The following is a 115,343-nucleotide window of genomic DNA, read 5'->3' as shown; positions in this document are numbered from 1 at the left end:
CTAAATAAAGAAAAGGCCGCAGATAGCGGCCTTTTTTTATTTCATGTCTGGCATGTTGCGGCCATAAAATATTTCATACATCTCTTTATAGAGCTGCTCTGTTATCTGCTGTACTTCGGCATCCGAGAGTTCCTCTTTGGTCGTGCCAAAAAGGTAGGTGTTAAGGTCAACATCCTGAAGCATCAGCTTTGTATGGAAGATATTTTCCTGGTAAACGTTTACATCCAGCATCTGATATTGATCGTGAATATCTTGTGTGAAGAAATTCTGAATCGAGTTGATATCATGATCGATGTAGTGTTTTACCCCATGAATATCGCGGGTGAAGCCTCGCACACGGTAATCGACAGTCACAATATCTGATTCCAGGCTGTGAATCAGATAGTTCAGTGCCTTAAGGGGTGAGATTATGCCGCAGGTAGAGACCTCAATATCTGCGCGGAATGTGCAGATCCCATTATCTGGATGTGCTTCAGGGTAGGTATGTACACAGATATGGCTTTTATCCAGATGCGCCACGACTGAGTCAGGCAGTGGGCCAGGCTTTTCCGTTGTATCGACGTTCTCTGCATCTTTGATCGGCTCTTCGGCAACCAAAATGGTGACACTGGCTCCTTGAGGGTCATAGTCCTGGCGAGCAATATTCAGGATGTTAGCACCGATAATATCGCAGCACTCGCTAAGGATCTCTGTCAGGCGCTCTGCGCTGTATTGTTCGTCAATATACTCAATGTACTCTGCCTTCTGCTCAGGCGTTTTTGCATAGCAGACATCATAAATACAGAAGCTCAGGCTTTTAGTCAGGTTGTTAAAACCCTGTAGCTTGATTTTTCCATTGGTTGGCAAGATTGTAAGCTCCGGATCGTGGTCGTTGCAGATCGGATCTTTCGGTGATGAAAGGATCGGATAGCAATGCCCAGTAGCACTATAAAATTCTGACGCGCGATTTTAGTAGACAATTACGTCGGGAGGAAGAAAAAGTTAACCAGTATTGAGTTGAAAGAAATTAATACTGCGGTGCGGGCCGCAGACAGGTATCAATCCCTGTCTGCCAACCATTCAACAATAGCTGGTGCTACCTGGTGCTGCGCTTTTCCAGAAACGAATACACCGATATGGCCCGCTTTGACTTCCATCTCCTGATAGTCTGAGGAGCTGATCTGTTCTGCCAGTGCTTTTGATGCGTTGGGGGGAACCAGATGGTCGAAACTGCCAAAGATATTCAGCAGGGGTTGCTTGATTTGAGTCAGGTTAACCTGTTTATCACCGATCAGTGCTTCGCCTTTGATCAGTTTGTTCTGTTGAAAAAACTGGGTGATAAACTGACGGAACGCTTCTCCTGCCTGGTCGGGACTGTCATAGATCCACTTTTCCATGCGTAGAAAGCTTAAGGCGCTCTCTCTATTTTCCAGTTGATTGGGCATGCCTAGATTCTTTTGGACTCCTAAGCGCATCGGCATCAGTGAGTTATATGAATCATTGAGCATGCTGCCGGGGATGTTGCCGTATGTATCCACTGCAAGGTCAGCATCAACATATTTCGCCAGATGATAGAGCAAGTTATCGTCCGTCTGGAAGTCGACAGGGGTAACCATGGTAATCAGGTTTTTTATTTTCTCAGGGTTGAGCGCTGTGTAGCAGAGGCTGAATGTACCTCCCTGACAGATACCCAGAAGGTTTGTTTGTTCTGTTTGAGCATGCTTGCGAACTTCATCAACACAGTTGTTAAGGTATTCATTGATGTAGTCATCAAGATCAAGGTACCGATCTGCAGCATCAGGGTAACCCCAGTCAATCAGATAGATTTCTAATCCAAGTTCGAGCAGGCGCTGTAGCATAGATCGCTGAGCTTCCAGATCGATCATGTAGGGACGGTTAACCAGCGCGTAACAGATCAGGAGAGGAGTGGCGCAGCATTTATCTGCACTGGATCGGTAGTAGCGTAACCGCAATTTATCTTCGGTATAGATCACCTCATAGGGGGTGGCATCTACATCCACCTCTTTGAGCTGAGACAGCGTGTTATAACTTTTGAGCAGCTTGCGGTTAAACTCAAATAGCTCGTTCGCAACGATCGCCGGGTCCAGATTAAATCCACTCATCTCTTATGCCTCTTTAATCTGTTTTTTAAGTGAGGCCACTTCTTTCTTTAGAGTGGCAAGCTCTTTTTTCAGTTCTGCAACGGTTTCGGTCATCAGTTCATTTTGCATTTCAGAGAGGCTCTGCTTCATCCCCTGAACTTCACGCCGACTGACTCTCATCTCTTTGCGCAACTGATGCTGCCTTTGTAGTGCAGTGTCCAGCCCTTTACGTGTTGCAAGGCCAACAGACTGGAAGTGAATGTCTCTGACATCCTGAACATATTTTCGCAGCTGCATCAGGGCATTACTGATACGTCCGTGTGAACGCTGGTAGGCATCCGTAAAAACAGTGTCGGAATAAGCAGATTCATAAGCATCAACCCAGATATCATGTAGCTTCTGTAACCCATCAACTTTTTCCTCTGAATGGGTCAGGGTCTGTAGCATTTTGGAGGCAGCGCTCTGATTGATTGTATTGTAGTGGGTGATATATTCCTGCAGCGCTTCTTGGTATTCGATGGTCAGCTTTGTCGCTTCTCTGATCTGTTCCTGAGCTTCGCGATTACCACCGATGACCGGTGTTTCAAGCAGGCTTTTCATACCACTGATAAACGGATTTTCAAATAAAAGGTCATCACGGAAACTATGGGTTTTAAACAGTGAGGCAAACTGTTCAGGTAGTTGCCACTGTTGCATCAGGGCATCACCTGTTTGCTGCTGCATATATTTCTGGAAATTACTTACTGCCTCATTGAGGTGAATTTCGCTGCCTTCACGGTACTGCTTGAGCAGCTCCTCTCCGTATTGTGTGAAGTTCGATGATTGTGCGCCGAGTATATCCAGAAGCTGAGAGAACTGTTGGGGTGCATTTTCGCGAAATTGCTTCTGGGTGTTGGATAGTTGTTCTGCCCACTTTTCAGGGGATTCTATATCGGTGCCAGATGTAAACTTATCCCAGTACTCTTTTTGGGCTTCCAGTAGGGCCTCAAGTGATAAAGTACTTTTTTCCATCAGAAATATTCTCCGAAATATGCGCAAGTCCTCCCATCTTATTACAACTGATAAAAGCTTACATTAGCCTATCGTTCAGACAGGAGTATTTTTAAGAGGTAGTTAGCGGCATTAGATTGAGTTCTGTTGCGATGGAAGATAATCCCCAAGTTTCGATGAACAGGCTCTGAATCGATGACATCCAGTACCCGTAAGTCGTCGCCAACCAGACTTTTTGGTAGCAGGCTCCAGCCCAGACCGATGCTGACCATCATTCGAATCGTATCCAGATAATTGGTGGACATGGATACATTAAGTTCCAGATTGTGTTGTTTGAACAGTTGCTCTACCAGGGTGCGAGTGAAGGTATTGCTTCCGGGTAGAATTGCGTTGACCTTTGTGAGCTGTTCCAGGTTTATCTGTTTTGAGTGGGCCAGAGGGTGGTCAGCGGAGACAACGTATTGTAACAGGTCATCCCAAATCACTTCAGAGCGGATAGAGGGGTCAGGCTCAGGAGATAGTGTAATCAGTGCCAGCTCCAGATCTCCTTTCAGCACCCCCTCATAAGCGACTTCTGATTCTGCAAATTGAAGGTCAAGTTCTACCTTGGGACAGGCTTCATTGAAATGTTTAAGCAGAGGAGGAAGGCGATGCAGGCTGATATGGTGACTAGCGGCCAGAGAAAGCTTACCGGTAATATCTCCGGCGGCTAAATTACTGATGGCACGTTTGGCATCATCCAGTTGGAGTAGAATGTCCCGTGCACGGGGTAGTAGTTCAGCGCCAGCTTCTGTCATGGACACTGTTCTTCCAATACGATCAAAGAGTTTGCTGTCCAGCTGTTCTTCCAGCAGTGCGATGCGTTTGCTGATCGCTGATTGAGTCAGGTAAAGGTGATCGGCGGCTTTTGAGAAGGATTGTTGCTCGGCTACCGCAAGAAAGGCCTGTAGGGTGTTGGTGTCCATCTTCCTTTGCTCGCATCGATGTCTATCGATGCATTTTTATACTATTCCTATTTGGAATGCAAAGTATTATAAATATGAATTTGTGTTGTAGTTGGCGCTGCACTACGATAGCCGTATATAAAGCTTGTACACCTGTATTATCCACGTGTGCTTGTATCAGAATAACTGTGAGGTGAGTTCCCATGGCGGGTAAAACATTATATGACAAGTTGTTCGAATCGCATCTGGTTCGAACCAATGATGATGGAAGTTCTTTGATCTATATCGATCGTCAGGTGCTGCATGAAGTAACGTCACCTCAGGCATTTGAGGGTTTGAGAATAGCAGGCCGTCAGCCATGGCGTATCGATGCCAATATCGCAACACCGGATCATAACGTACCTACGACTGAGCGTTCTGGTGGTGTGGATCAGATTGTTGATCCGGTATCTAAAATCCAGGTTAAAACACTGGATGCGAACTGTGATGAGTTCGGTATCCTCGAATTTAAAATGAACGATCAGAATCAGGGCATCGTTCACGTCATGGCTCCGGAGCAGGGTGCAGTACTGCCGGGTTGTACTGCTGTATGTGGTGATTCCCATACTGCAACTCTGGGCGCGCTGGGTGCGTTGGCACATGGTATCGGTACTTCTGAGGTTGAGCATGTATTGGCAACTCAATGTCTGATCACCAAAAAGATGAAGAACATGCTGGTGAAGGTCGATGGTAAGTTGGGCCTGGGTGTTACCCCTAAGGATGTAATCCTGCATATTATTGGTGTTATCGGTACCGCTGGTGGTACTGGCTATGCGATTGAATTCGGCGGTCAGGTGTTCCGTGATATGTCGATGGAAGGTCGTATGACTGTAAGTAATATGGCGATCGAGGCTGGCGCCCGTGTTGGCCTGGTGGCGGTCGATCAGAATACTATCGATTACTTCGAAGGGCGTCCTTTTGCGCCGAAAGGTGAACAGTGGGATGCGGCCGTAGATGCATGGAAGGATCTGGTCTCTGATGCAGATGCTGTATTTGATGAAGTGGTAGAGATCGATGGTGCAGCTATTGAGCCGCAGGTTACTTGGGGTACCTCGCCAGAGATGGTTGTGGGTGTCTCTGCCCAGGTACCTAATCCTGACAATGAAACGGACCAGGTTAAGATTGATGGAATCAATCGCGCTCTGGAGTACATGGGGCTGAGTGCGGATCAGAATATTACGGATATTCAGCTGGATCGTGTATTTATTGGTTCCTGCACCAACTCTCGTATTGAAGATCTGCGAGATGCAGCGAAGGTCGTTGAGGGCCGTAAGGTGGCTGGCAATATTATTCAGGCGCTGGTTGTTCCGGGGTCCGGTCTGGTAAAAGAGCAGGCTGAAAAAGAAGGTCTGGATAAGATCTTTATCGAAGCGGGTTTGGAGTGGCGTCAGCCGGGTTGCTCCATGTGTCTTGCGATGAACCCGGATAAGCTGGGTAATGGTGAACACTGTGCTTCAACGTCTAACCGTAACTTTGAAGGCCGTCAGGGCTTTGGTGGACGTACGCATCTTGTGAGCCCTGCGATGGCCGCGGCAGCGGCTGTAACAGGACATTTTATTGATGTTCGTGAATTGATTGAGCAGTAAGGAGAGCGATAATGAATAAGTTTACACTGCATACTGGTATCGCCGCTCCGATGGATCGCGCCAATATCGATACCGATATGATCATCCCCAAGCAGTTCCTGAAATCGATTAAACGTTCCGGTTTCGGTAAAAATTTGTTTGATGAACTGCGTTACCTGGATGAAGGTCTGCCGGATCAGGAGTGCACGGGTCGTCCGCTGAACGAAGAGTTTGTGCTGAATCAGCCTCGCTATCAGGGCTCCAGTGTACTGCTGGCCCGTGAGAACTTTGGTTGTGGTTCCAGTCGTGAGCACGCGCCGTGGGCGCTGGATGACTACGGTTTCCGCTCAGTAATTGCGCCAAGCTATGCTGAGATCTTCTACAACAACTGCTTTAAGAACGGTCTGCTCCCGATTGTTCTTACGGAAGAGCAGGTTGATCAGCTGTTCACTGAAGTTGCCGCGACTGAGGGGTACCAATTGACGATCGATCTGGAGCGTCAGGTGGTGGTAACCCCGTCCGGTGAAGAGATGGCATTTGAGATCGATGGTTTTCGTAAGCATTGCTTGATGAATGGCTTAGACGATATCGGGTTAACTCTTCAGCATGCGGATGATATTAAGGCGTATGAAGCTAATCGCCGGAAACAAGCACCGTGGTTGTTTGATGCGATTAAGTAAGGTCGCAACCGGTCTGAACTAATTATTGAACGGTAGTGGGCTTGTCTCACTGCCCGACTGAAGGAATTAAAGAATGTCTAAGAATGTACTGATTCTGCCGGGTGACGGCATTGGTCCTGAAATCGTTGCACAGGCGAGCCGTGTGCTGAAGCTGGTTAACGAGCAGGATAACCTGGGTCTCGAGCTGAGCGAAGCCCTGGTGGGTGGTGCTGCGATCGATGCTGATGGCGTACCTCTGCCGGAAGCAACCCTGGAAGCGGCTAAGGCTGCTGATGCGATCCTGCTGGGTGCTGTGGGTGGTCCTAAGTGGGATACTAACCCTGATTTTCAGATCCGCCCGGAAAAAGGCCTGCTGGGTATCCGCTCTGAGCTGGGTCTGTTCGGTAACCTGCGTCCGGCTATCCTGTACCCGCAGTTGGCTCACGCCTCTACGTTGAAGGAAGAGGTCGTTTCCGGTCTGGATATTCTGATCGTACGTGAGTTGACCGGTGGTATCTATTTTGGTCAGCCTCGAGGTGTTCGTGAGAAAGAGGGGGGGATCCGTGAAGGTTACAATACTTATGTTTACGATGAGAATGAGATCCGTCGTATCGGCCGTGTAGCCTTTGAAGCGGCGATGGCTCGTGATAAACGTCTGTGCTCTGTAGACAAAGCTAACGTACTGGAAGTAACTGTATTGTGGCGTGAAATCATGGAAGACCTGTCCAAGGAATACCCAGAAGTTGAACTGAGCCACATGTATGTAGATAACGCTGCGATGCAGCTGGTACGTGCACCGAAGCAGTTTGATGTGATGGTAACCGGCAATATGTTCGGTGATATCCTATCCGATGCCGCTGCGATGCTGACCGGTTCTATCGGCATGTTGCCATCTGCCTCTTTGGATGTGAACGGTAAGGGGATGTATGAGCCTTGTCACGGTTCCGCGCCGGATATCGCAGGCCAGAACCTGGCGAACCCACTTGCAACCATTATCTCTGCAGCAATGATGCTGCGATACTCTTTTGGTGCGGGTGAAACTGCAGATCGTATTGAAGCGGCTGTCAGTGCTGTGTTGGATCAGAACCTTCGAACTGGTGATATCTGGTCTGAAGGTATGCAGAAGGTTAGCTGTACTGAGATGGGTGATGCAGTAATCGCTGCACTGCAGGCGTAATAGCCACCCGTTGTCGTGATTTGGCACAGTTATTAGGCCAAATGCGATAGTGAATGTAGCCTAAATGTTGCATAATTAGGTAACCCGTTTTAGTGGGTTTGCGAAAGCTGGTATCGATGGCGGTACCGGCTTTGTTGTTTATATCTATATATTTGGTGAATTTAATGAAGCGTGTAGGTTTTGTCGGTTGGCGCGGAATGGTTGGTTCCGTGCTGATGCAGCGCATGATGGAAGAGCGGGATTTCGATCACATCGAAGAGCCGGTTTTTTTCACAACGTCCCAGGTAGGTCAGGCAGGTCCGGATATTGGTAAAACGATTCCGGCACTGAAAGATGCAACATCCATTGATGAGTTAAAACAGATGGATGCCATTATCTCCTGTCAGGGCGGCGACTACACGAAGCAGGTTTACGGTGCGCTGCGTGAAGCAGGCTGGAACGGATACTGGATCGATGCGGCATCATCTTTGCGTATGGATGATCAGGCAATTATTGTTCTGGATCCGGTGAATATGAATGTCATCAAAGATGGTCTGGCAAACGGTGTTAAAACCTATGTTGGTGGTAACTGTACAGTTTCTCTGATGTTGATGGGGCTAGGCGGCCTGTTTAACGCAGGTCACATTGAATGGATGACCTCCATGACCTATCAGGCAGCTTCGGGTGGCGGTGCACGCCATATGCGCGAGTTGATCTCTCAGATGGGCATTATTAAAGATTCAGTCGCAACTGATCTGGCAAACCCGGCTTCTGCAATTTTGGATATTGATCGCCAGGTAGCAGAGACCATTCGCAGTGATGCAATGCCTGTTGATAACTTTGGCGTGCCGCTGGCCGGATCCCTGATTCCTTGGATCGATACTAAGCTCGATAACGGTCAAAGCCGTGAAGAGTGGAAAGCGTTCGCAGAAACTAACAAAATCTTGGGCTTGGATAAAAGTCCGATCCCGATTGATGGTACTTGTGTTCGTATTGGTGCGATGCGATGCCACAGCCAGGCGTTCACGATTAAGCTGAAGCAAAATCTACCGATGGATGAGATTGAGTCCATGATAGCTGAAGCGAATGATTGGGTTAAAGTGATTCCAAATGAGCGTGACATCACGGCTCAAGAGCTTACTCCTGCCAAAGTGACAGGGACCCTTAGCATTCCAGTAGGACGTCTGCGTAAGATGAATCTGGGGGATGAGTTCCTTAATGCGTTCAGCGTAGGTGATCAGTTGTTGTGGGGGGCTGCGGAGCCTCTGCGCCGTATGCTGAGAATTTTGCTGGAAGACTGATCGTTAGGCATGACACACTTTACCAGCCCGACTATGTTCGGGCTGGTTTGTTTTTAGGGTAAGCATATGAGTCAAAGTATTAATGTTGCTGTCGTTGGTGCGACCGGAATGGTGGGCGAAGCAATTCTTGAAATTCTCGAGCAAAGAGAGTTTCCAATAGATAGTTTATTTTTGCTGGCGAGTGAAAATAGTGCGGGTAAGCATATCCAGTTCAATGATAAATCACACAAAGTTGAGCGGATTGAAGAGTTCGACTTTTCACAGGCTCAGGTTGCTTTTTTTACCGCAGGTTCAGCAGTTTCTGAGGAGTATGCTCAGCTAGCTGCAGATCAGGGCTGCGTGGTAATCGATAATACATCACATTTTCGGTACGACTATGATGTGCCCTTAGTGGTTCCGGAGGTTAATCCTGAGCGTATTGCGGAGTACCCTAATCGCGGGATTATTGCGAATCCAAACTGTTCAACGATTCAAATGTTATTAGCCGTTGCGCCAATTCATCGCCATGCTTCTGTAAAGCGGATCAATGTTGCAACCTATCAGGCAGTTTCCGGATCGGGGAAAAGCGGGGTGGAAGAGTTAGCAGGACAGACGGCTAAGCTTCTCAATGCCCAGACTCCGGAGAGTAAGGTGTATCCAAAACAGATCGCTTTTAATGTCTTACCGCAGATTGATGAAGTGCAGGATAACGGATATACCCGTGAAGAGATGAAGATGGTCTGGGAAACACAGAAAATTCTGGGGGATGAGTCGGTGAGTGTGAACCCCACTTGCGTACGTGTCCCGGTGTTCTTTGGTCATAGTGAGGCTGTTCACATTGAGTGTTGGGATCCTATTAGTGCGGAAGAGGTGAGAGAGCTATTGAATCACTCGCCCGGCGTGACGGTGATCGATAACTCAGAAGAGCTGTATGCGACCGCTGTAACAGATGCAGCAAAAAATGATGATGTGTTTGTAAGCCGTATTCGTGAAGATATTTCTTGCGAAAATGCTGTAAATTTATGGGTGGTTGCCGATAATGTTCGCAAGGGTGCCGCGCTAAATAGCGTACAAATAGCGGAAATATTGATCCAGCAGTATATTTAGGTCACTTATCTGCATGGAAATACAAACACCTGTTTGTATTTCCTTGACCCGTAAGCGGTTTATAAACAATACTGTGTGGAGATTTCGGAATCGCAACCCTCTGATTCCATAGAGTTTAGAGGGTAGGGGAACAAGGAAACTGATGATGTTGCGAAAACTCGCCGTCAGCCTTGCCGTGGCAGGGATTATAAGTGCCTCCAATGCCAATGCGCTTGGATTAGGTGAAATAAAAATTAACTCGGCATTAAATGAGCCATTGAATGCCGAGATCAAGCTTCTTCAGGTAAGAAAGCTCGGGCCACTCCAGATCCAGCCGCGAATGGCTGATATTGATGAGTTTGCTCTGGCCGGTTTGGAGAAGTCACGGTTACTCTCAGATGTTAGCTTCCACGTTAAGGTTAACCCGGATGGGTCGGGTGTAATCACGTTGAAGTCAGACAGGCCTGTCAAAGAGCCATTTCTTAACTTTTTAGTTGAGGTAAATTGGCCTAATGGGCGTTTGGTCAGGGAGTACACCTTACTGCTTGATCCTCCTGTTTTTGATCCGACGCCTGTAAGGAAAACGGTGCAGCCGTCTGCAGCAACCTCCCCGGGTAAGCCGGTTGCACAAGTCAGTTCCGCTCCTATTTCATCCAGTTCAAATCGCTCGTCAGCTGATTCTCAGAGTCAGGTTCGCGTCAAAAACAGAGATACACTTTGGGGTATCGCTATTAAGCATCGTCCCTCCAAAGATATTCCCGTTCAAAAAATGATGATAGCGCTTCAGAAAAAGAATCCTGACGCTTTTATCAATGGGAATATCAATGCGTTGCGTGCTGGTGTTATTTTGGACCTCCCTAGTTCGCGAGAACTTAATGAGCTAAGCAATCGAACTGCGAATCAAGAATATGTCCGTCAGACAACTGACTGGAAAAAGCAGCCGGAGAAAGCTCCGATTGAGGCTTCTAAAAAGAAGCCGGTAACAGGGCCGGCTCCAGAGCCCGCTCCAGTTGAGGATAAAGCGGCAGAACTGAAAATTGTCACCCCAAAAGAGACGTTAGAGCCTGAAGAAGGGGTGAAAACTGATCAGTCCGATGTGGATGAACAATCTGTTCCTGAACAAACAGAAGCTCCAGCTGTCGCAGTCGCAGATGATCCGGAAAAGAATGAGCTGCTTGAAAGAAATCAGGAGCTTGAGGATCGTTTAAATCAGTCGCTTGAAAATGTCGATAAGATTACCCGCGAAAATGCGGATCTGAATGACCGTCTAGATGGCATTCAGTATGAATTAGAAAAGCTTCGCGAGATGCTTGAGCTTAAAGATAAAGAGTTAGCTTCTTTACAGAATCAAGTTGAACAAGCGAAAGCAGCGCCTCCTCCACCTCCGCCTGAGAAAAGCATGATTGATAAGATCATGGATTCACCTGCAATTCTGGGTGGTGTAGGTGCAGGAGTTATCGCTTTATTAGGTGGTTTGCTGTTCTTTATGAGGCGGCGTAAAGACGATGATGAGAGCGGCGCTACTGAAGAAAATGCGCTGGTTCAAATGCCAGCGGATCTGGAAGATACATCGGTAAGCGAAGAACCGGAGGCGGCTGTAGAAGAAGAGGTTGCGTCGGTTGAAGAGGAGGCTGTGGAAGACGCGCAGGCTGCGGATTCCGATCTTGATGACCTTTCTGACTTGGACTTTGATGCAGATGCCGATGATCTTGAACTGGGTGATGAAGAGAGCCTGTTAGAGGAGGGTGATCTTAATCTGGATGATGATCTTGATCTCGATATGGACCTCGATCTTGAGGAGGATGCGTCGGGTGATGTACTTCAGACAGTTGATTCCAATGTAAGTGATGATCTCGATGACCTGCTTAACGATGATGAGTTTGATTTAGGCCTCGAGGATGATCTTGATGAGCCAGAGAGTGAAGTTGCAGAAGATCTAGACGATGCATTGGACTCTATTCTGGATGATGAAGCATCAGTAGAGTCTGAAGCCGAGGTAGAAGAGGAGCCTGATGCGCTCGATGACATTCTTGGCGAAATTGATGACGTGGAACCTGAATCCGCGTTGTCGGCAGCGCCCACAGAAGAGGCTCCAGCTGAAGAGGTGGATTTAGGCCTGGAAGATGATCTGGAATTTGATCTATCTGACAGTCCTTCAGATGAAGCTGCCTCTGCTGAACCAGAGGTTGCTGAAGACAGCGCTGACGATGATCTGGATTTCGTCGTGGATGAAATGCCTGATCTGGGTGCAGATGAAGAGACTGAAACCGTAACTGAAGAGCTGGATGAAAGCGGTCTGGATGATCTTTTGAACTCGGTAGATGAGATTGAAGATCTGTCTGATCTGTCTTCAGAAGAAGACGAGGCTGCTGAACAGGAAATTGCGGTAGAAGCTGATGCTGTCATAGAAGAGTTTGATGAGACTGATGCTTCTATCGAAGCGATGCTATCTTCTGATCCGGAACCAGAGGAGCAGGTCGTTACCGATATGCTCGACGAGCAGCTAGATGATCCTGCCGAAGTTGAATCAGATGAAGGGCTTGATGCGCTTTTGGCTGAAGTAGACGAAGAGCTCGATATGTCTATGGCGGATGACCTTGAGGCTGAGTTGAAGGAGCGTGAAGATCAATCCTCTGAGGAGAGTGCTTCTGTCAGTGAGCTTGATTCTATGCTGGATGAGATCGGCGTTGGTTTGGATGATGTTGATTTGAGTAGTTCATCTGATGAAGCTGATGTTGGTGAAGTCATGCTTGAGGATGATCTTGCTGTTACTGGCGAGGCAGACCTAGAAGCGGATTTAGAGTCTGATTTGGATTCAGAGCTTGATGCCCTCTTGGGTGGATCTGATGAAGGGATTGACCTTGAGGAAACTTCAACCGATGAAGAGGCGCTGTCAATGGGCGATGACTTCGATGAGCTGGCTGGATTGAATTTGCTGGAAGGCGCTGATGAGGTTGAAACCAAGCTAGATCTGGCGCGTGCATATATGGATATGGAAGATCTCGAAGGTGCGCAGGATATCCTTCAAGAGATCGTAGCCGAGGGTAATGAGCAGCAGCAGAAGGAGGCTCAAGCTCTGCTTCAGTCCATGAAAGATAAGTAATATGTCAGTAAACAGTCATACTGAACCGTCAGGTTCACAACAAGGGGCGATTTCTATCGCCCCTTATCGTTACGCTTTGTGTGTTGAATATTCAGGTGCTAACTACCGCGGGTGGCAGATCCAAAGAGAAGGAGATGTGCCTAGTATCCAGGCGGAGGTCGAGCGTGCACTCTCCAAAATTGCCAATGCACCTGTTTCTGTTGTTTGTGCTGGCAGGACGGATGCGCGTGTTAACGCCACTTACCAGATTATTCACTTTGATAGTCCTGTTCAGAGAGATGAACGTGCATGGGTGCTGGGGACGAATACGAACCTGCCGGATGATATTGCGATCCAGTGGGCGCAGCCCGTTTCACAAGAGTTTCATGCCAGATTTTCCGCATTGGAGCGTCGTTATCGCTATCTGATATATAGCAATCCGGTGAAGCCTGCCATTATGCCGAGAGGTATTACGTGGACTTATAAAACGCTTGATCTCGATAAGATGCAGCAGGCAGCAAACTTCCTAATAGGTGAGCATGATTTTACCTCCTATCGGGCCGTTGGTTGTCAGGCTCATAGTCCGGTACGAACAGTTAAACAGTTGGATGTTTACCGTTCCGGCAGGTTAATCGTATTGGATGTCAGAGCGAATGCTTTTTTGCATCATATGATCCGCAACTTCGCGGGCGTTTTAATGACGATTGGTTGTGGAGAGGCTGAACCGGTTTGGGCGAAGCAGGTACTTGATGCAAAAGATCGTCGTCAGGGTGGCGTCACTGCGCCGCCGTATGGGCTTTATTTTGTCGATGCTCTGTATCCCGATGAGTTTACGTTGCCTAAATCGCAAATTGGTCCTTATTTCCTCTCATAGTTAACTGACTTAATGACCATCAATCTGCTACTATTTGCAGCTTGATGTTTTTCCATGTGAAATTGAATCTGTGAGCAGAGCACGCGTAAAAATTTGTGGTATTACTCGCCTTGAGGATGCCCTTGTGGCCGTTGATGCAGGGGTGGATGCGCTGGGCTTCGTTTTCTATGCTCCAAGCCCTCGTGCGGTCGATATTAAGCAGGCTTGTGACATTATTAGCCAGCTACCCTGTTTTGTGACAACGACAGCTCTTTTTGTTAATGCAGAAAGAGAGTTGATTGATCGGGTTATAGCAGATACTCGTATTGATCTATTGCAGTTTCATGGTGATGAACCAGAGCAGTTCTGCCAAAGTTTCAGCAGACCCTATATCAAAGCGATTCGGATGAAGCCCGGAATTGAGCTGATTGATGAGGTTGAAAAATATTCATCAGCGCAGGCTATCCTTTTGGACGCATACAGGGCCGGAGTGCCAGGGGGGACGGGTGAGATATTTGATTGGGATCGTATACCCAGTCAGCACCCTGTACCTTTAGTCTTGGCTGGTGGGTTGAACTGCAACAATATTGCTGAAGCTGTACGGACAGTTTCCCCGTATGCCGTGGATGTTAGCGGGGGAGTTGAGTTAACTAAAGGCATAAAAGATCCAGATAAAATTAAAATGTTTATAGATGAGGTAACCCGTGCCAACTAATATCGATCTTAAAGCACTTTCTCAGTTGCCCGATAGTAAAGGTCATTTTGGCCCTTACGGTGGTCGTTTCGTATCAGAAACTCTGATGGCTGCGCTTCAGCAGTTGGAAGAAACTTACGAGAAATTGTGGCGAGATCCAGCGTTTCAGGAAGAGTTTGATACTGATCTGGCACACTACGTAGGGCGTCCATCGCCCTTGTATCATGCGAAGCATCTGTCTGAAAAGGTAGGTGGGGCACAGATCTATCTGAAGCGTGAAGATCTGAATCATACGGGTGCACACAAGGTTAATAATACGATTGGTCAGGCGTTACTGGCTAAATATACCGGTAAGCCAAGAGTGATTGCAGAAACCGGGGCAGGGCAGCATGGTGTTGCAACTGCAACTGTCGCAGCACGGTTAGGGCTTGAGTGTCAGGTATATATGGGCGCCGAAGATGTTCAGAGACAGGCGCTGAATGTTTATCGAATGAAGCTGTTAGGTGCTGAGGTAATCTCAGTCGAATCCGGCACGCGCACGCTGAAAGATGCGATGAATGAAGCGATGCGTGACTGGGTCACTAATGTCGATGATACCTTCTACATTATCGGTACCGCAGCGGGTCCACACCCATATCCTAAACTGGTACGTGATTTTCAGTGTGTAATCGGCCGAGAAGCTCGTAATCAGTGTTTATCTCAAACAGGACGTTTGCCTGATGCATTGGTCGCATGCGTAGGCGGTGGTTCCAATGCGATAGGACTATTCCATCCATTTATCGAGGATGCCGAAGTTAAGATGTATGGTGTTGAGGCGGGTGGTTACGGAGTTGAAACGGGCCAGCATGCCGCACCACTCTCTGCAGGACATCCAGGTGTTCTACATGGTAACCGTACCTACTTAATGTCTGATGATGCGGGCCAGATCATAGGTACGCACTCTGTTTCGGCTGGCTTGGATTACCCTGGTGTCGGTCCTGAGCATGCATATCTGAAAGATACAGGTCGTGCTACATATGTTGACGCAACAGATGATGAGGCGATGGATGCTTTCCGTGCGCTTACACGCATTGAGGGCATCATGCCTGCAATTGAGTCAAGCCATGCAGTAGCATATGCAATGAAATTGGCTAAAGAGATGGATCAGGATCAGATTATAGTAGTGAACCTGTCTGGTCGAGGTGATAAAGATATTCATACGGTCGCACAGATCGATGGCATCAATATCTGATTTGTGCGAGGAAAGGAAAAATGAGTCGTATTTCTACAAGCTTTGATAAGCTTAAAGCGGAAGGGCGCAAAGCGCTTATTCCATATGTAACTGCTGGAGATCCAGCACCTGAAGTCACTGTTAAACTGTTGCATGCTATGGTCGCTGCGGGTGCTGATGTTATCGAGTTGGGAGTGCCTTTCTCAGATCCGATGGCTGATGGACCGGTTATCCAGTTGGCATGTGAGCGCGCTTTAACTCACAATACTTGTTTGTTGGATGTATTGGCGATGGTTGCGGAATTCCGGCAGGATGACGCGGATACGCCAATTGTCCTCATGGGCTACCTCAATCCAATAGAAGTTCTGGGTTACCAGCGCTTTGCAGAAGAGGCTGAAAAAGCGGGTGTTGATGGTGTGCTGATTGTAGATCTGCCACCTGAAGAGTCGACTGAGTTTAATCAACAGATGCGAAAGCATGCTATTGATACAATCTATCTCATTGCACCTACGACTGAAGAGTCTCGAGTGAAGTATGTTTGTGATCATGGCAGTGGCTATCTCTACTATGTATCAGTAAAAGGGGTAACCGGTTCTGCGTCACTTGACGTAGCATCTGTGTCTGAAAAACTTTCGATCGTACGCAAGTATACTAATCTGCCTCTGGGTGTAGGTTTTGGTATCAAAGATGCTGAATCTGCAGCGGCGGTCTCGCAGGTTGCAGATGGGGTTATTGTTGGTAGTGTATTAGTTAATAAAATTGCTGAACTTGTGAAAGATCAGGGTCGAATCCCTGAAGATGTATCGGCAATTATCAAAGACATGCGTAACGCAATGGACAGCTGATAAGGTTTTATAAAATGAGTAACTGGCTGGAAAAAATTGTTCCCTCTCTAGTGCGTTCAGAGAAAAAACGCTCAAATATCCCTGAAGGGCTTTGGAAGAAATGCCCTAAATGTGAGTCTGTTCTCTATCGGCCTGAGCTGGAAAAGAACCTTAATGTCTGCCCTAAGTGTGATCATCATATGCGCCTGCATGCGCGTAAACGCTTAGAACTCTTCCTGGATGAGAATAATCGTCAGGAGCTGGCAGTCGATGTTGAGCCGATTGATCGTCTCAAGTTCAAGGATTCTAAAAAGTATAAAGATCGCTTGAGTGCGGCTCAGAAGAGCACTGGCGAAAAAGATGCTTTAATTGCTATGCGCGGTGAACTGGAAGGCATGCCAGTGGTAGCGGTAGCTTTTGAATTTAGTTTTATGGGCGGCTCTATGGGTGCTGTGGTAGGTGAGCGTTTTGTACGCGCTGCGAATATCGCCCTGGAGGAAAATATTCCGTTCATCTGTTTCTCCGCTTCTGGTGGGGCACGTATGCAGGAAGCTTTGTTTTCGCTTTTCCAGATGGCGAAAACCAGTGCAATTCTAGAAAAGCTTCGCTTGCAGGGGACACCTTATATCTCTGTATTAACTGATCCGGTTTATGGTGGTGTTTCCGCTTCTTTAGCAATGCTGGGTGATCTTAATGTTGCTGAGCCAAAAGCATTGATGGGCTTTGCCGGGCCTCGAGTCATTGAGCAGACCGTACGTGAAAAACTGCCTGAAGGTTTTCAGCGTAGTGAATTCCTGCTTGAGCATGGCCAGGTCGATATGATCATTAATCGTGGTGAGATGAGATCTCGTTTGTCACGGATTCTGCGCAAACTGACCCATGCAAGCCCTATCCCTGTCGTTGAGACCGTGGTAGATGAGGTGAATCCGGATGCGGAAACACCTCCAGCACCAGAATCTGAATAATTCTTCAGATCAATCTGATGGCCGACGTGAAAACGCCGGCCTTTTTCATTTCTGGTTAGGTTGTTAACACTAAGTTATGAGTTCAATGGTGAAAAAGTTTAATCTCTCTGAGTGGTTATCATGGATGGAGCAGTGCCACCCTTCGGAAATAGAGTTAGGCTTAGCCCGAGTCAGCGAAGTTGCTGAGAAACTGGCTATTGATCTTTCACAATCGACTGTTGTTACCGTTGGTGGCACCAATGGGAAAGGTTCTACAGTCAGCTACTTGAATCGTATCTATCAACATGCCGGGTATTCGGTGGGTTGTTATACCTCTCCCCACTTTCTGTACTACAACGAAAGGGTGCGTTTAGACAGCAGGAATGTGACTGATGCGCTTTTGTGCGATGCCTTTGAGAGGATTGATCAGGCCAGAGGAGAGATCCCTCTGACCTATTTCGAATTCGGAACCTTAGCCGCACTGCTGATCTTTTCTGATCAAAAGCCTGACTTGGTTCTTCTCGAGGTTGGTTTAGGTGGGCGCCTTGATGCCGTCAACATCATTGATGCTGATATTTCAGTCGTAACAACTGTAGCGATCGATCATATTGATTGGCTAGGAGATGATCGTGATCAGATAGGTTTTGAGAAAGCGGGGATCTACCGCCCGGATCGGCCTGCTGTTTGTGGGGATCTATCGCCTCCACCATCGATCGCTCGGTATGCTGCTGAAATTGGGGCAAAACTTTATCAGGCCGGAACAGAGTTTAGTTACTCTGCAGAAGGTGAATTATGGTGCTGGAAAGGCGAGACGGTTAATGGCAATGATAGGCAGCTTAATCAATTGTCTAAGCCAAGTCTCCCTTTACAAAATGCAGCAACCGCTTTACAGGTATCAGAACTGATCCCGCTTGAGGTAACAGAGAGCGATCTACGCTATGGCATTCAGTTTGCTGAGTTAACCGGCAGGATGCAGCATATAGAAAAAACAGGTGTTCATTATTGGCTTGATGTTGCTCACAATCCTGAAGCAGCTGAATTGCTGAAAGAACAGATTTTAGGAATGCCTGGGAATGTTACTCTGATTTTGGGCATGTTGGCGGATAAAGATTGTCAGCAAGTGATAGAGATCCTTGAGCCGGTTGTCACGTCTGTTTGTCTGGTTAGCCTTGATGTACCGAGAGGCCAGAAGGCTGAAGAACTTAGCAAGCTGTTTTCAGACAAAACTGAGGCACGGCTTTTTAGTTCTGTAACGGAGGCGATAGGTCAGATTCAGCTAGATACTGATAGTCACGAGAATGTTATTATCGCAGGATCGTTTTTCACCGTTAGTCATGCGCTCACAGAATTGGGAAGGGATCAGTAGATGCAGGATAAGGTTAAACACCGTCTGATAGGCTTGGCTGTCATACTGGTATCTGCAGCCATTATCTTCCCCGCGCTCTTTGATGGTGCTGGATATAAAGAGCGTCATCTTCAATCTGAAATACCTGAGGGGCCTGATCGCCCTGAAATAGTACGCATTGCCCCAAAAAATAAGCCATTACCTGACACGTCGGAGCCCGCTGAGCCTATGTCGCCCGTCGAATTGCCCAAGAGACCGGAAGTGGTTGAGCGCATCGTCTCCAAACAAGTGAAGGATCATCAGGTTGAGATAGAGATCCACAAAGATCAGCCGGTACTTGATCAGCAGGGAGTCCCTGTTGCCTGGACTCTACAACTGGCAAGCTTTAAAGATGAGACCAACGCAAAAAGCCTGCGTAAGCAGTTGATATCCGAAGGTCATAAAGTATTTACGCGAAAACAGGGCGATCTGGTTAAGGTGTATGTAGGCCCGGAATTCCAGAAAAGCAGGTTGGAATCGCTTAAATCTAAGTTGAAAAAAGAGTTTGGGCTGAACGGAATTATTGTTCGATTCACAACACAGTAAATCTGTCGTTTAGTGGTGCTGTAATCTCTGTTAAAATGCGCGCAATTTTTCATGAGCAGTAGAAATGAACTGGGCTGACTGGACAATCTTAACTATTATCGCTGTATCCAGCCTCTTCAGCCTGAAGAGGGGATTTGTCAGAGAGGCTTTGTCGCTGGTTACTTGGGTTTCCGCCTTTATCGTAGCCCGTTTGTTCTCTCAGTCATTGGCCGTGCTGTTGGAGTCCTATATTGAGACCCCCTCAGTACGTTTGGTTGCTGCTTTTGCTATTCTCTTTATAGCAACGTTAATTGTTGGCGTATTGGTCAACAAACTGGTAGGGGCTTTAGTTGATGCAACCGGCCTCTCTGCGACAGACCGGATACTGGGTATCGGGTTTGGCGCTGCACGCGGTGGTTTGATTATCGTTGCCATAGTTGCACTTATTGGAATGAGCCCAGCGGTGAATGATCGCTGGTTTCAGGAGTCACAGTTGATTCCACATTTTGTACTGATGGAAGCATGGACTAAGGATGTTGCGGGAGAAGTTGGCCGTCTCATCTGGAATGCGGGACGCTAAAGTCTTTTATATTAGTTTGCACTTTGAGGTGAGTTTTAATGTGCGGCATTGTTGGCATCGTAGCCAAATCTTATGTAAACCAGACAATTTTTGACGCGTTAACTGTTCTGCAGCATCGTGGTCAGGACGCAGCTGGTATGGTGACCTGTGAAGGGAATAAATTCTTCCTGCGTAAAGATAATGGTCTGGTAAACGAAGTTTTCCGTACCCGTCACATGAAACGCCTGGTAGGTAATGTGGGGATCGGTCATGTGCGTTACCCGACAGCAGGAAGCTCCAGCTCTGCTGAAGCGCAGCCGTTTTATGTAAACTCCCCTTACGGTATTGCACTGGCTCATAATGGAAACTTGACCAACGCTGAAGAGTTGGCTGAGAAGATGTTCCGTGCTGATTTACGCCATATCAACACCACTTCTGATTCGGAAGTGCTGCTGAATGTCGTTGCCCATGAGCTTCAGCGTCAGGGTAAGTTGCAGCCACAAGCGGAAGACATGTTCGAGGCAGTTCGACGTGTTCATGAGCGTTGCAAAGGCGGTTACGCGGCGGTTGCAATGATTACTGGATATGGCATGTTGGCATTCCGTGACCCTAACGGTATTCGCCCACTTACCTATGGCAAGCGTGAAACTAAAAACGGCACCGAGTATATGGTCGCGTCGGAAAGTGTCGCCTTGGATATCTCTGGATTTGAGCGTGTACGAGATATTGAGCCGGGTGAAGCGATCTATATCGATATGGATGGTAATGTATCTACTCAGCAGTGTGCGGAAAACACTCAGTTAGCGCCTTGCTTGTTCGAGTATGTTTATCTGGCTCGGCCTGATTCCATCATCGATGATGTACATGTACACAATTCACGTATGCGTATGGGTAAAAAGCTTGCAGAGAAAGTACTGCGTGAGCGCCCAGATCATGATATCGACGTGATTATCCCAATTCCGGATACCAGCCGTACTTCTGCAATGGAGATGGCTAAAGACTTAGGTGTGATGTTCCGCGAAGGTTTCATCAAAAACCGCTATATCGGTCGTACCTTTATCATGCCGGGACAGACCCAGCGTAAAAAGTCTGTTCGTCGTAAACTTAATCCGATCGGAATGGAGTTCAAAGACAAGGTGGTTATGCTGGTCGATGATTCCATCGTACGTGGTACCACTTCCAGTCAGATAGTTGAGATGGCCCGCGATGTGGGTGCCAAGAAAGTCTACTTCGCATCTGCAGCACCTGCGGTTAAATACCCTAATGTTTACGGTATTGATATGCCGGCGGCAGAGGAGCTGATTGCTCACGGCCGCACAGATGATGAAGTCGGTGAAGAGATCGGCTGTGACTGGATGGTTTATCAGGATCTTGATGATCTCAAAGCATCTGTAACCGAAGGCAATGAAAATATTACTGCATTTGATACCTGTGTATTTGATGGCCAATATGTCGCTGGAGATGTGGATGCATCCTACCTTGAGCGCCTGAAGCAAGCTCGAAACGATGCTGCGAAAGGAAAAAAAGGTAATGAAGTGGTCAGTAATGAATCGTCCAATCTGTGTAGTGAGATAGATTAAGGAGCCTCTGGCTGATGTCCATATCCGATTATGAACGTGCTGAGCGGATTCAGTTTGACCCCGAGGGGTATGATCTGGCAACTCTGGCGGTGCGTTCTGGTCAACATCGCTCCCTGGAAGGTGAGCACAGTGACCCTATCTATCCGACTTCCAGTTTTGTTTTTTCAAGCGCACGAGAAGCGGCTGCCCGTTTTGGTGGTGAAGAGCAGGGGAATATCTACTCTCGTTTCACCAATCCTACGGTGCAGTTTTTTGAAGAACGCATTGCAGCACTTGAAGGTGGTGAGCGTGCGGTCGCTACTGCTTCAGGTATGGCTGCCATTCTAAGCACCTGTCTGTCACTGATGCAGAACGGTGATCATGTCGTCTGCTCACGTAGTGTGTTTGGCTCTACGGTATCACTATTTGATAAGTATCTTACGCGTACCGGGATTAAAGTAACCTATGTTGATCCGACTGACCTGCAGAGTTGGGAGCAGGCGATAGAGCCGGAAACTAAAATGCTGTTTCTGGAAACGCCCTCAAACCCACTATCAGAGCTGACGGATGTTGCTGCAGTCGCAGATATTGCTCACAAGCATGATGCACTGCTGGTGGTTGATAACTGTTTCTGTACACCGATGTTGCAGCAGCCTCTGAAGCAGGGGGCTGATATCATCATCCATTCCGCTACGAAATACTTAGATGGCCAGGGGCGATGCGTTGGTGGGGTTGTTGTAGGAAACGACTTGCATATGGAAGAGGTATTCGGATTTATCCGCACAGGTGGAGCTTGTCTGAGTCCTTTCAATGCCTGGGTCTTCCTGAAAGGCCTGGAAACGTTAAAGCTGCGAATGGATGCTCACTGCAATAATGCGATGGCGATGGCTGAATGGCTAGAGCAGCAGGATGGCATTGAGCGAGTTTTTTATTCAGGTCTGATCAGCCATCCACAGCATGAACTGGCGAAAAAACAGCAAGATGGTTTTGGTGGTGTGCTCTCATTCGAAGTCAAAGGTGGGCAGGACGCTGCATGGCGCTTTATCGATGCAACGCAAATGGTCTCCATTACTGGTAACTTAGGTGATGTTAAGACAACCATCACGCATCCTGCGACAACAACCCATGGTCGTATGACCCCGGAAGACAGGGCTGCTGCGGGCATCAAAGATAACTTAATCCGTCTATCTGTCGGAATTGAGTCTATTGAAGATATAAAAGCCGATATGCTGCTAGGTTTAGCGGCGATCTGATCGCTTTTAAACCCTTTCAAAGCCCGCATCTGCGGGCTTTTTCGTTTAATCTGGAAAGAATTCCATCTCAGTATGATATTCTGCCCCCAAGGGGCTCAGGCGACTACTTTTTAGTTGGAAATTTTCTGCGGTAAATCTGTTTGAGAATCCGAGTCCTCTCTCCTCGATCGCTTTCATCAAAATAGGATTGATGTTTTTGCAACGGCCGATGGTTATATGAGGGGTGAATTTTCTGCGCTCGGTGATAATCCCTTGCTGGTGAAGGTGGTATTTAATACTGGATTGCAGCTGCATGAGGGCTTGGCTTCTCGCTACTCCCAGCCAGATAATCCCTGAGCGGAAGTGCCCGATCCCCGAGAGCTGTAACTCAAAAGGTCTAAATGTAACTTCCTCCATCGCAGATGTAATCTTATCCATCGCATCCGCCTGAACTTCACCGATAAACTGCAAAGTAAGGTGTAGCTGCTCGGTGGGAGTCCATCGTACCTCAGTATGCTCGCTGAGATAGAGATCGCTGATCCTCTCCTGTGTTGAGGGTGGAAGATCGATCGCCAGAAATAATCGCATATATTTGCTTACCCTATGATTCTTAGCATGAAGCTTGTTTATAATACGATTCCTTCATAACCATAGCTGAAAGAACTCCCCGATTGTGAAAATAATTCTGGCTCCAATGGAAGGTGTAGTCGACTACACCATGCGCGATCTGCTGACGCAAGTGGGTGGTATTGATCACTGTGTGACTGAGTTTCTGCGTGTCAGTGATCGAGTTATGCCGGCTAAGGTATTTCGTCGGCTTTGTCCTGAGCTACTTAACGGTGGGAAAACGGCTGCAGGTGTCCCTGTCATACTACAGTTGCTTGGAAATGATCCGGCTGTGTTAGCCGGTAATGCTCGCAAAGGAGCTAAACTCGGTGCACCGGGTATCGACCTTAATTTTGGTTGTCCCGCTAAAACTGTCAATAAAAGCAAAGGTGGTGCGGTTCTTCTGGATACGCCTGAGCTGATTCATGAAATCGTCAAGGCGGTCAGACAGGCCGTGCCCTCTGAGGTTCCTGTGTCGGCAAAGATGCGACTGGGAAATAAAGATAAAGCATTAGCCCTTGAAAATGCCGATGCTATTGCAACTGCTGGTGCGGATAGTCTCGCGGTACACGCAAGAACTAAGCTTGAAGGCTACCGTCCACCAGCGCACTGGGAGTGGATCGCACGCATCCGTGAGAGTGTATCGATTCCGGTCGTTGCCAATGGAGAGGTATGGAGTTGGGATGATTATCTGCGTTGCCGAAACGTGAGTGGATGTCGAGATGTGATGATCGGTCGGGGATTAATTGCAAAACCGGATCTGGCACTGCAGATAAAACAACGTCAAACTGATGGGGCAGTCTCCCCATATGTATGGGAGCATGTTAATCAACTGGTACAAAACTACCTCTATCGTATTGAACAGGATATTGCGCCCAAATACGTTCATGGTCGTCTTAAGCAGTGGTTACACCACCTGAAACGAGAATATCAGGAAGCTGAACAGCTATTTGAGCAAGTTAAAACGCTGCGAAAACCTGATGAACTCAAAGCGATACTGGGCTATCAGTAATTTCTACGATTCATATCGCCTCAGCGGTTAATTGCTCTCTCTATGTCTATTATTCAGTTAGGACATTTAAAGAGTACTTATCATGCTTGTCAGACCTGCGGCTGTCTCCGGCCTTTTCTATCCATCAGACCCTGTTGAGCTAACTGCTCAGTTGGATCAGTTGATGGGGGGAGGGGGAGCCAAGTTAAACTACGCACCTACCGCGCTTATCGTTCCTCATGCGGGTTATATCTATTCAGGTGAGATTGCGGGTCAGGCTTATGAGTTGTTGAAGCAGAGAGATCTGTACCAACAGATATTGCTGATAGGTCCTCCACACCGGATTGCAGTACAGGGTATGGTTGTGCCGTCAGTTACATATTTTGCAACCCCATTGGGTCATTACCCGCTGGAGTCAGCGTTGCTAAGTGAGCTGGTGAGTGAGGGGTGGGTAAGCTTCGATGACTCAGCTCATGAGCTGGAACACTCACTGGAGGTTCAAATACCCTTTCTGCAACGGCTGGGGTTTAGTGCCCCGTTAATTCCTGTCATTGTTGGCGCTAGAGATCCTCGCAGGGTCGCGTCACTGATTGATCATGTTGTTAGCATAAGGCCAACCCTCATACTGATTAGTAGTGATCTGAGCCATTTCCATGATGCTAAAACCGCTGAGCAGCTCGATGCTCAAACAACTCAAAAGATAGTTACCAGAGATTACTCTATAAAACCTGAAGAAGCGTGTGGCTCCCCAGGTATCAATGGCTTGCTGTATTGGTTGCAGAGCAGGGGTAAGTCGATAGAGCTGATCGCTCAGTGTAATTCAGGGGATATTCCAGCCGGTGATAGAGGGCGGGTAGTAGGGTATGGTGCATATGTCGTTTACTAGATCTCAATCGGAACTTTTGATTAAGCTGGCTCGAGAAGCAATTGCAGCAAAATTTGAGAATGTATCCTCTCCCCCAGAGCCTCTTGATTCTAACTGGCTGACAGAACGAAAAGCCTGTTTTGTCACGCTGATGTTGAATCAGCAACTCCGAGGCTGTATTGGGAGCCTGAATGCCATCCGCTCTTTGTGGCAGGAGGTCTGGAATAATGCTCAGGCTGCTGCATTTAGCGATCCGCGATTTCCACCGTTGGAGAAACCTGAGTTGGATCATCTCCTGATTGAGATATCAGTGTTAACGCAGCCTAAGCAGATCAGTGTTGAATCAGAGACCGAATTGTTACAGCGCCTTCGCCCCGGCAGAGATGGTTTGGTGATTGAAGAGGGGGACCGTCGAGCGACCTTTTTACCTTCCGTGTGGGTTCAGCTGCCCGAGCCGGAGAGGTTTCTTGCGCAGCTGAAGCGAAAGGCGGGATTGTCTGAAGATTACTGGAGTGACCAGATAAGTTGTTCACTCTATCAGGTTGATAAAATCAGCGAGCAGAACAGAGCGAGTTAGTGCATCTTTTCATTGGAGAATAAGATGAGATACAGAACAATCAATGCCAGAGCGGGACTGCACGATCATCATTATGGCTGGTTTTTTATGCTGATAGTATGGCGGTGTCATCTGTTATTCATAAAAGTCTTATATAACGTTCGGCGTAATCAATGCGCTCATGTTGATGTTAAGGCAGCAGATTGGTGCACCGGAGTAACTTATCTCCTTCACTTATTAAAGGCTGTCTCTCAATGGCGAGTGGTAGCAAAATGAACCTCTACGATCTGTCAGGCTCTGGACGAGATGCGGAAAGGTTTGACCAGCTGCTCTCTCAGGAGGGAGTCAGGATTGAGCGCATCGTCTCTAATGGTCAATCGACCCCTGAAGGGGAGTGGTATGATCAGGATTGGGATGAGTGGGTGATTGTCATCTCAGGTCGTGCGTCTATACGTTATGAGGGGAAAGATGAGCTCTGTTTACTCAAAGCCGGTGACAGTCTGTTTCTACCTGCCCACTGCAGACATCGGGTGGAGTGGACAGACTCGGAGCAGCCTACAATCTGGCTCGCTGTTCATATCAACGCACCCCGGTCAGAGAACACAGGTGGCTTAGATGAGTAGTCAGATCGAACTTGTGTGTGGTGACATTACACAGTTGGATGTCGATGCGATAGTTAATGCTGCCAATAATAGCTTGTTGGGAGGCGGCGGCGTTGATGGCGCTATTCATGCAGCAGCCGGACCGCAACTACTTGATGAGTGTCGTTCACTAGGGGGATGTGAAACCGGTGAGGCAAAGCTCACCCGGGGATATCGCCTTAAAGCTCCCTGGATCATCCATACCGTAGGGCCTGTCTGGTATGGTGGTGATGATCAGGAGGCTGAAATGTTAGAACAGTGTTACAGGTCAGTATTTGGACAGGCTGTAGCAGCTCAGCTGAACTCGGTCGCCTTTCCTGCAATCAGTTGTGGTGTGTATGGGTATCCGGCGAAGGAAGCGATTGCTATTGCGGTCGGTACCGTGCTGAAGCTGCTTAAAACGTATCCGCAAATTGATAAGGTCATTTTTTGCTCCTTTAGTCAGGAGATGCACCGTTTATACCAAGAAGAACTCAAGCTACACAGGTAGTGTGCTTACAAAAAAGGAGGCACGCAGCCTCCTTTTTTATTAAATCGATACTTAACCCTCAATTGTTATCTGTCGGGGTTTCATCGCTTCCGGGATTTCGTGGATCAGGTCTACATGAAGTAAGCCGTTTTCCATCGATGCCTTCACAACCTTGACGTGGTCGGCCAGCTGAAATCTGCGTTCGAAATTGCGTGCAGCAATACCCTGATACAGATAGTGGCGGTTTTCAGGCTGCTCTTTTTTCTGGCCGGTAATAGTCAGAGAACCGCTTTCGCTTTGGATATTGAGTTCATCATTTTCAAACCCTGCAACTGCCATTGTGATTCGGTAGTTATTCTCGCCGAGTAGCTCGATGTTATAAGGCGGAAATGCAGGTTGGTTATCATTACGGTTGGCGTTGTCCAGCATGTTAGCTAAACGGTCGAAGCCAATGGCTGAGCGGTAAAGTGGAGTCAGATCAAATTCACGCATAGGTATATCCTCATCAAGCAATATATCAATTAAGGAGCCCCTCATATTGAGCGGGCGCTTCAACAAGCCTCTCCTGAGCGCTTGTTACCTAGATAGATAATGTCGCTTGATGAGAATTCAAGCGTAGCTAATAAAAATTATTCGTCCGGTCCTACTTTGAATCGATCAACATCGTTTGTTATCTCAACATCGACCTTCGGAGAGGGAATGCGATAATCATGTACGCGCTCCCAACCTTCGCTTTCAGGTGCGCGCTCCCAGACAGTCCCCGCGTTATATGTTACGAGTTCAGTCATAGAGGGATCCAACTGGCACATTTTCTCAACGGGGACAGGGAGTAGGTTAGAAAGCTCATCTTCCAGAAACTCTTCAGTTTCGTATCCGGTGAACATTCTCCAGCCAGTATCGTTTAGGTGTTCAGGTACTGTTTTATACATGAATCGGATAGGCAGCTTTTCGTCAAAGCATAGCTTTGAAACGAGGGCCAGAAAGCCATTTTTGGTCTGATTAGTTTCTGACTCTGGGGTAGTAGGTGTGTCAACGTCTACAGATTTCATGATCACTCTTAAGCCATTATTTGAATGCACTCTATTTTAAACTGTAGCGGGGAGTCAGGCTACTCAGCAAAAGGAGAAGAGATGAAACAGAGATAATAAATCTGTCTTCAGACTCGGCCAGTCGTGATAGAATGCGGCGTTTTAAAGATACCTTCAGGAATTATTGATGGCCAAAGGTAAGAAATACGATTTTCAGGTAATCGCTGAGGGCGAAACCTGGTCAGCTGAAATTTTGCGACAGGCGAGTGCGCGAAAGGTTGTTGTTTCAAAACGCCAGGATGGTTTTGCCTCCGAAGATGAAGCTAAGGCGTGGGCAAAAGCTGAGCTAAAGCAGTTTATGGAGCAGCAGATAGAGCGTAATAAACGCAAAGCAGAGAAACGTGAGCAGCGGGCAGAAAGTGAACTCCCTACTGATGATGATCTCTGAGTGACTCTTAAGTGATAAAAAAGACGGAGGCTGTGACGCCTCCGTTTTCGTTTGTGCCAAGGGGGAGATACATTGGCTATTGCTCGTTAATAAAGCCTCAGGGTGAGCCAGACGAACCCGATTGCACAAGACCATGATGTAAAACTGATCGGGTATACCTCAGTAATTTATACCGCGTATTCGCAGCTTGCTTAATTAAATACTTTTTTCAGAAGATCTGTCGTTCGCGCCGCCGGGTTTTCGCGAATTCTTTTTTCCTCAGCAGCCAGCATGGTGAACAGACCATTCAGTGCCTCTTCGGTAACATAGCTGTCGAGGTCTACATTGACCTTATCTCCGACAAACGGTATATCTTTAGCTTCCCCCGCCAGTTCACTGTAGTAGCGGGTTGCACCTACTTCGCCAAGTGACTCTTTGACGCTGGGTTGGAATAAGGCGCGGAGCTGATCGGAGGTTTTAGATTTAAAATACTCCGTGGCTGAATCATCAGCACCTTCGTAGATCTTTTTTGCATCTTCAAATGTCATCTCTTTGACAGCATTGACGATCAGGTCAGTTGCTTGCGGGGCGGCTTTTTCTGCAGCACGGTTCATGCTCTCTTCAAACTGATCAACCTGTTGCTCAAGGCCATATTTTCTGAGTAGTGAGGCGACGTCATCAATTCCATCAGGGAGCGGGATACGGATCTGTTGATTATCGAGATAGCCCCCCGGCTGGCTGATCTCAGAAATAGCACGCTTACTCCCTACCTCGAGCGCTTCTTTTAAACCATCGATCAGTGTTTGTGTATCCAGCGATGTTGTGCTGGTGGTTGAGCTACCAACTGCAGTACCGATCACCTGCTTTTGGAGTTCTTCATCCTGTACCGCTTCTTTTAACTTATCGGCCCACCCTGCATGAAGTGGGGCGGCGGCGATCATCGAAGCTATGGTTACAGCAATAAAATAGGAATGTTTCATGGTGTCAATTTCCATATTCGTGTTTGTTTCAGCATAACAGAGATGCTGGAACGGAGCCTTAACGAGTGAGGGTTAAAAATAGTTCAGAGGGATTTTAAGGAAGGCGGTCTCTCCCTCGGTCACCTCAGATGGCTTGCCTGCATTAATATTGAGTTGAACAGAGGGCAGCATCAGATCGGGTAGATCCAGTGTTTCATCTCTCTTTTGCCTCAAAGCGAGAAAATCGGCTTCGGTTGTTCCGGCTTTCAGGTGTATGTTGATCTGCTGTTGTTCAGCAACTGAACTTCTGCTCTGCCAGGAGCGTTGGTTCTCAGGTGGGTAATCGTGGCAGGTATAGAGCTGAGTCCCCAGAGATAATTGATAGAGGGCTTGAACCGAGTGGAAAAGTTGTGCAGCCGATCCACCCGGGAAATCACACCGAGCCGTACCTACATCCGGCATAAACAGGGTGTCACCCACAAACGCTGAGTTACCAATCAGGTAGGATATGCAGGCAGGTGTATGCCCGGGGGTATGTAACACCTGTGCTTTTAGCGTACCAATTGAAAACGTGTCGAGATGTTTGAACAGCCGGTCAAACTGACTGCCATCACAGGCGATCGCACCTTCAAGCCCGAAGATTTTCGCAAAGGTTTGCTGCACTTTGGTTACTTCACTGCCAATGCCGAGTTGCCCACCCAACTGATCTTTGAGGTAACTGGCTGCAGTTACGTGGTCGGCATGAACGTGAGTTTCTAATATCCATTCGATCTGTAGATCTCTGCTTACGATCCACTCGATCAGCGCATCAGCCCCTTGAGGATCTAACTGTCCCCGTTTCTGGATAAAGCCCATTACCGGATCGATAATTGCACCGATCTGGCTCTCAGGGTCATAGACTACGTAGCTAATTGAGCCTGTTGTACCATCATAGAATGCTTCTACCTGTTCGGTCGTCATCCCACTCTCCGTATGTCGATACTATTATCTCAGGATAGGTGAGTTGTGAGCCCATTGTCTAAATCAAATTGAGTCAGCTTGCATTGGATCTGATCGATATCAACGCTACTATTGATGGGTTATTTTTGTACTAGGGATCGAGCAATGGAAAACCGCGCAGGTGTAATTTACCAAACCCGGATTAAGGCAGAGTGGCTGGATTATAATAACCATATGAATGTCGCCTACTATGTGCTTATTTTTGATAAAGCGGGGGAGCAGCTGGTTGCAGATCTGGGGCTCAGCGAAGAGGTAACAAAAGCAACTGAGATCTCCTGGATGGTCCTTGAGAATCATATCACCTACGACAATGAGGTGGTGCTTGATCAGCCGGTCGAAGTCAGGGCACAGCTGCTGGATCATGATCATAAACGGATGCATCTGTATATGGAGATGTATGCGAAGGCCCCCGATGGGAGTGAGTATCTGGCATCAACTATTGAACAGATGGTGATGTGTGTTGACCTGAGTGTGCGAAAGAGCTGTGAATTTCCAGAGCCGGTCGTCACTCAAATTAAGCTGTTATCCGAGTTGCAGAAGACTCTTAGTAAGCCAAGCAAAATTGGCAGGGTGATCGGTATCAAACGGCGTTAACAGAGGTAATCTGTTACTTGATTGGATCGTGGGAAACTACTCAGCCTAAGAGGGTTTAAAAAGTAAGTTAAGAGGATTGTCACTGATTACATAAAAGCCGAACAGTAACCTGTTCGGCTTTTATGGTTTTAGCAGGAGGAGGTCGTTAGCCCTCTTCAGGTTCATAACCCAGATTAGGCGCAAGCCAGCGTTCAGCTTCTTTCATCTCCATTCCTTTACGTTTTGCGTAACTCTCCACCTGATCTTCACTGATCTTGGCAACACCGAAATACTGCGATTCAGGATGACTGAAGTAGAAACCGCTCACTGCTGCGGTTGGCAACATGGCATAAGCATCAGTCAGAGTCATGCCGGTGTTGTTTTCAACATCTAATAACTTCCATAGCAGACCTTTTTCCGTGTGTTCAGGGCAGGCTGGATAACCGGGAGCCGGGCGGATACCTTTGTATTTCTCCGCAATCAGCTCATCGTTACTCAACTGCTCATCTGTTGCATAACCCCAGATCTCTTTACGGACTTTATCATGCATCATCTCAGCGAGTGCTTCTGCAAAGCGATCAGCCAGCGCTTTTACCATAATCGCGTTGTAGTCGTCATGGTCGGCATCATACTTGGCAACCAGTTCATCACAACCATGGCCCGCGGTCACCGCGAAAGCACCAAGATGATCCTGTTTTCCGGATTCTTTCGGAGCCACAAAATCAGACAGACACATATGCGCTTTACCTGCGACCTTTTCAGTTTGCTGTCGCAGGTGATGCAGCTGCATCAGGACCTCTGACCGGCTTTCGTCGGTGTAGAGCTCAATGTCATCATGATTGATTGTATTAGCCGGGAAGATTCCCACCACCGCTTTGGCTGTCAGTAGCTTCTCATCGACCAGTTTTCGCAACATCACCTGTGCATCTTCAAACAGCTTAGTCGCTTCTTCGCCGATGATTTCATCATTGAGAATGCGCGGATAACGGCCTGCCAGCTCCCATGAGTGGAAGAATGGCGTCCAGTCGAAGTACTCAAGAATATCGCTCAATGAGATCTCATCAAATACATGGATGCCTGGTTGCAGAGGAGCGGGGGGCTGGTAGTTGTCCCACTCAATTTTAAACTTGTTCTCGCGAGCAGCTTCCAGCGTAACGCGGCGTTTATCCGTCATGCGTGCAGCATGACGTTCACGTACCGCTTCGTACTCTTCCTGAATCTCTTTTACATAGGCGGCTTTTTTCTCACCCAGTAGGTTTGAAGCTACATTTACCGCACGGGAAGCGTTAGTGACATGAACAACCTGATCGCGGTGGTAGCCAGGATCGATCTTCACGGCAGTGTGTGCTTTGGATGTTGTTGCACCGCCAATCAGCAACGGGATATTGAACTCTTGGCGTTCCATCTCTTTAGCAACGTGTACCATCTCATCCAGTGAGGGGGTGATCAGGCCTGAGAGTCCGATAAGATCAGCGTTCTCTTCGCGTGCTGTTCGCAGGATTGTTTCTGCAGGGACCATGACTCCAAGATCGATGATCTCATAGTTGTTACACTGTAGAACCACACCCACAATGTTTTTGCCGATGTCGTGCACATCACCTTTAACGGTCGCCATGACAATCTTGCCGTTCGATTGGCTTGCGCCATCCTTCTCCTCTTCAATAAACGGCATCAGGTAGGCGACCGCTTTTTTCATTACGCGGGCCGATTTCACGACCTGGGGAAGGAACATTTTACCCGCACCAAACAGGTCACCGACGACGCTCATTCCATCCATCAACGGACCTTCAATGACGTGAAGTGGGCGTTCATGGTTCTGGCGAGCTTCTTCGGTATCCTCTTCGATAAATTCGGTAATGCCTTTTACCAGCGCATGCTCGAGGCGTTTGTTTACCTCCCAGCTGCGCCACTCCTGAGTTTTGGTGTCCTCCTGCTGAGTACCGTCCCCGCGATATTTTTCAGCAATATCGAGCAGGCGCTCTGTACCATCATCGCGGGTGTTCTGAATGACATCCTCAACGGCAAGACGCAGCTCTTCAGGCAGATCATCGTAGATAGCCAGCTGGCCGGCGTTGACGATACCCATATCCATACCCTGCTGAATAGCATGGTAGAGGAATACACAGTGGATCGCTTCTCGAACCGGGTTGTTACCACGGAAGGAGAAAGAGACGTTAGACACGCCGCCTGAGATCTTGGCGTAGGGCAGGTTCTTTTTAATCCAGCCGGTGGCCTGAATGAAATCGACTGCGTAATTATTGTGCTCTTCAATGCCGGTTGCGACGGCAAAGATATTCGGGTCAAAGATGATATCTTCAGCAGGGTAACCGACTTTATCAACCAGTACGCGGTATGAACGCTCACAGATCTCAATTTTGCGTTCATAGGTATCCGCCTGACCGGCTTCATCGAAGGCCATTACAACAACGGCGGCACCGTAGCGGCGGAGTTTCTTCGCCTGCTCGATGAAATTCTCTTCGCCCTCTTTCAGGCTGATAGAGTTAACGATCCCTTTACCCTGAATGCATTGCAGACCCGCTTCGATTACATCCCACTTTGAGGAGTCGATCATGATGGGTACACAAGCGATATCGGGTTCTGATGCGATCAGATTGAGGAATTTAACCATGGCCGCATGGGCATCCAGCATCCCTTCGTCCATGTTAATGTCGATAATCTGGGCGCCGTTTTCGACCTGTTGACGTGCTACATCCAGCGCAGTTTCGTAATCCTGCTCTTTGATAAGGCGTTTAAACATAGCCGAACCTGTTACGTTGGTACGTTCACCAACGTTAACAAACAGGGTGCTTTCACCGATATTCATCGGTTCCAGGCCTGAGAGACGGCACCCGACCGGAATCTCAGGCAACTGTCGGGGAGCCGCTTTCTCTGCAGCGGCACACATCGCTTTAATATGTGCAGGTGTGGTGCCACAGCAGCCACCGATGATGTTCAGGAAACCGGATTGTGCCCATTCACTGATCTCGGTAGCCATCTGCTCTGGAGTTTCATCATAACCTCCAAAGGCATTTGGCAGACCCGCATTGGGGTGAGCTGAGACAAATGTTTCAGATATGCGTGACAGCTCTTCTACATATTGACGCAGCTCTTTAGGACCCAGGGCACAGTTCAGGCCGACTGAGATCGGCTTGGCGTGACGCACCGAGTTCCAGAATGCCTCGGTTGTCTGACCGGAAAGTGTACGGCCCGATGCATCGGTTATCGTACCTGAGATCATGACCGGTAAACGGATCTGGTTCTCTTCAAAATAGGTTTCAACCGCATAGATCGCTGCTTTGGCATTCAGCGTATCGAAGATGGTTTCAATCAAAATGATATCGGAGCCACCCTCGATCAAACCGTCTATTGATTCTGTATAGGCCTCTACGAGTTCATTGAAACTGACATTACGGAATGCGGGATCATTGACATCAGGTGAGATGGAGCAGGTGCGGTTTGTTGGGCCGAGCACACCTGCTACATAGCGTGGCCGCTCGGGTGTTTCTGCGGTTACTTCATCACAGGCCTGTCGAGCAAGCTTTGCAGCTTCAACGTTGATTTCACGGCTCAGTGATTCCATCTCATAATCCGCCATAGCGATCTGAGTGGCATTGAACGTGTTGGTCTCTATGATATCTGCACCAGCCAGCAGGTATTCTTTGTGGATCGCTCTGATGATGTCCGGCTTGGACAGAACCAGAAGGTCATTGTTACCTTTGACTTCAATATGCCAGTCAGCAAAGCGCTCACCACGGTAATCCGCCTCTTCAAGTTTGTAATCCTGGATCATGGTGCCCATGCCACCATCCAAAATCATGATGCGGTTTTTTAAGCTTTCTGAAAGCGTTTCGGTCAAGGTTTTATCTGTCACAGTGGAATACCTGAATCAGCGACTACAAAATTAAGATGGGTATTGTAAATCAATTAGTTAAGAAAGGGAGTGAGTAAAGTTAATGTCTTGATGAGTCAGTTTCAATTTGACCATTAAAACCTGGATGCTATTAACATCAGGGATTTAGGAGTGCTTTGATCTAAAGAATAGGTGTTTTCCCTCTTAAATTTTCAGTAGATGATGGTAGAATAGCCGCCCTTTGTGTCGTATGAATACAATTTAATCAATGTTTGGTTAATATTCTGAACGTTTTTTAGTAATATGTGCGCCGCAACAAAGCTGGTTGAGATGCCGGTATAGAAAGAAAGCACACTTCAGATGGGTTATCAGGTTCATACTGAGCCATCTACTGATAAGTGTGGCGTTATGTGCCTCACAACTGAAGTCGATAAAACTATTGTTTATCGGACTATGGTTGAGTGGCGAAAGGGGGAAACCAGAGTAATCTGGTACAGATGAGCAAACGCAGGATTTTAGTCTATGCTGCAGACATTCTTGAAGTGTAAGCTGCACCGGGTCACGGTAACTCATGCAGAACTGCACTACGAAGGTTCATGTGCAATCGATGGTGTATTGCTTGATAAATCAGGCATTCGTGAATATGAATTGATTCATATTTATAACATCAACAATGGTGAACGCTTCACTACATATGCAATCCGTGCAGAAGATAACAGTGGAATCATCTCTGTTAATGGCGCGGCAGCGCACAAAGCAAGCAAAGGTGACCTGCTGATCATCGCTTCTTATGTCCAGTTGGACGAAAAAGAAGCGGACGAGCACCAGCCTACGTTGTGCTATTTCGAAAATGCCAAGGCAGATGGCGGTGTTGGTGCAACTGATGAAGAACTTCATCAGCGCAATGTACTGACAGGTATGAAACAGGCTATCCCTGTTCAGCCAAAAGATATCTGACCAAGATTTTAAAAAAACCACCTGAAAGGGTGGTTTTTATTTTTTAGAAACCTCGCATCGCTGCGGGGTTTCTTTTTATCTGGTGTACCCTATCAGCTGAATGCCTCTGCAAGCAGGGTGTAGCTCTGGCAACGTTTCTCAAAGCTATAGGTTACAGCAACCGCAATCACTTCATCGACCTTGTAGAAATCCGCCTGTGCTTCCAGCTCTTCCCGGCACTGCTCCGGTGTACCGGTGATCATGCTATTACGGGTTTCATCAAAGTAAGACTGGTCAGTCGGCGACATCTTTTTATAAAGATCCATACACTCTTCAGGGGGTTTTATCCCCTCCCGGATCCCATGACGGAAAGCGTTCACTTTCCAGTATGTATGTGAGGCCGCTAAAAGCTCCGCTTCCTCCTGTGTACCTGCGCAGATTACCGCACTGGAGATGGCTGCCTGAGGTGTCTCAATAGAGCTGCCTGGTCTAGGACGAAAGGCCTTGCGGTAGCGGGCAATGATATCCGCCGGACGCTCATGCGTACCAATAAACAGTGCTAATACAAAGCCAAGGCCAAGCTCAGCGGCAAGGTCGATACTTCCATCGCTGGAACCAAGAGTCCAGATGGCGGGTTTGTTGCCACCCTGCGGAGTCGTTTTCAACCCATTGAAAGGGTGGTCTTCAGGCATCTGGTCGTCAATGAATCCGGTCAATGATCTGAGTAACTCGGGAAAATTCTCTCTCCCTGCAGGATCGTAAGGGAAGGCCAGTGCGCGTGTTGGTAGTTCAGAGCCTCCGGGTGCACGACCTACCCCTAAATCGATCCGGCCGGGGAAGAATGCTTCCAGTGTGCGGAATACCTCAGCCACTTTATAGGGACTGTAATGCGATAGCATGACACCGCCGCTTCCCACCTTGATGTTCTGGGTATTGGCCGCAATCTGTCCGATAATAATTTCAGGGCATGGACTGGCATAGGAGGGTGTTGCATGATGCTCTGCGATCCAATAGCGGTGATAACCGAGTGAATCTGCCAGTTGGGCCAGCTTAACGCTATCATGCAGGGCATCAGCCTGAGTTTTATTGTCGTGAACCGGGGCCTGATCAACGATGCTGAGTTTTAATTGGCTCATCTGATGTTTTCCTCAATATTGGTCTCTGCGTAGCGGGCGATCTCATCATCCTGTTCTGCCGTTGCGCCTGAAATGCCGATCGCACCGATCTGCTGTTTCCCATACATGATTGGGAGGCCTCCCGGAAAAGCAACCAGACCCTGGTTGGTCAGTTCCATGCCGGTTAATTTCTCTTCACGAACCAACGCGCCGAAAGCTCCGGAAGGAACCGGAAAAAGTGCAGAAGTCCGGGCTTTGCCGATGGCGACATCCACTGAGCCTGTAAAGGCATGATCCATCCGCTTGAATGCGCACAAGTGGGCTCCAGCATCGGTGATCGCTATGCATACATTGACCCCAAGTGCGTTGGCTTTCTCTTCGGCTGACCGGATTAACTGTTCAGCTATATTCTGAGTGATCATCGTTCTTCCATCTTCTTCATTCGGTAGGCTAGGGTAGGGCGCGAGATGCCCAATACCCTGGCTGCTTCAGAGACATTGCCCTGAGCTTTATCCAGGGCAAAATCCAGCAGTTTTTTCTCAATATCTTCCAGTGATTCGCAAGCGTGCAGTGCCTGATTGATCCAGTGCTCATTCTCTTCCTGTTCGATCAGCTCTGAAGCTTCAACAAGATGACCATCTTCAGAGATTCGCTGGCTCTCTTGGGGAATCTCTAATGTTGGGAAAAGCGATTGCGCACTGACCTCCTCCCCGTTATCGGTCAGGATGAGACCGCGTTCAATCAGGTTTTCCAGCTCACGTACATTGCCGGGCCACTCATAATTCATCATCGCCTGCATTGCCAGTCCTGAGAGTCCGGCGGTACGCTTGTTGTAGTAAGCGTGATACTTCTCCAGGAAATGCTCGATGAGCAGGGGGATGTCATCGCGTCGATCTCGAAGCGCAGGGATATGGATCGGATAGACATTAAGTCGATAGTAGAGATCGGCTCTGAAGCGACCTTCACGGACCGCTTCTTCAAGCGATTCATTGGTAGCGGCAACCACGCGAACGTCTATTAACCGGGTTTGGTTATCGCCTACACGTTCCAGTTCACCCTCCTGAAGTACTCTCAGCAGTGCTGCCTGAGCACGTGGGGAGAGTTCAACCACCTCATCCAGAAAGATAGTGCCCTGATGGGCGCGTTCAAATCGCCCTTCACGGGATTGAGTGGCACCGGTAAAGGCTCCTTTTTCAACACCAAACAGCTCTGATTCGATCAGATCGGGCGGGATAGCAGCACAGTTTACCGCTACAAAGCTGTTATCTTTACGTTCACTGGCATCATGGATGCCACGGGCGACGAGCTCTTTACCTACACCGGTTTCACCCAATAGAAGGACGGTAACACTGGCTTCGGCAGCCCGATTGGCCAGTTTACACACGTTTTTAAATTCGCTGGACTGGCCGCGAAAGTTACCCAAAGTCGATTCATTATCTACTTTATGTCGCAATACGGAGATCTGCGATTGCAGCTCATACAGCTCTTCTATGATCGGATTCTTACTGAAATAATTACGGTAGGTATCCACGTCCTCCCACTGTGCTGCAGGTTTACCGACGAGCAGACAGTTGCTATCACCGCAACCAGTACAGGTGATCTCTTTAAATAGAATCTCCTGTCCGAGCAGGGCCGAGGTGAAGGCGCTGGCATGGCCTATCAGGCTCCAGCAAACCGGTTCATCCAGAGTGCCTAGCTCAGATTTGAACATCTCTGCTTCATAGGAGTCGTGCATCAGGTATTCGGCATAGAAATGGTTCTGGCTCTGATCCACTTCCAGAGCCTGTTCTACCGTTTTAACCATTCCTTTGAGCGAGTGAAGGCTGAAGCCAGTACGGATAAGGTTGATGGCACTTTTGCTCTTACCCAGTCTTAGAGCCAACTGCGCATCTTTTTTCCCCAGGCTATAGCCGAGGCGCATAAAGAAACCTTTCGCTCTTTCAAGCCCGACGGTATCAATCTGTTCTTTGCGAAATTCTGCCAGGGCGGTTAGTTGCAGGAGTAATACACGCTGCTCATCCAACCAGATCTGACCATCCCGATCCTGGAAGCGGATCTGATGGCTGAGGTGTTTATCATCCAGTAGAGAAATTGTATCCATGGAATGCGCTCATAATTTTTTAATTGATTCTAGTTGATCTCGTATATTAAATTTATAGGTAATAATGAGAACTTAAATCCTATATATGGGATCACATGGATTATCAAAACCTATTCCTGTTTGTCACAGTGGCCGAGCAGGGCAGCTACATCAAAGCGGCAGACCATCTTAAAATGCCGACCTCTACCTTGAGTCGCCGTATTCAGCAGCTGGAAGAGCAGTTGGGTTACCAACTGCTCTACCGCAGTGCGCGGAAGTTGACCCTGACAGAAGCAGGGACACTGTTTTACCGGCGATGTCAGCCGCTCTATTCTGAACTGACTGAAGCTACTCAGGGGGTTGATAGTGAACTGACATCTCCGACAGGAGAGCTTAGGGTGACTGCTCCTGTGAGTCTGGCAAATGCGCTTCTGAATGCTTGGTTTTTTGAGTTTATGGAGTTGCATCCGGGGATCCATCTAGATCTGATGCTGGTGAACCGAAATGTGGATCTGAAGGCGGAGGGAGTGGATATCGCTTTCCGCATTGGAGATATTAAGATACGGGACTGGATCTGCCGTCCGCTTTTCACCTCTCGTTTCTCATTATGTGCAAGCAGAGAGTTGATTCTAAAGCTGGGCCATCCCGAAACTCTGGACGACCTGCGCAATTATCCGTTGATTATGTCGCGGAGTTCACCCAGTTGGAATTTCCATGACCGGGAGGGGCGGCTACATACCTTTAGTGCAGAACCCCGATTACGTATCGATGAGCTCAGTGCAGCTGCTGAATCCGTCGAGGCCGGATTGGGTATTGCGAATCTGCCAGACTATGTTGTTGGGGAGTCCCTGACCTATGGACGGATGGTGACGGTCCTTCCTCTTTGGCAACCGATCGGGCGTGAAGTGCAACTGCTATATCCGCATCGACAGTACCTTCCTGCAAAAGTCCGGCTGTTTATTAGTTTCATAATGGATAAAGTCGAGCAGGAACGAGCAGCGCTGTCGGCCTGAATAGGCCTAATAGTGCCTTGCAAGGTATGGCTATTGCAGGTAAATTGGCGCGCAATAAACGCTGATTTAGCGTATCAAAAAAGCACACCAAATATAATTTAGGAGTTACACGTGGAACTCGCATGTCTTGACCTTGAAGGGGTACTGATCCCAGAAATCTGGATCGCTTTTGCTGAAGAAACTGGTATTGAAGAGCTAAAAGCGACAACACGTGATATTCCTTGCTATGACGAGTTGATGCAGCAGCGTCTGCGCATTCTTGATGAGCATGGCCTGAAACTGCCTCAAATTCAGGAAACCATCAGCAAGCTTGAACCGCTTGAGGGTGCTGTTGAATTTGTTAACTGGTTGCGTGAACGCTTCCAGGTTGTGATTCTGTCAGATACGTTCTACGAGTTCTCTCAGCCTCTGATGCGTCAGTTAGGTTTCCCGACTTTGCTGTGCCACAAGTTGGAGGTCAATGAAGAGGGACGTATTACCGATTATACGCTTCGCCAGAAAGATCCTAAACGCCAGTCCGTGCGTGCCTTCCAGTTGTTGAACTACCGCGTTATTTCAGCGGGTGATTCTTATAATGACACCACTATGTTGAAGCAGGCAGAAGCCGGCATTCTGTTCCACGCCCCAGATAATGTGATTGCAGAATTCCCTCAATTCCCTGCGGTTCACACTTATGAAGATCTTAAGAAAGAGTTTATTAAAGCAAGTAACCGTGATCTGACTTTGTAAGAGCCGTCTGGTATCAGAAAGAATATTTAAAGCGACCGTCCGGGTCGCTTTTTTGTTTTTTATCCCTCTTTGGTCGCTGGCAGTTGAGTGTGACAGTATGTCGCGCGACACTGTGTCACATTGTTGCTGATTCACAACTGGCGTATTTTCCACCGCAAATTTATATGGATGGAAAGCTATGATTCCAGGTCAGCCAATCTTTACCCCTAAGAAACTTTCGCTTCTGATTCTCGCAGCTATGCATTCCGGTATGGCTATTGCGGACGAGGTGATTCCTGATGTTATAACTGTTACGGCTACTCGTGCGGAGCGTAATTCCGCAGATGTGCCTGAAAGTATTGCCATTATCGACCATCAGAGAATCCAACAGGAGAAGATGTATAACATCAACGATGCCTTGAAAGGCACACCGGGAGTTTTGGTCGAGTCCACGAGTGGTGCGTATAGCTCGCGGATGATAATTCGGGGTGCAGGACTAAAAGCCCAGTATGGTATTCGTGAGGTGATGTTGTTACGTGATGGGGTGCCGATTACTGACCCGGACAGTTTCACACGGATGGACTTTATTGATACTCAAGACATCGAGCAGATCGAAATCAGTAAAGGCCCTGGGAATATTTATGCAACGGGCTCTAGCGGAGGAGCTATCCATATTCTGTCCAAGTCAGTGTTTGATGATCGTCGTGACCAGTTCCGGTTGGGGGCTGGGGAGAACGGTAACCGCAATCTGCATGTCAGAAAGTCATATATGACCCAAGAGGGTAATGCTTTTGCTTTAACCGCTTCGCATCGTCAGACAGAAAATGACTGGCGCCGTAATAATGATTTTGAATCGAATCAGGTCAGTTTCAAAAGTGGATTTTTACCGACAGACAATAGTGAGCTGGAAACCGAATTAAGCTATACAAAAGCACAGTTGAACCTGCCGGGAGATATGAGCGAAGCCCAGTTTGAAGAGTATAAACGGACGGGTAAACAGACGGACAACAATAGCGCGTTTAAGCACAACGCGCGTAACTCTGAAATATTCTTTTTCAATAGCCGACTCAATGTAGAACTCGGTAATTTGACCCTCAAACCCCGAATTTATTACAACCACTGGAGTCATTTCCATCCAGTGACAGGCGTTATTAATGACACCCCGGGTGTCGATATCTGGGGCACTGATCTTGAATTTGAATATGCTCATAACTTCATCGGTGAAGACAGTCTGGTGGCAGGGATTACCTATCGACAGGATAGGAATATGGGAGCGAAAAAGTATGCGTATGCTGATATCGCTACTGCGGGTCCGGCTATCCTCGAGACACTGTCTGATAGGAAGGGTGACTTGCTTGAATTACAGGATGAGGTTAATACGGTTCAGGGCATTTTTGTGCAGGAGAGCATGCGTCCTTCGGATAATTGGATAGTGGATGCCGGTTTCCGGTTTGATCATATTACCATTGAGCAAAAAACCTGGAGCAGTGATACCTCCTACAACTACGGGATGGGTGGCTATCTGACAGTACCTAACAGTGGCGGTAATACTGAGTTGAAACACAGTTTTGACCTATTTTCCCCCCGTATAGGTGTCAGTTATAAATTGAATAAAAACCTATCCCTGTTTGGTAACCTTGCGCAGGGTGAACAGGTGCCATTTGCGAGTGAACTGGAAAGCAATAACGATCTGAAAAATGCCACTAGCAGAAGCGTTGAGGTCGGTATTAAAGGTCGGGCACAAAACTGGCAGTTTGATCTCAATGCCTATGTGAGTGAAGTTGAAGATGAGATCATTCGCGTACGTACTAATGGTGAAAGTATCTATCAGAACGCGGGGGGAACAGACAAAAAAGGGGTTGAGTTCAGTGGTGCATTCCGTGTGTTAGAGAATTACCTACCGGGTAAGATGATGCTGGGCGGAAGCTATGCTTATAGCGACTATTCCTATAATGAGTTTTCAGAGATCGTGTATGGTATGGGGCCTCCTACTAATTTCGATCGTAGCGGTAATCAGCTGCCCTATATACCTGAGCACTACTTCAGTATAAACGCAACGTACGAACACCCTTCAGGGGTTAAGGCCCGCATTCAGTCCGATTCTTGGGGGGAATACTATCTGGACAATGCGAATACTGAGAAATACGGTGGATATGATTTCGTTACCAGCGTTAATCTGAGCTATAGCAAGGGACCTCACGATATCAGTCTGAACATTCAGAACCTCTTCGATAAACGTTATGCAGTAGAGGTGGAAAAAGATACCGGTGGGGATAAATCCTACTCTCCGGGAGCCCCGAGGTCTGCGATGTTGAGTTACAGTTACCAATTCTGATCTGACAACAAAAAAGCCCGGTTGATACCGGGCTTATCATTAGTTGTACTCGTCTAGAGTAATCGGTAAGTGAGACCTAGCGAATACTTCATTTCGTTCAGACCTGAGGGTAGCGGCAGGGGAAGTGATTTCCGCACAGCTTCCAGCGTACTTTTATAAAATAACCGATTACCTTTCTTCCATTCAAAATTCTGTAATTGACCTTGTGAATCTAAATGTAAAATAAAGCTGACCTGGCCTTCTATATTGCGTTTTTGTGCACGTCGCGGGTATTGCTTGTTGTGGTCAATCCGTTTCACCAGCTCTGAAAGGTGTTCATCTCTCAGGGCTGCGTTGGATTTCAGAGCTGGTTTGGTTGCCAGTCTCTCCTGAAAAGCTTCCGAAGCTGACTGTGGCGTATCATTCTTTATCTCTTTCTTATCATCAATGGGTAAGCGTTTTTCAAAGTGCTGAGGCTCAACCACGGGTTCCGACTGCACTGGTTTTGGTTTTGGTTTGTGCTCAGCTATGGGTTTGAGCTCTTGCTCTATTGGAGGCTCTTTAGTCGTGGAGGTAAGCGGTTCTGTGGGTTGCAAAGGAGGTATTGGGGGAGTGATAGACGCTTTGGGTGCTGCTGCACTCACCACCAGTTTTATACTACTGGCCTGAGGTAGATCGTGAGAGATCTGGCTCGGTTTATTATTCTGGTTGAGATGCCACATAAGCCCCGTATGTAACAGCAAGGATATAGCGCCCCCAGTGAGCCAGATTAGCTTTGTGGGATTGTTCTCATTGTGCACTTTCATTCTTCAGTCATAAGCTCGAGATTATTGATTCCGGCACGTCTTATGATGTCGATCACATAAATGATTTTATCGTATCGACTCTGCTGGTCGGCCTGGAACTGAACAATGAGATCGGGCGATTGCTGATGTAATGATTTCAGGCGGGCTTCGATAACATTCTCGTGAACCGCTTCTCTATCTATGTAGTAGATACCGTTTTGATCTATCGAAACCAGAACAGTTTTAAGCTCGGAAATATCATCCCCGGTGCTGGATGTAGGGAGTTGAATCTCAAGTTGCTTGGGTTCAACGAAATGCGCTGTCAGCATAAAGAACACCAACAGTAAAAAGACGATGTCGATCAGCGGCGTCATATTCAAAATGGCATTTTGCTGAACCGGTGATTTGTAATCCATATTGTTATTGTGCTGTCATCGGTGGTTGGGGCTGATCACTCTCATGGAGTACCAGAGCTGCAGCTTTCTGCAAGCGCCAGTGAAAACGTGCTAAAGCGGATTCCCAGAAGTGAAGCAGTATCAGTAGAGGGATGGCGACAGATAAGCCTATCCCTGTGGTCAGCATAGCTTCCCAAATACCTCCTGCAAGGGCCATTGCATCTACGGCTCCGCCAGCATTTTCAATGACCTGAAAAGCTTTGATCATTCCTGTGATTGTTCCTAATAAGCCCAGTAGGGGCGCGGTTTGGGCAAGGATTGAAACCGTTTTCATGCCTGACTCATAAGGCTTCAGCTCTTTATGAATATGGTGGTTAGCGGCTTCGTGAAGGTCAGTATGATCCCCCTTAGATTTGGATTTGCTCAGTAGTTGATATACCAGACGCTTTTCAGGGCCCTCGGGCCATTGTTCGAGGGGGTGGTTAAAGTTTACTCGGTGGGTAAACAAGAGGTGAAGGTAACGCGCTGCAATAATACTGATACCTAAAATTGAATAAGCCAACAGAATCCAAACGACAGGACCTCCTTTATCTAACCAGGTCATACGGGTACTCCTCTCCAGGCAGTGTTGATGGCAACCAGCACTAACATCAGGGCGCCTGTACGTGTTAATCCCGATTGCCATTGGCTAAGTTGATTGCGAAGCTCTTTTCCTAGCAGTGCAACACCGTATCTGACCAACAAAGAGGGTATGACGATTGCCCCTAGTCCAAAGCAGAGTGCAACGGCACCTCCCCAGATTATATCTGCGCTCTGAGCGGCTACCGTGAGTAAGCCAAGCAACGGTACACAGGGGGTTAGGGCAAGAGAAAAGCCCAAAAAATAGAGGTGAGCAATGCCTTGAGATTTTGCAGGTGGTGCGTCTGTTGCAATGATATTTGCATCGTTCATATCCGATTTTTTTGATGTGCTACAACGTGTATGAGGGGCTTGCCGCCACATTTTTAATGCAAGCCAAAGCGTGATTAACGAGACACCGAACGGTATTCCTGGATGCTTCAGGAATGTTTGTAAGACCTGACCTATCGCCGCAGCACAAATACCTAAGACCAAATAGCCGCTGAGCCGACCGCTCATAAATGGCAATATCACCGACCTGAAGGCCCTTTGAGATGCGGGCCCGAGCAGGACAGGTCCAAGATAGGGAAGGCAGCTGAGGTTGCAGGGGCCGGTGCCGAAGCTAAGCCCAATAAAAAATGCCGAGAGGGTTGCCGCGGCGAGTGTGAGTTGCAGCAAATCAGGGCTCATGATTTTACCTTTCTAGCCGTATCCAGATTTACAACTTTGATTTCATCCCATTGTTTCTGAGCTTTTTTGCGCTTTTTGAAGTAGTTGGGATCTGCGCTGAATATCGGAATATTCAGGTAACGCAGTTGTAATACATCTTTATCTGGACAGAATTCAACGCAGCGGCCACATAGAGTGCAGTCGGGCAAAGTAATATCATGACTTTTTTCAACATGATTAAAGTCGGTCTGAAGCTCCCGAATGTCCATAGGGCAGGCTTCAGCGCAAAGCCCGCATTTATCGCAACGTGATGTCCCCTTTTTTACCAGCCGGGCAAGACCGAGTTTTCTGAATACTGCGTGCAGTGCCAGCATCGGGCATATTCGGCAAAAGGGTTGCCTTAGCGTCATTGCAAGCGCAAGGGTTAGCCCAAAGAGAAAATCCCCAAGAATGGAGAGCACCATGTAACTTGGTGTTGAGGTATCCACGAAGACCTGATCTGTATCTGCGCTCAGAAGTGTGGTCAGAATTCGGCTGGGACAGATCTGGCAGAATGGGTCCCCCCACTCATCTGAGAGGAAACCGAGGCTTGTCAGGGCTGGTAATCCAAACACAAGTCCACCAAGCATTAGCCACTTTACCGGCCGGACTTTATCTACAGCGGTGTGAGATAGACTATCAACTTTTCTGACCCCCAGCTTCTGTCCGAGGAGTTGCATCACCTCCTGAAAAAAACCTAGTGGGCAGACCCAGCCACAGAATGCTTTGTTCAGGATGATAAACATAATGAAGAAGGTAGCGAGTGTCGTGAAAACGGGCATCACAATCATTAAAAACTGACCGCTATCGACAGCGGATCCTAAACGGTGATGGAACTGATGCTGCAGTGGGATCAATGCACAGTAGTCAGCATTCATCTGATCATAAGCACAGCTGAGTGAAGGCAGTGCACCTGAGATTTTATCCGCAGCATAGAAGCCTACAATGACCGAACCGTAGACCAGGAAAATGAACATGATTAGCTGAATGAATCGGCGTAAAACTGTTAGGTTCATAATTGTGCTCATGATCGCTTTCTCCGGTTGTACGCTGGAAGTTTACGTATTAATAGGAGGCCTGTTAGCGCACCAAATCCGATGAACAGGAAACCTAGAGATGCACTTTTCCAGTTTTGTGGGCTAACCCTGTAGGGGGCTGAAAGGCTGGTTTCATGTCGTGTTCCGTCTGCTTCAATTGATGTGAATAGGCGTAATTCCCCTGGAGGTGTAGCGTTGCGTTGAACAATTATCTTTGGGAAATCCTCAGGTATGGTCAGCGTTACGATCCCATCTTCATTCGTGTGCATAATCTGAGAAGAACCAAAGGATGTGCTGGCTAAAATGGGATGAGATGCCAGAGGATTGCCATCAAAGAGGATCTTGAAAAAGTAACTATTACGACTCTCATATTTCCAATGCTCGCGTGGCAGCGGCGCTGGAATAATCTGTAATCTGCTGGTGGTCTCATTAAGAAGCTCTTGTGGAGAAGCGTCTACGGGACGTCCGTTGAGGTATATATAACGTATGGCGCTGACTTCTAACCCTTCAGAGTGCTGCTGTGCAAAAAGGGCATGATAACTATTTTTACCGGTAGGCTTCAGTTGAATGGTTGCACTATCATGACTTAGGTCGGAGCGGGTCAGATCAGAGTGAATCAACACTATCTCCACTGGCTGGGTTTCGTCCAAGTCAGTGAGTAAGAGTGTTTTGGCTCCTCTTTTGTGATGAGGATCTGGAGCGGTTGGTACCGGTTGCCAGTGTAGGTCAGCATACGCGCTGTTAATCTGGAGGAGTACTAATAGGATTGTGATCCTGAACATAGGCTTTGCGTTTACTTTCTATGGGGATATTGGGTGGCGATTCTATCCAATCCGAATTTCTTTGCCCTGTGACTGAGTGTCACATGTGACAATTGGTCACATAGATATTGAACCCCATGCCTTTGCGAACTGTCGGATCAATTTTTCAGGCTTATCTAGTGCTATTTTGTAAATTTCTAATATGCTTGGTTTATATATTGAGTGAACAAGGTAGAATAAGTAGCTAGGCTAATGTTACGACTAAGTGCGATTTTCAAGATATTAGGCCAGCGTTACTCACGGCCTTATTCTTTTCTCTATCTATTGGCTTTTTTCGAGCCTCACTTTCCCAGGGATTAAGGGGTACTTTCCCGATGTATGTAACCACTATTGTCAGTAATGATCGTGAACTTACCGACTGCTTGTCCGGTGTTTTGGGAGATGAGTACCAGACAATTATGGTGTCTGGATTAGCAGCTTGTTCAGTGGATTCTTGTCTGGTTATTTTAGGTTACGACCAAATTCAATCTTATTCTGAAGCGCAACTTAAGGTTCAGATTGAGGAGAAGGAATCGTCCGGTGTCCCAGTTATACTGGTTTGGAAAGAGGAGGCTGAGGATCATAGAGAGTTGGCGATTGAACTCGGCTGTTCTGACTATCTGGCTGCGCCTTTATACCCATCGGTGGTCAATGCGAAATGTAAAACTTATATAAGCTTAGCCAGACTCAAGCATAATTACGCAGCGGCCTCTGGGGACGATTCTTCGTTGGTAGAGCAAGAGCAATTTATGGAGGCGCAGGAGCTGATTGCGGTTCAGGATGCCGCAATCCTGTGTTTAGCTACGATAGCCCGAGTCAGAGATCATTCGACAGGCAATCATATATTGCGCACGCAACATTACGTTAAAGCATTGGCAGAACATCTAAGAAAGCATCCAAATTATAAATCCCAGTTAGATAAAGAAACTATTGAGCTGTTTTATAAGACTTCAGCGCTCCACGATGTGGGCAAGGTAGGGATACCTGATCATATATTACAGAAACCCGGGACTTTGACGCCTTCCGAGTATGAGGTGATGAAAACTCATACGGTTCTGGGTTATCAGGCGGTTAACTCTGCGCATGAGATGTTGGCAAAAAACGCGGGTTCTAAAGCGATCAGATTTCTCGAAATTGCTCAGCAGGTCACGTTGAGTCATCATGAGCGTTGGGATGGGCTCGGTTACCCTCAGGGGTTAAAGGGTGAGGAGATACCTCTGGTGGCAAGGTTGATGGCTGTCGCAGATGTTTATGATGCCATGATATCGAGAAGACCCTATAAAAGTGCATTGGATCACGCAAAAGTGACAGATGTCATTCAGGGCGGGAGTGGAACTCATTTTGATCCGGTAGTAGTCGATGCTTTTATGGATCTGCAGGATATGTTTGATCGGATATCGACCAAGCTGGAAGATGTATTTCCTTCCAGTGCTGATCTGACTTTGCACTCTATGGCTGATCTGATCAGTCAGAATGACCTGGTGACTCCGGAGAGGCATTAGTCCTGGCAGGGTTTATTCCTGCATGCTGTCTTCCAGGCAGTGGAGAAGGTTATTGACCTTATCAAAGGTCTCCTCATACTCCATTGAGGTCACTGAATCTGCGACAATTCCACCACCGGCCCAGCAATAGATCTTACCTGATTCACACAACAGTGTTCTGATAGTGATACTGGTATCCATTCTGCCGCACAAGCTGATATAGCCGATAGAACCGCAGTATATAGATCGACGATGGGGTTCCAGCTCCTCGATGATCTCCATCGCCCTAATCTTAGGAGCCCCTGTAATTGATCCACCTGGAAAGCAGTGTTTCATTAAGGCTATGGGCGAAAATTCGGGTCTTAACTTTCCGGTGACTGTGCTGACCTTATGGTGCACGTTGGCATAGCTTTCGATATTGAACAGTTTTGGGACTTTGACAGAGTTATGCTGGCAGACTTTACTCAGATCGTTCCTGAGCAGATCTACAATCATCAGGTTTTCTGCACGATCTTTAATTGAGTCGCTTAACTCTCTGCGAAGTCGAGCATCCTCATCTTTATTGTCTGACCGTGGGCGGGTGCCTTTGATCGGCTTGGTCGTGACCTGAAGAGATTTTGCTTCAAGAAATTGTTCAGGAGACAGGGAGAGTATTTGATCGCTACCCGAATCGATAAAAGCCGAATAAGGGGTAGGAGCTACCGTTCTGAGTTTTTTATAAGCGCTCCAGCTATCCCCCTCATATTGACTGTCAAAGCGCTGAGCAAAGTTAACCTGATAGCAATCGCCGGAATGGATATACTCATCAACCAGCTTTAATTTAGCATTGTATTCAGCCGCATTCATATTTGCACTGAATGGACGCTTGAGTGTAAAGCTATTGGCGTTAACTCCGGCAGCAGACAGAAGTCGTGCCTCAACCGAAACAATGTCGGTTGCGTTGACTCTGTCATCACTAATCAATGCTGCTGTTTGTTTTTCATGATCAACTACGACAGCCCACAGGTACATACCAACGCGCATATCGGGCAGTGTAGTGAAATCATCTGCAAGTTCGGGAAGCTTTTCAATACCTCGGCCTAAATCGTAGGTGAAGTGACCGATAATCCCGCCCTGAAAGGGTAAGTCGTCGTGCTCCTGGGTATCGCGCTTATATTTACTGTAAAGCTGCTCCAGCGCGGTAAAAGGATCATCACCTGCCTTGACCTCTAATACTTCAGCCGGTGCAGCTGAGAGAATATCAAATCTCCCCCATGGGCATCGGGGACGTCCGCTATCAAGAAAGACAGCGTGTCCCATATCACGGATTTTTTCGAAATAGGGTTCGCTACAGGGCAAGTAGGGGAGCGCGCGTTGGGTGATCAAAGAACTGGCTTACTTATGTCATTGGATTAAAGTATGACGAATTGTAAGTAACCCGCATGGGGCTGTCTATGATGAATGGAAAATTACCTGATACCCAAATTGTCGACAATAATGCTAATCTGTATCCATCTTTAAGCTAGAATGCTTTTACTTAGTTGCTCATAAACATTTTTTACAGAGTACGGCAGTTTCATGAAACACCCATTTTCAGTTGAGAAGCGTGAGTTCCATCTTCCTGATCAGCATATTAAGTACAGAGTCTACAGAAACCCGGATATTGCCAGTAAACGTCGTTTGGTACTGCTTCATGGTGCAGGTGTTGCGGGCGTTGATACCTGGGAACACATCATTATGTTTCTCTCATATTGGTCTGAAGTACTTGTCCCAGATCAGCGCGGAATGGGGGAGACGCATTATCCTGATAAAAAGGAGCACCCCTTTACCGCGCAAGAGTTAGTTGGAGATATTAATGCGCTGGTGGATCACCTTGGTTGGTGGCAGTTCGATCTGGGGGGCTATTCTATGGGGGGATTAGTCTCCCTTCTGTTAAAGCAGCAACATGCTGATCGTATTGGTAAACAGTTCCTGCTGGAATCTGCTGTACTTGATAGGCCCTGCTGGGAGACAACTGTTGATCTACGTAATCAGTTTTCATCTGCTGCAGTACATTTAAGGCAGTCGATGGATGTTGATAGGGGGATCAAGAACTTTCTCGATGCGATATCCCCCAATCGTAGAGTCTCACCTCAGGTGGAAAAGCTCACAGTGAGCCGGTTAGGGAGTCGGCCAATAGGTTTTGCCAATGCACTGGATTGTGTCACAAAAGCGATTCAGGGGATTGATCGTGAAGCACTGGTTGCTGCTCAGGGAGATGTAACCAGCTTTATTGGTGGTAATAGTGTGGAGTTGATGCACCAGTATCAGCGTGAACTGGCTGAAAGGATGCCCAACTGGCACTACTTTCTTATGGCAGGAACAGACCACTCATTGCCGTTCCAAAAGCCTCGTCAGATAGCACGCATAATGAATACTGAGATGGAGCGTTATCTGGAAAATTAGAAATACAGAGATATAGGGCAAAACCCTTAAACTTTTGTATTGTGTTGACAATTTTTCGCCAATTTCGAGTTGACTGCGTAAAAACGCGAAGGTATCGTGATCAAAGTTCGAAATTGTCGACAATCTTAAATTTTGGTTGTTATGACAGAAATAGTAGATGACAAAGCGTTCCAATCGGAATCGCGCACATTGGCTGACCGGGTTTGCGAGGAGATCGTAAACGCTATTGTAGTAGGCGATATCCCGCCAGGTCAGAAAATTAGTGAGCCTGAGCTTGCTCGAACTTACGGTATCAGTCGTGGACCTTTAAGAGAGGCGATGCGGCGGTTAGAAGCCTTAAGGTTGGTCGAACGAAAGCCTCATATTGGTGCGCGGGTTGTTAACCTGTCGGCAAAAGAGCTGGTTGAGATCTATCGTGTACGTGAAGCATTAGAGGGTATGGCCTGTCGTCTGGCTGCGGAAAATATGCCGCAAGATGAGATTGATAGCCTACGTACTTTGCTAAATGAGCACGAACAGAATATCGAACAGCTTGATGGACGTTCATATTTTCAAAAAGAGGGTGATCTGGATTTTCACTACCGGATTGTTCATGGCAGCAAGAACTCCAAGCTGCTTGAATTTCTCGGGGGTGATCTTTATCACCTGGTACGAATGTATCGTTATCAATTTAGTGTCTCTAGCTCGCGACCAAAGCGTGCGTTGAAAGAACACCGTCAGATTATCGATGCGATTGAATCGCGCGATCCTGAACTGGCGGAGATGTTAATGCGACGTCATATTGGTGCAGCACGCAGAAATGTGGAAGAGAAACTAAATGCAGCGACCGAAACCAGAGGGGAATAACATGTCCAATAACTTGTCTGCCGGTGCACGTTTTCGTAAGGCACTAGCTGAAACAAATCCACTTCAGATCGTTGGTACTACAAACGCTTACCATGCCATGATGGCTGAACGAGTTGGTCACAAGGCAATCTATCTGTCTGGTGGCGGCGTTGCAAACCACTCTTACGGCCTGCCTGATCTGGGTATGACATCTATGAACGATGTTCTGGCTGATGTAAGCCGAATCACAAGTGCAGTAGAAACTCCACTCATGGTAGATATCGATACCGGTTGGGGTGGTGCATTCAACATCGCACGTACAGTTAAAGAGATGACCAAAGCGGGCGCTGCAGCTGTTCATATTGAAGACCAGGTTGCACAGAAGCGTTGTGGTCACCGTCCTAACAAAGAGATTGTTTCTCTGGAAGAGATGGTTGATCGTGTTAAAGCAGCGGTTGATGCAAAAACAGATGATGATTTCTTTGTAATGGCACGTACAGATGCTTTCCAGATGGAAGGTCTGAATGCCGCTGTAGAACGTGCGCAGGCATGCCTTGAAGCGGGTGCTGATGGCATCTTCGCTGAAGCTGTACACACGCTGGATGACTATAAAGCGTTCTCTGACGGCATCAATGGTGCTCATCTACTTGCAAACATTACAGAGTTTGGTGCGACGCCTCTGTTCAATACATCTGAACTGGCTGAAAATGGCGCAACAATGGTTCTGTATCCGCTTTCTGCATTCCGTGCTGCTAACAAAGCTGCTCTGGGTGTATATGAAGCACTGCTGCGTGACGGCGATCAGAAAGCCGTTGTCGACACTATGCAGACCCGTATGGAACTTTACGATTTCTTGAACTATCACGACTTCGAGCAGAAGCTGGATGGTTTGTTTGCTGAAGGTAAGAATAAGTAAGCAAACAGGTTTTTGAGTAGAGATTACTTAAATCGATTTAAATAAGTGGGCCGTAAGAGCCCACACAGATAGGAAAACAGGAGCACATTATGGTCGATAAAAAACTGGGTGGAGCTGGTCTACGAGGTCAGTCTGCAGGTGAAACCGCACTGTGCACCGTAGGTAAAACCGGCGCTGGTCTGACCTACCGTGGCTATGATATTAAAGAACTGGCTGATAAAGCGCAGTTTGAAGAAGTTGCATATCTTCTGCTTTACGGAAAGCTGCCTAATCAGGCTGAGCTGGACGCTTACAAAACAAAATTGAAAGGCCTGCGCGCTCTTCCTGAAGCACTGAAAGTGGTTCTGGAGCAGATTCCTGCAGATGCTCATCCAATGGATGTTATGCGTACGGGTTGTTCTATGTTGGGTAATCTGGAAACAGAGATGGATTTCTCTGAACAGCATGATCACATCGATCGTATGCTGGCGGTTTTCCCGGGCATGATCAACTATTGGTATAACTTCAGCCATAACGGTACGCGTGTTGAAGTGGAAACCGATGCTGACTCAATTGCTGAACAGTTCCTTTGGACTCTGCATGATAAGAAGCCTGAGCCTCTGCATGTGCAGGTAATGCATGCTTCTTTGATCCTGTATGCAGAGCATGAGTTTAATGCTTCTACCTTCACGGCTCGTGTGTGTGCTTCTACGTTGTCTGATATCCACAGCTGCGTAACCGGTGCGATCGGTTCCCTGCGTGGTCCTCTGCATGGTGGCGCAAACGAAGCAGCGATGGAGATGATCGAGAACTGGCGTTCTGCTGATGAAGCAGAAGCTGAGATCATGGGCATGCTGGAACGTAAAGATAAGATCATGGGCTTTGGTCATGCAATCTACCGCGAATCTGATCCGCGTAATGCGATCATTAAAGAGTGGTCTAAGAAGCTGTCCGAACAGGTAGGTGATGAATACCTGTATGCCGTGTCTGAGCGTGTTGAAGCGGTGATGTGGCGCGAGAAGAAACTGTTCTGTAACGCAGACTTCTTCCATGCATCTGCATACAACTTCATGGGTATTCCAACGAAGCTGTTTACGCCGATCTTCGTATGTTCCCGTGCAGCTGGATGGACAGCTCACGTTATGGAGCAGCGTGCTAATAACCGTATCATCCGTCCTTCTGCAGATTACACCGGTCCAGAAACTTCTGAATGGGTTGCAATCGAAGATCGTCCATAAGAGACGACCCGCTGACAGCGGCCTGCGGGTCGCTGTTCTGATTTGAATAACAAAGGTAGAGAGATCTGCTTTTCGGACCTCCTTCTACCTGAATAAACCTGACAGGTTGTGCTATGAACACAGAATATCGCAAGCCTTTACCTGGTACCTCTGTAGATTACTTCGATACCCGCGCGGCTATCGAAGATATCCAGCCAGGTGCCTATGCAAAACTGCCTTACACTTCACGTGTATTAGCGGAGCAACTGGTACGTCGTTGTGAGCCAGAAGCGCTGACCGACTCCCTGAAACAACTTATTGAAACTAAGCGTACGCTGGACTTTCCTTGGTATCCTGCACGTGTTGTATGTCATGACATCCTGGGTCAGACAGCACTGGTAGACCTGGCGGGTCTGCGTGATGCAATTGCTGACCAGGGCGGTGATCCTGCTGCGGTTAATCCGGTTGTACCTACGCAGCTGATCGTTGACCACTCTCTGGCTGTTGAAGCGCCAGGTTTCGATCCCGATGCGTTTGAAAAGAACCGTGCAATTGAAGATCGTCGTAACGAAGACCGTTTCCACTTTATCGAGTGGTGTAAGACTGCCTTTGATAATGTAGATGTTATCCCTGCGGGTAACGGCATCATGCATCAGATTAATCTGGAGAAGATGTCTCCGGTGATCCAGAACCGTGACGGCGTTGCTTTCCCTGATACCTGTGTAGGTACCGACTCCCACACGCCTCACGTTGATGCACTGGGTGTAATCGCGATCGGTGTGGGTGGTCTGGAAGCTGAAACTGTCATGCTGGGTCTGCCATCAATGATGCGCCTGCCGGACATCGTTGGTGTGAAGATTGTTGGTGAGCGTCAGCCTGGTATTACGGCGACCGATATCGCTCTGGCGATGACAGAGTTCCTGCGTAACGAGAAAGTCGTTTCCGCTTATCTGGAGTTCTTTGGTCCGGGTGCATCTACGCTGTCTATCGGTGACCGTGCAACTCTGTCAAATATGACACCTGAATATGGTGCGTCTGCCGGTATGTTCTACATTGATGAACAGACCATCGATTACCTGAAGCTGACAGGCCGTGAGCCTGAGCAGGTTGCACTGGTTGAGCAGTACGCTAAAGAGACAGGCCTTTGGGCTGATGATCTGGTTGAAGCTGAGTACGAACGTGTACTGGAATTCGATCTATCTACCGTTGTGCGCAACATGGCTGGTCCTTCTAACCCACATCGTCGTTTGCCAACGACTGCGCTAAATGAGCGCGGTATCGCAGGGGATGAGATGCTGGCGGCTGCAAAAGCTGAAGAAGCTGAAGGCCTGATGCCAGATGGTGCGGTTATCATCGCGGCAATTACATCTTGTACAAATACCTCAAACCCACGCAACGTTGTTGCAGCAGGTTTGGTAGCTAAGAAAGCTAACGAACTTGGGCTGATTCGTAAGCCTTGGGTGAAAAGCTCATTTGCTCCAGGTTCAAAAGTTGCAAAACTGTATCTGGAAGAAGCAGGTCTTCTACCAGAGCTGGAGAAGCTGGGCTTTGGTATTGTTGCTTACGCTTGTACGACCTGTAACGGTATGTCCGGTGCATTGGATCCAGTGATCGAAAAAGAAGTGGTTGATCGTGACCTGTACGCAACGGCTGTACTGTCTGGTAACCGTAACTTTGACGGCCGTATTCATCCGCATGCCAAGCAGGCGTTCCTGGCATCTCCTCCACTGGTTGTTGCCTATGCAATTGCGGGTACTGTGCGTTTCGATATTGAGAAAGATGTTCTGGGTAACGACAAAGATGGTAACCCGATCACTCTGAAAGATATCTGGCCAAGTGATGAAGAGATCGATGCACTGGTAGCTAAGAGCGTTAAGCCTGAGCAGTTTAACCAGATCTACATCCCAATGTTCGATCTGGGTGATGTAGAGCGTGCTGATAGCCCTCTGTATGACTGGCGCCCAATGTCTACTTACATCCGTCGTCCTCCATATTGGGAAGGTGCTTTGGCGGGTGAGCGTACGATGAAGGGAATGCGTCCACTGGCAGTTCTGGGTGATAACATCACTACTGACCATCTGTCTCCATCTAACGCAATTCAGGCGTCCAGTGCGGCGGGTGAGTATTGCGCGAAAATGGGTCTGCCGGAAGAGGACTTCAACTCTTACGCAACTCACCGAGGTGACCATCTGACTGCGCAGCGTGCAACGTTCGCTAACCCGAAACTGCTGAACGAAATGTGCCGTGATGAAAATGGTGAAGTGAAGCAGGGTTCTCTGGCACGTATCGAGCCGGAAGGTACCGAAAGCCGTATGTGGGAAGCGATCGAAACCTACATGGAGCGTAAGCAGAATCTGATCATCGTTGCAGGTGCTGATTACGGTCAGGGCTCTTCCCGTGACTGGGCGGCAAAAGGTGTCCGTCTGGCGGGTGTTGAAACCATCGTTGCTGAAGGCTTTGAGCGTATTCACCGTACCAACCTGGTCGGTATGGGTGTACTGCCAGTTCAGTTTAAAGAGGGTGATACCCGTAACACTTATGGTATTGATGGAACAGAGACCTTCGATATCGTTGGTGATATCTCACCACGCTGCGATCTGACTCTGATTATCAACCGTGCAAACGGCGAGACAGTTGAGGTTCCAGTAACCTGTCGTCTTGATACTGCTGCTGAAGTGCATGTGTACAAGGCGGGTGGCGTTCTGCAGCGTTTCGCAAAGGACTTCCTGGAAGGTAGTGCTTAAGCGTAGTTGAATCGATAGGCGTTGCTTGTAAGCCTCTATCCGGTCTTAGGGCAGGATAGAGGCATTAAAAAGTCGAGCAGGCAATGCCCATCATTTTTGAATACTTTTACTAACGATCACTAGCCAGAGTAGAGAAACCGTCATAGAACGGAATAGTTATCGTCACTAAAAGTTTTCTTAACCGTGATGCTTTTCATCATCACATAATTTAAGAAAGGATGAACAGATGTCTCATGTACCACAGATAAAAATCCCAGCGACGTATATTCGCGGTGGAACCAGTAAAGGTGTTTTCTTTCGTCGTCAGGATCTGCCTGCGGTAGCGCAGGAGCCGGGTGAAGCGCGTGATAAAATTTTGATGCGTGTAATCGGAAGTCCGGACCCTTACGGTCAGCAGATTGATGGGATGGGTGGTGCAACTTCCAGTACCAGTAAGACGGTAATTTTGGATAAGAGCGCAGAACCGGATCATGATGTTGATTATCTGTTCGGTCAGGTAGCGATCAATAAGGCGTTTGTCGATTGGTCGGGCAACTGCGGTAATTTGACAGCGGCTGTGGGTGCTTTCGCTATCAGTGGTGGTCTGGTTGATCCTGAGCGTATTCCGGAAAATGGGATCTGCACAGTGCGTATCTGGCAGAAGAATATCAAGAAAACAATCATTGCCCATGTTCCGATCACTAACGGTGAAGTACAGGAAACCGGTGATTTTGAGTTGGATGGTGTGACATTCCCGGCTGCTGAAGTGGTGATCGAGTTTATGGATCCGGCAGATGGTGAAGGTTCCATGTTCCCAACTAATAATCTGGTTGATGATCTGGAGGTACCAGCCTTTGGTGATAAACCAGCGGCAACCTACAAGGCCACTATGATCAATGCTGGTATCCCGACGATTTTCGTCAATGCTGCAGACATTGGTTACACCGGTACCGAGCTGCAAAAAGACATTAACGGCAATGCCGATGTACTGGCCTGGTTCGAGCATGTCCGTGCTCACGGTGCCGTGAAGATGGGGCTGATTGAGAACATCGAAGAAGCGGTAGCGCGTCAGCATACGCCGAAAATCGCATTTGTCGCGCCTGCCACCGATTATGAGGCATCCAGTGGTAAGCAGATCTCTGAAAATGATATCGATGTGTGTGTTCGTGCACTCTCCATGGGTAAATTACACCATGCGATGATGGGGACAGCATCTGTTGCTATCGCAACCGCAGCAGCGGTTCCGGGAACTCTGGTCAACCTGGCTGCAGGTGGCGGTGAGCGCGATGCGGTAACCTTCGGTCATCCTTCCGGGACTTTACGCGTAGGTGCGGCGGCTGAAGAGAAAGCTAACGGTGACTGGACTGCAACCAAGGCGGTCATGAGTCGTAGTGCTCGTGTTGTCATGGAGGGGAACGTACGCATTCCCGGTGATAGTTTCTAATTGTGTTGTAAAGTTGAAGAGCGGAAGGTGAGTTAGTTTACCTATCAGAGCTAGCTTACTGTTCTTCCTTAAGCCCCACGCTGCAAAGCGTGGGCTTTTTTTATCTGGAACCTTTTAATACATTATCTCTTTCGCTGTGCAGCCTTTGCTGATTGCAGGGCAAAGACTGCTGTGGTCCTACGCGCGGTTATAGTGTCCCTCAGCCTCTCACATCTGGGTTATTCCTAATCCCACCAGAAATACCAGTTTTCGTGATTAATCAGAACCTCTGCTAATTTTGCGATCGTCTCTACACCCTGATCAACAATATCTGGACAGTAGAGGAACTGCTCCCATGCTAGCTCCATCGCCTCCTCAGGTGTTTTCGGTGGTCTGGTGATATAAGCTTCGATTACATCGTTACTAACAGCGACAATATACGCGCCGTACTTGTGTTGCCATCTTTTCCAGATTGCGCAATGGAGTTCTGGAGCCGGGCACTCGTTCCAGCTTCCGAAATTGAAATAAGCCGGAACTTTCCAATTGTGGTTGGTTTTTATTTTTGCGCCGATCAGGTTGGGAAGTGGCTCACCTGTCATGATATCTGATGCCAGCATGAAGGGCTGTTTGGCTGAGGATTCCTCCCTCCACTCTCCTGTAAGTACACCGAGGTCTCTCTCTGAGAGTAGTTTCGCCCTACGTTCGTTGAACCAGTGGTCGATATCAAGGTTGGCAACTTTTCGGATGATCTCTTTAGGTGTTTGGGTGGCCTCCAAAAGAGCTTCTTCAATATAGGCTTTGTCCTCATCGCAGCCACACACGATCACTTTGTTATCTTTGGATGTTGTTTTGATCGCCTTTTCAAAGGCAGAGGAGGCATCAAGGCTTATAAATTTCACGCAGTTTCCAAATGAGCATCAGGTTAGAGATGAAAATTCAGAGCATTGTAGCGTCTTTAGATTGGATGGGATATTGGTGTTCATGATCGGGTTTTATGGGGTACCGCTTAGGAGGTATTTTTATAAATTAACCTATTGATATATGGGAATAAATTATTCATAAGGCGTCTTTTTATGAGGCCTTATATTTGATAGATATCAATACGTAACAGTAACGACCGGGTAAAGTGGAGGCAGAATTATAGCGAGGAAGCATCATGTCGAACCCATTCAATGATCTTATTAGTCAGGCGCAGCAGCAGGATCAGCCACAGCGGCTACTGTTTCTTTTTGCGCAAATAGAGAAGCAGGAGAGCAAGAAACACAAAAGAAGACAGAGAGGCTCCCTGGTGCCTGTTATGTGTGTTGATAAGCTGCCGGGTGAGTTATCAGTCTTCTCTGAATTTACACAAGAGGCGGACCAGATCTCTTCAGATTGGGATTTTATGCTGGCTGCGGGGCTTTGTGGTGAGGGGGGGGTAGCACCAAGCTCAGATGATGCCGAGCCTCATCTTAATAAGATGGCGAACGATCTGATGATGGGGGCAGACTTGTCCAAATATGTGATTCTGGACAGGGAGGCTAATCTGGTCGTGTTGAGCGCGGCCTGATCTGTTTTCTCTGGACAAAAAAAGCCCGATGATCTCTCATCGGGCTTTTTTGTCGAACCTAAAAAATATTCAGGTTACTTTTTGTTTTCCTGGCGCTCTTTTGCCTCAGCGATAACCGCGTCTGCAACAGAGTTTGGACAAGCTGCGTAGTGAGAGAACTCCATAGAGAACTGACCACGACCTGAAGTCATTGTACGTAGATGTCCGATGTAACCGAACATTTCAGACAGAGGTACATCTGCTTTGATACGCACACCGGAACCTGCAGTGTCTTGACCAGAGATCATGCCGCGACGACGGTTCAGGTCACCGATAACATCACCCACGTGATCTTCTGGAGTGAACACGTCAACTTTCATAATAGGTTCAAGCAGCTGAGCGCCTGCTTTAGGGATAGATTGACGGAATGCGCCTTTTGCAGCGATTTCGAACGCTACTGCAGAGGAGTCAACCGCGTGGAATCCACCGTCAAACAGTTCAATTTCAACATCCAGTACAGGGAAGCCAGCCAGCACACCCTGATCCATCATGCTTGCAAAGCCTTTTTCAACAGCAGGGAAGAACTCTTTAGGTACATTACCACCCACAACAGTGGAGGAGAATGTGAAACCAGAGTTTGGCTCACCTGGCTTGATGCGGTAGTCGATCTTACCGAACTGACCAGAACCACCAGACTGTTTCTTATGAGTGTAACTATCTTCAACTTCCTGAGTGATCGTTTCACGATAAGCAACTTGTGGCTCACCAACAATCAGGTCAACGCCGTAAGTGCGCTTCAGGATGTCTACCTTGATGTCCAGGTGAAGCTCACCCATACCGCGAAGGATAGTCTGACCGCTGTCTTCATCAGTGTGAACCAGGAAAGTAGGATCTTCTGCAACCATTTTGCCGATCGCCAGACCCATTTTCTCAGCACCGCCTTTGTCTTTAGGCTCAACGGCGATAGAGATTACTGGCTCAGGGAATACCATAGCTTCAAGTGTACATTCATGCTTAGGATCACAAAGAGTGTGACCTGTCTGTACATTTTTCATACCTACGATTGCGATGATGTCACCCGCTTGAGCAGAGTCTAGCTCTTTACGCTCATCGGCTTCCATCTCACACATACGACCAACACGTTCAGTTTTGCCTGTGAACGAGTTAAGGATCGTGTCGCCTTTGTTCAGTACACCGGAATAGATACGTACGAATGTCAGAGCACCGAAACGGTCATCCATGATTTTGAATGCCAGTGCACGGAAAGGCTCATCAACAGATACAGTTGCAACTTCACCAGTTGGCTCACCAGTAGCGTCAGTCAGATCCTGTGGAGCAACTTCAGTAGGTGATGGTAGGTAGTCTACAACAGCGTCAAGAATCAGCTGGATACCTTTGTTCTTGAAAGCGGAGCCACAATAAGTAGGGAAGAACGCTAGTTCAAGGGTACCTTTACGGATGCAACGCTTGATCTCTTCGACAGAAGGCTGTTCACCTTCCATGTACGCCATCATCAGGTCATCATCTTGTTCAACAGCTGTTTCGATCAGCTGTTCGTGGTACATCTCAACGTCTTCTACCATGTCAGCAGGAACGTCTTGAATCTTGAAGTTTTCAGGAAGGCCTGAATCATCCCAGACGTATGCTTTCTTAGAAAGAATGTCTACAACACCAACAAAGTCATCTTCACGACCAATTGGCAGGGTCATAACCAGTGGCTTAGCAGCCAGTACGTTCTCGATCTGATCTACAACTTTCAGGAAGTCAGCACCAAGACGGTCTAGTTTGTTTACGAAGATGATACGGGAAACACCGGATTCATCAGCATAACGCCAGTTAGTTTCTGACTGAGGCTCAACACCACCGGAACCACAGAATACACCGATACCGCCGTCTAATACTTTCAGTGAACGATATACTTCTACAGTGAAGTCAACGTGTCCCGGAGTATCGATAACGTTCATACGGTGATCATCCCAAAAAGTGGTGATCGCCGCTGACTGGATAGTAATACCGCGCTCAGCTTCCTGTTCCATGAAATCCGTTGTAGATTCACCATCGTGAACCTCACCAGTCTTATGGATTTTACCAGTAAGCTTTAGGATACGTTCTGTTGTAGTGGTTTTACCCGCATCTACGTGCGCGAAAATACCAATATTTCTGTACTTGGATAAATCTGTCATCTCTTTACTCGACTAAAGTGAGGTCATAAAAATTGCGCGACATTATACATTTATTTATGTGATATTTCGAAGAGAAATTACGTTGAAATTTAGCTTTTTTATGGTTTTTTTAACTGATTTGTTCTTTCACCAGATATCTCTTTGATATTTATCGATTTAATTCCTCTGTTGATGTCGGCCAAAGGGCTCTATGACCTTTGTAAATATCTTAAGAGTTACCACTACGAGTTTTATTTAAACGTCAAATCGGAGTATCTTCACCCTATGTTTTTCCCATCGTTACTAGGCCGGTCATTGCGGTAGTTTTTCAGGAGTAGAGTGATGCTAAGTTATGAAACCATCGTCACATTCATGCTGGCATCGGTGCTGCTATCTATTGCTCCGGGGCCTGATAATATTTTTGTTTTGATTCAGTCGGCGCTACATGGTCGTTTGGCGGGTGTGGTTGTTACGCTTGGGCTCTGTACCGGCCTGATCTTTCATACTCTTGCGGTGGCACTGGGTGTAGCAGTGATCTTTCAGGTCAGTGCCGTTGCATTCACACTTCTGAAAGTGGTGGGTGTAGCCTATTTGATCTATCTGGCCTGGGGGGCGTTCCGAGCAGCTTCATCATCGATAGATGGTGCTGAGGTACCGGTGTTGAGTCGCTGGTCGCTTTATAAGCGGGGGATTCTTATGAGTATGACTAACCCTAAACTGGCGATCTTCTTCATGGCATTTTTGCCTCAGTTTGCTGATCCTGCACGGGGTGATTTAACTCATCAGTTATTACTGCTTGGGGGCCTGTTTATTATTGCGGGCTTCTCTGTCATGGCGACGTTTGCATTGATGTCGGGTTTTATTCGTGAATGGTTTCAGACCTCTCCGGTTGGTCAGCGTGTGATTAATCAGTTGGCGGGTGTCGTCTTCATCGGTCTGGCACTGAAGTTGTTAACCACTGAGCGATAATTTGTATCAGATCAATCATCACTGAATATATTGAGAGCGTCAGTGCATTGCTGCAGGTAGCTGATTATAATGCGCGCTGTTTTTCCTGATCAAAAGAAAGGTTGCCGTTTAATGGACGCTCTGGACGAAATTAAAGAATTTCTTGCTTGTGAAACACCTGATAGCTGGATTGAAGCAGCACTCCAGAATCAGGATATTATGTTGATTGATCATGCTCACTGTGAGAAGAAAGCCGCTTCTACGGCGATGAATCTGATGTTTCGCTATGTAGACCGTCTCGATCTACTGAATAAGATGTCCCGACTCGCCCGAGAAGAGTTGATCCATTTTGAGCAAGTGTTGGCCATTATGCAGGATAGAGGGGTGGTGTATGACCATATGTCCCCAGCCCGTTATGCGGCAGGGATGCGCCAGCATGTGCGCACTTCAGAACCCGGCCGGCTGATTGATCTGCTTATTATTGGTGCGTTCATTGAGGCACGTTCGTGTGAACGGTTTGCTAAGCTTGCTCCTTTTCTGGATGATGAGTTGGCAAAGTTTTATCGTTCCCTGCTGAAGTCTGAGGGGCGTCACTATCAGGATTACCTGGGGCTGGCTGCAGATTATGCCGGAGAGCCGATCGAGGAGCGTGTTGCTTTCTTTAGAGCGGTTGAGAGTGAGTTGATTGAGTCAGAAGATGATGAGTTTCGCTTTCATAGTGGAGCTCCATCGTTCATGACCTCAAAGGCCTCAGCTGTATAAGCGTAAAACAGTCGTATAAGCATAAAAAAGCCGCTTTAATCAGCGGCTTTTTTAATTTCGAAACTGATGAGATCAAATCCATCACTATCAACTTTCAGATACCACCCCAATTGGTCCCAATCACCCAGAACGATTCGCTTGGCTTGCTGGCCGTTGAGATCAATCTCATGGATTGCTGGACGGTGGGTATGTCCATGAATCATCAGCGTGACCTTCGAATCGTCGAGTGTTTGCTTAACAGTATGCGGGTTCACATCGGTAATGTAGTCTGATTTTTCAGTAGTGCGCTGTTTGCTGGTATCCCTCAGCTGGCGGGCAATGCTCAAGCGTTCCTCTAGCGACTTGCTGAGGAACTCCTGCTGCCAGGCAGAATCGCGTACCAGAGATCGGAACTGCATATATTCCTGATCATCAGTGCATAGTTGGTCGCCATGCAGTATTACGGCATCACCAACTGGCAAATGTTCAGTGGTGATCTCAGGCAGAAGTGTTGCACCGATCATCTGCATAAACGATTCGCCCACCAGGAAATCACGGTTCCCATGCTGGAAAAATATTTTACAGCCGTTGTCGCTTAACGATTTCAGCTGCGTGATCAGTGATTCAAGTCCGGGGGTTGGGGCATCATCGCCAATCCAGGCCTCAAAAATATCGCCGAGTAGGAATAGTGAGTCTGCATCCTCTTGTATCGTATGCAGAAAATGTAAAAACGCCCGGGTCAGATCCGGGCGTTCAGGTTTCAGATGGAGATCTGAGACAAAATAGACTGACATTACTCTTCGGTGCTTTCGGCTTCGTCTGAAACGATTTCAGCGGACTCGATTACCACATCTTCAACCGGAACATCCTGATGACCGGCACGCATTGTAGTCGAAGTGGTTTTAATCTTATTGACCACATCCATGCCATCAATGACTTTACCAAATACTGCGTAGCCCCAGCCTTCAGTTGTCTTAGCTGTGTGATCCAGGAAAGTATTATCAGAGACATTAATAAAAAACTGAGCTGATGCGCTATGCGGGTCCATGGTACGGGCCATTGCAATAGTGCCATTGGCATTAGATAGACCGTTATCCGCTTCATTTTCAATCGTTCCGCGGGTGTCTTTCTGAACCATGCCAGGCTCAAAGCCACCGCCCTGAATCATGAAACCGTTGATTACCCGATGAAAGATAACACCGTTGTAAAAACCTTCACTGACATATTGTTCGAAGTTTGCTGCTGTTTTTGGAGCTTTTTCGTGATCCAGTTCCAGAGAGATATCACCAAAATTAGTATGGAGAATAATCATTGTTGTAATGTCCACTTCTTCGCCTTTAACCGGGCCATTATACGCAAGTATAAGAGAAACGCATCATTGTTTGTTCTTTAGAATCAGATAAATGCTGCTTGATGTGTGATGGATGAGGTTTGGAAATAAATTACGATCCACAAGACTCGCTTATCGTGTAAATTTGTAAATTCTTCCGCTTCGCTACTGCCATTTAGCAAGCGCATCCGTTTATAATGGTCGCCAATTTTCTGTCTTACTTTTCTGAAAAGAAATAGAGACGCTACAGATTTCAGCTACGTCGGAACCAGACCTTACCTATGAGCACTACAGAAAGCAGTAAACTAACAAACTTTATTCACCAGGTCATCGAGCAGGATCTGGAAGAGGGTAAAAACAGCGGTAAGGTCGTAACCCGCTTTCCTCCGGAACCCAATGGCTATCTGCATATCGGTCATGCTAAATCGATCTGTCTCAATTTTGGTACTGCCGAGAAGTATAAGGGTGAGTGTAATCTTCGCTTTGATGACACAAACCCGACCAAAGAGGAGCAGGAGTATGTGGATGCGATTAAGAGTGATGTTCAGTGGTTAGGCTTTAAGTGGGCAGGAGAGGTTCGCTATGCATCTAACTATTTCGATACCTTCTATGAGTGGGCACAGCATCTGATTCGTGAGGGTAAAGCCTATGTCTGTGATCTGAGTCCTGAAGAAGCGAAAGAGTATCGTGGTTGGGCAACCGAGCCTGGTAAAGAGAGTCCTTACCGTGATCGCTCTGCCGAAGAGAATCTGGATCTGCTTGAGCGGATGAAAGATGGCGAGTTTGATGAGGGTAGCCGGGTACTGCGTGCCAAAATTGATATGGCTTCGCCAAACATGAACCTGCGCGATCCAATCCTGTATCGTATCCGTAAAGAGTCCCATCATCAGACTGGTGATAAATGGTGCATCTATCCCAGCTATGATTTCGCCCATGGTCAGGAAGATGCAATTGAAGGGGTGACCCATTCGATCTGTACGCTGGAGTTTGCAGACCACCGCCCATTATATGAGTGGTTTATTGAGAACCTGCCGGTACCATCTAAACCCAGCCAGTATGAGTTTGGACGTCTCAATCTGAACTACACAGTCACCAGTAAGCGTAAGCTGAAGCAGTTGGTGGACGAAGGCCATGTGAATGGCTGGAATGATCCACGCATGCCAACGATCTCCGGCTTACGTCGCCGTGGATATTCTCCGCAGGCCATCCGCAATTTCTGTGACAGTTTGGCGGTATCTAAAACCGACGGCACAGTGGATATGGCACAGTTTGAATATTTCGTGCGTGAAGATCTGGATAAACATGCCCCTCGTGCTATGTGCGTTGTACGTCCTTTGAAAGTGACTATCACCAATTACCCTGAAGATCAGGAGGAGTGGTTTGAGCTACCGAACCATCCTAAAGATGAAAGCATGGGTATGCGTAAAGTTCCGTTCAGCCGTAATTTGATCATCGAACAGGAAGATTTTGCTGAAGTTCCTCCGCGTAAGTGGAAGCGACTAACACAGGGGGTAGCGGTTCGTCTGCGTGGTGCTTATGTGATCACCTGTGAAGAGGTAATCAAAGATACTGATGGTAATGTGGTTGAACTTAAGTGTACCTACGATCCTGCAACCAAAGGGGCGAACCCTGAGGGTTATAAAGCGAAAGGGGTAGTGCACTGGTTATCCACTGATAACTCAGTACCTTGTGAAGTACGTGAGTACGATCGTCTGTTTGCTGAAGAGAATCCTGATGGCGATAAAGAGCGTAGCTTCCTTGAATTTATCAATCCGGAATCTCTGGTTGTTGTTGAAGGTAGCCGCTGTGAAGTCGGTCTGGCTAATGCTGTAGTGGAAAGCCGGTATCAGTTCGAAAGAACCGGGTATTTCTGTGTTGATCCTGATTCTTCAGATGAAAAATTGGTCTTTAACCGCACTGTAGGACTGCGAGACTCCTGGGGAAAATAAAGGCGCTTTAGTCCTCTCTTAGTTCAGTGTGTAATAGCAATAAAAAAAGGCGCCAGGGGCGCCTTTTTTTATTGCGGATGGATCTTTGCCATCTCAGTTAGTTGTTATCTTTTATGACTACCTGTTACTTTCCTCAACTCGAACTTTCCCCACCAGAATTACCCTCTAAAGGTTTGGTTTCGAATGAGAGTGGGGGCGTCTGTAATGCCCCTGTTAAGCAGTAATTCAAGCTCAAAGATTAAGCCCTTATTCAGTTTTGGTTTTTATTGTTCTTCTGATAGTTCCCCCCCCTACGATTGTCTGTTGCGGAAGGGGATTCCGATTGCTAATCTCGAAGCAATTATTGATAGAAGGCCTGTGAAAATGTCAGAACAAACTAGGTCTGAACTTCTGGGTGAGATCTCGAAGTTACGGACTGAACTTGCCTCTGCTAACCAGACCAAGGATGAAAGAACCGCTGAACTATTTAATAGTGAAGAGCGGTTTGCTCTGGCAATGCGAAGTGCCAATGATGGCTTATGGGATTGGGACCTAACAACGGATCAGGTTTATTATTCCCCCCGCTGGAAAACAATGCTCGGGTTTGACGAGCAGGAGTTAGATCATAAGCTCGATACCTGGGCTACTCTCGTCCACCCTGATGACAGGGATAGAGTCCTGAAAACCGTAGAGGAATACCTCTCAGGTCAAACGGATGCGTTTGAAGTTGAGATGCGGATGAAGCACAAGGGTGGACACTACCTATTTATCCGTTCGCGTGCATTCCTAGTCAGAAGTGATCTCACTGATCAACCTCAGCGTCTGATCGGTACCCATGTAGATGTAACCGATCGGAAAAAGTCAGAGATTTTTGACAGGCAGCATACAAAAATTCTCGAGATGATTGCCAAAGGTGATCCTGCCTCAGATATCTACGACCAGATAGCGTTGCTTTATGAAGAGCGTCATCCAGGTCTGAGGTGCTCGCTCCTTGAACTGGACGGAAATACCTTGCTGCATGGGGGCGCGCCCAGCTTACCTAAAGCTTATTGTAATGCGGTCCACGGCCTTAAGAACGGTCCGAACATTGGTTCTTGTGGTACCTCCACTTATACGGGCAAGCGTGTTCTGGTTGAAAATATTGAAACGGACCCTAAGTGGAAAGATCTCAAGGACGTAGCGATGCCTCATGGTATGCGCTGCTGCTGGTCTGAACCGATTAAAAACTCCTCAGGCAAGGTTCTGGGAGCTTTTGGTATGTACTATAACCATCCCGCGCTACCAAATGACGATGAATCCACTGATCTGACTTCTGCAGCCCGATTGGCGGGTATCATCATGGAGCGGGAGCATAACCTGAGACGGATAAAAGAGCTGGCTTATAAGGATGAACTCACTGAGCTGTCCAGCCGTGCGGAATTTTACCTGATAGTTGAAAGGCTGATTAAGGAATCTACCCGGAGTAAAAAACGATTCAGCCTGCTCTATATCGATCTGGATAATTTTAAGAATGTAAATGATAGTTTAGGGCATGACGCAGGCGACATGCTTCTCAAAGAGTGTGCTACCCGTCTGAAGAAAACTTGTCGTGATGTTGACTATATTGCCCGCCTTAGTGGTGATGAGTTTTGTATTCTCGTCTCTCATGTTGAGAATGAATCCAGTGTTGAGAAAGTCGCTTCACGCTGTCAGATGCTGATCTCTGCTCCTGTTGAGATAGAGGGGCGCAAGCTGGTTCCCTCCTGTAGTATCGGTATTGCGCAATACCCGGAGAATGGAACAAATCTGCAAGCGCTTTTGAAAGCCGCTGATACCGCGTTGTATGAGGCTAAAGATCAGGGGAAAAACCGTTATGCTTTCTATCATGAAGAGCTGACAAACCGAGCAGAGTACCGCTTTAAGGTTGAGCAGTATCTGAGAGAGGCGGTTGAAAAACAGCAATTAACGCTTGTTTATCAACCCCAAGTGGAGATGGCCTCAGGCCGCATCGTGGGAGTGGAAGCGCTTTCACGTTGGTATCACCCTGAATTAGGTCAGGTTTCACCTGTAGAGTTTATCGATACTGCTGAAAGGATCGGCATCATTCCTCAGCTTACAGAGTGGGTTTTGATCACTGCGTGTAATCAGTTAGCCCGCTGGACAAAAAACGTATCGAATCCGATCCGTATTGCTGTAAACATCTCCCCCTCGCATTTTTTAGATGAAGCATTTGTCCCACTGGTCTCCAGGGTCCTGAAAAAAACCGGCATCTCTCCCAGTCAGTTGGAGCTGGAGGTGACCGAGAGTGTTGTGCAAACGAGTCAGCATAACCTCATGACTTTTGAAAAATTGAAAGGTCTGGGCGTAACACTGGCGATCGATGATTTTGGCACCGGCTACTCATCCTTCGCTTCCTTAAAACACCTTAACAGTGACGTTTTAAAGATCGATAAGCACTTTATCGACGATATCACTACTGACCACAAAACTCGGCTTCTGGTCAGCTCGATGATTGAGATGGGGCATAATCTGGGTCATCAGATTATTGCGGAAGGGATTGAAACAGAGGAGCAGTTGTCCCTGCTCAAAGGGTTGGAGTGTGATATTGCCCAAGGGTATCTGTTCTGCAAACCTCTTCCGGATGTAGAGGTCGGTGGTGTCCTGAATCAGCAATTTAAAATCTAACTCTCTTTGGAGAGTTCCTTGCCATCTCTCTTCATCTAGAAGTGCGAGCGATTACATCAGTGACTCAGCCATCTACCTGCAGGCAGATGGCTGATGGATAAAGGCACTAATGGATCCAATCAGACTTTAAATTTGTTCAGCTCGTTATCCTGCTTCCTAATCAGATCAACCATCCTAAGGCAGTTATCTTCCTGCTCTTTCGCACCATTGGATACAGACTGGCTCAGATCCCTGATATTGGAAGTATTACGGTTGATCTCCTCAGATGTCGCGCTCTGCTGCTCTGCTGCAGTCGCAATCTGAACAGTCATCTGGTTGATCTCCTGAATATTACTTCGGATGTTATGCAGTACCGTATCCGCTTCAGCCGCAATGGATTGTGTTTGAATGGCACGATTTCGGCTATCAGAAATCTTGTTCTCCGCTTTTTTAACACCCGATTGGAGCTGTTGGATCATCTGTTTGATCTCTTCAGTGGACTGCTGAGTACGCGAAGCCAGAGCCCTGACTTCATCAGCAACGACTGCGAACCCCCGACCCATATCGCCGGCTCTTGCCGCTTCAATGGCAGCATTCAGAGCCAACAGGTTAGTTTGATCAGCTATGTCGGTGATCACTGTGAGGATCGATTCAATATTGTTACTAAAGCCGGCTAGTTCGCCGATGGTGGAGACGATATGTTCCATATCATCTGTCAGCTCGCTGATGGACTCAGTGGTTTTCGCAACGGCTAACACTCCGTCACCTGCCGCATTATCTGCCTGGGTTGCTGAATCTGCAGCATGTTGAGCATTGGTGGCGACATCCTGCGCAGTGGCTGACATCTCATGCATTGCGGTTGCAAGCTGATCCAGTTCATATAGCTGCTTGGCTAACGCCTCTGCGGAGGCCGCGGCTGAAGTTGATGTGTGTGTGCTGTTGTTACGGACATCACGCGTGATCTGCTTCACCTGCGAAATCAGGTTGTGCAGGTATTCAATGAACTGATTGAAATCATTTGACACCTGGCCAAACTCATCTTTACCGCTGATTACCAGGCGCTTAGTCAGGTCTCCGTCACCGCTATTTATCTCCAGTAAAGAGTGTCGTAACGCTTCCAGTGGCAGCAACTGTCGGGAAACTGTGAGGTAGAGGGCGGCACTGCATACCAGGGCACAGATCAGTGTGGCTATCAAAGCGGTTACGCCGAACTGATTTGCTTCAGCCATGACCAGACTTTTATCCAGAACGACACCGATCATCCATTGGCTTCCCTGAAGATCTGTAAGCGGGTTGAATGCGACAAAAACGGATTCCCCCTCAACACTGATTTCGGTGAGTTCTGGATTCAGCTCAGGTTGTCTACCATCGAATAACTCTGTCAGAGGTTGACCGTTAACCTCTGCATTCGGGTGGCTGATAATATTCCCATTTGCGTTCAGCAAGAAGGCATAACCGGTATTGTGAAAGTTCAGTGTATTCAACGCTTCCGAGATCGTTTTAAGGCTTAGATCACCACCGAATGCACCTCTGAATTCGCGTTGATCATAGAGGTTCGCAACTGCTGAAATCAGAATTTCACCTGAGGCCGCATCTGGATAGGGGTCGGTTAAGACCGCTTGCTGGTTTTGTTTTGCGTAGGGGTACCAGGGGCGCTTTCGGGCATCCCAATCGGTTGGATTCCAATTTGGATCATTAGTGATCTTTTGGCCGTCAGTGTCGAGTCCGCCAAAGATCAGAAGAAACTCTCTTTCAAGCAGAGGGTTATCAAAGGTAGTCTGGATTGTTTCTGCTGAGAAATCGGCATTGATACTCTCAGCCATCATATCGATCAGCTTTAGTTTTGCATTAAGCCAGTTTGTAATCTGGTGGCCTAAAACGGCAGTGGTTTCCTGAGTACTTTGTTCGGTTTGTTGGTAGAGGGCATTCTTAACTGTGTTGTACTGAATCCAGGAGTAAACGGTAAAGATAAGAACAACGATCGTGGACGCCAGAAGGGCGACCTTATGGGAGACTTTCATGCAAGCAACCTCAAAAAAATAGGTATCTGTCCCGATGCTGGGACTGATGGTTCTGTCATTATTTTTATTATTGATCTGATACTTTAGTATAAGGTCTTGGTGTGGGCGTACTATGACAAAACTGTTGCAAAGATGAAACTCTTTTTTATGAATATCTGTTCAAAATTTTGATAAGGCGATGGGGATAAACCTCTTAAAAAAGGAAGTAGATTTAACGCTGTATTTTCAGCCTGAATGCTTCCTGACAACGGTTGATAAACCGTTTATGGGTAGGAGTAATGGCTAAATTGCCGGGTGATGATGACTTTGATCAGTGATTTTAATCTTGGAAGGTAGGCCTTTAGCTACAGCAAAATAGGTATGTAGGTTATTCATCGTTTACGATTTGGCTTTTAGCTCCACAGGCTCGGCATCGAATTCCATCTTTCACGGGAAAGAGAGGGAAGTCTAACCCCAAAAATATCAAAAAGGCGATCCGTTTCCCAAACTGGAAATGTTCGGTGTTATTACTACCGCAGACAGGGCACGGTGTGCTGTCCCATCCCTCCTGTGCAACTAAGTCGGATTCCAGATTTTCCGACAAAAGCTCTCTGGCCTGATTCAGGTACGGTGTAGGAACCTGGAGCCTGACACCACCTAGTGCGTCAGAATAGAGCCACTGCATATTGATCGTGTGCTGATCAGCGATATAGGCGGGTATCCCCGCCGAATCGAGTTTTGACCAGGCGATCTGGGCCTCATAAGGGAAGGAGTAGCTTGCAACGGTGACCAACATAATATTCCGTACTAATCTGAAAAAACTACCGTTCGGTTGCCGTTGAGAAAGATCCGTTTCTCAATATGATATTTCACTGCACGGGAGAGGGTAACACGTTCAATATCTCGCCCTTTTGCGATCAGGTCTTCAGGGTAATAGGTGTGATCCACCGCTTCAATTCCCTGCGCGATAATCGGCCCCTCATCCAGATCATCATTGATATAGTGGGCCGTAGCACCGACTGTTTTAACCCCTTTTTCATAGGCTTGATGATAGGGCTTTGCTCCCTTAAATCCTGGCAATAGCGAGTGGTGAATATTGATCGCCCAGCCCTGCAGTTTTTTACACAGTTCTGGAGAGAGGACCTGCATGTAGCGGGCCAACACGACCAACTCACTACTGGTTTCCTGAATCAGTTGCCAGAGTTGAGCTTCCTGCTCAGCCTTTGTTTCAGCGGAGACCGGAAGATGGTGATAGGGAATGCCGTACCAATCGGCGAGGGATTTCAGGTCTGGGTGATTGGAGACAATCGCAGGAATCTCCATATTCAGTTGACCGATTCGATATTTATACAAAAGGTCATTCAGGCAGTGATCAAATTTGGATACCAGAATCAGTACCTTGGGTTTGTGCTGATCCAGAGTCATCTCCCACTGCATATCAAATTTCTCAGCACGGAGTGCAAATTGCAGACGGAATTTTTCTTCATCAAAGCCCTCCGCCGTACGAAAGCGGGCGCGAATAAAAAAACGTTGGCTGTGCGTATCATCAAAAGAGTGTAGCTCTTCGATGTAGTGTTGATTGTGATAGAGATAACCAGTTACAGCATCGACTGTTCCTAGTTGGCTTGGGCACTGGGCGGTAATAATCCAGTTGGTGGCAGGCATAACGACACTCCTCAAAGAAACCCTCTGTAAGTGTAGTCTGAAACCTGAAACCTGAAACGGGTGGGGCGGCTAAGAAGAAGTTAGCCGCCTGACATCGGTACGTCTTTATTTTGTACAGCAGGGCTCTGCAATGATCTCAATCTGATCCTCTTTCACCGCATGGAAGAAGCAGTTTGAGCGTTCGGTATGGCAAGCGGGGCCCTGTTGGTTAACCAGACAGAGAAGGGTGTCGCCATCGCAGTCGATACGCATCTCGACGAGTTTCTGCACATGGCCAGAACTTTCACCTTTGCGCCAATAGGCCTGACGGGAGCGAGACCAGTAGCAGACCTGACCCGTTTTTAGAGTCTCCTCAATTGAAGCACGGTTCATCCAGGCCATCATTAATACTTCACCTGTATCGTTTTGCTGCGCGATCGCCGGGATCAGTCCATCTTCATTAAACCGCAGATTATCAAGCGCCGCTGACAGATCGGTTTGTGTACCTTTATCAGCTGATTCCAAATCGTAGTAAAAGTTGTTTTTCATGGCAGTCTTTCTGTTGAATATTAAATCTGCGGGCATCATATCACAGGGGCGTTTGAATCTTAGGGTAAAAAGATTGAATCATTAGGGGCTTTATAACTCAAACTGTTCATAGATTAGAAAATGAAATAATCCCGCAGGCCTGCCCTCCGATAGGCCACAGAGGTGGCACAATGATTTCACGCAGCAGTATTCTGGCGTTTCTGGCCGCATTTCTTCTAACGTTACTCGGTGTTCGTTACTGTTCGGTATTTGCTGTGGCTGGAAATGGGTTTGATCTTAGTAATACATCGGTTCCTGCTGAAGAGATCCACCCGGGAGGTCCACCGCGTGATGGGATCTCATCGATCGATAACCCTAAGTTCATCAGTGCTGATAAGGCGGGTGGGCTCTCAGATGGGGAGCAGGTTCTCAGTTTGACCCTCAACGGTGTCACCCGGGCATACCCAATCTCTATTTTGAACTGGCACGAACTGGTTAATGATGAGATTGCGGGCCAGCCTGTAGTGATCAGCTTCTGCCCTCTGTGTGGAACCGGGATGGCGTTTTCCTCAGAGGTTAAAGGGAAGCGCTTGGAGTTTGGTGTCTCCGGGCTTCTCTATAACAGTGATGTGCTCCTCTATGATCGCACTACCGACTCATTATGGTCACAGATTAAATCGGAAGCGGTCAGTGGGCCGTTGATAGGGGAGAAGCTTGAGCTATTGCCACTGATTCAGATGACCTGGAGTAGCTGGAAGGCGAGATACCCAGAGGGGGAGGTATTAAGCCGTGATACGGGTTATCTGCGTAATTACAACAGCAACCCATATGGCCGTTACGATGAAAGCCCCGTCATCTATTTTCCTGTAGAGTTTCTCAGTCGTGCTTACCATCCCAAAGAGCGCGTATTAGGTATTGAGGTCGAAGGTAAATATAAAGCTTACCCCTTCGCTGAGCTGTCAAAATATGGAGGCTCAGAGCTGAAGGATCATTTCAATGGGAACGACCTGTTGATCCGCTTTGATACATCCTCACGTACCGGTGAGGTGATTGATGAGAAAACGGGGCGTACAAAGCCTGCTGTTAATGCTTTCTGGTTCGCCTGGTATACCTTTCATCCTCAGACTGAGGTCTTCACCTCGCCTTGAAAAGTTAAGTAAAAGCGTTTGATCATCCCAGATTAAGGTCGATAGACTATGATGTGAGATCTCTTTGCTGACAGACATAATCACGTTCAATGACTAAACCGAATACAGAACTACCCTTTATGATTGCCGGACCTATCATCCGGCGGTTACAGCCTGATGCCCTCGTCTTATGGATGGTGACTCGGGAACCATTGGAAGCACGGTTGAGCCTTTATAGGGAGGATCAACTGTTAGCAGAGGTGGATTGTGCGCCTTACCTTCATAGCGTGAAGGTTGGCAGCTCCGCTTATATTCATCTGCTCAATTATCGTCCTGAATCTTCCCTGCCTGAAAACTGCTGGCTCTCTTATGACTTACATTGCCAGGTTGAGGGGGAGGAGCAGAACCTTAAAACACTGCTGCCACACCTGCTTTATAACGATGAGGAACGTCCGGGTTTTGTGCTGAAAACCCAGATCGATCAGGTGTTACATGGCTCCTGCAGGAAACCTCATTACCCCTCGGAAGATGCTTTGTTAAGGGTCGATGAGGTTTTAGCCGAATCCGCTTCAGAGCTATCAGAGCGCCCAGCATTATTGATGATGTCAGGTGATCAGATCTATGCAGATGATGTTGCCGGACCGATGCTGTCAGCGATCCACCAGACTATCGATCTTCTGGGGCTTGCCCCCGAGCTGATCGCCGGAGCAACGGTACCCAACAGTGCCCAGCTCTATCAGAGTGCCCACTGCTATTATGAGCGTGAAGAGTTACTTCCTCATACTAAGGCAAACCAGGCGTTGCAGGACCGATTTTTCGGCGGGGCAAGAAAGCCGATCTTTACGGCGGATACTGCGCACAATCATCTGATCACACTCTCTGAAGTGTTGGCGATGTATTTTCTGGTCTGGTCGCCCCAGTTGTGGAATAGGATTCATCTCTCCATCAATGATGTCGCGGAGAAGTACGCAGACCGCTATCTGGAGGAGCAGAGAGAGATCGAGGGGTTTGCTAAAAACCTTGGACAAGTTCAGAGGGCTCTAGCGCATATTCCGGTCTATATGATCTTTGATGATCATGATGTTACCGATGACTGGAACCTGACGCGAGGTTGGGAAGAAGCGGCCTATAGTCATCCGTTCTCGCGCAGCATTATCGGAAACGCATTGATCGGCTATTGGCTCTGTCAGGGCTGGGGGAATGCACCCGAGTATTTCCCGCAAGAGTGGGCAGGGATGTTAGAGCACTCCAACGACCCCACTCAGGATGAACAGCGCAACGAATTGATAGATCAGGTGCTGGATTTTGAACAGTGGAGCTACAGCCTCCCAACGACACCAAAGCTGGTGGTGTTAGATACCCGAACTAAGCGCTGGTGGTCTGAAAGCAGTCAGGCAAAACCTTCAGGCTTAATGGACTGGGAAGCCCTTTCTGAACTACAGCAGGACCTGATGGGGGAGGAGTCCGTACTTCTGGTTTCTCCAGCACCTATGTTTGGTATGAAGCTGGTAGAAACGGTGCAACGGATCTTTACCTATGCGGGGCATGCGCTGACTGTCGATGCAGAGAACTGGATGGCGCATGCTGGCTCAGCCAATGTGCTCCTGAATATATTCCGTCATCCCAAAACGCCGCAGAACTTTGTGATTCTCTCCGGTGATGTGCACTACTCATTTACTTACGATATCAAGATACGTTTTCGCAAGAATAGCCCGGATATCTGGCAGATCACCTGCAGTGGTTTGAAAAACGAGTTTCCCCACCGCTTGCTACGGTTGTTTGATCGTCTCAATCGTTGGCTCTATGGTAGCCGTTCACCGCTAAACTGGTTTACCAAGCGCCGCCGTATGCAGATCCGTTCCCGTATTCCGGAAGGGATGCCGGATCAAAGAGTCCTCAACAGCAGCGGTGTCGGGCATGTCAGGTTGAACCAGCTAGGGGAGCCGGTGGAGATTACAGTACTGAAAGCGGGAGGAGGGCAGGTAGCTTTTCCTCCACGAAAGGGAGAGCTTTCGTAGTTTGTTATGCTGTGGATCAATTTCGATAGCTGAGTGAGCTGGACTTCTGGGTCACTCAGCTAAATCGAGCCGTTATTGATTTAGCTGTGCTACCACAGCTGAAGCGACAGCCTCCCCTAATATCCAGTGCTGTGCTTCATCCAGATGGATCCCGTCAACCGAGCTGGCAGCGGTAACATCGCCGGCATTAAAGAAGAGTACAGATTGCTCTTTGGCGAGCTGTTCTAGTGCATCAGCTAAACCATGGCTTCTCTCTGAAGCACCTTCAAATTTTGCGGCAATGGCACCTTTAGGTTTAAGGATTGGGGGTGGGGCGATCAGCATAATAGTGGGTGTGGGCATGCCGGGTTCTATGGGAGCCTGACGAATGGTTTGAATCAATTTAGACATTCCCTGAACTGACATCCATACACTGTTGTTGTGAGTGGATTGGAAATCGTTTGAGCCCAACATCAGTATCACCAGTTTTAAAGGAGAGTGCATCTCGATCACCTGGGCCAGCCCAGCCGAACCATCCCGTCCCTCTTTGAATGGATCACTCCATGCAGTACGACGGCCGTTTAGACAGTTTTCAATCACGCGATAGTCCTTGCCTGATTGCTGAAGGCAGTTTTCAAAGACCCCAGGCCAACGTTTATCGAAGGTCAGGCGTTGGCGTGTATCAGGGATGATCCCCCAGGTCAGGCTGTCAGAGTAGATAAGAATCTGTTCCATCTTTTACTCCTTACTGGATAGTCTCTTTTACCGGTTAATGATAACCCCGTACCTTTCGGAGGTACTAGTATCAGGGAGTCAATGTAATGGAATCATCAGCGCGACTATCAACATTAAAATATCCAGCCCCAATCCCACCCAACGGATGCTGGTATTATTTTTAGTCGCAGCAAAGGGGAAGGAATCGATGTAGGTTGTTTCTCCCCGACAGAAGTTACGGATATCAAAGGCAGCAAAAAAACCGAGGGTGCCTGCTGCGAAGAGATCCCAGTTGAACAGTGCTGTTTGTCGGTAATCCAGAATCAGGGCGATCGCGACCAGTACCAGCGTACTGATAAGCAGATAGTTGGCTACCTGTTTGGCAGCAGCGTTTTTTCCACTGGATACATGATATGCCCAGTGAAAGTGTTTACCTGAGGATGTGAGCGGTGGGAGTGCATGATTATTTGCATCATCGATTTTGAGCCCCAGTTCATACGCTTTTTTACGCTCCTCGATCTCTATCGCGTTGAGATTCGCTGCAGAAGCGCAGCGCTCACAGTAATTGAGTCGAGTATCATTGGTGTGAGTGCAAACGCTACACGCCCAGGAGTAGGTTGAACGCATCGTTTAGCCTTCCATAGCTGATTTTGATTTTATAAGTCTGACCTTATTTATATAAAGGCTCCAGATTATCTAGGAAGATCATGGTGTTGAGCTTCCACTCGTTATGCGGTTTGTAGAAATCGATCTGCCAGTAGATAGCGTGGTTCTCAAATTTATGCAGGTAGTAATAACGTAGAAAAGAGTTGCCGATACGTTTCGACTTAATGAACTCTTTAGCAATAGCAGCGCCAAAACGCTGATCGACAATGGGCCACTGCTGTTGGATCTTGTTCGCCAGTCCATCAACCTCTACATCGGGGATAGGCCAATAGGGTTTTGCCCCGTTCAGTCCACCCTGAAAATCTTTGCGAATGAAATGATCCATCAACGAATCTGCAAATTTTCGTGTTTCAGCCTCGGTTTTAAACCCTGCTGAATAGGCAGGGCTGGTCAGTATTATTGCAGTGAGTAAAACAATAAGTTTACGCATATCGGTCCCTCGTTATGTTGAAAAATTGCGATATCAGGAAGGTTATCAGCGACTCCTGATAGGTTTTTGACTGGTGTAATACAGCCACCACTTCCGTAATGGGTTCAGGCCATATTTCGGGGAGGGTAGTCTCTCCCTCCACAAGAATGGGAAATGCCAGCTAATTATCTCGCTTGATGCCAGATATTTATCCTGTGGCGCGTGCATCTAATATCCTTATCTATGCGGTCATTGGTGTATTCAATTTGACTTACTGATCTGAACTAAGTGGCTTCACCAAGTCGTAATTTATCAGTGTTACCCCATGGCGGTACAGCTCATTCTTTCTCACAATCGTAAACCCGCGTTGTACGAAAAAGGGAAGTGCGGTCAGAGAAGCCTGGACACTAAGCTGGTCGATTCCCTGTCGGTTCGCGACATTCAGAATATAGGTGTAGAGTTTGGAAGCGATCCCCTGTCGCTGGAAATCTGGGTGGGTATAGAAGCAATCGATAAAACCATCGGCTTCGAGTTCGATGAACCCGACAATCTGCCCATCAACCATCGCAACGTAAGGCTGCTGTCCCTCCAGGCGATCTTTCCAGACCGTATAATCCGGTGGACTGGGCGCCCAGGCTTCCTGTTGCTCCAGGCTATAAATCGCCGGGTCGATGGCGTGTACGGAGGCATGAAACAGGTCTGCTATCTCATTAGCCTGATCGGGTAGGTAGGGTTGGATTTCCATGCTTAAAAGCTGTTCTCATCTATCGAGATTAAATAGGGGGACCATGATAGTAATGCCATAGAAAAAGGGCCCCGACACTACGCCAGGGGGCCCAATGCTCTACCATATCGCGTGCCTGCTTGGGGGTGGGCTTCTCTGTCAGCCCCTTCAGCCTACCGAGTGCGACTTGAATGGCCAGATCATCAGCAGGAAAAATATCCTGACGTCCGAGGGAAAACATCAGATAGATCTCGGCACTCCAGCGACCAAATCCACGCAGAGTCGTAATGGCCTCGATCGCTGTTTTGTCATCAAGCTGCTCTAATCGTTCAATATCAAACTGACCGCAATCAACCGCTTTAGCCAGACCTTTGGCGTATTCAACTTTTCGCCATGACAAACCCGCATCACGTAAAGCCTGGTCACTTACACTCAGTACCCCCTGAGCCGACACGTCGGGCAGCACATCGATAACGCGTTGTTGAATGGTGGCAGCTATCCGGGTAGAGATCTGCTGACTGACGATCGCTGACAAAAAGGTTTCAAACCCTTTAGGTCGGTGACGCACCGGAGGTGGACCGAACTGCTCAAACACTCGTTTGATATCTTGATCGGCCAGAGCAAGGGCTGCCATACCCTGATCGATCGTTTGTAAATCCAAAATATTACCTCCTGCGCTTCCATAGTCGGCCATCAATCGCGGATAAGCCTAGCGCGATCAGCAGCATTCCCACAAAATGCTCTGTCTCCAGCGATTCGTTGAGGAACAGTGCGCCGAGCAGTATTGCAGAGATTGGAACCAGTAGCGTGACCAGTAAAAGGTTGGTAGCACCTGATGATTCTAAAATCTTAAAGTAGAGCACATAAGCGATTGCGGTAGAGAAAATCGCAAGCCCAATGATCGCGCCCCATGTCCCTGGACCAGGTCCTGCAATATCCAGCGGGCCCTCTGCTAAAAGGGTAATGGGTAAGAGCACTATAGCAGACGCCGTAACCTGGCCGGCGGCAGTTAAGATCGGGTTGATCTCCATTGCCTTGAACCGGCGTCCGTAGACACCCGCAAATGCATAGGAGATTGTGGCGATAAGAATTGCGATTTGCGCAAGTAGACTACCACTACCTTGTAGTGTCGGTAGGCCGATCATGATGACGACACCGATAAATCCGATCGCTACCCCCGCCACTTTTAGAGGTGTAGCACGTTCATCCGGGAGCAGTATACCGGCTACAATCACTGTGAAAATGGGGGTTGCTGCGTTAAGAATGGATGCAAGACCTGACGCGATTTGCGTTTGTCCCCATACAATCAATGCAAATGGGATAACATTATTAAGTATCCCCATACCGAACAATGCTCCCCAGATACCAGGGCTTGTGGGTGGACGTAATCCCATTGCAAAGGCAATGCACCATAAAGTAATGGCAGCGAGTCCAACCCTGAGGGTTACGATTGTGAGCGGTGGAAGATCAGCAACGGCGATACCTACAAAGAAAAATGACCCACCCCAGAGGAGTGACAATATAATTAGCATCACCCAGTCACGAGTAGCCATTGAGATGTTGATTGAATCGGTCATTGAATACCATGTCTGTACTGATGAATGTGCCACCCAGTTTAGTGGAGGCCGTCGATGCAAAACATCCGAATATTGCGCCTCTTTCGTACTTGTCTGGCCAGTGAATAGCGCATATTCCTATTGATTACTCTGTGTTGAAATGAGTTAGCAATAATCAGATGGAATCTGCGCTCGAATTGAGTTTGTATAAAGTAGGTAAAGTTCTGAATAAGGGATAGATGATGCCAATGCCAATGCCAATGCCAATGCCAATGCCTTCCGAGAGTGAGATGCGAAATGCGGTAGCCACAAAAGATAGCTCGTGTGATGGGCAGTTCTACTTTGGCGTGATTACAACGGGGGTCTTCTGCAAACCATCCTGTACGTCACGTCCCGCGAAACCGGAAAATATCAGGTTCTTTCCTAATGCTGAAACAGCTATTAAAGCAGGGTTCAGGCCCTGCAAGCGGTGTCGGTCTGACGAAGAATTACCTCCGCGGATGGTTTGTATGATTGAGATTGCCCGCCACATTGAAGCGAATGCTGATGAACGGCTTACCCTTAAGGATTTGGCGAACATGGCGGGATTGTCTCCCTCTCGATTTCAGCGGGTATTTAAAGATCTGTTGGGTATCTCCCCCAAAGCTTATCAGGATGCGGTGCGTATGCGTGCATTCAAACAGTCACTGAAAGCCGGTGCTGGTGTTACGGATGCGATCTTCTCATCGGGGTTTGGTTCCATCAGCCGTGTATATGGCGAAGCAGGTCGTAATATGGGGATGGCACCCAAAATATACCGAGCGGGAGGTGCTGGCGAGAATATTACCTACGCCTGCCGCAATACTGCGTTGGGATTGGTGCTGATGGCTGCTACAGAGAAAGGGGTCTGTTGTGTGCAATTTGGTGAGGATGAAGCGTCATTGATCCTTCAATTGAGGGAGGAGTTCCCTAAGGCTAATCTATGTGTCTCACCAGCACAGGAAGCAGCAGAGCTTAATGCCTGGATAGATGCACTGAATCAGCATATCAGTGAGGGGGCCCCAAGGCCTGATCTGCCACTGGATATACGTGGAACGGCTTTTCAGATGAAAGTATGGCAGTTTCTGTTGAGCATTCGTGAAGGGGAGGTGCTTAGTTACGGAGATCTGGCCAAAAAAATAGAGAAGCCCAAAGCGGTTCGGGCTGTTGCTTCTGCGTGCGCTAAAAATCGTATTGGCCTCTTAATCCCATGTCATCGGGTATTACGGGGTGATGGTGGGCTCGGAGGTTATCGTTGGGGGCTAGAGCGTAAGCGGGCGCTACTGGATACAGAGAAAGAGCGACAAAGCAGTTGTAGCGAACTAACAGATAGGTAGCCTTGAACAATAGTTTCTTCGCTGTCTTCCGGAACTTATCAGTACCATTGAAATTAAGTCGCTCTTAGCTGTCAGTCCCAAATTTCTGATAAAAGCAGCCAGTTATGGCTGCTTTTCGTTCTTATTAGGAGGATGCCCCTTCTGTTACTATTTACCGTTTTAGATCAAAGCGGTCTGCGTCCATCACCTTGCACCAGGCAGCGACAAAATCTCTGACGAACCTTTCACGGTTATCATCCTGAGCATAAAACTCAGCATAGGCGCGTAGAATAGAGTTGGAGCCAAATACAAGATCTACGCGTGTTGCGGTCCATCTGACCTCACCGCTTCTGCGATCACAGATCTCATAGAGATTACGCCCCACGGGATTCCACTGATAGCTCATATCGGTCAGATTGATAAAGAAATCATTACTCAATGCGCCTGGGTTATCGGTCAGAACACCGTGCTTACTGCCTCCGTAATTGGTATCTAATACCCGCATACCTCCGATCAATACCGTCATTTCAGGGGCTGTGAGCCCCATAAGCTGGGTGCGATCCAGTAGCATCTCTTCAGGGGAAACGCTGTAATGCTTTTTCTGCCAGTTGCGATAGCCATCGTGTAAGGGTTCCAAAGGCTCAAAGGATTCCGCATCTGTCATCTCGTCAGTAGCATCACCCCGACCAGGCGAGAAGGGCACCTCAATATCGATGCCAGCGGCGCTGGCAGCCAGCTCCACCGCGGCTGATCCTCCCAGTACGATCAGATCGGCCAGGCTCACCGGTTTTAAGAAATTGGACTGTATCGTTTCCAGTTCTCTAAGTACTTTTTGTAACCGTTCAGGTTCATTACCCACCCACTCTTTCTGGGGCGCCAGCCGAATGCGAGCACCGTTAGCACCGCCACGGTAATCTGAGCCTCTGAATGTACGAGCACTGTCCCAGGCGGTGGATATCAACTCTGAGATGCTGAGACCGCTGGCCAGAATCTGTTTCTTCAGATCTGTGATCTCTTCATGGGTAAGTGTGTGCTTCATGGTTGGAATTGGATCTTGCCAGATCAGTTCTTCAGTCGGCACATCAGCACCCAGATAGCGGCTTTTAGGGCCCATGTCACGGTGAGTGAGCTTAAACCAGGCTCGTGCAAATACCTCAGAGAAATAATCTGGATCGTTGTAAAAACGCTCAGAGATACGGCGGTACTCCGGATCGATTTTCATCGCCATATCGGCATCGGTCATAATCGGGTTATGGCGCAGAGCAGGGTCTTCGACATCACTCGGTTTATCCTCCTCACGGATGTTGACGGGCTCCCATTGCCATGCACCTGCGGGGCTTTTTTGGAGTTCCCACTCATGCTCCAGTAACATTTTGAAATAACCGTTATCCCACTGAGTTGGGTGTGTGGTCCAGGCACCTTCAATACCACTGGTGAGCGAGTGTCGGCCCAGCCCCTGAGACATTTTGTTGTTCCACCCCAGTCCCTGCTCTTCAAGCTCGGCGGCTTCAGGTTCTCGGCCGATATGCTCAGTATTGCCGTTTCCGTGCGCCTTGCCTACGGTGTGGCCTCCTGCAGTCAAAGCCACCGTCTCCTCGTCGTTCATCGCCATCCGAGCAAAGGTTATACGTATATCTTGAGCTGTTTTTAGCGGATCGGGCTTGCCATCAACGCCTTCTGGATTAACGTAGATCAAGCCCATCATGACGGCGGCTAATGGATTTTCCAGATCCCGTTCACCGGAGTATCGACTGTTTGAGCTATCAGAGGGGGCGAGCCACTCTTTTTCACTTCCCCAGTAGGTGTCTTTCTCCGGGTGCCATATATCGGCTCGGCCTCCTGCAAAGCCGAAGGTTTTTAAGCCCATGGATTCATAAGCCATGTTGCCGGCCAGAACAATCAGGTCGGCCCAGGAGAGTTTATTCCCATACTTTTTCTTGATAGGCCAAAGCAGGCGACGGGCTTTATCCAGATTGGCATTATCAGGCCAACTGTTAAGCGGAGCAAAACGCTGACTCCCGGTTCCGGCACCTCCGCGACCATCCGCAACACGGTAAGTCCCTGCAGCATGCCAGGCCATACGTATCATCAGGCCACCGTAATGGCCCCAGTCTGCAGGCCACCATGATTGACTCTGGGTCATAAGGGCTTTGAGGTCGTTTTTAACGCTTTGCAGATCCAGTTTTTTGAATGCTTCGTTATAGTCAAACTCTCCGTCGAGAGGATTACTCTTGTTGTCATGCTGGTGAAGAATGTCGAGATTCAGAGCGTTAGGCCACCAGCTTAGGCTGTTACTTTCCTGAGTTGAATTGCTGCCACCATGCATGAAGGGGCATTGCCCGGAAGGGTTGTTATTATTCTGGCTCATCTCTAGTGCCTCCGTTTCTCATCTTGAGTATTGCTGTTGCAATCGGTTTGAATGAATCCCATCTGTGACGAGATCACTGAGTCAGAGGGGATACTCTTCAAAATAGTAAGGGGGAGGTTATAAATGAAATATTGATTTACGATAGGGTTGATAGTGTTGAGCTATTGTTAAAGGTAAACAGGATTTCTAGGTAGGCTTAGATAAACGCATTAGAGTCATATCAGGTAGAGAGATCGGGTTGTGTAAGACAACTTTTCATAAGTTAATTAGAGCTGCCCTTATTCAGATCTGGCTGCATTGTTACCTCTGGCTTGAATTCGACATCGTTAAGAAGATCGAGAATAGGTGTCACGCTGAGATGTTCCTTGGTACTTTTTCCATAAACTGCATATACAGCACGTTTTACAGGTTTTACGCCTTCAACCAGATAAAGTAGCCCTTCATCTAGGTAGGCTTGTAATTGCCCCATAGGAAGAAACGCTACACCTCCATTGGTTAATAGGAATTCAAGTGCGATCTGACTTTGCTCTGTATGTAGGACGGGCGCTACCGGTTTTTTAAACAACTTGGCATGCTTTAGGTTAAAGGCGGTTCCCCAATCAACAAAAATATAACCAAGCTCATCAATATCGGAAAACCGGGCCCTTTTAATGTTACTCACTAAGGCCAGTTCTATCTGACCTATCTTACGGGTTTTTAGCTCGGCTACATTGGGAGGGTCGAGAACCACGGCCATATCGAGCCTGCCAGCAATCAAAGCTCGGGTTAGTTCTAAATGAGAATTTATCTCTGTGCGTATCGAAATATGTGGGAATGATTCGGCTATTTTAGGGATAGTGGACTGAAGGAAAGTACCCCATAAGTTTGAGATACCACCTAAAGAGAGGTGCATCTCTTGCTGCTCTGGTACACCGACATCCTGCAAAGCGATCTGCCAGGAGGCTAGTATGTTTTCTGCATGAGGAATTAATCGCTCTCCAGCACTGGTTAGCATGATGTTGTTTCGTTGACGGGTAAAGAGCGGCAGTCCCACCAGATCTTCAAGTTGGCGGATACGAAAACTCACAGCTGATTGAGTGAGGTAGAGGTTTTCTGCAGCTTTACCAAAGTGCCTGGTTTTGGATACTTCCAGAAACGTTCTCAACAGGCCTATATCCATGTTTTTTCCATAAAAAAAATTGATTGAAAAGATAAAAAAACATCGTTTTACAGTTAATAACAACGCATTAATAATTGCAACTGAGGGTTACTAAACTAATAGTGCGCTTTTGATGAAGTACTTAGGCCTAACGATGTTTCAAGCAGCTTTTCTAACTGATCATAGTTTCAGCGATCACGAAAATTATCCAGATGGATTCTTTGGCAGTGGTGTCTTTACAGCTGAGCAGGCGTTATTACTTAAAAAACACGGTCATGCCTATAGCGCGTTTGCATCGGGTGAACGTGTACCTCTCTTGCCCCTTGAAAATGAGTTTGTTGAATTTTGCAAGGGGGTGAAACTGCCTTCAAATATTCATGAGCAAACGTGGTTTTGCTATGTATCAAAGGCCTGCTGATTATTAGTTATACCTAAAAAATCTCAAATAAAAAAAGCAGCCACAGGATGAAATTTTCTCCGAAGTTGGCTGCTTTTTTATTTTTATTCTACTGATAAGTATTTTTAATCGATATTTGGTGAAAACATGAAAATCTGCTTTTTGATGTATCCCTGGGAACGTATTTCGCCTGAGAGTGACACTACTTTAAGGATTATTCATGAGGCAGCTTCAAGAGGACATACTGTTGCACTAACAACCCCCAATAGCTTAACTGTGCGTGACAGTGTTGCTCATGCATTTTGTAATGTTTTGCGACGAGAAAGCAAATTCACCAGCAATATTCCATCTTTTTATCGAAAGGCTCAATTCAAGCGTTGCAAGCTTCCGCTTGCAGGATTTGATGTCATTATCATGCGAGCTAATCCCCCGCTGGATACGGTTGCACTCAACTTCCTCGACTCAGTCAGAAACGATGTTTTCATAATGAATGATATTGATGGACTCCGGGTGGCCAACAATAAACTGTATCCGGCTTCCTTTAGTGGTGATGCAAGTCGCTTTGTACCCGCGACTCACGTTTCGAAAAATCGTGAATATCTCGAGCAGGTGCTGAAAGACTCCCCGACAGAAAAAATGATCATGAAGCCGCTCAATGGTTTCGGTGGTCAGGGGGTGATTGTTATTGAAAAAAATGCACGCCAAAACTTCCGCTCGTTACTGGATTTTTACATAGGTTCTGGTGACTCGAGTAATTATGTGATTCTTCAGGAGTATGTAACCGGAGCTGATCAGGGCGATGTCCGTATTCTCATGCTGAATGGTGAGCCTATAGGGGCTATGCGTCGTGTACCTGCAGGAGATGATGTTCGTTCAAATATTCATGCTGGTGGTAAAGAGGTTAAACATCACCTGACTAAAGAGGAGAAAGAGCTCTGTCGTGCTATAGGGCCTCAGTTGGTCCGTGATGGGCTCTACTTTGTCGGGCTGGATGTAATTAATGGGAAGTTGATCGAAGTAAATGTTCTAAGTCCAGGGGGAATTTCACGTATTAACCGTCTGAACAGAGTAAAACTTCAGTCTAGGGTGATTGATTTTATTGAGAATGTTGTTGCAGCAAAAGAGCTGGTTTTGGAGCGCAAAAGTGCTTTCAGAAAGGTAATTGACGATGCTGAGACTGTCTGAGAAAGAGATTATTAAGCTTATCTCTGAAGGGGCTTTTTTTGAGTGCGAACATATTGACGGTAGCTTCACTCTGAAGATTGAGGCCTACACGCCGGCAATCTGTACTGCCGTTCATGATGGACATAACTTTGGCAGGCAACTGATTAATTATTGTGCTTTATCTGAAGCTGAACGTCTGTATGAGGAAGATCCTCATACCGGGGAGTTAATCAAATCGATGCCCATCACGATGATAGGTAATGATTCACGGTACGAGTATGACCTGAACAGACCATTGGCTAGATGCATCTATAACAAAGCCTGGGGAAAAGAGGTTTGGTCGAAGAAACTACCAGCCAGCTTACGCAAGAGAGGCATTGAGAAGCATAAAGTCTTCTATCGTATATTGGATGCCTTAATTGCAAAAGTTGAAGAGCGGTTTGGGGCATGTATTGTCTTTGATATTCACTCCTACAACCACAAGCGTATTCAGCGTAGCACCCCGACGTTTAATCTCGGGACTGAGCAAATTGATGATGACCGTTGGGGAAGAGTTATCAAAAGGTTTAGAAATGCGCTCTCTAAACTTGAGTTTTCACAGATCTCTTCGGAAGCGGCGCTTGATGATGTCTTTTATGGAAGAGGCTACCTGATTTCTCATGTAAATAGTCGGTTTGAAGATACATTAGTTATTCCCTGCGAAGTTAAAAAGGTCTTTATGGATGAATTGACCGGGGAGCCGTATCCATTGGTGTTGGATGAGCTGAAGGCTGGCTTTAAGCATGCGTTAACGGATACCGGTGCTTATTTTGCACGTTCATACTCGAAAAAACCGCGCTTACGCCGCTTGGATATGCTTTCTTCCAAGCTGGACCCCGCGATCATTAAGGTTGATCGAGAGCTGGCTAGGCTGGCCAAGGGGATGGAAACTCTTAACTACATCAACCCGGTCAATATTGCTCAGGAGAAGCGCAAATTTCTTACAAAAAAAGGTAACTATCAGCCGGCGTTTAAATACAAACCTCTCGTTATTAACCCCTATGAGTTCCGGGAAAAGCTATACCGTTTACCGGTAAATACGATCAGTGATGTCGGTATCCAGCAGATGTACTGCCAGGTGATTGATGGGCTATCGAGCAAGATTGATCTATTGGTAAATGCTGGTAGCCCTCAATTTGTTTACAGCTCTTTGAATTATTACGGTGAGCCCAGTCTGGAAGATGAAGCCAATGCGCAGTTTCTTCTGCATGCCGCGAAATATGATCCTGATACCGATAAACGTATCAATGCATCGGATGCCGTTGAGTATTTTCGGCTGAAAGCGGCTGACTGGGGAATGAAATGCAAAGTGGAGCTATCCAGCAAAATTGTGGCTTCCGCCATGGTTTCGGGTGCTCGTAGAACGCTTTATGTGAATAAAGATGCTTCGCTCACCGAGACAGAAGTTAATGCGTTAGCGCACCACGAGTTAGGCGTGCATATGGCGACGACACTCAATGCTGCTTTGCAGCCTCTTCGTGTATTTACTTTGGGATTACCGGGTAACACGATGACGCAGGAAGGGCTCGCTATTCTGAATGAGTTTCACAGTGGCAATATGTGCCTGACTCGTCTGCAAGGTCTTGCCCACAGAGTTATCGCTGTAAAAGAGATGCTGAAGTATGGGGATTTCCGACATACCTATAGCTATCTCCACGAAGAGATGAGAATGCCTACGGATGAAGCCTTTAAGTTATCGGTCAGGGTACATCGAAGCGGCGGCTTTACGAAAGATTATCTCTATCTGCGAGGAGTCAGCGAAGCTCTTCGGCTTTATAAAGATTGTGATATCAGCAATCTCTATGTTGGAAAAACAGGTTTTGCCTATCGTGGGATTATCAATGAACTGATAGAGCGAGAGTTAATTTCTAAGCCACGATTTGTCCCAGAAGCATTGAATAAGCCTGAGTTTGTTCCAGACATACTGAATTATCTGGTTTCCTCTATTAAGCCTACAACGCCTGTTGGCCTGATAGAAAACGTGTGTAGTGACCTGAAAGGAACTGCATGAGCTCCCTTGGCAGTCCCTTTCGGTAAGGGGGGGCTGCCCTTTTTCGAGAAAGATGACATGAACAAAAATGACTTTTTTGATGAAGAGTTCGATTTTGAATCGGACGAAGACAGATCTTCCCACCGAAAGGTGTTAAGGCATAGAAAGCCTGATGGTGAGGATTGGGATGAGAGCGCTGAAGTGAATAAACGTAGTAAAAGAAAATCCAGATGGAGGGATATTGAAGACCGTCTGGCTAAGAAAGCATTGAGGGACAACAGTGATTGGAATTATGGCAATTATGACTTTAAAGACATGGATTAAACGATAAAGGAATTCGATCAGTTACGATCAAAAAACATCGTTTTACCTAGAATGAAACTCAATTAATACTTGCTGAAATAAGACAAATTTTTAAGGAGTGGGTGATGGAACTGGAAACAAAGTTTCATGATTGCTTCCGTACAGATAAACGCTTCGAAGACAAAGTTCACTTCCCGTACGGTTTTTTAAAAAGTGGTTATTTTACCATTGAACAAGCTCGAACATTGGAGCTGAAAGGGGTTGCTTATGCGGAGCTTGCTTCTGGCTTAAGAAAGCCGAAAGGGGAAACCGAAAGAGAATTTGTCGCGTTTTGCCAGGGTAAAAAAGAAGCTCAGACAATCCATGAGAGGGTTTGGCAACGTTACCAAACTAAAGTATCAACTTCGTTTAATGCTGTAAGTTTTAATAAGAAAAGGGTAAGCCAGCCTGCGTTTGTTGAGGAGAGTGTGTAACTTTTTCCACCAACAGCAGCATCATCATCATAGATAAGTATTGAGTACATTTGTGGACATTCGCTGTGCCTAATTAACTGTTTTAGGCGCAGCTTTTTTTTATCAGTTATTTTTAAGAGAAGGTCTGGAAGTGTCGCCATGGAAGAGTTGCCTAAAACAGAAGAGCTACAAGATTTTGTAACAGAGCTGCATGATAAAGAGCACGCTAATGAAACCGTGTTTGATAGGGCGCTGGAATCGCTTGATGTCACAGAGCTGAGCCTTCTTCTGGAAGCATTGCCAATAGAGGAGCGTCTTATTCGTTGGCAGCAGGTCCCAGAAGCGATCAGAGGTTCCCTTTTAGTTGAAATGCGATCTCAGGCGCGTGAACCCATTCTGCTATCCATGGATGGCGCTGCTACGGAACAGCTTCTGCAAATGCTGGATGCTGTAAGCCTGATAGATCTAGCGGACCAATTGTCTGAGGAAACGATAGAGAAAGCGCTGGGTTATCTGGATACGAAGCAAAAGCAGTGGTTTGAAAGTTCAAACCAATATGATTCGAACCAGATTGGTCGATTTGTTGATCATAATATTTTAACCCTTGCCGTGAATGCCACGGTGAAAGACGCACTCAGAGCTATTAAACGGGGGCAGCAAAAGACTCTTGACCATATCTACGTGGTTGACCGGAATAATGTTTATCGTGGCGCGGTCAGGGTGAAGGATGTGCTCTGTGAAAAGAGTGAACTGAGAATGGTCCGTGGGCTAATTGATACAGCGATACCCACCATAATGGCCTCCTCTCAGTATCTGGATTCGATCGATGAGTTGGAGCATGCAGATGTAAAGAACTTACCGGTGATTGATGATGATGGTCGGCTGATAGGGCGTATTACTCATCCAACCGCACTTTGGTTGCTGCGTCAGCACTATGAAGGTTTGCTGATGGCCAAAGCTGGTATGGCAGAGTCTGAAGACCTGTTTATTCCGGTGATGAAAGGAGCACGTAACCGCGCTGTTTGGTTGGGTATAAATCTTCTGACGGCATTTCTGGCATCCTGGGCAATTGGATTTTTTGAAAATGTTCTTAGTCAGGTTGTCGCGCTTGCGGTGTTAATGCCGGTAGTTGCTTCTATGGGGGGGATTGCAGGTAGTCAGACCCTGGCGCTTATTATGAGAGGGCTAGCACTGGGGCAGGTGACCTTAGGTAATGCGCTTGCCCTCTGTCGCCAGGAGTTGGGGATTTCGATGATTAATGGTGTGGGATGGGCCGTTGTTATAGGAGTGGTGGCGTTTTATTGGTTCAGTAGCGTTGAAATTGGTTTTGTTATTGCGTTTGCCGTTTTTGCGAATATTCAGGCTGCAGCAGTTTCAGGGGTTTACCTCCCTTTGTTGCTTACAAAATTTGGTATAGATCCAGCTCTTTCCGGCGCCGTGTTGTTAACGACCATTACAGATGTTTTTGGTTTTGTGACGTTCTTAGGCTTAGGCACTTTACTCCTGATCTGAGGTGAACAATGAAAATATTAGCTTTGTTAAATACGCTAATATTAACCATGAACTACTCTAGATAACTAGGGGCTTGCCAGCTTTTTAAGGAGTTCACATGGACAGCTTGCTGCTTCAGATGTCACAACTGCTACGTAAAGTCAGCGACGTGTCTGACCCTGAGTCACAATTGAGAGAGATTGTAGATTCGATTAGTGGAATGTTGGCCGTTGATGTGTGCAGCGTTTATCTACTGAATGAAAAAAATGAGCCCACACTTTATGCTTCCCATGGATTGATATCAAAAAAACCTGTTTCCCTTTCAACAGGTAAAGGCTTAATCGGTAAAGCAATAGAAACCAAGTCGGTTGTTAATGTTGCGAATGCTGAAAAGGAGCATGAGTTTGAACCTGTTCCCTCGACAGGAGAACTTCGCTTTAAAAGTTTTTGTGCCGTACCGCTGATCAAACAGGGAATCTGCTTGGGTGGATTAGTGGTCCAATCAAAAAAAGAGGAGGTACTTGAGCCTCAACTGGAAGCTTTGTTGGTCACACTCGCGGCCCAACTCGCCTGGCTTCTACCCAGTCAAAAAGTCCTTGAAAAAAGCTCTTCTGTGAACCTCTCGATTGAGGGGCTCAAAGGAGCTAAAGGAATTGCCGTTGGAGCGGTGCACCTGTTGACTCTGCCATCTCTTGATCAGGTTAAGATAGAAGAGGGGGCTAATCCGTCTAAAACAAAAGCTGAATGGAAGCAGGTAAAGGCGCTAGTCAAAACACAGTTGAGCAAGGAAAAGTCTCAGGTTGCTAAAAGTGCTTTGGCTGGAGAGATTATTGGTATCTTTGATATCTACCAACTGCTGCTTGATGACAGTGCTTTTAACCACTCTCTGGATACTGAACTTCAGTCAGGTTTGACCCTGGCCGGCGCGATTAAGAAAACGGTGATGGCGCTGGTGGAAGCATTTGAAGCAATCGAAGATGAGTACTTAGCCTCCCGTGCAGAGGATATGCTTCATCTGGGCAATAAGATTATCCGAGTGATTGACGAGGTTGAAGGTAATCGCCATACGATACCTGATCATCCAGTGATTCTTTTTGCCAATGAGGTGAGCGTATCCGATATTGCTCTGTTTGGTGAAGGGCAAGTGCTGGCAATCTTATGTGCAGAGGGCTCTCTGATGTCCCATACCGCCATTTTGGCTAATGCGATTGGTATCCCAGCATTACTGGGCTTGGGTGGGCAGCTGCAACTCGAAGAGAACGAGAGGGTGATCGTTGATGCGGATAGCGGCAAACTCATCAGATTTCCTAGCGATTCTCTCTGCAGAGAATATCGTGGTTTGATTAAGCATCAGTACCGTGAGAATGAAAAATTAAAAGAACTCAAAGATCTACCAGCTTTAACCCTGGATGGAGCCAGAATTCATCTTCTGGCTAATAGCGGGCTGCTTAATGATCTGGAACCTAGCCTGCAAAGTGGTGCTGAGGGTATTGGCTTATACCGTACAGAGATCCCCTTCATGTCATGCTCTGCATTTCCTACTGAAACAGAGCAGGTGGCCATTTATAAAGAGTTGTTTTCAGCATTTGCAGATCAGCCTGTTTTTGTTCGGGTACTGGATATTGGTGGCGATAAGCAGCTTCCCTATTTCCCAATTAAAGATGAACAAAACCCGGCTTTAGGTTGGAGAGGTATCCGTTTCTGTCTGGACAATACGGCGATTTTTCGTACCCAACTGACAGCTATACTGCGGGCTTCGATCGGTTATCAGGGGTTACATATCCTGGCTCCAATGGTGTCAGATTTGGAGCAAATTCAAAGCTTCAAAGCATTAATTACAGAATCGATAGAGTTGCTTAAATCTGAAGGTTTGCAAGTCGAGATGCCCAAAGTGGGATGTATGATTGAAGTCCCTGCAGCAATCTCGCAAATACCCCTATGGGCTGAAGAACTTGATTTTATTTCTATTGGCTCAAATGATCTCTGCCAGTATCTGCTTTCGGTCGATAGAAATAATCCCCGAGTAGCCGGGCTATTTGATTCAACACATCCTGCCATTTTGCATGAGATCAAGCGAATTGTGGACCTGGCAAACACTGCAAAGCTGGATATCTGCCTTTGCGGTGAGATGGCATCTGATCCCCGTTCTGTTGTTCTACTGATTGGCTACGGGATCAGAAAGCTCAGCCTGGGTGCAGCGCAACTACCTAGAATAAAGAAGCTGATCAGAAACTTAGAAGCCAGCCAGTGTAAAGACTTAGCGGATCAGGTCAGAAAACTACGCTCAAGTACAGCCATCAAGAAAGAGCTCGATATTTTTTTAAGTAAGTTAGCTGTTTCGCATTAATAACAGCTTAGAGCTCCCTAGACACAAAGCGGTGCTTACCTTCCAGTTTTTGCCAGAGTCATCTTGGCGAAGTTACCTTTATCAGAAAAATGGTGAGTATTAGCCCACAACATCCAGTTCGCGCTGTTTGAACTCTGCACCACAGGCTTCTGTAATCTGTTGGCAGGCGATCACGTCGACCCCCTCGAGACCATTGATCGCAGATACCTGAACATCGGCAATCAGTTCGCTAGCTCGACTGATGAACTGCTTAACTGCTTCATAGGAGCCTGGCAGGCTGGGCAGACAGTGTTTTTGATAGGTCTCTTCATTCTGCGCATTCAGGGAGATGGAGAGTGAATCGATACAGGTTGCCAGTTCGGGCACTATATCCCGTTTATGGAAGAGGCTTCCTAAACCATCGGTATTGACCCGGGTTTTTCCACCCTGCACCTTTACCCAGCGAGCGATCTGTAAAAGGGCTTTCAGACGCAGGGTGGGTTCACCGTAGCCACAGAAAACGACCTCATCATAGCGTGTAGGGTCACCAATCATCGTAATAATCTGTTCGGCTTCGGGGCGCTGGCTCAGATAGAGCTCATGGCCTTTCACCTCCGTACTGCCGTTATGCTTTGGGCAAAATTGGCAAGTTAAGGTACAGCGATCGGTCAGATTGATATAGAGACTGTTGCGAATCTGATAGATATAGCTGTCGTGATGATCACTTGGGGTGTGTCGCTTGGCTGGATTGGGTCGAGCTTGAGGCATTCAGAGTGTGATCCGTAGGAATAAAAAAGAACTATAGCATTAGCAGGATCTGTGCAGGTTGATGCTTATCAATGATGGGTAAAAGTGACCCGGTTTTGGGTGCTCACGCACCCGTAACCGGTATCGAAGGGGAAGGGGTCAATCAGTATTGCTATGAAATCCTGTTAAGCGGCTGCCCGGGAAGGGGAGTGCTCCGGATGAGTCGCTATAAAGTGTTGTAAAACTTTCTGTAACATCTCTGCATGCGCGTAATTACGGTCCCGCTGCGCTTTCTCAATATCGTCCATAATAATGCGCTTGATCTTCTGCTCTCCTGCATGGGTGATCATATAGTGGCCAAGTGCCATCGCAATCATCGGATCCATATGCTCATGTTCGGCAATTGCGTCAACTTCGTCAGCTGTCAGGTCACTTAGCTCAAGGCATTCTTCGTACGTTAGCATCTCTCTTCCTCTACCTTTTTACAGGCCTTTTTTCTTTCAAAATGTTCGGTTACCCGGCCTCTCTCTAAACCGGTAGAGATGAGTGTAGGAGAGGATTCGAGGTTTCTCTAATACGTTAGGAGGATAAAAATTCACCTAAAGTAGCGCAAATATTAGTTTTATTCATGCTGCGAATGCGAAAGTTGATTTGCATTCAAGAACTAGAATCGCGTGATTTAAGGGCTGGCAGGGTGGTGCATAACAGCAACCCCACTTTGGTGCATCTGCACTGAAGTGGGGATGGCTAGAAAATAATTTTTTTGTTACAGCAGAGCGGGAGATTGGTCGTTCAGAAGCTGTAACAAACGCTGCTTTCCAAGTGGATTTTTCTGTGTCACATCTTCCCCGTCTGCGGGGAAATGGTAATCCCGTAATCGGGATAACCAGAAGCGCATGGCTGCGGTTCTCATCATAGCCGGTAATAGATCCTCTTCCATCGGATCTAAGGGGCGGATCTCCTGATATTGGCTGAGTAGCTGTTGCGCTTTCTGGTTATCAAACTGGGTTGTGCTTTCGTCAAAGCACCAGGCGTTCAGTGTCACGGAGAGATCATAGAGATAGGGGGTCGAGCAGGCGTGGTAAAAGTCGATCAGCCCGGTCAGGTTGTCTCCGTCAAACATAGCATTATCGGGGAAGAGGTCAGCGTGTACGGGACCACTTGGGAGTGTCGTCCAATCGATCTCGCCCGCTTCCATCAAGTTGTGCTGTAAAAGAGCCTGCTGTGTTTTGTCCAGATGTGGAAATACGCGGGCAGCAAGCTCCGTACACCACTGTGGAATATGGATATAGTTGTCGATCTCAAGTTGCGATGATAGCTGGTGGAACTGCGCCAGAGTCTGACCGATCACGGCCGCTTGCTCTTTATTGGGCTTGTTTAATGGAGCGCCTTTAAGGCACTTCATCAGGACAGCTGGGCGTTGATTCAGCGTACCAAAGAGATCGCCGTTATTCAGGTGGATCGGTTCAGCACAGGGCAGACCCTGATTCGCCAGGTGGTCGACCAACCCTAAGATAAAGGGCAGTTGGTCAGCGGGTACGGATTCAACCAGTGTCAGAACAAAGCGGTCCTGATCGGTTTCCACAAAGAAGTTACTGTTCTCTACGCCTGCACTGATCCCCTCATAACCGATGAGGGAACCTACAGAATAAGCTTTCAGGTAGGCTTCTAATTCAGTGAAGCTGACTGAGGTGTAGACAGACATATGTATGTGGAATCCTTATTCCCGTATTAGTGGTTCAGGGCTTTGTGTGAGCCGGTATTCTGCTGCAACCACTGCCATAAGCTTTCAGCGCAGCCCTTACGGACCAGAATGTCGTAATCCTGCGTGTCATGCAGTGACATGATGGTAATGCCATTGGTCAGCTCCTCTTCCGTCACAGGGAGGTGGCTGAACTGCTGAGTATTGGAACTGCTCAGCAGATAGTGGGTTGCTGCTTTATTCAGGTGGGCTTTGAGCTGGCCCTCCTGAGTGGTCTCCAGCTTAAGGTCTTCACCGAAGGTCTCGCGCAGTGCCTGATATATAGATTCATGCGCACCGGCAGGTGGAAGAACCAACCAGCGGTTCTCATTGATCCATAAAATAGCAAGACGACCCATGCAGGAGATACGGTTGACGGTCAGCGGGTGGGCAACACCCATGACCTCACCAATCGCAATCAGCAGATTCTTATCATCCGGTTCCGTGTCTAAGCCAAGATCACCGATAAAGGGGCGTTCACGTACAATGATGCTGCTGATACGGCTATCGGTGTCTACCGCAGCCTGCACATTCAGGTGGACCAGTGTGCCGCCCGCAAGGGGCTGTGAAACGTCATGCTGTAATGCCATTTCCTTTCTCCTTTACAGACTTTTCGCTTGCAGGTCAGCATGGTAAGAAGAGCGAACCATCGGTCCGCTGGCTACATTTTTAAAGCCCAGCGCATAGCCGATCTCTTCATACTCTTTGAATTCTTCAGGTGTTACATAGCGCTCTACTGCCAGGTGGTACTTACTTGGCTGGAGGTACTGGCCGATCGTTAACATATCCACGTCATTCGCACGAAGATCCTTCATCACCTCGATGATCTCCTCCTTGGTTTCACCCAATCCCACCATCAGGCCAGACTTGGTATCTACCTGCGGGTGGAGTCGTTTGAACTGATAGAGCAGGTTCAGTGACCAGTGATAGTCGGCACCTGGGCGCACGTGGTCATAAAGGCGCGGTACGGTTTCCATATTGTGATTGAGTACATCTGGGATATGGGTAGAAAGCTTTTCCAGCGCCAGATCCATTTTGCCGCGGAAGTCGGGCACCAGGATCTCTACTTTCAGCGTGTCACTGATTGCACGGGCTTCTTTGACTACTTCGGCAAAGTGGGCTGCACCTCCGTCACGTAGATCGTCACGATCCACAGAGGTGATAACGACATATTTCAGACCGAGTTGCTGGATGGTAGACGCAACATTTTTCGGCTCTTCAGGGTCCAGCTGCATCGGTCTGCCGTGTGCCACATCACAGAATGGGCAGCGGCGGGTACAGATCGCACCCATAATCATCAGGGTGGCTGTCTTATGGCTGAAGCACTCTGCCAGATTAGGGCAGGAGGCTTCCTCACAAACGGTATGCAGTTTGAGGTCGCGGAGCTGCTTTTTCACCTTTTTGACATTCGCATTGGAGTGCGCGTCAATTCGGATCCATTCAGGCTTACGTAAACGTTTACGCTCTGGGTCGGGTTTATGACGCAGGCGGGACATTTTAGATTCGCCTTTCAGCTCTTGTAATGGAATCAGTTCCATAGGGCCACCTCAGGTAATGTATTAAAAAGGGGGAGCCCGAGCTCAATGGGAAGGAGCTCGGTCCCCAATGCCTTACTAAGTTCGTTAGTAGGGTCAGGACGGATTAGCCGTGAATAAATCTTTCAGATTAACCGCGGTAGTAACGCTGTTCGATAAAGGGTGCTTTAGAAACAACCATAGGCATCTGCTTACCACGAACCAGTGCGAAGACTTCAGTTTCCAGGGCGGAGTAAGCGGTTTCTACGTAACCCATCGCGACAGGCTTGCCGACAGTTGGGCCAAAGCTACCGGAGGTTACGACACCGATCTTCTCGCCATCAGCATTCACCAGTTCAGCACCTTCACGAATAGGTGCTTTACCCGATGCAATCAGGCCAACACGTTTACGGGTGTAATCTTTATTAGCGATCTGGCTCAAAATCTTTTCTGCGCCAGGGAAGCCCGCTGCGCGTTCACCATCGGCACGACGACATTTGCTGATCGCCCAGATCAGGCTGCCTTCGATCGGAGTTGTTGTCTGGTCAAGGTCGTGACCGTACAGGCACAGACCTGATTCCAGACGCAGAGAGTCACGCGCACCCAGACCGATGAACTCTACTTCTGGCTGTTCCAGGAACAGACGGCAGAGACGATCAGCATCGGCAGATGGGATAGAGATCTCGTAGCCATCTTCGCCGGTGTAACCCGAGCGGCTGACGAAGCAATCAACGCCATCGATGTTGATGTGGCGGGAATCCATGAATACCAGTTCATTCACTTCAGGGCAGATGCGGGAGAGAGCCTGTGCAGCTTCCGGGCCCTGCAGTGCAACCAGTGCACGGTCATCCAGCACTTCAAGCTCAACGCCTTCACCCAGGTTGGCACGCATGTGAGCAATATCCTGCTCTTTACATGCAGCATTAACAACCACATACAGATGATCACCGTAGTTAGTGACCATCAGGTCATCCATGATGCCGCCTTCTTCATTGGTGAAGAGGGCATAACGCTGCTTGCCTGCTGGCAGGTCGATGATATCGACAGGTACCAGTTTCTCCAGTTCAGCGGCAGCATTCTCACCTGTCAGCTTGACCTGACCCATGTGGGATACATCAAATAAACCCGCGTGATCACGTGTGTGTACGTGCTCTTTTTTTACACCTAATGGGTACTGAACCGGCATTTCGAAACCTGCGAAAGGTACCATTTTTCCACCCAGTTCAATGTGCAGGTCGTATAGAGGCGTTTTGCTCAGTTCGGACATGTTGTTCTCCATCGTGCTTGTTCTTATGCAGGCTTCGCTAAGCGAGGCCGCGAATTTATTTTTAAAGATAATCTGTAGAAAAAGCTCAGTGTGCAGCCGGAACCTTTTCAACAAGTTACTTCGGGGGATAATGCCGGACCCTGGAAAGAGGGCCCGGCACTGACACTCAGTTATTACGCTTTCTGGTCACCAGTTGTATCAGCCGGTGCGCCGTTACGGGCGAAGAACTCTCGAGTCAGTTTGAACACCACTGGGCTTAACAGTGCCAGTGCGATCAAGTTAGGAATAGCCATCATCGCGTTCAGCGTGTCTGCAACCAGCCAGATGAAATCCAGACCTGTTGTCGCACCCACTGGAACCGCAATGATCCACAGCAGACGGTAAGGTTTAATCGCTTTCACACCAAACAGGAACTCAACACAGCGTTCGCCGTAGAAAGACCAGCCGATAATGGTAGTGAAGGCGAATACAGCCAATGCGATAGCAACCAGATAGTTACCAATACCCGGCAGCGCATTTGCAAATGCGGCGGAGGTCAGTGCTGCACCCGATACACCTGAAGTCCACTCGCCGGAGGTGATGATAACCAGACCGGTGATAGAACAGATAATGATGGTATCGATAAATGTACCCAGCATCGCAATCAGGCCCTGACGAACAGGATCTTTAGTCTGCGATGCAGCATGAGCGATAGGCGCAGAACCCAGACCCGCTTCGTTGGAGAAAACACCACGTGCTACACCAAAGCGGATAGCTGCCCATACAGCAGCACCAGCGAAGCCACCTTCAGCCGCAGATTCTGTGAATGCATAGGTAAAGACCAGATCCAGCGCTGCTGGAATTGCTTCAGCATTGATCGCCAATACAACAATACCAGCACCCAGGTACGCGATCGCCATCAGAGGAACCAGAGAACCGGCGACTGCACCGATACGCTTGATACCACCGATCAGAACGGCACCAACCAGAACCATCAGGATGACACCGGTAACCCAGACATCCAGACCGAAGTTAGCCTGAAGTACATCAGCTACGGAGTTAGACTGAACGGTGTTACCGATACCGAATGCGGCAACGGCACCGAAGATCGCAAATGCGGTACCCAGCCATGCCCATTTTGAGCCAAGACCGTTCTTGATGTAGTACATCGGGCCACCTACGTGGTTACCTTCTTCATCAACTTCACGGTACTTAACGGCCAAAACGGCTTCGGAGAATTTTGTGGCCATACCAACCAGTGCGGTACACCACATCCAGAAGAGTGCACCTGGGCCACCCAGGAAAACGGCGGTCGCAACACCTGCGATGTTACCGGTACCGACCGTAGCGGAAAGTGCTGTCATCAATGCCTGGAATGGCGAGATTTCACCATCCTTTTCTTCACCTTTCTTGGTGTTGCGGCCTTCAAACAGTAGTTTGAAACCTGTGCCTAATTTGAAAATAGGCATCAGACGTAACCCCAGCATGAGGAAAAGACCCACACCAAGGATGAGAACAAGCATCATCGGACCCCAAACGATACCGTTAATGCTGCCAATGATAGAGGTTAATGTTTCCATAAACCTGGACTCCATAGGATTGTTATTTTTATTTGCTTTGCTCTTGGACTCTTATATGTCTCTGCACAACCACCGGGGCGGAACGCTTCAACTTATAATCGGACTTAAAGCACCGTGATCTATTTTCTACTGTTTTCTTCAAAGGGAAGGAAAAGTAGAAAATGGATCCTTATTGGGAATAAGTTTCCAATAGGAAACAAAGCTAGCGCATGAGGAAATTTATTTCAATCAAAAAATTGAGAAAAATTTATCGAATAGACGAGTTTTTTTAATGTATTGAGCGTTTCTTCAATAAAAACAGGTGGTTAAGCCGAATAGAAAAAATTCATAAAGAGCTAAATCTGATATTGGCTGCTTTGGAGGGTACCAAAAGGGGGGGCCGACCTAAGCGGTCACCCAGAGAACTTCTGCATCTTCTGCGCTGGTGGATATCAGGGCATGTCCCATCTCACAGTCGTAATAAGCGCTATCGCCTTCAAACAGCTCAACCGGTTCATAAAACTCGGTGTAGAACATGATGCTGCCTTTGAGCACGTAGAGGAACTCTTCGCCGTCATGTCTGACCCAGTCTTCGTACTCATCCCAGGAGTGGGTGCGGACAGTGGTCTTGAACGGGATCATCTTCTTACGGGTGAGGGTTGCGGCCAGTAGCTCATGTTCGTACGTAGCTGTTGGGTGTGGCTTACCTTCGCCCTGACGGGTGATATCCCGCCGTCCGGAGCAGTGGTGGCTCTCCTTAACCGGCTGAGTAAACAGTTGTGGAATATCGATGTTGAGTCCGGAAGCGAGCTTATTTACTACGGTAAAGGTTGGCGATATCTGTTCGTTCTCAATTTTGGAAAGGGTTGAGCGTGCCAGCCCGGTTAACTGGCTGACCTCTTCCAGTGTTAATTGCTGACTCAGTCTTAATTCTCTCACGCGGGCACCCAGCTCAAGGGGCTCCACTTGTGCCTCGGTGTTTTGTTTAGCGATCTCCAATTTTGCATTGGGGATAAGGAATGAGGGTTGGTCTGACATCGGTTGATCCTCAGTGGGCTCTGCTGGGTTTGTCGAGTAGGGCACCAGCTCATCGGCCCGATAGGGAAAATGATATACCTCTATATGTACAAAAGAAACTTTTAGAAAATAAGTTTCTTATAGGAAACTTTTTGTTGATTTTGGAAAAAGTCGCTGCTAGTCTGAAAAACATAAACGGGAAATTGATCAATTAGTGTTCAGTTTTTTTGTGATGCAGGGTGAATAGGTAGAGAGCGAATAGTGCTCTCTACGGTGATAAATAATAAAAAGAGCGGATCGACCGCTGTGGAGATGGTGACGTGCCATTAAGTATCTTTGATCTATATAAAATCGGTATTGGTCCATCCAGCTCTCATACCGTGGGTCCTGTTGTTGCAGCGAACCGGTTTCTAGATGAGTTGAACGAGCGCGACGTATTTGAAAAGGTCGCATCTGTCCATGTGGGTCTGTTCGGCTCTCTGGCGATGACGGGTAAAGGTCATGCTACGGATGTTGCCGTGATGATCGGCTTAATGGGCGAGAAGCCAGACCTGGTTGATCCTGATCTTGTCCCTGTATACATCGATGAAATTAAGAGATCCGGCCAGATCAATCTGGCGGGAAAAAAGATGATTCCATTTAATCCGGAATCAGACCTTCCTTTTAACTTCGGTGAATCCCTCCCGAAGCATCCCAACGGAATGCACTTCAAGGCTTACGATGAAGCGGGCCTGATTGTGCACGACAATATTTTCTACTCGGTTGGTGGTGGCTTTGTCCTGAGTGACGCTGAAGCGGGTCAGGGTAAAAAAGCAGAGCCCGCTTTTAAACTGCCTTACCATTTTGATAACGGTGCTGAACTTCTGGCGCTTTGTGAAAGTGAGGGTAAAAGCATCGCAGAGCTCATTCTGGCGAATGAGTTAACCTGGGGAACTCAGGAGGAGCTTGAAAGCCGCCTCTGGAATATCTGGGAAGTGATGGATAACTGTATTCGTCGTGGCTGCGCTGAAGAGGGGATGCTGCCGGGTGGCCTGAATGTTAAGCGCCGTGCACACGAGCTCTATGAAGAGCTTAAAGGTAGCCCTGAAGCCGCGCTGAAAGATCAGTTGACGGTAATGGACTGGGTGAACCTGTTTGCTATCGCAGTGAATGAAGAGAATGCAGCCGGTGGGCGCGTCGTTACAGCGCCAACCAATGGTGCGGCAGGTGTCATTCCAGCGGTATTGGCTTACTACGACCGTTTTGTGCCGGGTTCCAATAAGCAGGGTATTTTTGATTTTCTGGCGACCTCTGCTGCGATCGGCATGCTTTATAAGAAGAATGCATCTATCTCTGCTGCCGAAGTCGGTTGTCAGGGCGAGATCGGTGTTGCCTGTTCCATGGCTGCGGGGGCTCTCTGCGCTGTTATGGGTGGCACCAGCCAGCAGATTGAAAACGCAGCTGAGATCGGAATGGAACATAACCTGGGACTGACCTGCGACCCGATTGGTGGTCTGGTTCAGGTTCCTTGTATCGAACGAAATACGATGGGCGCTGTTAAAGCTATTAATGCTGCTCGTCTGGCCCTGCGTGGAGACGGTGAGCATCACGTATCACTGGATTCGGTGATCGAAACGATGCGTCAGACCGGTCTCGATATGCAGGACAAATATAAAGAAACCTCACAAGGTGGGCTCGCAGTAAATGTGGTTGCCTGCTGATCCTTCGTAATAAAACTTAATTAGAGAATAACAATCATGAGTCACAGTGATCTGTATCGCAACGACGCTGTTTGCGAAGCATTTTTTACCCAAGATCTGGCAGGCCGAGACGCTGAACTGGTGTCTGCAGTGAATGAAGAGTTCGAACGTCAGGAGATGGGGATCGAGCTGATCGCCTCTGAAAACATCGTATCCAAAGCGGTTATGCAGGCGCAGGGTACGGTACTGACAAACAAGTACGCTGAAGGTTATCCGGGCCGCCGCTACTACGGTGGTTGTGAGTACGCTGATAAAGCGGAAGGGTTGGCTATCGAGCGTGCTAAAGAGCTGTTTGGTTGTGAATTTGTAAACGTACAGCCTCACTCCGGTGCTCAGGCGAACGGTGCGGTTATGCTGGCACTGCTGCAGCCAGGCGATACGGTTCTGGGTATGTCTCTGGATGCCGGTGGTCACCTGACTCATGGTGCACGTCCTGCGCTGTCTGGTAAGTGGTTCAACGCTGTTCAGTACGGCGTATCTCGTGAAGATAGCCGTATCGATTACGATGAAGTTGAAGCGCTGGCGGTTGAGTGCCAGCCAAAAATGATTATTGCGGGTGGTTCTGCGATTCCACGTGAGATCGACTTTGCACGTTTCCGTGAGATCGCTGACAAAGTCGGCGCTTACCTGTTCGTTGATATGGCACATATCGCAGGTCTGGTAGCGACCGGTGCTCACCCAAGCCCACTGCCACACGCTGATGTTGTGACAACCACGACTCACAAAACGCTGCGTGGCCCGCGTGGTGGCATGATCCTGTCTAATAATCTGGATATCGGTAAGAAGATCAACTCTGCTGTATTCCCAGGTCTGCAGGGTGGTCCGTTGATGCACGTTATCGCTGCGAAAGCGGTTGCTTTCGGTGAAGCGCTACAGCCTGAATTCAAAACCTACATCAATCAGGTAGTTGAGAACGCTAAAGTACTGGCTGCTGTGATGGTTGAGCGTGGTTGCGATATCGTTACTGGCGGTACTGACACTCATCTAATGTTGGTGGATCTGCGTCCGAAAGGCCTGAAAGGTAATGTTGTTGATGAAGCCCTGGAACGTGCAGGTATCACATGTAACAAGAATGGCATTCCATTCGATCCGGAAAAACCGATGGTCACCTCCGGTATCCGTTTGGGTACACCGGCAGGCACCAGTCGTGGTTTCGGCACTGAAGAGTTCCGTCTGATCGGTAATCTGATCAGCGATGTTCTGGATGGCCTGGTGGCAAATCCAGACGACAATTCAAAAGTTGAAGCGGAAGTCCGTGCGCAGGTTGAAGAGCTGTGCAAGAAGTTCCCACTGTATCGCTAACTTGTCGATACAGATAGTTAGAAAGTATCGATAAGAACCTGTGTAACGAACAAGCTAAAGGAAAATTACTATGAGCATTCCAACTAACTACCTTTTCGCACCAAGCCACGAGTGGGTTCTGGACAATGGCGACGGCACGATCACGCTGGGCGTATCTGATCACGCGCAGGAGCTGCTGGGTGATGTTGTATTTGTAGAGCTGCCAGAAGTAGGCCGTGAAGTAGAAGCGGGTGAAGAGTTCTCCCTGGTTGAGTCTGTTAAAGCGGCTTCCGACATCTACTCACCGGTAACAGGTGAAGTGGTTGCTGTGAACGAAGATCTTGAAGATGCACCAGAAACCGTTAACGAAGAGCCGTATGAAGGTGGCTGGATCGTTAAGATCAAGCTGTCTGATGCATCTGAGCTCGAAAAACTGCTGAACGCTGAAGCGTACGCAGCAACGATTGCTGAAGAAGACTGATCGGCTTGAGGGTGAGCAGCATTTGGCAGGTCTAATCAGCCTGTTGCTCGCTGACCCTCACTGTCCCCCGATCAGGATTCTGGAAAAGCGTTAGCGCTTTTCAGCATACGCGAAGGGGTAGTGCAGGACCGCTTCGCACTCTTTAATTGATTGGATTTGAAGTTGTTTTTCAAATCCTCGTGTTACCACAGGTTATTGTTATGGCAGTTGAAACTCGTACATTGAGTGATCTTCAGCAGACGACTGATTTCACCCGTCGTCATATCGGCCCTGATGCCGAGCAGACTAAGGCTATGTTGTCCTCTTTAGGCCTTGGTTCTATGGATGAACTTATTACTCAGACAGTTCCTGATTCCATCCGTCTGGATGATGCTCTGGATATGACTGACAGTGCGACTGAAGCAGACGCACTGGCTTACATCAAACAGTTGGCTGACAAGAATAAAGTCAACAAATCCTATATCGGGATGGGCTATAGCAATACCCTGGTTCCTAACGTTATTTTGCGTAACGTGATGGAAAATCCGGGTTGGTATACCGCATACACCCCTTACCAGCCTGAAATTGCACAGGGTCGTCTTGAAGCCCTGCTGAACTTCCAGCAGATGGTAATGGACCTGACCGGTATGGAGCTGGCGAATGCGTCCCTGCTGGATGAGGCGACCGCTGCTGCGGAAGCGATGACGCTTTGCAAACGCTCAAACCGCAAGAAAACTAACACCTACTTTGTGGCTGACGATGTGCATCCACAAACCCTGGATGTGATCAAAACCCGTGCTGAATATTTCGGTTACGACATCGTCGTGGGTAACCCGCTGACCGATCTGGAAGCGGCTGATCCATTCGGTGTTCAGCTACAGTACCCAAGTACTTACGGCGATATCACCGATATCAAAGCGGTGATCGATGCGGCTAAAGGCCAGAAAGCGATGGTTTCCGTTGCTGCAGATATTCTGGCACTGGTGCTGTTGAAGTCACCGGGTGAGCTGGGTGCAGATGTGGTACTGGGTTCCTCGCAGCGCTTCGGTGTGCCGATGGGCTTTGGTGGTCCTCATGCGGCGTTCTTCGCCTCTTCTGAAAAACTAAAACGCTCTGTGCCAGGCCGTATCATCGGTGTATCTATCGATGCCAACGGTAATCAGGCACTGCGTATGGCGATGCAGACCCGTGAACAGCATATCCGTCGTGAGAAAGCGACGTCCAATATCTGTACGGCTCAGGCACTGCTGGCCAACATGGCCTCTTTCTACGCGGTTTACCACGGCCCACAAGGTCTGAAGACAATCGCTGAGCGTGTTCATCGCCTGACTGCACTGCTGGCTAACGGCCTTAAAGCGAAAGGCGTGGCGGTTAACGATAGCTACTTCGATACGCTGACTGTGACACTGCCGGAAACAGCTGCCGACGTTTATCAGCGTGCACTTGATGCAGGTTGTAACTTCCGTCAGAGCGGTGGCGATAAGCTGGGTATCAGTCTGGATGAAACCACCACCGTTGCCGATGTTGAGCAGCTACTTGAGGTGATTCTGGGTGCTGACCACGGACTGTCGATTGCCGATCTGGATGCTGAGATTGTTGCAGGCGCAGCAACCGGTATCAGCGCAGAGATGCGTCGTGAAGATGCGATCCTGAGCCATCCGACATTCAACAGCTACCATAGCGAAACGGACATGCTTCGCTACATGAAGAAGCTGGAAAACAAAGATTACTCGTTGGTTCATGGCATGATCCCACTGGGTTCCTGCACCATGAAACTGAACGCAACCGCAGAGATGATCCCGGTCACATGGCCAGAGTTTGCCAACATCCACCCATTTGCACCTGTTGATCAGGTACAGGGTTACATGCAGATGTTGAATGAACTGGAAGATCAGCTGGTTGAGATCACCGGCTACGACAAAGTCTCTCTGCAGCCAAACTCCGGTGCATCCGGTGAGTACGCAGGTCTGCTGGCGATCCGTAAGTATCAGGAATCGATTGGAGAGGGGCACCGTAACGTCTGCCTGATCCCATCTTCTGCTCACGGTACCAACCCAGCGTCGGCGGCGATGATGGATATGAAGATCATCGTGACCAAGTGTGATGAGAACGGCAACGTTGATGTAGCTGATCTCCGTGCACAGGCGGAACTGCACAAAGATGATCTCTCCTGCCTGATGATCACTTACCCGTCCACTCATGGTGTGTACGAGGAAGATATCGTCGAGATCTGCGAGATCATCCACAAAAACGGCGGCCAGGTGTATATGGACGGCGCAAACATGAACGCACAGGTGGGTATCTCCAAGCCGGGTGTGATCGGTTCCGACGTCTCCCACCTGAACCTGCACAAAACCTTTGCCATCCCACACGGTGGCGGTGGTCCGGGTATGGGTCCAATCGGCGTTAAGAGCCATCTGGCACCGTTCCTGGCAAGCCACAAGGTCAGCCCGGTTGAAGGCTTAGATCCAGAAAATGGTGCTGTTGCAGCGACGCCTTACGGTTCTGCATCGATTCTGCCGATCACCTGGATGTACAACGTGATGCTGGGTAAATCAGGCCTTAAAGCCTCTACTCAGATGGCGATCCTGAATGCTAACTACATGACGGAAAAACTGGCTGAACATTACCCTGTTCTCTATCGCGGTCGTAATAACAAAGTTGCGCATGAGTGCATCGTTGATATTCGTCCAATCAAAGAGGAGAGCGGTGTAACCGAGGAAGATATCGCTAAACGTCTGATGGACTACGGTTTCCATGCGCCAACCATGTCCTTCCCGGTTGCCGGCACGCTGATGATTGAGCCGACTGAGTCTGAATCTAAAGCTGAGATCGACCGATTTGTTGATGCGATGGTGCAGATTCGTGAAGAGATTGCGAAAGTGCAGAGTGGTGAGTGGCCTGCGGATAACAACCCGCTGTGCAACGCACCGCACACTCAGGCGGATGTTATGAGTGCTGCATGGGAGCGTCCATACAGCCGTGAAGAGGCGGTCTTCCCGAATGAAGCGACGCGTCAGAGCAAGTTCTGGCCAACGTCTAACCGTATCGACAACGTCTACGGTGATCGTAACTTCATCTGTTCATGCCCGGGTATCGAAGCGTACCAGGACTAACGAGCAAGTTGTCAGGTTAAAAAGTCGAAACCTGAAACTTCTGCCCCTGTGACCTGGTGTCATGGGGGGAGTAAGTGGCAGGAGGCCACACTGCGCGCTGGTCTCCTGTCACTGGCAGATAAGCACATGGGGTTTGTCTGCCGCCCCAGCGCAGCTGCCGAAGTCATTCGGTAGCTGCACCTTTGAACATATTCTCACAAAAGTGGGATTTCTCAAGTAAGCAACGCTGTTTATTTCGGGAATCCTTATTTGTATTGGTGTGCTTCCAGCATCAGCTGGACGCTTTTGCGGGGCTAATTTAGCCCCGTTTTTTTTGCCTATAATACCTCGGTTTCAGAAATGGTAATTATCTGTTCGGGCTCTGCCTGAACGGGAACTCTGCAATCTCAATTTAGGTTTGAACCCCGTAGGAGCGGTGTCCCCACCGCGAAACGTGCTGAAACTATTATCGCGGTGAGGACACCGCTCCTACGATTGAGCCTTGCCTCTCTACCTCCTTACTTGCCTTTTCTGGTTACCCGCTACATATTAGCGACATAGGGAATTCGCTGTGCAGGCTTATGCGCACAGTTAGTCATCAAAACGCGCGCGCTCGTTTTTATCGGAGGAAAATGGCAGTGCTGTCTAAAAAATCTTTAGATTCAATTTGTTATAGTCAGCCAAACTTTTCTTCTTGGCAGAAAAACGCGCACGCTCGTTATTAAAATGTTAACTGTATTAAGGATTGCGTATGAAACTAGTATCAATATTAGCTTTATGTTTACTAATGCTGGGTTGTTCCCAGATTCAGCGTTATGAAACTGTCTCTAAGACTATCGGAACTCAACAAACAGCCGCCATAGGTAGCGAGCTATACCGCGTCAATAAAACTAGAGATCTACCCAACGCCTTCGGGAAAGCCGATGTTTGGGGTGGCAAAGTAAATGAAGGCTACTCTGAGCTTCGTTTTATGGGGCTTACAAATGACGGCAAAATTATCTTTAGGCTTACCGACATAGATATTGAATCAAATGAGTCAGTATTTACTAGGTATGGCACAAGTCGATCTACTATAAATTCAAATACAACAGCAAATGCTAGTGTCTATGGCAATACAGCTTATGGCTCTGCTAATACCAATACAACTGTGTCTCACTATGAAAAGCCGGAGGCAACTATCACTCAGTTACCGCCTAATACAATAGAGTTCGTTTTCGATCCGAGTGATAAAATGTTGCCACTTGAGGGTATTACCATTGAAGTTCTTCAGGTAAAAACGTATTCAATTAGCTATGTGCTACACAAAAACAATTAACAAGCAAAGGCAGCATCTCCCTTCGGGCTGGACGCGCTAACGCAAGCCGCTGCCTTGGGCGTTAACTGTACTTAAGGAGGTAGTTCGTGAAAGGAAGTTGTATGTGTGGAACCATCGAATACGAGGTTTCTACGCTAGATATGCCTATCATCTTTTGTCACTGTAAAACCTGTAGAAAAGCACACGCCGCACCTTTCGCTCCTACAGCAGGCGTCATGAGGGAAAATTTCCGTTGGTTGAAGGGAGTTAAAAATCTCTCAAGCTTTGAATCCAGTCCCGGAAAAGTGAGGCATTTTTGTTCTTTGTGCGGTACCCATCTCGTAGCAGAAAGGCCTACCCAGAAACATATAATTCTGCGAGTCGCGACGTTAGATGAAGATCCGGGCGTAAGCCCTGAGGCTCATATTTGGACGAGTCACGATGTTGAGTGGTTGGAGCATGAAGGTATCCCGGCTCACAAAGAATGGCAGCCAGCTAGGTGAATAAAGAGCTAATTAAGGCGTTATAAGGTGAGTTATTAATGTATCCACCAGTTGCATCACCTCCATGGTGGTTAGGACATTGCCCGCACTGTAATTGTTGGGTGGAGATGAATCTGCGAAAGTGCCCCCATTGCAAGGAAACGAAAGCAGGCGAAGTGGTTTGCTATCTACTTTTTGGTGGGGCTTGTCATAGTGGTTGGGACATTCGTCATTATAGACCTGAAACTATATAGGCTATGGTTTTAGCTGCCCCTTATAACCAGGCACGGTATCGCCAACCCGTTGCCCCCCTGTGTTCGCAACGTTATGGATATTTAGCATGAAGTTTATCTCTCTAGTCTTTTTGCTGTGCTTCTCAATCAGCACCCAAGCGTCGTGTGTGATTCTTCTTCACGGCTTGGCACGCTCACCTGATTCAATGGAGACTCTAGAAAGAGCCCTGTTAAAAGAGGGCTTTTTACCTATTAACGAAGGGTATCCATCAAGGGAATACCCAATTGAGCAGCTTGCGGAAATAGCTATAAAACCAGCGATTGATAAATGCCCAAAAAACGAGAGCGTCAATTTCGTTACTCATTCCCTTGGCGGCATCTTGGTGAGGCAATATCTAAGCAAGCATGATTTAGCTAACTTAAACCGTGTAGTGATGCTTGGTCCTCCTAATCAGGGCAGCGAGGTTGTAGATAAACTAGGAGATCTGCCTGGTTTTCACTTCATCAATGGTGATGCAGGAATGCAGCTTGGGACAGGTGAATTAAGTATTCCCAACACTTTAGGCAAGGCTAACTTCGACGTGGGTATTATTGCTGGGACAAGGAGCATCAATTGGATACTGTCATCCCTGATACCAAATAGAGATGACGGAAAGGTCTCGATAGAAAGTACTAAGTTGGATGGTATGAATGATCATATTGAAATGCCTGTCACGCACCCATTTATGATGAAGAATGATAGAGTCATCGCTCAGGTTGTTAACTACTTAAAAAATGGAAGTTTTGAGCATGACAGCAAGCCATAACATGGCGGTCAACGGTCATCCCAGCAGCTTTGGGCTCGAACTCAACGCTGCTGGCGGTGTTAAAGGACTAAAGGAGCAAAGATGTCTCTTATTGCGGATACACCGAAGCCGCCATACTACGCAGTGATCTTTACCTCTCTCCGTACAGAGGGGGATAACGGTTACGCTCAAATGGCAGATCGAATGGTTGAGCTGGCATCAAAGCAGCCTGGTTTTCTGGGCTTGGAATCAGCACGAGAGGAGGTGGGTATTACGGTTTCCTACTGGTCTGATCTTGAGTCTATTAAGCAGTGGAAGGCAGATGTTGAGCACCAGGAGGCTCAAAGGCTGGGTCATGAGAGATGGTATTCATCCTTCAAAACACGAATCTCGAAGGTCGAGCGTGACTACGGTATTTAAAAGAGCGTCCAACACCCTTTCTGCGGGCGAAGCTCAGAAAACGGATTAAGCATCAGACTCGGGTGATAGAGACTTAGGCGCTTTGAAGGCGTTAATTCAGCGGATATTACAGAGATAATTAAAGGGAGTTTAAAGTGCTCAATTATAGGAAAATTTTAACCGTTAAAACCTGTTTAGCATGTGCCACTTTTTCTCTGGTGACAGGATGTGCGTCATCTTACAAATACGATGCAAGTGCAAATTCAGCTTCTTTGCGGATTATAGGAAATAAAGAGAATTTCTTTGTTGATAATTTCAAAAATGAAGCGTGTGAAGTTAGCGACAATGGAACGCGTATGGCTTCTTTTTCTGGCCCGAGAAAAGATGTAGAGAGTCCTCTGAAAGGGAAGCAGATCTTAATCCCAGCGGGTGAAACCTTCTTCTCTACAGCTCATTATATTGATGCTAAATTTGCCCTCAACCGTTCGTGTAGCAAGATGATCGCGTTTACCCCGGTTGCGGGCTCTCGATACGTGGCATCATTCAACGTTAACGATGATATAACCCAGTGTGATTATGTTGTCGGTTTGGTTACTGACGACAATGAGCTTGTTGCAGAAACAACGGCGTATTACCCCAAAGATCTATGCTTACTGGGTGAGAACGTGGGACCAAGGAACGGTAAAGCGGGCAGGGTTGTGTGGAGTGTCGAGCTCTTCAGGTATGGTCTGCCAGATCTTCATATCACGACGAAACAATATGACCTTTAAGCATTGCTAAGATGGAGTGGGTAGGGGTGTTAATGAATATCACGACCACAGCAGAGGACCCTTCGCTGGGGTTAACGTCTGACACGGTATTGTTGTCGACTACGGCGGGGATGACCCGATTCGCAGCTCACCCCATCATGTTGCATTATATTTTCAGTTAAGAAAGGAGCATTAAATGAGTGAAATTCAGGAAGAGTATTGGGGCATGCCAGAGAAAACGTACTGCATGCTGATTCACCTGAGCCAATTGACCAGTGTTGTGGCACCCGGGCTTGGTTTAGTTATCCCAATTGTGATGTGGGCAATGAATAAGGATAAGAGCAAAGAGATAGATCAGCATGGTAAAGTGACACTCAACTGGATTATCAGCTTGGCTATCTACTCTATTATTTGTGTCATATTGTGGATTTTTCTAATTGGCGCTTTGGCATTTTTAGTGCTGGCTATTTTGAACTTTGTTTTTGCGATTATGGCTGCGATAAAAGCCAATAAAGGTGAGCTGTGGGTTTATCCCATGAGTATCACTTTTCTCAAATATAAATAAAGAAAAAACATAATCAGTTACGACTATTCCTGATGGTGCTTCGCCCCTCGATGGGGCAGCATCCTGTACTCATCTCTGATCTACTCAGCTATACCCAAGCAATAGGGTTAGGATTCAATCTTGTTGGATTGAATGCCTTTGGATAATGTTTGTACCAGATGTTGTTCAATCTCAGTTGGTTCCATCGTTTTATTAGCCAGTAGCCATGCAGCGCTGTAGAGCATGCTATCTATTACTGAGACTATCCAGTCTGGTGCTAAATCGCTGTTTATGATCCCCTGTTTCTGCCCCTGTATAATCCAGCACTTTATAGCATCCATCTGGTTTTCGTATAAAGAAAGCACCTTTTGGTCAAACTCCACCACTGTCCAGATCATCTGAAGGAAGTGAAACCGGTCAGCCAAAGGTAATAGCGCCATGACCATGTTATGAAGGGCGGCTTCCTCTTGTAACCCTTTCGCAACGATAGGGTCTATTGAGTTTTTGACTAGTTGTAGGGATTCAATGGCGATAGCTGTGATCAAATGCTCCCGTGTCGGGAAATGCCTATACAGAGTCGCCCGGCCAACGCCTGCCTGTTTAGCCACCTCGCTGAGTGAAGCATGTGGATTAGTCAATAACACCTGAAAACTGGTATCTAATAGTGCGCGATTGGATTTTTGTATACGCAGATCGGTCATATCAAACTCTATGAGACAGTGTTGTATCATATATTCTTGTGCTTTATGATACATCTATGTTTCATAATTTATAAGAGGCTTAACATGTCTGAACTGATCAAGCGCTATGAGCACGCAGCCAGGCAGCCCCTGGATCAGGCTAATAGTTTGCCGTTTGCTGTTTATAAAGATGCTCAGGTAGCTGAGTTGGAAGCGGATAAAATCTTTCACCGGCAATGGGTGTTTGTATGTGCCACGGGGATGTTAGGAGAGGCAGGCCGTTACTTTGCTTTCACTCTTGCAGGTGAATCCATAGCCGTCGTACATGGTAAAGATGGTCATATCCGGGCTATGTCTAATAACTGTAGCCATCGAGGAACACCACTGCTGAAGTCTGGTTTTGGTCAGATCGAAAAGAACATTGTATGCCCCTATCATGCCTGGACTTATTCCGATAACGGGGAGCTAAAAGGCGTGCCATTTGATACCAACAAATGCGTCGACAAACAGCGCCATGAGTTACCCAAATACGCTCTGCAGGAGTGGATGGGATTACTGTTTATTAATCTGTCAGATACACCCAGTGATCTGCTTGAGCGCCTCAATCAGATTAATCCCTATCTACAGCACTTCCATATGGATCGCTTTATACAAGCTTATGAAGGGGTAGCTGAGCACTGGAACTGCAACTGGAAGCTGGCAGTTGAAAACGGTATTGAAAGCTATCACCTGTTTATGGTGCATCGGGAAACCCTGGAGGTGAACACGCCAAGCAAGAAAGCCTATTACATTGCGGGTGATGCTAACTGGAGTTTGACCGGTGGAGAGATCGTTGAGAAGCGTAGTGTATTATCCAAACTGTTCTCCGGCGATACCCCTGAACCGCTCAATCAATATATGCTGATCTATCTGCCTCCAGGCTTTATCGGCATTCTCAGTTACGACTCTTTTGATTGGATTGCGGTGACACCTGACGGGCCGGAAAACTGTTTTGTTCAAGGAGGAGGGATGTCAGAACATGCCTCGGGGGAAAACGGTAAGGGCAGTGACGCTTTTACTGCAGCTTTTCTCCAGGAAGATAAAGATATATGTGAGTTAGTTCAGAGTGGTATGGGCTCCCGACATCATCAGGGCGGAAAACTGCTGGAAGTGGAACGTATTGTGGTGGATTTTCATCAGTATTTAGCTAAGCATCTTTTCAACTCGCCGGTGAGCGATTTTAGGGAAACCGAAGCAGCTGAAATGTTTAAATAGATGATCAGGGTATAGAGAGGAGTCGGCCGATACTTCACGCAATTGGGTGCATCAGACGCTCTTTAAAGCCGACTCAGATAAAAAATTTATGCTTAATATGATTTATCTCTAAGGATGATTTATGACGACAACACCGAGCAGTGTCAAAGTAAAAAGTGAGAGTGGCCAAACATTGAGCAAAACACGCTCCCCCATAGCTTGGAGATCCCTTTTGGGGCTGGGGCTGATATTCCTGGAGTTGTGGCTCAATACCGGCATCATCTGGGGGGTATTTATGTTGTTATGGGCAATTATGGGTATCCAGACAGGGCAAACCTATATTCTTGAAATACTGGAGCGCCAAAAGCACCCGATCTTGTTCTGGGTGACGATATTTTTGTGGTTATTGATAGCGGGGTTCTTCTTTATGAGCAACGCCCATATATATGGGTTCTTTCAGGGTTTGATCTCTAACCTGTAATTAAAAGCAATTTCCTGATCTAGCCATGTATTACTTAACAACTGATTTTAAGGTTCGCCGCCCATTCACGTCTATGCTTTATCTAGCTATTCAGCGGAGGTGTGTATGGGGTATCAGGGCGAGATCGAGGGTGTTTATTTAGGTGAAGTTAACCACGTGGGACCAGATGATACCCCGACCGGTATCTATAAGTATGCGGTGGACTCCCCTGTGTTATTAACCTCAACCGGGCTTAAAGGGGATCTGCAGGTGGACCGACGGGTTCACGGCGGACCAGAGAAAGCGCTCCA

Annotated in this window: 109 protein-coding genes (2 of these 109 cut by a window edge); 64 read left to right on the top strand and 45 right to left on the bottom strand. The window is 47.7% G+C overall.

Annotated elements, in window-relative coordinates; genetic code table 11:
• On the top strand, window positions 1-8 hold the 3' portion of the coding sequence (gene phaR, locus Q0882_RS01435; protein WP_299177011.1) for a polyhydroxyalkanoate synthesis repressor PhaR. Its footprint begins 463 nt before the window's first position; the window shows 8 of its 471 coding nt (coding positions 464-471); its start codon lies off the left edge, out of view; it ends in the stop codon at window positions 6-8.
• A 28-nt stretch (window positions 9-36) separates the two neighbouring features.
• Here phaR and speD read toward each other — a convergent pair whose 3' ends face one another.
• The 4 genes from speD to Q0882_RS01415 all read right to left on the bottom strand — a co-directional run bounded on the left by speD (window position 37) and on the right by Q0882_RS01415 (window position 4,036).
• Entirely contained in the window at window positions 37-846 is an 810-nt protein-coding gene (gene speD, locus Q0882_RS01430; protein ID WP_299177007.1) for an adenosylmethionine decarboxylase, read from the bottom strand.
• 191 nt (window positions 847-1,037) lie between these two features.
• On the bottom strand, window positions 1,038-2,102 hold the full coding sequence (phaC, locus tag Q0882_RS01425) for a class III poly(R)-hydroxyalkanoic acid synthase subunit PhaC (RefSeq protein WP_299177004.1): 1,065 nt from the start codon (window positions 2,100-2,102) through the stop codon (window positions 1,038-1,040).
• A 3-nt stretch (window positions 2,103-2,105) separates the two neighbouring features.
• Window positions 2,106-3,092, bottom strand: coding sequence for a poly(R)-hydroxyalkanoic acid synthase subunit PhaE (locus Q0882_RS01420; RefSeq protein WP_299177002.1), 987 nt, complete (start codon window positions 3,090-3,092; stop codon window positions 2,106-2,108).
• A 68-nt stretch (window positions 3,093-3,160) separates the two neighbouring features.
• Window positions 3,161-4,036 (bottom strand): LysR family transcriptional regulator, encoded by an 876-nt coding sequence (locus Q0882_RS01415; protein ID WP_299177000.1) that lies wholly within the window; start codon window positions 4,034-4,036, stop codon window positions 3,161-3,163.
• 182 nt (window positions 4,037-4,218) lie between these two features.
• On the opposite strand from Q0882_RS01415, the gene leuC reads away from it, so the two are divergent.
• The 16 genes from leuC to Q0882_RS01335 all read left to right on the top strand — a co-directional run bounded on the left by leuC (window position 4,219) and on the right by Q0882_RS01335 (window position 22,687).
• Window positions 4,219-5,640 (top strand): 3-isopropylmalate dehydratase large subunit, encoded by a 1,422-nt coding sequence (leuC, locus tag Q0882_RS01410; protein ID WP_299176997.1) that lies wholly within the window; start codon window positions 4,219-4,221, stop codon window positions 5,638-5,640.
• 11 nt (window positions 5,641-5,651) lie between these two features.
• Window positions 5,652-6,299, top strand: a complete 648-nt coding sequence (gene leuD, locus Q0882_RS01405) for a 3-isopropylmalate dehydratase small subunit (RefSeq protein WP_299176994.1) — start codon at window positions 5,652-5,654, stop codon at window positions 6,297-6,299.
• A gap of 73 nt (window positions 6,300-6,372) precedes the next feature.
• On the top strand, window positions 6,373-7,455 hold the full coding sequence (gene leuB, locus Q0882_RS01400) for a 3-isopropylmalate dehydrogenase (RefSeq protein ID WP_299176991.1): 1,083 nt from the start codon (window positions 6,373-6,375) through the stop codon (window positions 7,453-7,455).
• Window positions 7,456-7,619: 164 nt separating this feature from the next.
• Window positions 7,620-8,735 carry an aspartate-semialdehyde dehydrogenase gene (asd, locus tag Q0882_RS01395; RefSeq protein WP_299176989.1) on the top strand — a complete coding sequence of 372 codons (1,116 nt, stop codon included), beginning with the start codon at window positions 7,620-7,622 and terminating at the stop codon, window positions 8,733-8,735.
• A gap of 66 nt (window positions 8,736-8,801) precedes the next feature.
• Entirely contained in the window at window positions 8,802-9,821 is a 1,020-nt protein-coding gene (locus tag Q0882_RS01390; RefSeq protein WP_299176986.1) for an aspartate-semialdehyde dehydrogenase, read from the top strand.
• 142 nt (window positions 9,822-9,963) lie between these two features.
• The gene (locus Q0882_RS01385) at window positions 9,964-12,903 is read left to right on the top strand and encodes a FimV/HubP family polar landmark protein (RefSeq protein WP_299176983.1); all 2,940 of its coding nucleotides are present in this window, start codon (window positions 9,964-9,966) and stop codon (window positions 12,901-12,903) included.
• Window position 12,904: 1 nt separating this feature from the next.
• A complete protein-coding gene (gene truA / locus Q0882_RS01380; RefSeq protein WP_299176980.1) occupies window positions 12,905-13,756 on the top strand; it encodes a tRNA pseudouridine(38-40) synthase TruA in 852 nt (283 codons plus the stop codon).
• Between the two features lie 70 nt (window positions 13,757-13,826).
• Window positions 13,827-14,450 carry a phosphoribosylanthranilate isomerase gene (locus Q0882_RS01375; protein WP_299176978.1) on the top strand — a complete coding sequence of 208 codons (624 nt, stop codon included), beginning with the start codon at window positions 13,827-13,829 and terminating at the stop codon, window positions 14,448-14,450.
• The gene (gene trpB, locus Q0882_RS01370; protein ID WP_299176975.1) at window positions 14,440-15,660 is read left to right on the top strand and encodes a tryptophan synthase subunit beta; all 1,221 of its coding nucleotides are present in this window, start codon (window positions 14,440-14,442) and stop codon (window positions 15,658-15,660) included. Before Q0882_RS01375 ends, trpB begins: the two co-directional genes overlap by 11 nt.
• 20 nt (window positions 15,661-15,680) lie before the next feature.
• A complete protein-coding gene (gene trpA, locus Q0882_RS01365) occupies window positions 15,681-16,484 on the top strand; it encodes a tryptophan synthase subunit alpha (RefSeq protein ID WP_299176971.1) in 804 nt (267 codons plus the stop codon).
• A gap of 14 nt (window positions 16,485-16,498) precedes the next feature.
• The gene (gene accD, locus Q0882_RS01360; RefSeq protein WP_299176968.1) at window positions 16,499-17,428 is read left to right on the top strand and encodes an acetyl-CoA carboxylase, carboxyltransferase subunit beta; all 930 of its coding nucleotides are present in this window, start codon (window positions 16,499-16,501) and stop codon (window positions 17,426-17,428) included.
• Window positions 17,429-17,504: 76 nt separating this feature from the next.
• Window positions 17,505-18,773, top strand: a complete 1,269-nt coding sequence (gene folC / locus Q0882_RS01355; protein WP_299176965.1) for a bifunctional tetrahydrofolate synthase/dihydrofolate synthase — start codon at window positions 17,505-17,507, stop codon at window positions 18,771-18,773.
• Complete coding sequence (locus tag Q0882_RS01350; RefSeq protein WP_299176962.1) at window positions 18,774-19,337, top strand: SPOR domain-containing protein; 564 nt, start codon at window positions 18,774-18,776, stop codon at window positions 19,335-19,337.
• Between the two features lie 64 nt (window positions 19,338-19,401).
• The gene (locus Q0882_RS01345; RefSeq protein WP_299176959.1) at window positions 19,402-19,896 is read left to right on the top strand and encodes a CvpA family protein; all 495 of its coding nucleotides are present in this window, start codon (window positions 19,402-19,404) and stop codon (window positions 19,894-19,896) included.
• Between the two features lie 38 nt (window positions 19,897-19,934).
• The gene (gene purF / locus Q0882_RS01340) at window positions 19,935-21,455 is read left to right on the top strand and encodes an amidophosphoribosyltransferase (RefSeq protein WP_299176956.1); all 1,521 of its coding nucleotides are present in this window, start codon (window positions 19,935-19,937) and stop codon (window positions 21,453-21,455) included.
• Between the two features lie 14 nt (window positions 21,456-21,469).
• Window positions 21,470-22,687: an O-succinylhomoserine sulfhydrylase gene (locus Q0882_RS01335; RefSeq protein WP_299176953.1), complete on the top strand. Its 1,218-nt coding sequence runs from the start codon at window positions 21,470-21,472 to the stop codon at window positions 22,685-22,687.
• 45 nt (window positions 22,688-22,732) lie between these two features.
• On the opposite strand, the gene thpR is transcribed toward Q0882_RS01335, so the two are convergent.
• Entirely contained in the window at window positions 22,733-23,254 is a 522-nt protein-coding gene (thpR, locus tag Q0882_RS01330) for an RNA 2',3'-cyclic phosphodiesterase (RefSeq protein ID WP_299176950.1), read from the bottom strand.
• An 85-nt stretch (window positions 23,255-23,339) separates the two neighbouring features.
• On the opposite strand from thpR, the gene Q0882_RS01325 reads away from it, so the two are divergent.
• From Q0882_RS01325 to Q0882_RS01305, 5 genes are all read left to right on the top strand, one after another.
• A complete protein-coding gene (locus tag Q0882_RS01325; RefSeq protein ID WP_299176947.1) occupies window positions 23,340-24,284 on the top strand; it encodes a tRNA-dihydrouridine synthase in 945 nt (314 codons plus the stop codon).
• An 82-nt stretch (window positions 24,285-24,366) separates the two neighbouring features.
• Entirely contained in the window at window positions 24,367-25,149 is a 783-nt protein-coding gene (gene amrB, locus Q0882_RS01320; protein WP_299176944.1) for an AmmeMemoRadiSam system protein B, read from the top strand.
• Window positions 25,136-25,705 carry an AmmeMemoRadiSam system protein A gene (amrA, locus tag Q0882_RS01315; RefSeq protein ID WP_299176941.1) on the top strand — a complete coding sequence of 190 codons (570 nt, stop codon included), beginning with the start codon at window positions 25,136-25,138 and terminating at the stop codon, window positions 25,703-25,705. Before amrB ends, amrA begins: the two co-directional genes overlap by 14 nt.
• A gap of 251 nt (window positions 25,706-25,956) precedes the next feature.
• Entirely contained in the window at window positions 25,957-26,307 is a 351-nt protein-coding gene (locus tag Q0882_RS01310) for a cupin domain-containing protein (RefSeq protein ID WP_299176938.1), read from the top strand.
• A complete protein-coding gene (locus Q0882_RS01305) occupies window positions 26,300-26,815 on the top strand; it encodes an O-acetyl-ADP-ribose deacetylase (protein WP_299176935.1) in 516 nt (171 codons plus the stop codon). The genes Q0882_RS01310 and Q0882_RS01305 overlap by 8 nt, the downstream gene beginning before the upstream one ends.
• Before the next feature lie 51 nt (window positions 26,816-26,866).
• On the opposite strand, the gene Q0882_RS01300 is transcribed toward Q0882_RS01305, so the two are convergent.
• Together Q0882_RS01300 and Q0882_RS01295 are read right to left on the bottom strand one after the other, a co-directional pair.
• A complete protein-coding gene (locus Q0882_RS01300) occupies window positions 26,867-27,286 on the bottom strand; it encodes an Hsp20 family protein (protein WP_299176932.1) in 420 nt (139 codons plus the stop codon).
• A 137-nt stretch (window positions 27,287-27,423) separates the two neighbouring features.
• Window positions 27,424-27,843, bottom strand: a complete 420-nt coding sequence (locus Q0882_RS01295; protein ID WP_299176929.1) for a DUF2185 domain-containing protein — start codon at window positions 27,841-27,843, stop codon at window positions 27,424-27,426.
• Window positions 27,844-28,009: 166 nt separating this feature from the next.
• Between Q0882_RS01295 and Q0882_RS01290 the strand changes: the two genes are divergently transcribed.
• Window positions 28,010-28,270, top strand: a complete 261-nt coding sequence (locus Q0882_RS01290) for a DUF3622 domain-containing protein (RefSeq protein WP_299176927.1) — start codon at window positions 28,010-28,012, stop codon at window positions 28,268-28,270.
• Between the two features lie 191 nt (window positions 28,271-28,461).
• Here Q0882_RS01290 and Q0882_RS01285 read toward each other — a convergent pair whose 3' ends face one another.
• Both Q0882_RS01285 and Q0882_RS01280 read right to left on the bottom strand, forming a co-directional pair.
• Window positions 28,462-29,229 carry a DUF4197 domain-containing protein gene (locus tag Q0882_RS01285; protein ID WP_299176925.1) on the bottom strand — a complete coding sequence of 256 codons (768 nt, stop codon included), beginning with the start codon at window positions 29,227-29,229 and terminating at the stop codon, window positions 28,462-28,464.
• A gap of 72 nt (window positions 29,230-29,301) precedes the next feature.
• The gene (locus Q0882_RS01280) at window positions 29,302-30,168 is read right to left on the bottom strand and encodes an MBL fold metallo-hydrolase (RefSeq protein WP_299176923.1); all 867 of its coding nucleotides are present in this window, start codon (window positions 30,166-30,168) and stop codon (window positions 29,302-29,304) included.
• 144 nt (window positions 30,169-30,312) lie between these two features.
• Here Q0882_RS01280 and Q0882_RS01275 point away from each other — a divergent pair, with 144 nt between their 5' ends.
• Window positions 30,313-30,801, top strand: a complete 489-nt coding sequence (locus tag Q0882_RS01275; protein WP_299176920.1) for a thioesterase family protein — start codon at window positions 30,313-30,315, stop codon at window positions 30,799-30,801.
• Between the two features lie 145 nt (window positions 30,802-30,946).
• On the opposite strand, the gene metH is transcribed toward Q0882_RS01275, so the two are convergent.
• Window positions 30,947-34,651 (bottom strand): methionine synthase, encoded by a 3,705-nt coding sequence (gene metH, locus Q0882_RS01270; protein WP_299176917.1) that lies wholly within the window; start codon window positions 34,649-34,651, stop codon window positions 30,947-30,949.
• 501 nt (window positions 34,652-35,152) lie between these two features.
• Here metH and panD point away from each other — a divergent pair.
• Entirely contained in the window at window positions 35,153-35,587 is a 435-nt protein-coding gene (gene panD / locus Q0882_RS01265; protein ID WP_299176914.1) for an aspartate 1-decarboxylase, read from the top strand.
• 92 nt (window positions 35,588-35,679) lie between these two features.
• Here panD and Q0882_RS01260 read toward each other — a convergent pair whose 3' ends face one another.
• Genes Q0882_RS01260 through Q0882_RS01250 form a run of 3 tightly spaced genes read right to left on the bottom strand, consistent with a single transcriptional unit; the run spans window position 35,680 to window position 38,782 of the window.
• A complete protein-coding gene (locus Q0882_RS01260; RefSeq protein WP_299176911.1) occupies window positions 35,680-36,702 on the bottom strand; it encodes an LLM class flavin-dependent oxidoreductase in 1,023 nt (340 codons plus the stop codon).
• The gene (locus tag Q0882_RS01255; protein WP_299176909.1) at window positions 36,699-37,103 is read right to left on the bottom strand and encodes a heme-binding protein; all 405 of its coding nucleotides are present in this window, start codon (window positions 37,101-37,103) and stop codon (window positions 36,699-36,701) included. The genes Q0882_RS01260 and Q0882_RS01255 overlap by 4 nt, the downstream gene beginning before the upstream one ends.
• Window positions 37,100-38,782, bottom strand: coding sequence for a sigma-54-dependent Fis family transcriptional regulator (locus Q0882_RS01250; protein ID WP_299176907.1), 1,683 nt, complete (start codon window positions 38,780-38,782; stop codon window positions 37,100-37,102). Before Q0882_RS01250 ends, Q0882_RS01255 begins: the two co-directional genes overlap by 4 nt.
• Window positions 38,783-38,877: 95 nt before the next feature.
• Between Q0882_RS01250 and Q0882_RS01245 the strand changes: the two genes are divergently transcribed.
• The 3 genes from Q0882_RS01245 (at window position 38,878) to Q0882_RS01235 (ending at window position 42,817) form a co-directional block, all read left to right on the top strand.
• Entirely contained in the window at window positions 38,878-39,774 is an 897-nt protein-coding gene (locus Q0882_RS01245) for a LysR family transcriptional regulator (protein WP_299176906.1), read from the top strand.
• A gap of 111 nt (window positions 39,775-39,885) precedes the next feature.
• Complete coding sequence (gene thrH / locus Q0882_RS01240) at window positions 39,886-40,503, top strand: bifunctional phosphoserine phosphatase/homoserine phosphotransferase ThrH (protein ID WP_299176904.1); 618 nt, start codon at window positions 39,886-39,888, stop codon at window positions 40,501-40,503.
• Window positions 40,504-40,681: 178 nt separating this feature from the next.
• Window positions 40,682-42,817 carry a TonB-dependent receptor gene (locus Q0882_RS01235; protein ID WP_299176901.1) on the top strand — a complete coding sequence of 712 codons (2,136 nt, stop codon included), beginning with the start codon at window positions 40,682-40,684 and terminating at the stop codon, window positions 42,815-42,817.
• 53 nt (window positions 42,818-42,870) lie between these two features.
• On the opposite strand, the gene Q0882_RS01230 is transcribed toward Q0882_RS01235, so the two are convergent.
• The 6 genes from Q0882_RS01230 to Q0882_RS01205 are packed head-to-tail and all read right to left on the bottom strand — an operon-like array spanning window position 42,871 to window position 47,121.
• On the bottom strand, window positions 42,871-43,602 hold the full coding sequence (locus tag Q0882_RS01230; RefSeq protein ID WP_299176898.1) for an energy transducer TonB: 732 nt from the start codon (window positions 43,600-43,602) through the stop codon (window positions 42,871-42,873).
• Window positions 43,599-43,997: a biopolymer transporter ExbD gene (locus Q0882_RS01225; RefSeq protein ID WP_299176896.1), complete on the bottom strand. Its 399-nt coding sequence runs from the start codon at window positions 43,995-43,997 to the stop codon at window positions 43,599-43,601. The genes Q0882_RS01230 and Q0882_RS01225 overlap by 4 nt, the downstream gene beginning before the upstream one ends.
• 4 nt (window positions 43,998-44,001) lie before the next feature.
• Window positions 44,002-44,580 carry a MotA/TolQ/ExbB proton channel family protein gene (locus tag Q0882_RS01220; protein WP_299176893.1) on the bottom strand — a complete coding sequence of 193 codons (579 nt, stop codon included), beginning with the start codon at window positions 44,578-44,580 and terminating at the stop codon, window positions 44,002-44,004.
• Window positions 44,577-45,284 (bottom strand): sulfite exporter TauE/SafE family protein, encoded by a 708-nt coding sequence (locus tag Q0882_RS01215; protein ID WP_299176891.1) that lies wholly within the window; start codon window positions 45,282-45,284, stop codon window positions 44,577-44,579. Before Q0882_RS01215 ends, Q0882_RS01220 begins: the two co-directional genes overlap by 4 nt.
• On the bottom strand, window positions 45,281-46,330 hold the full coding sequence (locus tag Q0882_RS01210; RefSeq protein ID WP_299176888.1) for a 4Fe-4S binding protein: 1,050 nt from the start codon (window positions 46,328-46,330) through the stop codon (window positions 45,281-45,283). Before Q0882_RS01210 ends, Q0882_RS01215 begins: the two co-directional genes overlap by 4 nt.
• A complete protein-coding gene (locus Q0882_RS01205) occupies window positions 46,327-47,121 on the bottom strand; it encodes a hypothetical protein (RefSeq protein WP_299176885.1) in 795 nt (264 codons plus the stop codon). The genes Q0882_RS01210 and Q0882_RS01205 overlap by 4 nt, the downstream gene beginning before the upstream one ends.
• 353 nt (window positions 47,122-47,474) lie before the next feature.
• Here Q0882_RS01205 and Q0882_RS01200 point away from each other — a divergent pair, with 353 nt between their 5' ends.
• Window positions 47,475-48,641: an HD domain-containing phosphohydrolase gene (locus Q0882_RS01200; protein ID WP_299176882.1), complete on the top strand. Its 1,167-nt coding sequence runs from the start codon at window positions 47,475-47,477 to the stop codon at window positions 48,639-48,641.
• Between the two features lie 12 nt (window positions 48,642-48,653).
• On the opposite strand, the gene pabB is transcribed toward Q0882_RS01200, so the two are convergent.
• A complete protein-coding gene (pabB, locus tag Q0882_RS01195; protein WP_299176879.1) occupies window positions 48,654-49,985 on the bottom strand; it encodes an aminodeoxychorismate synthase component I in 1,332 nt (443 codons plus the stop codon).
• A gap of 192 nt (window positions 49,986-50,177) precedes the next feature.
• On the opposite strand from pabB, the gene Q0882_RS01190 reads away from it, so the two are divergent.
• The 6 genes from Q0882_RS01190 (at window position 50,178) to prpF (ending at window position 58,148) form a co-directional block, all read left to right on the top strand.
• Window positions 50,178-51,044, top strand: a complete 867-nt coding sequence (locus Q0882_RS01190) for an alpha/beta hydrolase (protein WP_299176876.1) — start codon at window positions 50,178-50,180, stop codon at window positions 51,042-51,044.
• Window positions 51,045-51,185: 141 nt separating this feature from the next.
• A complete protein-coding gene (locus tag Q0882_RS01185; RefSeq protein WP_299176873.1) occupies window positions 51,186-51,890 on the top strand; it encodes a GntR family transcriptional regulator in 705 nt (234 codons plus the stop codon).
• Between the two features lies 1 nt (window position 51,891).
• On the top strand, window positions 51,892-52,785 hold the full coding sequence (prpB, locus tag Q0882_RS01180) for a methylisocitrate lyase (protein WP_299177418.1): 894 nt from the start codon (window positions 51,892-51,894) through the stop codon (window positions 52,783-52,785).
• An 89-nt stretch (window positions 52,786-52,874) separates the two neighbouring features.
• A complete protein-coding gene (gene prpC / locus Q0882_RS01175; RefSeq protein WP_299176870.1) occupies window positions 52,875-54,002 on the top strand; it encodes a 2-methylcitrate synthase in 1,128 nt (375 codons plus the stop codon).
• A gap of 113 nt (window positions 54,003-54,115) precedes the next feature.
• On the top strand, window positions 54,116-56,725 hold the full coding sequence (acnD, locus tag Q0882_RS01170; RefSeq protein ID WP_299176867.1) for a Fe/S-dependent 2-methylisocitrate dehydratase AcnD: 2,610 nt from the start codon (window positions 54,116-54,118) through the stop codon (window positions 56,723-56,725).
• A gap of 226 nt (window positions 56,726-56,951) precedes the next feature.
• Window positions 56,952-58,148 carry a 2-methylaconitate cis-trans isomerase PrpF gene (gene prpF, locus Q0882_RS01165; RefSeq protein WP_299176863.1) on the top strand — a complete coding sequence of 399 codons (1,197 nt, stop codon included), beginning with the start codon at window positions 56,952-56,954 and terminating at the stop codon, window positions 58,146-58,148.
• 224 nt (window positions 58,149-58,372) lie between these two features.
• Here the strand turns inward: prpF and Q0882_RS01160 are convergent, their stop codons facing one another.
• A complete protein-coding gene (locus Q0882_RS01160; RefSeq protein ID WP_299176861.1) occupies window positions 58,373-59,026 on the bottom strand; it encodes a DUF4253 domain-containing protein in 654 nt (217 codons plus the stop codon).
• Window positions 59,027-59,283: 257 nt separating this feature from the next.
• Between Q0882_RS01160 and Q0882_RS01155 the strand changes: the two genes are divergently transcribed.
• A complete protein-coding gene (locus tag Q0882_RS01155) occupies window positions 59,284-59,676 on the top strand; it encodes a ribonucleotide reductase subunit alpha (protein WP_299176858.1) in 393 nt (130 codons plus the stop codon).
• A 74-nt stretch (window positions 59,677-59,750) separates the two neighbouring features.
• Here the strand turns inward: Q0882_RS01155 and fusA are convergent, their stop codons facing one another.
• Window positions 59,751-61,838, bottom strand: coding sequence for an elongation factor G (gene fusA / locus Q0882_RS01150; protein ID WP_299176855.1), 2,088 nt, complete (start codon window positions 61,836-61,838; stop codon window positions 59,751-59,753).
• Between the two features lie 321 nt (window positions 61,839-62,159).
• On the opposite strand from fusA, the gene Q0882_RS01145 reads away from it, so the two are divergent.
• Window positions 62,160-62,786, top strand: coding sequence for a LysE family translocator (locus Q0882_RS01145; RefSeq protein ID WP_299176852.1), 627 nt, complete (start codon window positions 62,160-62,162; stop codon window positions 62,784-62,786).
• Window positions 62,787-62,897: 111 nt separating this feature from the next.
• The gene (miaE, locus tag Q0882_RS01140; protein ID WP_299177417.1) at window positions 62,898-63,527 is read left to right on the top strand and encodes a tRNA isopentenyl-2-thiomethyl-A-37 hydroxylase MiaE; all 630 of its coding nucleotides are present in this window, start codon (window positions 62,898-62,900) and stop codon (window positions 63,525-63,527) included.
• A gap of 35 nt (window positions 63,528-63,562) precedes the next feature.
• Here the strand turns inward: miaE and Q0882_RS01135 are convergent, their stop codons facing one another.
• Together Q0882_RS01135 and Q0882_RS01130 are read right to left on the bottom strand one after the other, a co-directional pair.
• Complete coding sequence (locus tag Q0882_RS01135) at window positions 63,563-64,300, bottom strand: UDP-2,3-diacylglucosamine diphosphatase (RefSeq protein ID WP_299176849.1); 738 nt, start codon at window positions 64,298-64,300, stop codon at window positions 63,563-63,565.
• Complete coding sequence (locus Q0882_RS01130; protein ID WP_299177415.1) at window positions 64,300-64,818, bottom strand: peptidylprolyl isomerase; 519 nt, start codon at window positions 64,816-64,818, stop codon at window positions 64,300-64,302. Before Q0882_RS01130 ends, Q0882_RS01135 begins: the two co-directional genes overlap by 1 nt.
• Before the next feature lie 299 nt (window positions 64,819-65,117).
• On the opposite strand from Q0882_RS01130, the gene Q0882_RS01125 reads away from it, so the two are divergent.
• Window positions 65,118-66,785: a glutamine--tRNA ligase/YqeY domain fusion protein gene (locus Q0882_RS01125; RefSeq protein WP_299176846.1), complete on the top strand. Its 1,668-nt coding sequence runs from the start codon at window positions 65,118-65,120 to the stop codon at window positions 66,783-66,785.
• A 363-nt stretch (window positions 66,786-67,148) separates the two neighbouring features.
• Window positions 67,149-69,428, top strand: coding sequence for a GGDEF domain-containing phosphodiesterase (locus Q0882_RS01120; protein ID WP_299176844.1), 2,280 nt, complete (start codon window positions 67,149-67,151; stop codon window positions 69,426-69,428).
• 119 nt (window positions 69,429-69,547) lie between these two features.
• Here Q0882_RS01120 and Q0882_RS01115 read toward each other — a convergent pair whose 3' ends face one another.
• The 4 genes from Q0882_RS01115 to hisI form a co-directional block, all read right to left on the bottom strand.
• Window positions 69,548-71,428: a methyl-accepting chemotaxis protein gene (locus Q0882_RS01115; protein WP_299176841.1), complete on the bottom strand. Its 1,881-nt coding sequence runs from the start codon at window positions 71,426-71,428 to the stop codon at window positions 69,548-69,550.
• 367 nt (window positions 71,429-71,795) lie between these two features.
• Entirely contained in the window at window positions 71,796-72,203 is a 408-nt protein-coding gene (locus Q0882_RS01110) for a DUF2007 domain-containing protein (RefSeq protein WP_299176838.1), read from the bottom strand.
• A gap of 11 nt (window positions 72,204-72,214) precedes the next feature.
• The gene (purU, locus tag Q0882_RS01105) at window positions 72,215-73,072 is read right to left on the bottom strand and encodes a formyltetrahydrofolate deformylase (RefSeq protein ID WP_299176835.1); all 858 of its coding nucleotides are present in this window, start codon (window positions 73,070-73,072) and stop codon (window positions 72,215-72,217) included.
• 105 nt (window positions 73,073-73,177) lie between these two features.
• Window positions 73,178-73,600 (bottom strand): phosphoribosyl-AMP cyclohydrolase, encoded by a 423-nt coding sequence (gene hisI, locus Q0882_RS01100; protein ID WP_299176832.1) that lies wholly within the window; start codon window positions 73,598-73,600, stop codon window positions 73,178-73,180.
• A gap of 170 nt (window positions 73,601-73,770) precedes the next feature.
• On the opposite strand from hisI, the gene Q0882_RS01095 reads away from it, so the two are divergent.
• Window positions 73,771-74,727, top strand: a complete 957-nt coding sequence (locus Q0882_RS01095; RefSeq protein ID WP_299176829.1) for a DUF3179 domain-containing protein — start codon at window positions 73,771-73,773, stop codon at window positions 74,725-74,727.
• Between the two features lie 89 nt (window positions 74,728-74,816).
• Entirely contained in the window at window positions 74,817-76,724 is a 1,908-nt protein-coding gene (locus tag Q0882_RS01090) for an alkaline phosphatase D family protein (protein WP_299176828.1), read from the top strand.
• 72 nt (window positions 76,725-76,796) lie between these two features.
• Here Q0882_RS01090 and Q0882_RS01085 read toward each other — a convergent pair whose 3' ends face one another.
• The 6 genes from Q0882_RS01085 to Q0882_RS01060 all read right to left on the bottom strand — a co-directional run bounded on the left by Q0882_RS01085 (window position 76,797) and on the right by Q0882_RS01060 (window position 80,793).
• Window positions 76,797-77,438, bottom strand: coding sequence for an SGNH/GDSL hydrolase family protein (locus Q0882_RS01085; RefSeq protein WP_299176826.1), 642 nt, complete (start codon window positions 77,436-77,438; stop codon window positions 76,797-76,799).
• A gap of 78 nt (window positions 77,439-77,516) precedes the next feature.
• On the bottom strand, window positions 77,517-78,044 hold the full coding sequence (locus Q0882_RS01080) for a zinc finger Ran-binding domain-containing protein (RefSeq protein WP_299176823.1): 528 nt from the start codon (window positions 78,042-78,044) through the stop codon (window positions 77,517-77,519).
• 43 nt (window positions 78,045-78,087) lie between these two features.
• Window positions 78,088-78,513 (bottom strand): hypothetical protein, encoded by a 426-nt coding sequence (locus tag Q0882_RS01075; RefSeq protein WP_299176821.1) that lies wholly within the window; start codon window positions 78,511-78,513, stop codon window positions 78,088-78,090.
• Between the two features lie 250 nt (window positions 78,514-78,763).
• Window positions 78,764-79,237, bottom strand: coding sequence for a GNAT family N-acetyltransferase (locus Q0882_RS01070; RefSeq protein ID WP_299176819.1), 474 nt, complete (start codon window positions 79,235-79,237; stop codon window positions 78,764-78,766).
• 28 nt (window positions 79,238-79,265) lie between these two features.
• Window positions 79,266-79,877, bottom strand: coding sequence for a DNA-3-methyladenine glycosylase 2 family protein (locus Q0882_RS01065; protein ID WP_299176816.1), 612 nt, complete (start codon window positions 79,875-79,877; stop codon window positions 79,266-79,268).
• A gap of 4 nt (window positions 79,878-79,881) precedes the next feature.
• Window positions 79,882-80,793 carry an EamA family transporter gene (locus Q0882_RS01060; protein ID WP_299176813.1) on the bottom strand — a complete coding sequence of 304 codons (912 nt, stop codon included), beginning with the start codon at window positions 80,791-80,793 and terminating at the stop codon, window positions 79,882-79,884.
• A 218-nt stretch (window positions 80,794-81,011) separates the two neighbouring features.
• Between Q0882_RS01060 and ada the strand changes: the two genes are divergently transcribed.
• Window positions 81,012-82,127, top strand: coding sequence for a bifunctional DNA-binding transcriptional regulator/O6-methylguanine-DNA methyltransferase Ada (gene ada / locus Q0882_RS01055; protein WP_299176811.1), 1,116 nt, complete (start codon window positions 81,012-81,014; stop codon window positions 82,125-82,127).
• Window positions 82,128-82,278: 151 nt separating this feature from the next.
• Here ada and katG read toward each other — a convergent pair whose 3' ends face one another.
• Together katG and Q0882_RS01045 are read right to left on the bottom strand one after the other, a co-directional pair.
• On the bottom strand, window positions 82,279-84,474 hold the full coding sequence (gene katG / locus Q0882_RS01050; RefSeq protein WP_299176808.1) for a catalase/peroxidase HPI: 2,196 nt from the start codon (window positions 84,472-84,474) through the stop codon (window positions 82,279-82,281).
• A 262-nt stretch (window positions 84,475-84,736) separates the two neighbouring features.
• On the bottom strand, window positions 84,737-85,633 hold the full coding sequence (locus Q0882_RS01045) for a LysR family transcriptional regulator (protein ID WP_299176805.1): 897 nt from the start codon (window positions 85,631-85,633) through the stop codon (window positions 84,737-84,739).
• A gap of 133 nt (window positions 85,634-85,766) precedes the next feature.
• Between Q0882_RS01045 and maoP (Q0882_RS01040) the strand changes: the two genes are divergently transcribed.
• From maoP (Q0882_RS01040) to ptsP, 7 genes are all read left to right on the top strand, one after another.
• Window positions 85,767-86,030, top strand: a complete 264-nt coding sequence (gene maoP, locus Q0882_RS01040; protein ID WP_299176802.1) for a DUF413 domain-containing protein — start codon at window positions 85,767-85,769, stop codon at window positions 86,028-86,030.
• Between the two features lie 126 nt (window positions 86,031-86,156).
• Window positions 86,157-87,194 (top strand): glutathione synthase, encoded by a 1,038-nt coding sequence (gene gshB, locus Q0882_RS01035; protein ID WP_299176799.1) that lies wholly within the window; start codon window positions 86,157-86,159, stop codon window positions 87,192-87,194.
• On the top strand, window positions 87,178-89,223 hold the full coding sequence (locus Q0882_RS01030; RefSeq protein WP_299176797.1) for a flavohemoglobin expression-modulating QEGLA motif protein: 2,046 nt from the start codon (window positions 87,178-87,180) through the stop codon (window positions 89,221-89,223). Before gshB ends, Q0882_RS01030 begins: the two co-directional genes overlap by 17 nt.
• 57 nt (window positions 89,224-89,280) lie before the next feature.
• Window positions 89,281-89,526: a hypothetical protein gene (locus Q0882_RS01025; RefSeq protein WP_299176794.1), complete on the top strand. Its 246-nt coding sequence runs from the start codon at window positions 89,281-89,283 to the stop codon at window positions 89,524-89,526.
• A gap of 104 nt (window positions 89,527-89,630) precedes the next feature.
• The gene (gene maoP / locus Q0882_RS01020; protein ID WP_299176791.1) at window positions 89,631-89,978 is read left to right on the top strand and encodes a DUF413 domain-containing protein; all 348 of its coding nucleotides are present in this window, start codon (window positions 89,631-89,633) and stop codon (window positions 89,976-89,978) included.
• Window positions 89,979-90,116: 138 nt separating this feature from the next.
• Complete coding sequence (locus Q0882_RS01015) at window positions 90,117-91,469, top strand: magnesium transporter (RefSeq protein WP_299176789.1); 1,353 nt, start codon at window positions 90,117-90,119, stop codon at window positions 91,467-91,469.
• Between the two features lie 97 nt (window positions 91,470-91,566).
• Window positions 91,567-93,795 carry a phosphoenolpyruvate--protein phosphotransferase gene (gene ptsP / locus Q0882_RS01010; RefSeq protein WP_299176785.1) on the top strand — a complete coding sequence of 743 codons (2,229 nt, stop codon included), beginning with the start codon at window positions 91,567-91,569 and terminating at the stop codon, window positions 93,793-93,795.
• Between the two features lie 99 nt (window positions 93,796-93,894).
• Here the strand turns inward: ptsP and Q0882_RS01005 are convergent, their stop codons facing one another.
• From Q0882_RS01005 to Q0882_RS00970, 8 genes are all read right to left on the bottom strand, one after another.
• Window positions 93,895-94,542 (bottom strand): TatD family nuclease-associated radical SAM protein, encoded by a 648-nt coding sequence (locus Q0882_RS01005; protein WP_299176783.1) that lies wholly within the window; start codon window positions 94,540-94,542, stop codon window positions 93,895-93,897.
• Between the two features lie 164 nt (window positions 94,543-94,706).
• Entirely contained in the window at window positions 94,707-94,985 is a 279-nt protein-coding gene (locus tag Q0882_RS01000) for a hypothetical protein (RefSeq protein WP_299176780.1), read from the bottom strand.
• A 302-nt stretch (window positions 94,986-95,287) separates the two neighbouring features.
• Window positions 95,288-96,226, bottom strand: coding sequence for a homoserine kinase (locus Q0882_RS00995; protein WP_299176777.1), 939 nt, complete (start codon window positions 96,224-96,226; stop codon window positions 95,288-95,290).
• 26 nt (window positions 96,227-96,252) lie between these two features.
• Window positions 96,253-96,852, bottom strand: coding sequence for a sarcosine oxidase subunit gamma family protein (locus Q0882_RS00990; RefSeq protein ID WP_299176774.1), 600 nt, complete (start codon window positions 96,850-96,852; stop codon window positions 96,253-96,255).
• Between the two features lie 12 nt (window positions 96,853-96,864).
• On the bottom strand, window positions 96,865-97,800 hold the full coding sequence (lipA, locus tag Q0882_RS00985) for a lipoyl synthase (RefSeq protein WP_299176772.1): 936 nt from the start codon (window positions 97,798-97,800) through the stop codon (window positions 96,865-96,867).
• A 127-nt stretch (window positions 97,801-97,927) separates the two neighbouring features.
• Window positions 97,928-99,043 (bottom strand): glycine cleavage system aminomethyltransferase GcvT, encoded by a 1,116-nt coding sequence (gcvT, locus tag Q0882_RS00980; RefSeq protein ID WP_299176769.1) that lies wholly within the window; start codon window positions 99,041-99,043, stop codon window positions 97,928-97,930.
• 173 nt (window positions 99,044-99,216) lie between these two features.
• Window positions 99,217-100,602, bottom strand: a complete 1,386-nt coding sequence (locus Q0882_RS00975; RefSeq protein ID WP_299176766.1) for a sodium:alanine symporter family protein — start codon at window positions 100,600-100,602, stop codon at window positions 99,217-99,219.
• Window positions 100,603-100,986: 384 nt separating this feature from the next.
• Window positions 100,987-101,619: an XRE family transcriptional regulator gene (locus Q0882_RS00970; protein ID WP_299176763.1), complete on the bottom strand. Its 633-nt coding sequence runs from the start codon at window positions 101,617-101,619 to the stop codon at window positions 100,987-100,989.
• A gap of 299 nt (window positions 101,620-101,918) precedes the next feature.
• On the opposite strand from Q0882_RS00970, the gene Q0882_RS00965 reads away from it, so the two are divergent.
• From Q0882_RS00965 to Q0882_RS00915, 11 genes are all read left to right on the top strand, one after another.
• Window positions 101,919-103,298, top strand: a complete 1,380-nt coding sequence (locus Q0882_RS00965; protein ID WP_299176761.1) for an L-serine ammonia-lyase — start codon at window positions 101,919-101,921, stop codon at window positions 103,296-103,298.
• Window positions 103,299-103,334: 36 nt separating this feature from the next.
• Window positions 103,335-104,639 carry a serine hydroxymethyltransferase gene (locus Q0882_RS00960; RefSeq protein WP_299176760.1) on the top strand — a complete coding sequence of 435 codons (1,305 nt, stop codon included), beginning with the start codon at window positions 103,335-103,337 and terminating at the stop codon, window positions 104,637-104,639.
• Between the two features lie 70 nt (window positions 104,640-104,709).
• Window positions 104,710-105,099 carry a glycine cleavage system protein GcvH gene (gcvH, locus tag Q0882_RS00955; RefSeq protein ID WP_299176757.1) on the top strand — a complete coding sequence of 130 codons (390 nt, stop codon included), beginning with the start codon at window positions 104,710-104,712 and terminating at the stop codon, window positions 105,097-105,099.
• A gap of 200 nt (window positions 105,100-105,299) precedes the next feature.
• Window positions 105,300-108,194: an aminomethyl-transferring glycine dehydrogenase gene (gene gcvP, locus Q0882_RS00950; protein WP_299176754.1), complete on the top strand. Its 2,895-nt coding sequence runs from the start codon at window positions 105,300-105,302 to the stop codon at window positions 108,192-108,194.
• A 730-nt stretch (window positions 108,195-108,924) separates the two neighbouring features.
• Entirely contained in the window at window positions 108,925-109,488 is a 564-nt protein-coding gene (locus tag Q0882_RS00945) for a hypothetical protein (RefSeq protein ID WP_299176751.1), read from the top strand.
• 101 nt (window positions 109,489-109,589) lie between these two features.
• A complete protein-coding gene (locus Q0882_RS00940; RefSeq protein WP_366915905.1) occupies window positions 109,590-109,970 on the top strand; it encodes a GFA family protein in 381 nt (126 codons plus the stop codon).
• Window positions 109,971-110,289: 319 nt separating this feature from the next.
• Entirely contained in the window at window positions 110,290-110,988 is a 699-nt protein-coding gene (locus tag Q0882_RS00935; RefSeq protein ID WP_299176749.1) for an alpha/beta hydrolase, read from the top strand.
• An 81-nt stretch (window positions 110,989-111,069) separates the two neighbouring features.
• Window positions 111,070-111,387 carry an antibiotic biosynthesis monooxygenase gene (locus Q0882_RS00930; protein WP_299176747.1) on the top strand — a complete coding sequence of 106 codons (318 nt, stop codon included), beginning with the start codon at window positions 111,070-111,072 and terminating at the stop codon, window positions 111,385-111,387.
• 335 nt (window positions 111,388-111,722) lie between these two features.
• On the top strand, window positions 111,723-112,136 hold the full coding sequence (locus Q0882_RS00925; RefSeq protein WP_299176746.1) for a hypothetical protein: 414 nt from the start codon (window positions 111,723-111,725) through the stop codon (window positions 112,134-112,136).
• Between the two features lie 32 nt (window positions 112,137-112,168).
• On the top strand, window positions 112,169-112,297 hold the full coding sequence (locus Q0882_RS00920) for a hypothetical protein (RefSeq protein WP_299176743.1): 129 nt from the start codon (window positions 112,169-112,171) through the stop codon (window positions 112,295-112,297).
• A gap of 14 nt (window positions 112,298-112,311) precedes the next feature.
• A complete protein-coding gene (locus tag Q0882_RS00915; RefSeq protein ID WP_299176740.1) occupies window positions 112,312-112,680 on the top strand; it encodes a DUF4870 domain-containing protein in 369 nt (122 codons plus the stop codon).
• A gap of 107 nt (window positions 112,681-112,787) precedes the next feature.
• Here Q0882_RS00915 and Q0882_RS00910 read toward each other — a convergent pair whose 3' ends face one another.
• Window positions 112,788-113,360 (bottom strand): TetR/AcrR family transcriptional regulator, encoded by a 573-nt coding sequence (locus Q0882_RS00910; RefSeq protein ID WP_299176737.1) that lies wholly within the window; start codon window positions 113,358-113,360, stop codon window positions 112,788-112,790.
• A gap of 84 nt (window positions 113,361-113,444) precedes the next feature.
• Between Q0882_RS00910 and Q0882_RS00905 the strand changes: the two genes are divergently transcribed.
• The 3 genes from Q0882_RS00905 to Q0882_RS00895 all read left to right on the top strand — a co-directional run.
• Window positions 113,445-114,593: an aromatic ring-hydroxylating dioxygenase subunit alpha gene (locus tag Q0882_RS00905; RefSeq protein ID WP_299176734.1), complete on the top strand. Its 1,149-nt coding sequence runs from the start codon at window positions 113,445-113,447 to the stop codon at window positions 114,591-114,593.
• 121 nt (window positions 114,594-114,714) lie between these two features.
• On the top strand, window positions 114,715-115,053 hold the full coding sequence (locus Q0882_RS00900) for a hypothetical protein (RefSeq protein ID WP_299176731.1): 339 nt from the start codon (window positions 114,715-114,717) through the stop codon (window positions 115,051-115,053).
• Between the two features lie 105 nt (window positions 115,054-115,158).
• Window positions 115,159-115,343, top strand: the start of a protein-coding gene (locus tag Q0882_RS00895; protein WP_299176727.1) for an MOSC domain-containing protein. Its footprint extends 448 nt past the window's final position; only the first 185 of its 633 coding nucleotides appear in the window; its start codon is at window positions 115,159-115,161; its stop codon lies off the right edge, out of view.

Source organism: uncultured Neptuniibacter sp. (genome assembly GCF_947498015.1).
Lineage (GTDB): Bacteria > Pseudomonadota > Gammaproteobacteria > Pseudomonadales > Balneatricaceae > Neptuniibacter.
This window is presented reverse-complemented; position numbering and strand designations above follow the sequence as displayed.

What these genes read in the sequence shown, in the direction of transcription:
- phaC (WP_299177004.1), bottom strand. Translation starts at nt 2,102, where the DNA reads ATGAGTGGATTTAATCTGGACCCGGCGATCGTTGCGAACGAGCTATTT.
- Q0882_RS01420 (WP_299177002.1), bottom strand. Translation starts at nt 3,092, where the DNA reads ATGGAAAAAAGTACTTTATCACTTGAGGCCCTACTGGAAGCCCAAAAA.
- Q0882_RS01415 (WP_299177000.1), bottom strand. Translation starts at nt 4,036, where the DNA reads ATGGACACCAACACCCTACAGGCCTTTCTTGCGGTAGCCGAGCAACAA.
- leuC (WP_299176997.1), top strand. Translation starts at nt 4,219, where the DNA reads ATGGCGGGTAAAACATTATATGACAAGTTGTTCGAATCGCATCTGGTT.
- leuD (WP_299176994.1), top strand. Translation starts at nt 5,652, where the DNA reads ATGAATAAGTTTACACTGCATACTGGTATCGCCGCTCCGATGGATCGC.
- leuB (WP_299176991.1), top strand. Translation starts at nt 6,373, where the DNA reads ATGTCTAAGAATGTACTGATTCTGCCGGGTGACGGCATTGGTCCTGAA.
- asd (WP_299176989.1), top strand. Translation starts at nt 7,620, where the DNA reads ATGAAGCGTGTAGGTTTTGTCGGTTGGCGCGGAATGGTTGGTTCCGTG.
- Q0882_RS01390 (WP_299176986.1), top strand. Translation starts at nt 8,802, where the DNA reads ATGAGTCAAAGTATTAATGTTGCTGTCGTTGGTGCGACCGGAATGGTG.
- Q0882_RS01385 (WP_299176983.1), top strand. Translation starts at nt 9,964, where the DNA reads ATGATGTTGCGAAAACTCGCCGTCAGCCTTGCCGTGGCAGGGATTATA.
- truA (WP_299176980.1), top strand. Translation starts at nt 12,905, where the DNA reads ATGTCAGTAAACAGTCATACTGAACCGTCAGGTTCACAACAAGGGGCG.
- trpA (WP_299176971.1), top strand. Translation starts at nt 15,681, where the DNA reads ATGAGTCGTATTTCTACAAGCTTTGATAAGCTTAAAGCGGAAGGGCGC.
- accD (WP_299176968.1), top strand. Translation starts at nt 16,499, where the DNA reads ATGAGTAACTGGCTGGAAAAAATTGTTCCCTCTCTAGTGCGTTCAGAG.
- folC (WP_299176965.1), top strand. Translation starts at nt 17,505, where the DNA reads ATGAGTTCAATGGTGAAAAAGTTTAATCTCTCTGAGTGGTTATCATGG.
- Q0882_RS01350 (WP_299176962.1), top strand. Translation starts at nt 18,774, where the DNA reads ATGCAGGATAAGGTTAAACACCGTCTGATAGGCTTGGCTGTCATACTG.
- Q0882_RS01345 (WP_299176959.1), top strand. Translation starts at nt 19,402, where the DNA reads ATGAACTGGGCTGACTGGACAATCTTAACTATTATCGCTGTATCCAGC.
- purF (WP_299176956.1), top strand. Translation starts at nt 19,935, where the DNA reads ATGTGCGGCATTGTTGGCATCGTAGCCAAATCTTATGTAAACCAGACA.
- Q0882_RS01335 (WP_299176953.1), top strand. Translation starts at nt 21,470, where the DNA reads ATGTCCATATCCGATTATGAACGTGCTGAGCGGATTCAGTTTGACCCC.
- thpR (WP_299176950.1), bottom strand. Translation starts at nt 23,254, where the DNA reads ATGCGATTATTTCTGGCGATCGATCTTCCACCCTCAACACAGGAGAGG.
- amrB (WP_299176944.1), top strand. Translation starts at nt 24,367, where the DNA reads ATGCTTGTCAGACCTGCGGCTGTCTCCGGCCTTTTCTATCCATCAGAC.
- amrA (WP_299176941.1), top strand. Translation starts at nt 25,136, where the DNA reads ATGTCGTTTACTAGATCTCAATCGGAACTTTTGATTAAGCTGGCTCGA.
- Q0882_RS01310 (WP_299176938.1), top strand. Translation starts at nt 25,957, where the DNA reads ATGAACCTCTACGATCTGTCAGGCTCTGGACGAGATGCGGAAAGGTTT.
- Q0882_RS01305 (WP_299176935.1), top strand. Translation starts at nt 26,300, where the DNA reads ATGAGTAGTCAGATCGAACTTGTGTGTGGTGACATTACACAGTTGGAT.
- Q0882_RS01300 (WP_299176932.1), bottom strand. Translation starts at nt 27,286, where the DNA reads ATGCGTGAATTTGATCTGACTCCACTTTACCGCTCAGCCATTGGCTTC.
- Q0882_RS01295 (WP_299176929.1), bottom strand. Translation starts at nt 27,843, where the DNA reads ATGAAATCTGTAGACGTTGACACACCTACTACCCCAGAGTCAGAAACT.
- Q0882_RS01290 (WP_299176927.1), top strand. Translation starts at nt 28,010, where the DNA reads ATGGCCAAAGGTAAGAAATACGATTTTCAGGTAATCGCTGAGGGCGAA.
- Q0882_RS01285 (WP_299176925.1), bottom strand. Translation starts at nt 29,229, where the DNA reads ATGAAACATTCCTATTTTATTGCTGTAACCATAGCTTCGATGATCGCC.
- Q0882_RS01280 (WP_299176923.1), bottom strand. Translation starts at nt 30,168, where the DNA reads ATGACGACCGAACAGGTAGAAGCATTCTATGATGGTACAACAGGCTCA.
- Q0882_RS01275 (WP_299176920.1), top strand. Translation starts at nt 30,313, where the DNA reads ATGGAAAACCGCGCAGGTGTAATTTACCAAACCCGGATTAAGGCAGAG.
- panD (WP_299176914.1), top strand. Translation starts at nt 35,153, where the DNA reads ATGCTGCAGACATTCTTGAAGTGTAAGCTGCACCGGGTCACGGTAACT.
- Q0882_RS01260 (WP_299176911.1), bottom strand. Translation starts at nt 36,702, where the DNA reads ATGAGCCAATTAAAACTCAGCATCGTTGATCAGGCCCCGGTTCACGAC.
- Q0882_RS01255 (WP_299176909.1), bottom strand. Translation starts at nt 37,103, where the DNA reads ATGATCACTCAGAATATAGCTGAACAGTTAATCCGGTCAGCCGAAGAG.
- Q0882_RS01250 (WP_299176907.1), bottom strand. Translation starts at nt 38,782, where the DNA reads ATGGATACAATTTCTCTACTGGATGATAAACACCTCAGCCATCAGATC.
- Q0882_RS01245 (WP_299176906.1), top strand. Translation starts at nt 38,878, where the DNA reads ATGGATTATCAAAACCTATTCCTGTTTGTCACAGTGGCCGAGCAGGGC.
- Q0882_RS01235 (WP_299176901.1), top strand. Translation starts at nt 40,682, where the DNA reads ATGATTCCAGGTCAGCCAATCTTTACCCCTAAGAAACTTTCGCTTCTG.
- Q0882_RS01230 (WP_299176898.1), bottom strand. Translation starts at nt 43,602, where the DNA reads ATGAAAGTGCACAATGAGAACAATCCCACAAAGCTAATCTGGCTCACT.
- Q0882_RS01225 (WP_299176896.1), bottom strand. Translation starts at nt 43,997, where the DNA reads ATGGATTACAAATCACCGGTTCAGCAAAATGCCATTTTGAATATGACG.
- Q0882_RS01220 (WP_299176893.1), bottom strand. Translation starts at nt 44,580, where the DNA reads ATGACCTGGTTAGATAAAGGAGGTCCTGTCGTTTGGATTCTGTTGGCT.
- Q0882_RS01215 (WP_299176891.1), bottom strand. Translation starts at nt 45,284, where the DNA reads ATGAGCCCTGATTTGCTGCAACTCACACTCGCCGCGGCAACCCTCTCG.
- Q0882_RS01210 (WP_299176888.1), bottom strand. Translation starts at nt 46,330, where the DNA reads ATGAGCACAATTATGAACCTAACAGTTTTACGCCGATTCATTCAGCTA.
- Q0882_RS01205 (WP_299176885.1), bottom strand. Translation starts at nt 47,121, where the DNA reads ATGTTCAGGATCACAATCCTATTAGTACTCCTCCAGATTAACAGCGCG.
- Q0882_RS01200 (WP_299176882.1), top strand. Translation starts at nt 47,475, where the DNA reads ATGTATGTAACCACTATTGTCAGTAATGATCGTGAACTTACCGACTGC.
- Q0882_RS01190 (WP_299176876.1), top strand. Translation starts at nt 50,178, where the DNA reads ATGAAACACCCATTTTCAGTTGAGAAGCGTGAGTTCCATCTTCCTGAT.
- Q0882_RS01185 (WP_299176873.1), top strand. Translation starts at nt 51,186, where the DNA reads ATGACAGAAATAGTAGATGACAAAGCGTTCCAATCGGAATCGCGCACA.
- prpB (WP_299177418.1), top strand. Translation starts at nt 51,892, where the DNA reads ATGTCCAATAACTTGTCTGCCGGTGCACGTTTTCGTAAGGCACTAGCT.
- prpC (WP_299176870.1), top strand. Translation starts at nt 52,875, where the DNA reads ATGGTCGATAAAAAACTGGGTGGAGCTGGTCTACGAGGTCAGTCTGCA.
- acnD (WP_299176867.1), top strand. Translation starts at nt 54,116, where the DNA reads ATGAACACAGAATATCGCAAGCCTTTACCTGGTACCTCTGTAGATTAC.
- prpF (WP_299176863.1), top strand. Translation starts at nt 56,952, where the DNA reads ATGTCTCATGTACCACAGATAAAAATCCCAGCGACGTATATTCGCGGT.
- Q0882_RS01155 (WP_299176858.1), top strand. Translation starts at nt 59,284, where the DNA reads ATGTCGAACCCATTCAATGATCTTATTAGTCAGGCGCAGCAGCAGGAT.
- fusA (WP_299176855.1), bottom strand. Translation starts at nt 61,838, where the DNA reads ATGACAGATTTATCCAAGTACAGAAATATTGGTATTTTCGCGCACGTA.
- Q0882_RS01145 (WP_299176852.1), top strand. Translation starts at nt 62,160, where the DNA reads ATGCTAAGTTATGAAACCATCGTCACATTCATGCTGGCATCGGTGCTG.
- miaE (WP_299177417.1), top strand. Translation starts at nt 62,898, where the DNA reads ATGGACGCTCTGGACGAAATTAAAGAATTTCTTGCTTGTGAAACACCT.
- Q0882_RS01135 (WP_299176849.1), bottom strand. Translation starts at nt 64,300, where the DNA reads ATGTCAGTCTATTTTGTCTCAGATCTCCATCTGAAACCTGAACGCCCG.
- Q0882_RS01130 (WP_299177415.1), bottom strand. Translation starts at nt 64,818, where the DNA reads ATGATTATTCTCCATACTAATTTTGGTGATATCTCTCTGGAACTGGAT.
- Q0882_RS01125 (WP_299176846.1), top strand. Translation starts at nt 65,118, where the DNA reads ATGAGCACTACAGAAAGCAGTAAACTAACAAACTTTATTCACCAGGTC.
- Q0882_RS01120 (WP_299176844.1), top strand. Translation starts at nt 67,149, where the DNA reads ATGTCAGAACAAACTAGGTCTGAACTTCTGGGTGAGATCTCGAAGTTA.
- Q0882_RS01115 (WP_299176841.1), bottom strand. Translation starts at nt 71,428, where the DNA reads ATGAAAGTCTCCCATAAGGTCGCCCTTCTGGCGTCCACGATCGTTGTT.
- Q0882_RS01110 (WP_299176838.1), bottom strand. Translation starts at nt 72,203, where the DNA reads ATGTTGGTCACCGTTGCAAGCTACTCCTTCCCTTATGAGGCCCAGATC.
- purU (WP_299176835.1), bottom strand. Translation starts at nt 73,072, where the DNA reads ATGCCTGCCACCAACTGGATTATTACCGCCCAGTGCCCAAGCCAACTA.
- hisI (WP_299176832.1), bottom strand. Translation starts at nt 73,600, where the DNA reads ATGAAAAACAACTTTTACTACGATTTGGAATCAGCTGATAAAGGTACA.
- Q0882_RS01095 (WP_299176829.1), top strand. Translation starts at nt 73,771, where the DNA reads ATGATTTCACGCAGCAGTATTCTGGCGTTTCTGGCCGCATTTCTTCTA.
- Q0882_RS01090 (WP_299176828.1), top strand. Translation starts at nt 74,817, where the DNA reads ATGACTAAACCGAATACAGAACTACCCTTTATGATTGCCGGACCTATC.
- Q0882_RS01085 (WP_299176826.1), bottom strand. Translation starts at nt 77,438, where the DNA reads ATGGAACAGATTCTTATCTACTCTGACAGCCTGACCTGGGGGATCATC.
- Q0882_RS01080 (WP_299176823.1), bottom strand. Translation starts at nt 78,044, where the DNA reads ATGCGTTCAACCTACTCCTGGGCGTGTAGCGTTTGCACTCACACCAAT.
- Q0882_RS01075 (WP_299176821.1), bottom strand. Translation starts at nt 78,513, where the DNA reads ATGCGTAAACTTATTGTTTTACTCACTGCAATAATACTGACCAGCCCT.
- Q0882_RS01070 (WP_299176819.1), bottom strand. Translation starts at nt 79,237, where the DNA reads ATGGAAATCCAACCCTACCTACCCGATCAGGCTAATGAGATAGCAGAC.
- Q0882_RS01060 (WP_299176813.1), bottom strand. Translation starts at nt 80,793, where the DNA reads ATGACCGATTCAATCAACATCTCAATGGCTACTCGTGACTGGGTGATG.
- ada (WP_299176811.1), top strand. Translation starts at nt 81,012, where the DNA reads ATGATGCCAATGCCAATGCCAATGCCAATGCCAATGCCTTCCGAGAGT.
- katG (WP_299176808.1), bottom strand. Translation starts at nt 84,474, where the DNA reads ATGAGCCAGAATAATAACAACCCTTCCGGGCAATGCCCCTTCATGCAT.
- Q0882_RS01045 (WP_299176805.1), bottom strand. Translation starts at nt 85,633, where the DNA reads ATGGATATAGGCCTGTTGAGAACGTTTCTGGAAGTATCCAAAACCAGG.
- maoP (WP_299176802.1), top strand. Translation starts at nt 85,767, where the DNA reads ATGTTTCAAGCAGCTTTTCTAACTGATCATAGTTTCAGCGATCACGAA.
- gshB (WP_299176799.1), top strand. Translation starts at nt 86,157, where the DNA reads ATGAAAATCTGCTTTTTGATGTATCCCTGGGAACGTATTTCGCCTGAG.
- Q0882_RS01030 (WP_299176797.1), top strand. Translation starts at nt 87,178, where the DNA reads ATGCTGAGACTGTCTGAGAAAGAGATTATTAAGCTTATCTCTGAAGGG.
- Q0882_RS01025 (WP_299176794.1), top strand. Translation starts at nt 89,281, where the DNA reads ATGAACAAAAATGACTTTTTTGATGAAGAGTTCGATTTTGAATCGGAC.
- maoP (WP_299176791.1), top strand. Translation starts at nt 89,631, where the DNA reads ATGGAACTGGAAACAAAGTTTCATGATTGCTTCCGTACAGATAAACGC.
- Q0882_RS01015 (WP_299176789.1), top strand. Translation starts at nt 90,117, where the DNA reads ATGGAAGAGTTGCCTAAAACAGAAGAGCTACAAGATTTTGTAACAGAG.
- ptsP (WP_299176785.1), top strand. Translation starts at nt 91,567, where the DNA reads ATGGACAGCTTGCTGCTTCAGATGTCACAACTGCTACGTAAAGTCAGC.
- Q0882_RS01005 (WP_299176783.1), bottom strand. Translation starts at nt 94,542, where the DNA reads ATGCCTCAAGCTCGACCCAATCCAGCCAAGCGACACACCCCAAGTGAT.
- Q0882_RS01000 (WP_299176780.1), bottom strand. Translation starts at nt 94,985, where the DNA reads ATGCTAACGTACGAAGAATGCCTTGAGCTAAGTGACCTGACAGCTGAC.
- Q0882_RS00995 (WP_299176777.1), bottom strand. Translation starts at nt 96,226, where the DNA reads ATGTCTGTCTACACCTCAGTCAGCTTCACTGAATTAGAAGCCTACCTG.
- Q0882_RS00990 (WP_299176774.1), bottom strand. Translation starts at nt 96,852, where the DNA reads ATGGCATTACAGCATGACGTTTCACAGCCCCTTGCGGGCGGCACACTG.
- lipA (WP_299176772.1), bottom strand. Translation starts at nt 97,800, where the DNA reads ATGGAACTGATTCCATTACAAGAGCTGAAAGGCGAATCTAAAATGTCC.
- gcvT (WP_299176769.1), bottom strand. Translation starts at nt 99,043, where the DNA reads ATGTCCGAACTGAGCAAAACGCCTCTATACGACCTGCACATTGAACTG.
- Q0882_RS00975 (WP_299176766.1), bottom strand. Translation starts at nt 100,602, where the DNA reads ATGGAAACATTAACCTCTATCATTGGCAGCATTAACGGTATCGTTTGG.
- Q0882_RS00970 (WP_299176763.1), bottom strand. Translation starts at nt 101,619, where the DNA reads ATGTCAGACCAACCCTCATTCCTTATCCCCAATGCAAAATTGGAGATC.
- Q0882_RS00960 (WP_299176760.1), top strand. Translation starts at nt 103,335, where the DNA reads ATGAGTCACAGTGATCTGTATCGCAACGACGCTGTTTGCGAAGCATTT.
- gcvH (WP_299176757.1), top strand. Translation starts at nt 104,710, where the DNA reads ATGAGCATTCCAACTAACTACCTTTTCGCACCAAGCCACGAGTGGGTT.
- gcvP (WP_299176754.1), top strand. Translation starts at nt 105,300, where the DNA reads ATGGCAGTTGAAACTCGTACATTGAGTGATCTTCAGCAGACGACTGAT.
- Q0882_RS00945 (WP_299176751.1), top strand. Translation starts at nt 108,925, where the DNA reads ATGAAACTAGTATCAATATTAGCTTTATGTTTACTAATGCTGGGTTGT.
- Q0882_RS00940 (WP_366915905.1), top strand. Translation starts at nt 109,590, where the DNA reads ATGTGTGGAACCATCGAATACGAGGTTTCTACGCTAGATATGCCTATC.
- Q0882_RS00935 (WP_299176749.1), top strand. Translation starts at nt 110,290, where the DNA reads ATGAAGTTTATCTCTCTAGTCTTTTTGCTGTGCTTCTCAATCAGCACC.
- Q0882_RS00930 (WP_299176747.1), top strand. Translation starts at nt 111,070, where the DNA reads ATGTCTCTTATTGCGGATACACCGAAGCCGCCATACTACGCAGTGATC.
- Q0882_RS00925 (WP_299176746.1), top strand. Translation starts at nt 111,723, where the DNA reads ATGGCTTCTTTTTCTGGCCCGAGAAAAGATGTAGAGAGTCCTCTGAAA.
- Q0882_RS00920 (WP_299176743.1), top strand. Translation starts at nt 112,169, where the DNA reads ATGAATATCACGACCACAGCAGAGGACCCTTCGCTGGGGTTAACGTCT.
- Q0882_RS00915 (WP_299176740.1), top strand. Translation starts at nt 112,312, where the DNA reads ATGAGTGAAATTCAGGAAGAGTATTGGGGCATGCCAGAGAAAACGTAC.
- Q0882_RS00910 (WP_299176737.1), bottom strand. Translation starts at nt 113,360, where the DNA reads ATGACCGATCTGCGTATACAAAAATCCAATCGCGCACTATTAGATACC.
- Q0882_RS00905 (WP_299176734.1), top strand. Translation starts at nt 113,445, where the DNA reads ATGTCTGAACTGATCAAGCGCTATGAGCACGCAGCCAGGCAGCCCCTG.
- Q0882_RS00900 (WP_299176731.1), top strand. Translation starts at nt 114,715, where the DNA reads ATGACGACAACACCGAGCAGTGTCAAAGTAAAAAGTGAGAGTGGCCAA.